Source organism: Pseudarthrobacter sp. HLT1-7, from assembly GCF_059383435.1.
The window spans coordinates 1-115,343 of sequence record NZ_JBWZCH010000011.1 but is presented as its reverse complement, the minus strand read 5'-3'; the positions used below and the strand labels follow the sequence as shown (position 1 = coordinate 115,343).

Annotated in this window: 102 protein-coding genes, 1 tRNA gene, 1 pseudogene and 4 riboswitches (1 of these 108 running past the window's edge); of the genes and pseudogenes, 72 read left to right on the top strand and 32 right to left on the bottom strand. The window is 66.7% G+C overall.

The genetic code is table 11. The features are described 5' to 3' along the window. Positions 1-284, top strand: the 3' portion of a protein-coding gene (locus AC50X6_RS12190) for a sigma-70 family RNA polymerase sigma factor (protein ID WP_494966463.1). Its footprint begins 535 nt before the window's first position; only the last 284 of its 819 coding nucleotides appear in the window; its start codon lies off the left edge, out of view; the stop codon is at positions 282-284. 186 nt (positions 285-470) lie between these two features. Beyond that, positions 471-950, top strand: coding sequence for a Dps family protein (locus AC50X6_RS12185; RefSeq protein WP_494966462.1), 480 nt, complete (start codon positions 471-473; stop codon positions 948-950). A gap of 108 nt (positions 951-1,058) precedes the next feature. Here AC50X6_RS12185 and AC50X6_RS12180 read toward each other — a convergent pair whose 3' ends face one another. Continuing rightward, entirely contained in the window at positions 1,059-2,720 is a 1,662-nt protein-coding gene (locus AC50X6_RS12180) for an MFS transporter (RefSeq protein ID WP_494966461.1), read from the bottom strand. Positions 2,721-2,802: 82 nt separating this feature from the next. On the opposite strand from AC50X6_RS12180, the gene AC50X6_RS12175 reads away from it, so the two are divergent. The 6 genes from AC50X6_RS12175 to AC50X6_RS12150 all read left to right on the top strand — a co-directional run bounded on the left by AC50X6_RS12175 (position 2,803) and on the right by AC50X6_RS12150 (position 11,580). After that, positions 2,803-3,342 (top strand): TetR/AcrR family transcriptional regulator, encoded by a 540-nt coding sequence (locus AC50X6_RS12175; RefSeq protein ID WP_494966460.1) that lies wholly within the window; start codon positions 2,803-2,805, stop codon positions 3,340-3,342. A 126-nt stretch (positions 3,343-3,468) separates the two neighbouring features. Further along, a riboswitch (glycine riboswitch) is annotated at positions 3,469-3,567 on the top strand. A 1-nt stretch (position 3,568) separates the two neighbouring features. Beyond that, a riboswitch (glycine riboswitch) is annotated at positions 3,569-3,685 on the top strand. Between the two features lie 39 nt (positions 3,686-3,724). Then, entirely contained in the window at positions 3,725-6,607 is a 2,883-nt protein-coding gene (gene gcvP / locus AC50X6_RS12170) for an aminomethyl-transferring glycine dehydrogenase (RefSeq protein ID WP_494966459.1), read from the top strand. 12 nt (positions 6,608-6,619) lie between these two features. Beyond that, complete coding sequence (gcvT, locus tag AC50X6_RS12165) at positions 6,620-7,768, top strand: glycine cleavage system aminomethyltransferase GcvT (protein ID WP_494966458.1); 1,149 nt, start codon at positions 6,620-6,622, stop codon at positions 7,766-7,768. A gap of 532 nt (positions 7,769-8,300) precedes the next feature. After that, on the top strand, positions 8,301-8,684 hold the full coding sequence (gene gcvH, locus AC50X6_RS12160; protein WP_494966457.1) for a glycine cleavage system protein GcvH: 384 nt from the start codon (positions 8,301-8,303) through the stop codon (positions 8,682-8,684). Then, positions 8,681-10,009, top strand: coding sequence for a serine hydroxymethyltransferase (gene glyA / locus AC50X6_RS12155; RefSeq protein ID WP_494966456.1), 1,329 nt, complete (start codon positions 8,681-8,683; stop codon positions 10,007-10,009). Before gcvH ends, glyA begins: the two co-directional genes overlap by 4 nt. Positions 10,010-10,152: 143 nt before the next feature. Continuing rightward, on the top strand, positions 10,153-11,580 hold the full coding sequence (locus AC50X6_RS12150; RefSeq protein ID WP_494966455.1) for an L-serine ammonia-lyase: 1,428 nt from the start codon (positions 10,153-10,155) through the stop codon (positions 11,578-11,580). Positions 11,581-11,583: 3 nt separating this feature from the next. On the opposite strand, the gene AC50X6_RS12145 is transcribed toward AC50X6_RS12150, so the two are convergent. Further along, on the bottom strand, positions 11,584-12,153 hold the full coding sequence (locus AC50X6_RS12145; protein WP_494966454.1) for a TspO/MBR family protein: 570 nt from the start codon (positions 12,151-12,153) through the stop codon (positions 11,584-11,586). A 115-nt stretch (positions 12,154-12,268) separates the two neighbouring features. On the opposite strand from AC50X6_RS12145, the gene AC50X6_RS12140 reads away from it, so the two are divergent. Together AC50X6_RS12140 and AC50X6_RS12135 are read left to right on the top strand one after the other, a co-directional pair. Continuing rightward, on the top strand, positions 12,269-13,342 hold the full coding sequence (locus tag AC50X6_RS12140) for a lipid II:glycine glycyltransferase FemX (protein WP_494966453.1): 1,074 nt from the start codon (positions 12,269-12,271) through the stop codon (positions 13,340-13,342). A 33-nt stretch (positions 13,343-13,375) separates the two neighbouring features. Then, positions 13,376-14,872 (top strand): threonine/serine exporter family protein, encoded by a 1,497-nt coding sequence (locus AC50X6_RS12135; RefSeq protein ID WP_494966452.1) that lies wholly within the window; start codon positions 13,376-13,378, stop codon positions 14,870-14,872. Between the two features lie 207 nt (positions 14,873-15,079). Here the strand turns inward: AC50X6_RS12135 and AC50X6_RS12130 are convergent, their stop codons facing one another. The 3 genes from AC50X6_RS12130 to AC50X6_RS12120 form a co-directional block, all read right to left on the bottom strand. Further along, positions 15,080-15,235 (bottom strand): hypothetical protein, encoded by a 156-nt coding sequence (locus tag AC50X6_RS12130; RefSeq protein WP_494966485.1) that lies wholly within the window; start codon positions 15,233-15,235, stop codon positions 15,080-15,082. Positions 15,236-15,615: 380 nt separating this feature from the next. Next, entirely contained in the window at positions 15,616-16,455 is an 840-nt protein-coding gene (locus AC50X6_RS12125; protein WP_494966451.1) for a siderophore-interacting protein, read from the bottom strand. A gap of 51 nt (positions 16,456-16,506) precedes the next feature. Continuing rightward, positions 16,507-17,322 (bottom strand): uracil-DNA glycosylase, encoded by an 816-nt coding sequence (locus AC50X6_RS12120; RefSeq protein WP_494966450.1) that lies wholly within the window; start codon positions 17,320-17,322, stop codon positions 16,507-16,509. Between the two features lie 93 nt (positions 17,323-17,415). On the opposite strand from AC50X6_RS12120, the gene AC50X6_RS12115 reads away from it, so the two are divergent. The 6 genes from AC50X6_RS12115 (at position 17,416) to AC50X6_RS12090 (ending at position 23,373) form a co-directional block, all read left to right on the top strand. After that, entirely contained in the window at positions 17,416-17,733 is a 318-nt protein-coding gene (locus AC50X6_RS12115; RefSeq protein ID WP_494966449.1) for a DUF3263 domain-containing protein, read from the top strand. 84 nt (positions 17,734-17,817) lie between these two features. Next, the gene (locus AC50X6_RS12110) at positions 17,818-18,453 is read left to right on the top strand and encodes a LytR C-terminal domain-containing protein (RefSeq protein ID WP_494966448.1); all 636 of its coding nucleotides are present in this window, start codon (positions 17,818-17,820) and stop codon (positions 18,451-18,453) included. Between the two features lie 159 nt (positions 18,454-18,612). After that, positions 18,613-18,816 carry a cold-shock protein gene (locus AC50X6_RS12105; protein WP_494966447.1) on the top strand — a complete coding sequence of 68 codons (204 nt, stop codon included), beginning with the start codon at positions 18,613-18,615 and terminating at the stop codon, positions 18,814-18,816. A gap of 71 nt (positions 18,817-18,887) precedes the next feature. Beyond that, positions 18,888-20,174, top strand: a complete 1,287-nt coding sequence (locus AC50X6_RS12100; RefSeq protein ID WP_494966446.1) for an ABC transporter substrate-binding protein — start codon at positions 18,888-18,890, stop codon at positions 20,172-20,174. Positions 20,175-20,492: 318 nt separating this feature from the next. Beyond that, positions 20,493-22,130, top strand: a complete 1,638-nt coding sequence (gene groL, locus AC50X6_RS12095; protein ID WP_326967555.1) for a chaperonin GroEL — start codon at positions 20,493-20,495, stop codon at positions 22,128-22,130. Positions 22,131-22,365: 235 nt separating this feature from the next. After that, the gene (locus AC50X6_RS12090; RefSeq protein WP_494966445.1) at positions 22,366-23,373 is read left to right on the top strand and encodes an RNase H family protein; all 1,008 of its coding nucleotides are present in this window, start codon (positions 22,366-22,368) and stop codon (positions 23,371-23,373) included. Positions 23,374-23,400: 27 nt separating this feature from the next. Here the strand turns inward: AC50X6_RS12090 and AC50X6_RS12085 are convergent, their stop codons facing one another. The 3 genes from AC50X6_RS12085 to AC50X6_RS12075 form a co-directional block, all read right to left on the bottom strand. After that, positions 23,401-23,688 (bottom strand): WXG100 family type VII secretion target, encoded by a 288-nt coding sequence (locus AC50X6_RS12085; RefSeq protein ID WP_494966444.1) that lies wholly within the window; start codon positions 23,686-23,688, stop codon positions 23,401-23,403. 118 nt (positions 23,689-23,806) lie between these two features. Beyond that, positions 23,807-25,297 (bottom strand): sensor histidine kinase, encoded by a 1,491-nt coding sequence (locus tag AC50X6_RS12080; RefSeq protein WP_494966484.1) that lies wholly within the window; start codon positions 25,295-25,297, stop codon positions 23,807-23,809. A gap of 5 nt (positions 25,298-25,302) precedes the next feature. After that, positions 25,303-26,013: a response regulator transcription factor gene (locus AC50X6_RS12075; protein ID WP_326967552.1), complete on the bottom strand. Its 711-nt coding sequence runs from the start codon at positions 26,011-26,013 to the stop codon at positions 25,303-25,305. 212 nt (positions 26,014-26,225) lie between these two features. Between AC50X6_RS12075 and AC50X6_RS12070 the strand changes: the two genes are divergently transcribed. Together AC50X6_RS12070 and AC50X6_RS12065 are read left to right on the top strand one after the other, a co-directional pair. Then, positions 26,226-26,483: a hypothetical protein gene (locus AC50X6_RS12070; RefSeq protein ID WP_494966443.1), complete on the top strand. Its 258-nt coding sequence runs from the start codon at positions 26,226-26,228 to the stop codon at positions 26,481-26,483. A gap of 2 nt (positions 26,484-26,485) precedes the next feature. Then, on the top strand, positions 26,486-27,361 hold the full coding sequence (locus tag AC50X6_RS12065) for an FHA domain-containing protein (RefSeq protein ID WP_494966442.1): 876 nt from the start codon (positions 26,486-26,488) through the stop codon (positions 27,359-27,361). Positions 27,362-27,401: 40 nt separating this feature from the next. Here the strand turns inward: AC50X6_RS12065 and AC50X6_RS12060 are convergent, their stop codons facing one another. Genes AC50X6_RS12060 through AC50X6_RS12050 form a run of 3 tightly spaced genes read right to left on the bottom strand, consistent with a single transcriptional unit; the run spans position 27,402 to position 31,805 of the window. Beyond that, positions 27,402-29,057 carry a DNA repair helicase XPB gene (locus AC50X6_RS12060; protein ID WP_494966441.1) on the bottom strand — a complete coding sequence of 552 codons (1,656 nt, stop codon included), beginning with the start codon at positions 29,055-29,057 and terminating at the stop codon, positions 27,402-27,404. Further along, complete coding sequence (locus tag AC50X6_RS12055) at positions 29,054-31,561, bottom strand: helicase-associated domain-containing protein (RefSeq protein WP_494966440.1); 2,508 nt, start codon at positions 31,559-31,561, stop codon at positions 29,054-29,056. The genes AC50X6_RS12060 and AC50X6_RS12055 overlap by 4 nt, the downstream gene beginning before the upstream one ends. Before the next feature lie 10 nt (positions 31,562-31,571). Then, positions 31,572-31,805 (bottom strand): hypothetical protein, encoded by a 234-nt coding sequence (locus AC50X6_RS12050; protein ID WP_494966439.1) that lies wholly within the window; start codon positions 31,803-31,805, stop codon positions 31,572-31,574. 179 nt (positions 31,806-31,984) lie between these two features. Between AC50X6_RS12050 and AC50X6_RS12045 the strand changes: the two genes are divergently transcribed. Genes AC50X6_RS12045 through AC50X6_RS12035 form a run of 3 tightly spaced genes read left to right on the top strand, consistent with a single transcriptional unit; the run spans position 31,985 to position 34,445 of the window. Further along, positions 31,985-32,368, top strand: a complete 384-nt coding sequence (locus AC50X6_RS12045; protein ID WP_494966438.1) for a cold-shock protein — start codon at positions 31,985-31,987, stop codon at positions 32,366-32,368. Positions 32,369-32,376: 8 nt separating this feature from the next. Beyond that, the gene (locus AC50X6_RS12040) at positions 32,377-33,048 is read left to right on the top strand and encodes a DUF3027 domain-containing protein (RefSeq protein WP_494966437.1); all 672 of its coding nucleotides are present in this window, start codon (positions 32,377-32,379) and stop codon (positions 33,046-33,048) included. 41 nt (positions 33,049-33,089) lie between these two features. Beyond that, positions 33,090-34,445, top strand: coding sequence for an MFS transporter (locus AC50X6_RS12035; RefSeq protein ID WP_494966436.1), 1,356 nt, complete (start codon positions 33,090-33,092; stop codon positions 34,443-34,445). An 89-nt stretch (positions 34,446-34,534) separates the two neighbouring features. Here AC50X6_RS12035 and serC read toward each other — a convergent pair whose 3' ends face one another. Continuing rightward, a complete protein-coding gene (serC, locus tag AC50X6_RS12030) occupies positions 34,535-35,662 on the bottom strand; it encodes a phosphoserine transaminase (protein ID WP_494966435.1) in 1,128 nt (375 codons plus the stop codon). A 296-nt stretch (positions 35,663-35,958) separates the two neighbouring features. Between serC and AC50X6_RS12025 the strand changes: the two genes are divergently transcribed. The 9 genes from AC50X6_RS12025 (at position 35,959) to AC50X6_RS11985 (ending at position 46,658) form a co-directional block, all read left to right on the top strand. After that, positions 35,959-36,654, top strand: coding sequence for an iron-dependent transcriptional repressor DtxR (locus tag AC50X6_RS12025; RefSeq protein WP_494966434.1), 696 nt, complete (start codon positions 35,959-35,961; stop codon positions 36,652-36,654). Positions 36,655-36,805: 151 nt separating this feature from the next. Continuing rightward, positions 36,806-37,017: riboswitch (cyclic di-AMP (ydaO/yuaA leader) on the top strand. Positions 37,018-37,022: 5 nt separating this feature from the next. Further along, entirely contained in the window at positions 37,023-37,859 is an 837-nt protein-coding gene (locus AC50X6_RS12020; protein WP_494966433.1) for a M23 family metallopeptidase, read from the top strand. Positions 37,860-38,008: 149 nt separating this feature from the next. Next, positions 38,009-38,167, top strand: a riboswitch (cyclic di-AMP (ydaO/yuaA leader). Positions 38,168-38,476: 309 nt separating this feature from the next. After that, positions 38,477-39,280, top strand: coding sequence for an NlpC/P60 family protein (locus tag AC50X6_RS12015; protein WP_494966432.1), 804 nt, complete (start codon positions 38,477-38,479; stop codon positions 39,278-39,280). A gap of 225 nt (positions 39,281-39,505) precedes the next feature. Next, entirely contained in the window at positions 39,506-40,006 is a 501-nt protein-coding gene (locus AC50X6_RS12010) for an HNH endonuclease (RefSeq protein WP_494966431.1), read from the top strand. A gap of 57 nt (positions 40,007-40,063) precedes the next feature. Beyond that, positions 40,064-40,783 (top strand): molybdenum cofactor guanylyltransferase, encoded by a 720-nt coding sequence (mobA, locus tag AC50X6_RS12005; protein WP_494966430.1) that lies wholly within the window; start codon positions 40,064-40,066, stop codon positions 40,781-40,783. Beyond that, positions 40,767-41,054, top strand: coding sequence for a DUF6457 domain-containing protein (locus AC50X6_RS12000; protein ID WP_494966429.1), 288 nt, complete (start codon positions 40,767-40,769; stop codon positions 41,052-41,054). The genes mobA and AC50X6_RS12000 overlap by 17 nt, the downstream gene beginning before the upstream one ends. Further along, on the top strand, positions 41,051-42,574 hold the full coding sequence (locus tag AC50X6_RS11995; RefSeq protein WP_494966428.1) for a molybdopterin-binding protein: 1,524 nt from the start codon (positions 41,051-41,053) through the stop codon (positions 42,572-42,574). The genes AC50X6_RS12000 and AC50X6_RS11995 overlap by 4 nt, the downstream gene beginning before the upstream one ends. A gap of 80 nt (positions 42,575-42,654) precedes the next feature. Then, positions 42,655-43,527, top strand: coding sequence for a formate dehydrogenase accessory sulfurtransferase FdhD (fdhD, locus tag AC50X6_RS11990; protein WP_494966427.1), 873 nt, complete (start codon positions 42,655-42,657; stop codon positions 43,525-43,527). A gap of 107 nt (positions 43,528-43,634) precedes the next feature. Beyond that, on the top strand, positions 43,635-46,658 hold the full coding sequence (locus AC50X6_RS11985; RefSeq protein ID WP_494966483.1) for an alpha-mannosidase: 3,024 nt from the start codon (positions 43,635-43,637) through the stop codon (positions 46,656-46,658). A 958-nt stretch (positions 46,659-47,616) separates the two neighbouring features. Here the strand turns inward: AC50X6_RS11985 and AC50X6_RS11980 are convergent. The 3 genes from AC50X6_RS11980 to AC50X6_RS11970 are packed head-to-tail and all read right to left on the bottom strand — an operon-like array spanning position 47,617 to position 49,913. Continuing rightward, positions 47,617-48,375: a hypothetical protein gene (locus tag AC50X6_RS11980; protein ID WP_494966426.1), complete on the bottom strand. Its 759-nt coding sequence runs from the start codon at positions 48,373-48,375 to the stop codon at positions 47,617-47,619. 30 nt (positions 48,376-48,405) lie between these two features. Continuing rightward, positions 48,406-49,185, bottom strand: a complete 780-nt coding sequence (locus AC50X6_RS11975) for a hypothetical protein (protein WP_494966425.1) — start codon at positions 49,183-49,185, stop codon at positions 48,406-48,408. Continuing rightward, positions 49,167-49,913, bottom strand: coding sequence for a hypothetical protein (locus AC50X6_RS11970; RefSeq protein ID WP_494966424.1), 747 nt, complete (start codon positions 49,911-49,913; stop codon positions 49,167-49,169). The genes AC50X6_RS11975 and AC50X6_RS11970 overlap by 19 nt, the downstream gene beginning before the upstream one ends. 258 nt (positions 49,914-50,171) lie before the next feature. Here AC50X6_RS11970 and AC50X6_RS11965 point away from each other — a divergent pair, with 258 nt between their 5' ends. Further along, positions 50,172-51,872 (top strand): ABC-F family ATP-binding cassette domain-containing protein, encoded by a 1,701-nt coding sequence (locus AC50X6_RS11965; protein WP_494966423.1) that lies wholly within the window; start codon positions 50,172-50,174, stop codon positions 51,870-51,872. Continuing rightward, positions 51,869-53,782, top strand: a complete 1,914-nt coding sequence (locus tag AC50X6_RS11960) for an ABC transporter ATP-binding protein (RefSeq protein WP_494966422.1) — start codon at positions 51,869-51,871, stop codon at positions 53,780-53,782. The genes AC50X6_RS11965 and AC50X6_RS11960 overlap by 4 nt, the downstream gene beginning before the upstream one ends. 633 nt (positions 53,783-54,415) lie before the next feature. Here AC50X6_RS11960 and AC50X6_RS11955 read toward each other — a convergent pair. From AC50X6_RS11955 to AC50X6_RS11945, 3 genes are all read right to left on the bottom strand, one after another. Next, positions 54,416-54,820, bottom strand: a complete 405-nt coding sequence (locus tag AC50X6_RS11955) for an NUDIX hydrolase (RefSeq protein WP_494966421.1) — start codon at positions 54,818-54,820, stop codon at positions 54,416-54,418. Beyond that, positions 54,817-55,362: a DUF6314 family protein gene (locus AC50X6_RS11950; RefSeq protein ID WP_494966420.1), complete on the bottom strand. Its 546-nt coding sequence runs from the start codon at positions 55,360-55,362 to the stop codon at positions 54,817-54,819. The genes AC50X6_RS11955 and AC50X6_RS11950 overlap by 4 nt, the downstream gene beginning before the upstream one ends. A 1-nt stretch (position 55,363) precedes the next feature. Next, a tRNA-Arg gene (locus tag AC50X6_RS11945) sits at positions 55,364-55,436 on the bottom strand. An 85-nt stretch (positions 55,437-55,521) separates the two neighbouring features. Between AC50X6_RS11945 and AC50X6_RS11940 the strand changes: the two genes are divergently transcribed. Further along, positions 55,522-56,280 carry a DUF998 domain-containing protein gene (locus tag AC50X6_RS11940; RefSeq protein WP_494966419.1) on the top strand — a complete coding sequence of 253 codons (759 nt, stop codon included), beginning with the start codon at positions 55,522-55,524 and terminating at the stop codon, positions 56,278-56,280. A 69-nt stretch (positions 56,281-56,349) separates the two neighbouring features. On the opposite strand, the gene AC50X6_RS11935 is transcribed toward AC50X6_RS11940, so the two are convergent. Then, positions 56,350-57,924, bottom strand: a complete 1,575-nt coding sequence (locus tag AC50X6_RS11935; RefSeq protein WP_494966418.1) for a chitinase — start codon at positions 57,922-57,924, stop codon at positions 56,350-56,352. Between the two features lie 195 nt (positions 57,925-58,119). Here AC50X6_RS11935 and AC50X6_RS11930 point away from each other — a divergent pair, with 195 nt between their 5' ends. The 3 genes from AC50X6_RS11930 to AC50X6_RS11920 are packed head-to-tail and all read left to right on the top strand — an operon-like array spanning position 58,120 to position 62,391. Then, entirely contained in the window at positions 58,120-60,465 is a 2,346-nt protein-coding gene (locus AC50X6_RS11930; protein ID WP_494966417.1) for a glycosyltransferase family 2 protein, read from the top strand. Further along, positions 60,462-60,878 (top strand): DUF7793 family protein, encoded by a 417-nt coding sequence (locus AC50X6_RS11925; protein ID WP_494966416.1) that lies wholly within the window; start codon positions 60,462-60,464, stop codon positions 60,876-60,878. Before AC50X6_RS11930 ends, AC50X6_RS11925 begins: the two co-directional genes overlap by 4 nt. After that, positions 60,868-62,391, top strand: coding sequence for a putative bifunctional diguanylate cyclase/phosphodiesterase (locus tag AC50X6_RS11920; protein WP_494966415.1), 1,524 nt, complete (start codon positions 60,868-60,870; stop codon positions 62,389-62,391). Before AC50X6_RS11925 ends, AC50X6_RS11920 begins: the two co-directional genes overlap by 11 nt. Positions 62,392-62,493: 102 nt before the next feature. On the opposite strand, the gene AC50X6_RS11915 is transcribed toward AC50X6_RS11920, so the two are convergent. Beyond that, positions 62,494-62,646 carry a hypothetical protein gene (locus tag AC50X6_RS11915; RefSeq protein WP_326968520.1) on the bottom strand — a complete coding sequence of 51 codons (153 nt, stop codon included), beginning with the start codon at positions 62,644-62,646 and terminating at the stop codon, positions 62,494-62,496. Between the two features lie 210 nt (positions 62,647-62,856). On the opposite strand from AC50X6_RS11915, the gene AC50X6_RS11910 reads away from it, so the two are divergent. Further along, positions 62,857-63,876 (top strand): hypothetical protein, encoded by a 1,020-nt coding sequence (locus tag AC50X6_RS11910; RefSeq protein WP_494966414.1) that lies wholly within the window; start codon positions 62,857-62,859, stop codon positions 63,874-63,876. A gap of 118 nt (positions 63,877-63,994) precedes the next feature. Here AC50X6_RS11910 and AC50X6_RS11905 read toward each other — a convergent pair whose 3' ends face one another. Then, the gene (locus AC50X6_RS11905; protein WP_494966413.1) at positions 63,995-64,642 is read right to left on the bottom strand and encodes a hypothetical protein; all 648 of its coding nucleotides are present in this window, start codon (positions 64,640-64,642) and stop codon (positions 63,995-63,997) included. 122 nt (positions 64,643-64,764) lie between these two features. Between AC50X6_RS11905 and AC50X6_RS11900 the strand changes: the two genes are divergently transcribed. From AC50X6_RS11900 to sucD, 5 genes are all read left to right on the top strand, one after another. Beyond that, positions 64,765-65,619, top strand: coding sequence for an inositol monophosphatase family protein (locus AC50X6_RS11900; protein WP_494966412.1), 855 nt, complete (start codon positions 64,765-64,767; stop codon positions 65,617-65,619). A gap of 80 nt (positions 65,620-65,699) precedes the next feature. Continuing rightward, positions 65,700-68,222, top strand: a complete 2,523-nt coding sequence (pcrA, locus tag AC50X6_RS11895) for a DNA helicase PcrA (RefSeq protein ID WP_494966482.1) — start codon at positions 65,700-65,702, stop codon at positions 68,220-68,222. Positions 68,223-68,271: 49 nt separating this feature from the next. Continuing rightward, positions 68,272-68,979 carry a hypothetical protein gene (locus AC50X6_RS11890; protein WP_494966411.1) on the top strand — a complete coding sequence of 236 codons (708 nt, stop codon included), beginning with the start codon at positions 68,272-68,274 and terminating at the stop codon, positions 68,977-68,979. Positions 68,980-69,203: 224 nt separating this feature from the next. Continuing rightward, complete coding sequence (gene sucC, locus AC50X6_RS11885; RefSeq protein ID WP_494966410.1) at positions 69,204-70,373, top strand: ADP-forming succinate--CoA ligase subunit beta; 1,170 nt, start codon at positions 69,204-69,206, stop codon at positions 70,371-70,373. A 12-nt stretch (positions 70,374-70,385) separates the two neighbouring features. Continuing rightward, complete coding sequence (gene sucD, locus AC50X6_RS11880) at positions 70,386-71,288, top strand: succinate--CoA ligase subunit alpha (protein ID WP_494966409.1); 903 nt, start codon at positions 70,386-70,388, stop codon at positions 71,286-71,288. A 206-nt stretch (positions 71,289-71,494) separates the two neighbouring features. On the opposite strand, the gene AC50X6_RS11875 is transcribed toward sucD, so the two are convergent. Then, positions 71,495-71,977, bottom strand: coding sequence for an SRPBCC family protein (locus AC50X6_RS11875; protein WP_494966408.1), 483 nt, complete (start codon positions 71,975-71,977; stop codon positions 71,495-71,497). Continuing rightward, positions 71,974-72,342 (bottom strand): ArsR/SmtB family transcription factor, encoded by a 369-nt coding sequence (locus tag AC50X6_RS11870; protein ID WP_494966407.1) that lies wholly within the window; start codon positions 72,340-72,342, stop codon positions 71,974-71,976. Before AC50X6_RS11870 ends, AC50X6_RS11875 begins: the two co-directional genes overlap by 4 nt. A gap of 200 nt (positions 72,343-72,542) precedes the next feature. On the opposite strand from AC50X6_RS11870, the gene AC50X6_RS11865 reads away from it, so the two are divergent. Together AC50X6_RS11865 and AC50X6_RS11860 are read left to right on the top strand one after the other, a co-directional pair. Beyond that, complete coding sequence (locus tag AC50X6_RS11865; protein WP_494966406.1) at positions 72,543-74,186, top strand: alkaline phosphatase D family protein; 1,644 nt, start codon at positions 72,543-72,545, stop codon at positions 74,184-74,186. Further along, positions 74,183-75,484 carry an alkaline phosphatase family protein gene (locus AC50X6_RS11860; RefSeq protein ID WP_494966405.1) on the top strand — a complete coding sequence of 434 codons (1,302 nt, stop codon included), beginning with the start codon at positions 74,183-74,185 and terminating at the stop codon, positions 75,482-75,484. The genes AC50X6_RS11865 and AC50X6_RS11860 overlap by 4 nt, the downstream gene beginning before the upstream one ends. 163 nt (positions 75,485-75,647) lie before the next feature. Here the strand turns inward: AC50X6_RS11860 and AC50X6_RS11855 are convergent, their stop codons facing one another. Continuing rightward, complete coding sequence (locus tag AC50X6_RS11855) at positions 75,648-76,097, bottom strand: MarR family winged helix-turn-helix transcriptional regulator (protein ID WP_494966404.1); 450 nt, start codon at positions 76,095-76,097, stop codon at positions 75,648-75,650. A 341-nt stretch (positions 76,098-76,438) separates the two neighbouring features. Here AC50X6_RS11855 and AC50X6_RS11850 point away from each other — a divergent pair, with 341 nt between their 5' ends. The 8 genes from AC50X6_RS11850 (at position 76,439) to AC50X6_RS11815 (ending at position 83,218) form a co-directional block, all read left to right on the top strand. After that, the gene (locus AC50X6_RS11850; RefSeq protein WP_494966403.1) at positions 76,439-76,903 is read left to right on the top strand and encodes an SRPBCC domain-containing protein; all 465 of its coding nucleotides are present in this window, start codon (positions 76,439-76,441) and stop codon (positions 76,901-76,903) included. Then, entirely contained in the window at positions 76,900-77,262 is a 363-nt protein-coding gene (locus tag AC50X6_RS11845; RefSeq protein WP_494966402.1) for an ArsR/SmtB family transcription factor, read from the top strand. The genes AC50X6_RS11850 and AC50X6_RS11845 overlap by 4 nt, the downstream gene beginning before the upstream one ends. Before the next feature lie 3 nt (positions 77,263-77,265). Then, the gene (locus AC50X6_RS11840; RefSeq protein WP_494966401.1) at positions 77,266-77,709 is read left to right on the top strand and encodes an SRPBCC family protein; all 444 of its coding nucleotides are present in this window, start codon (positions 77,266-77,268) and stop codon (positions 77,707-77,709) included. A 504-nt stretch (positions 77,710-78,213) separates the two neighbouring features. Beyond that, a complete protein-coding gene (locus AC50X6_RS11835; protein ID WP_494966400.1) occupies positions 78,214-78,702 on the top strand; it encodes an SRPBCC family protein in 489 nt (162 codons plus the stop codon). Between the two features lie 118 nt (positions 78,703-78,820). Continuing rightward, complete coding sequence (locus AC50X6_RS11830) at positions 78,821-79,528, top strand: FadR/GntR family transcriptional regulator (RefSeq protein WP_494966399.1); 708 nt, start codon at positions 78,821-78,823, stop codon at positions 79,526-79,528. Between the two features lie 213 nt (positions 79,529-79,741). Next, entirely contained in the window at positions 79,742-81,130 is a 1,389-nt protein-coding gene (locus tag AC50X6_RS11825) for an MFS transporter (protein WP_494966398.1), read from the top strand. A gap of 29 nt (positions 81,131-81,159) precedes the next feature. Next, positions 81,160-81,933, top strand: a complete 774-nt coding sequence (locus tag AC50X6_RS11820) for an SDR family NAD(P)-dependent oxidoreductase (protein WP_494966397.1) — start codon at positions 81,160-81,162, stop codon at positions 81,931-81,933. 145 nt (positions 81,934-82,078) lie between these two features. Further along, positions 82,079-83,218, top strand: a complete 1,140-nt coding sequence (locus AC50X6_RS11815) for an LOG family protein (protein ID WP_494966396.1) — start codon at positions 82,079-82,081, stop codon at positions 83,216-83,218. Here AC50X6_RS11815 and AC50X6_RS11810 read toward each other — a convergent pair. After that, positions 83,215-84,093 carry a matrixin family metalloprotease gene (locus AC50X6_RS11810; RefSeq protein WP_494966481.1) on the bottom strand — a complete coding sequence of 293 codons (879 nt, stop codon included), beginning with the start codon at positions 84,091-84,093 and terminating at the stop codon, positions 83,215-83,217. The genes AC50X6_RS11815 and AC50X6_RS11810 overlap by 4 nt on opposite strands. A 56-nt stretch (positions 84,094-84,149) precedes the next feature. Next, positions 84,150-85,337 (bottom strand): VIT1/CCC1 transporter family protein, encoded by a 1,188-nt coding sequence (locus AC50X6_RS11805; protein ID WP_494966395.1) that lies wholly within the window; start codon positions 85,335-85,337, stop codon positions 84,150-84,152. A gap of 276 nt (positions 85,338-85,613) precedes the next feature. On the opposite strand from AC50X6_RS11805, the gene AC50X6_RS11800 reads away from it, so the two are divergent. After that, positions 85,614-85,841: a hypothetical protein gene (locus AC50X6_RS11800; protein ID WP_494966394.1), complete on the top strand. Its 228-nt coding sequence runs from the start codon at positions 85,614-85,616 to the stop codon at positions 85,839-85,841. Between the two features lie 113 nt (positions 85,842-85,954). On the opposite strand, the gene AC50X6_RS11795 is transcribed toward AC50X6_RS11800, so the two are convergent. Continuing rightward, positions 85,955-87,484, bottom strand: a complete 1,530-nt coding sequence (locus AC50X6_RS11795; protein WP_494966393.1) for a sodium:solute symporter family protein — start codon at positions 87,482-87,484, stop codon at positions 85,955-85,957. A gap of 330 nt (positions 87,485-87,814) precedes the next feature. Between AC50X6_RS11795 and AC50X6_RS11790 the strand changes: the two genes are divergently transcribed. Further along, positions 87,815-88,390, top strand: a complete 576-nt coding sequence (locus tag AC50X6_RS11790; RefSeq protein ID WP_326968096.1) for a helix-turn-helix domain-containing protein — start codon at positions 87,815-87,817, stop codon at positions 88,388-88,390. Positions 88,391-88,608: 218 nt separating this feature from the next. Here the strand turns inward: AC50X6_RS11790 and AC50X6_RS11785 are convergent, their stop codons facing one another. Then, positions 88,609-89,280, bottom strand: coding sequence for a putative endonuclease domain-containing protein (locus AC50X6_RS11785; protein WP_494966392.1), 672 nt, complete (start codon positions 89,278-89,280; stop codon positions 88,609-88,611). A 330-nt stretch (positions 89,281-89,610) separates the two neighbouring features. Between AC50X6_RS11785 and speB the strand changes: the two genes are divergently transcribed. The 10 genes and pseudogenes from speB to AC50X6_RS11735 all read left to right on the top strand — a co-directional run bounded on the left by speB (position 89,611) and on the right by AC50X6_RS11735 (position 103,296). Then, on the top strand, positions 89,611-90,696 hold the full coding sequence (gene speB / locus AC50X6_RS11780) for an agmatinase (protein ID WP_494966391.1): 1,086 nt from the start codon (positions 89,611-89,613) through the stop codon (positions 90,694-90,696). Further along, positions 90,693-92,384 (top strand): thiamine pyrophosphate-binding protein, encoded by a 1,692-nt coding sequence (locus AC50X6_RS11775; RefSeq protein ID WP_494966390.1) that lies wholly within the window; start codon positions 90,693-90,695, stop codon positions 92,382-92,384. The genes speB and AC50X6_RS11775 overlap by 4 nt, the downstream gene beginning before the upstream one ends. A gap of 165 nt (positions 92,385-92,549) precedes the next feature. Then, positions 92,550-93,029 (top strand): MarR family winged helix-turn-helix transcriptional regulator, encoded by a 480-nt coding sequence (locus AC50X6_RS11770; protein ID WP_494966389.1) that lies wholly within the window; start codon positions 92,550-92,552, stop codon positions 93,027-93,029. Positions 93,030-93,039: 10 nt separating this feature from the next. Continuing rightward, positions 93,040-94,752, top strand: a complete 1,713-nt coding sequence (locus AC50X6_RS11765) for an MFS transporter (protein WP_494966388.1) — start codon at positions 93,040-93,042, stop codon at positions 94,750-94,752. A 199-nt stretch (positions 94,753-94,951) separates the two neighbouring features. After that, entirely contained in the window at positions 94,952-96,685 is a 1,734-nt protein-coding gene (locus AC50X6_RS11760; protein WP_494966387.1) for an ABC transporter ATP-binding protein, read from the top strand. Between the two features lie 95 nt (positions 96,686-96,780). Next, positions 96,781-98,712 carry an ABC transporter ATP-binding protein gene (locus AC50X6_RS11755; RefSeq protein WP_494966480.1) on the top strand — a complete coding sequence of 644 codons (1,932 nt, stop codon included), beginning with the start codon at positions 96,781-96,783 and terminating at the stop codon, positions 98,710-98,712. Between the two features lie 53 nt (positions 98,713-98,765). Then, a pseudogene (locus AC50X6_RS11750) lies at positions 98,766-99,179 on the top strand (acyl-CoA thioesterase); the annotation flags it as partial. 171 nt (positions 99,180-99,350) lie between these two features. After that, on the top strand, positions 99,351-99,605 hold the full coding sequence (locus AC50X6_RS11745; RefSeq protein ID WP_494966386.1) for a hypothetical protein: 255 nt from the start codon (positions 99,351-99,353) through the stop codon (positions 99,603-99,605). A 171-nt stretch (positions 99,606-99,776) separates the two neighbouring features. Then, positions 99,777-102,008 carry an McrB family protein gene (locus AC50X6_RS11740; RefSeq protein WP_494966385.1) on the top strand — a complete coding sequence of 744 codons (2,232 nt, stop codon included), beginning with the start codon at positions 99,777-99,779 and terminating at the stop codon, positions 102,006-102,008. Between the two features lie 91 nt (positions 102,009-102,099). After that, positions 102,100-103,296 (top strand): 5-methylcytosine restriction system specificity protein McrC, encoded by a 1,197-nt coding sequence (locus tag AC50X6_RS11735; RefSeq protein WP_494966479.1) that lies wholly within the window; start codon positions 102,100-102,102, stop codon positions 103,294-103,296. A 130-nt stretch (positions 103,297-103,426) separates the two neighbouring features. On the opposite strand, the gene AC50X6_RS11730 is transcribed toward AC50X6_RS11735, so the two are convergent. Continuing rightward, positions 103,427-103,645: a hypothetical protein gene (locus AC50X6_RS11730; RefSeq protein ID WP_494966384.1), complete on the bottom strand. Its 219-nt coding sequence runs from the start codon at positions 103,643-103,645 to the stop codon at positions 103,427-103,429. Between the two features lie 322 nt (positions 103,646-103,967). On the opposite strand from AC50X6_RS11730, the gene AC50X6_RS11725 reads away from it, so the two are divergent. Further along, positions 103,968-104,546, top strand: coding sequence for a TetR/AcrR family transcriptional regulator (locus AC50X6_RS11725; protein WP_494966478.1), 579 nt, complete (start codon positions 103,968-103,970; stop codon positions 104,544-104,546). Positions 104,547-105,271: 725 nt separating this feature from the next. On the opposite strand, the gene AC50X6_RS11720 is transcribed toward AC50X6_RS11725, so the two are convergent. Together AC50X6_RS11720 and AC50X6_RS11715 are read right to left on the bottom strand one after the other, a co-directional pair. Then, positions 105,272-105,721, bottom strand: a complete 450-nt coding sequence (locus tag AC50X6_RS11720; RefSeq protein WP_494966383.1) for a very short patch repair endonuclease — start codon at positions 105,719-105,721, stop codon at positions 105,272-105,274. A 29-nt stretch (positions 105,722-105,750) separates the two neighbouring features. Further along, positions 105,751-106,185: a pyridoxamine 5'-phosphate oxidase family protein gene (locus AC50X6_RS11715; protein WP_494966477.1), complete on the bottom strand. Its 435-nt coding sequence runs from the start codon at positions 106,183-106,185 to the stop codon at positions 105,751-105,753. Between the two features lie 144 nt (positions 106,186-106,329). On the opposite strand from AC50X6_RS11715, the gene AC50X6_RS11710 reads away from it, so the two are divergent. From AC50X6_RS11710 to AC50X6_RS11700, 3 genes are all read left to right on the top strand, one after another. Continuing rightward, positions 106,330-106,827, top strand: a complete 498-nt coding sequence (locus AC50X6_RS11710) for a hypothetical protein (protein WP_494966382.1) — start codon at positions 106,330-106,332, stop codon at positions 106,825-106,827. 88 nt (positions 106,828-106,915) lie between these two features. Then, positions 106,916-107,572, top strand: a complete 657-nt coding sequence (locus AC50X6_RS11705) for a DUF6318 family protein (RefSeq protein WP_494966381.1) — start codon at positions 106,916-106,918, stop codon at positions 107,570-107,572. Positions 107,573-108,015: 443 nt separating this feature from the next. Beyond that, positions 108,016-108,516, top strand: a complete 501-nt coding sequence (locus AC50X6_RS11700) for a PKD domain-containing protein (protein ID WP_494966380.1) — start codon at positions 108,016-108,018, stop codon at positions 108,514-108,516. Between the two features lie 95 nt (positions 108,517-108,611). On the opposite strand, the gene AC50X6_RS11695 is transcribed toward AC50X6_RS11700, so the two are convergent. Further along, complete coding sequence (locus tag AC50X6_RS11695) at positions 108,612-109,949, bottom strand: GAF domain-containing protein (RefSeq protein ID WP_494966476.1); 1,338 nt, start codon at positions 109,947-109,949, stop codon at positions 108,612-108,614. A 221-nt stretch (positions 109,950-110,170) separates the two neighbouring features. Between AC50X6_RS11695 and AC50X6_RS11690 the strand changes: the two genes are divergently transcribed. From AC50X6_RS11690 to AC50X6_RS11675, 4 genes are all read left to right on the top strand, one after another. Next, on the top strand, positions 110,171-111,961 hold the full coding sequence (locus tag AC50X6_RS11690; RefSeq protein WP_494966379.1) for an NAD(P)-binding domain-containing protein: 1,791 nt from the start codon (positions 110,171-110,173) through the stop codon (positions 111,959-111,961). A gap of 72 nt (positions 111,962-112,033) precedes the next feature. Then, a complete protein-coding gene (locus AC50X6_RS11685; protein WP_494966378.1) occupies positions 112,034-112,819 on the top strand; it encodes an acetoin reductase in 786 nt (261 codons plus the stop codon). 41 nt (positions 112,820-112,860) lie between these two features. After that, positions 112,861-113,916: a 2,3-butanediol dehydrogenase gene (locus AC50X6_RS11680; protein WP_494966377.1), complete on the top strand. Its 1,056-nt coding sequence runs from the start codon at positions 112,861-112,863 to the stop codon at positions 113,914-113,916. Between the two features lie 82 nt (positions 113,917-113,998). Further along, entirely contained in the window at positions 113,999-115,069 is a 1,071-nt protein-coding gene (locus AC50X6_RS11675; RefSeq protein WP_494966376.1) for an alkene reductase, read from the top strand. Positions 115,070-115,343 lie beyond the last annotated feature (274 nt).

Genomic DNA, 115,343 nt, shown 5'->3' with positions numbered 1-115,343 from the left:
TCGTCGAGGAGATCTACTTCGGCGACAGGACCGTCAAGGACCTGGCCGCGGAACTCGGGTCCACCCACGCGGCGGTCTCCCAGCAGCGTGCCGAGGCCATTCGGCTTATGCGTGACGGCCTCACGGCCCACTATGCGGACGATCCTGATCGGGGCTTCGAACCGCAGTCCCGGATCGCCCCGCGGCGCCGCAACGACTACCTGTCGCAGCTGGATGCGGCCACCGCAGGGGGCATCACCCGCGCTCTGTTCCCGCTGGGGCCGGTGCTTAACGAGGCGGTTTGAGCCTGCGGTGCGGCCAGCGCTAAGCCTGCGCTGGACCCTCACCACTGACGGTAGTAAGTCGACTTAGTAAGCTGACCGAGAAATTCCGCCGGGACCGGCGCGCACCTCGGGGCGCTGGGGTAGCGTCTGAAGCATCGGCCCCAGCGGTATGGGGCGCAACGGAATCGGACCTACCCAGGAGGACCCATGAAAGCAACACCGACCCTCACGACCAACCTGCAGGCAGTGCTCGTGGACCTGATCGAACTTCATGTCCAGGGCAAGCAGGCACACTGGAACATCGTGGGGACGAACTTCCGGGACCTCCACCTGCAGCTGGACGAAATCATCGATGCTGCCCGCGCCTTCGCAGATGACCTGGCGGAGCGCATGCGGGCCCTCCACGCCCTGCCGGACGGCCGCAGTTCCACGGTGTCCAAGTCCACCGCCCTCGCCGAATTCCCGGCCGGCCTGATCAACACCAAGGACGCCATCGAGCGGATCGTCGCGGCTCTCGAGGCCGCCGTCGGCACCATGCGCAAAGTCCATGACGAAGTGGACGAAGAGGACCCGACGACGGCGGACCTGCTGCACGCGTTTATCGCCAAGCTGGAGCAGTACGCCTGGATGGTCAACGCGGAGACCATGCGAGCCGGCACCAGCGTTACCACCGCGGACAGCAAATAGTCGCCACCCGCAGTTCCAAGCGCCCGACGCCGGGTACCTGCCGGCGTCGGGCGCTCTGCTGTATGGCGCTGACCGCCTGACCCCGCACGACGGCGTCGTTCCATCCCGCTATTTCGCGGTCGGCACCTTGCGGAGGACGACGCCGGCGAGGACTGACGCGCCGGCCATCAGCACCATCGCGATGGCGGACGTGATGTGAACACCGGAGTCAAAGGCGGCCCGGGCCGCCTCTGTCACGGCTTCGGCCAGGGGTCCCGGCAAGGTATGGGCCAGCTCGATGGCGCCGGCGAGCGTCTCGCCGGCCTGGGCCGTCGCCTCTGCCGGGGCCGTCCCGGTGGCGCCGGCGGGAAGCCGGAGGTTCTGCTGGTACGAGGCCGTCAGGATCGAGCCGAGCACGGCCGTGCCCAGCAGCGAACCGACCTCGTAGCCGGTTTCCGAGATGGCGGCCGCCGCACCGGATTTCTCCGCGGGGGCGGCGGCGAGGATCAGGTCATTGGAGATGGTCTCCGCCGCGCCGACCCCCAGACAGAGCACCAGCAGGGCCGCCAGCAGCGAGGCAGGGCCGTTGCTGTGATTTCCGAATGCCACCAGGGTGTACCCCGCCGCGCTCAGCAGCAGCCCGCCGGCCACCACAAATCCCGGCCGGACCTTCCGGACAAGCGGCACCACCAGCAGGCCCGCCGCGACGGTGGCGATGAGGGCCGGAACCATCGCGATCCCGGACTCCGAGGGGGACTGCCCCTCCAGCAGCTGTAGATGCTGGGCGAGGAAAAAGATGAAGCCGTTGAAGGAGAACAAGGCCAGGACGTTGGCAATAATCGCGGTGCTGAAGACCCTGTTGCCGAAGAGGCTGAGATCCAACAGCGGCGAGGCCGGGCGGCTCTTCGACGGGGCGCCCGTTTTCCGGCCGGCGTCCTCCGTGCCCGCACTATTCCGGCCTGCCGCGACAAGGGCCCGCTGCCGCCGGACGAAGATGTACCCCATGAGCAGGCCGAAGCCGATCGCGGCGAGCGGTTCCGGCGCGAGGCCGTGCGTGGCCAGGTCCTTGATGCCGTAGACCACCGGAACCATGACCAGCAGGGACAGAATGACGCTCGGCGCATCCACCCGGCCGGGAGCGGGGTCGCGGGATTCCGGGATGAGGGCGGGACCCAGCACCAGGAGGGGCAGGATGATCGGCACCGCGACCAGCAGGATGGCGCCCCACCAGAAGTTCTCCACCAGCCAGCCGCCGAAGATCGGGCCCAGGGCCGCACCACCGGAGAACCCCGCAGCCCAGATGGCCACGGCCAGCCGCCGACGGTTGGGCTCCGGGAAGATGTTGCGGATCAGGGACAAGGTGGACGGCATCAGCATGGCGCCGAAGAAGCCCAGGCCTGCGCGGCCGGCGATCAGCCATTCGGCACTCGGGGCAAAGGCGGTGACCGCGGAGACAGCCGCGAAGCCCATGCTGCCGATGAAGAGCAGCCGGCGGCGGCCAATCCTGTCACCCAGGCTGCCCATCGCAACCAGCAGGCCGGCGAGGACCAGGGGATAGGCATCCACAATCCACAGCAGCTGGACGCCGGTGGCGTCAAGGCTGCGGGCGATCGCCGGCAGGGCGAAGGTGAGGGCCGTGTTGTCGACCGCCACGAGCAGTACCGGAAACATCAGCAGCGCCAGCGCCAGCCAGTCGCGCCACGGCGCACGCGGGACCGTCGTCGACGTCGTCTCGGTGGCCCGCGTTCGCAAGCCGCCGGTGCCGTCCGGGGTAAAAGATGTGTTGCTCATGGTGATAACTGTACCGTCTGGACGGTATAGTTAGGAAACCCGGGTTGAGAAACCAGTCTCGGCACCGGGCATGATAGTAACCATGGCCAGAAAACCCGTCGCCCGCGAAGCCGTCCTTGACGCCTTCGAATGCCTGCTGATTGAAGAGGGCGAACGTGCCGCGACCCTGGACGCCGTCGCCAGGCTGGCCGGCGTCTCCAAGGGCGGACTGCTTTACCACTTCCCCAACAAGGAAGCGATGGTCGCGGTACTGCTGGAGCGGCTGGACCGGCTGCTCGCCGAGGATCTCGACGCCATGGCCGCCGCCCCGGAAGGTGCCGCGGCATTCTTCATCAAGTCGTCGGTCTGGGCGGACACCCCGCTGGACCGGGTGTTCGTGGCCGCCACCCGGCTGGCCGAAGTGGCCCACCAGGAAACCCTGCACCGTTTTGCCGCCGCCCAGGCCGGCTGGCTGGAACTGCTGGCGACCGACGTCGGGCCCGGTATGGCCAAGGCCGTCCTGTACATGGGGGACGGACTGTATTTCAACGCCATGCTGGCCCGCGGGCCCGGCGGGCTGTTCCCGGAAATCAGCGGCGACGTCGAGAGCCTGCTGGCTGCCGTCGAACGGCTGCGCGGCTGAGGTGCCCCCGCGCCGTGGGCCGCACGCCCGTAACCTGGGCCCGCCGGCGGGCGAAGTTTGCGGACCGGGGCCGGGCATAGGACAATGGGAGCTGTGACTGCGGTCACGAGCAACTGAATATGCCATTGATCTGCGGCGGGAGAGTCCTGCAAGTAGGTACAAGCAGGCGCCGTAGGAGCAAACCCTCCCCAGGAATCTCTCAGGCCCACGTACCGCCGCGGCAAGGCAACTCTGGAAAGTAGCAGGCTGTCCTCCGACATGCTGTGCTCACCGACGGTGCAACCGGGGCCCTGCGAGAGCACGGCCGCGCGGAAACTCTCAGGTCCAATACAGAGCGGGGAGGAACCCGAATCAATGCGGCGCACCCTGCGCCGCCTTAGTTATGGAGTTCCTTGTGACTGTTTCCTCAGCCTCCACGTCCTTCGTTGACCGGCACATCGGCGCCCGCCGCCAGTCCGACGTCGACGCCATGCTGAAGGCTGTCGGCTACGACACCGTCGATGCGCTGGTGGACACCGCCGTCCCGAAAGTCATCCGGCAGGACTCCCCGCTGGCGCTCGGCGAGGCCCTCAGCGAAGTGGAAGTCCTCGCCGCGCTGCGCAAGATTGCCGCGAAGAACAAGACGGCCGTCCAGATGATCGGTCAGGGCTACTACGACACCCTCACCCCGGCCGTCATCCGCCGGAACATCCTCGAGGCGCCTGCCTGGTACACCGCGTACACGCCGTACCAGCCGGAAATTTCGCAAGGCCGGCTTGAGGCGCTGCTGAACTTCCAGACCATGGTCCAGGACCTCGTCGGGCTCCCCATCGCCAACGCCTCCCTGCTGGACGAAGCCACCGCCGTCGCCGAGGCCGTGCTGATGATGCGCAGGGCCAACAAGAATAAGTCGGCCTATGACGGCAAGACCGTCCTCGACGCCGACTGCCTGCCGCAGACCATAGCGATCGTCAAGGGCCGCGCCGAGGCACTCGGCTTCGAGGTTGAGGTCGCCGACCTCTCCAAGGGCCTGCCCGACGGCGTCATCAACGGCGTGGTCATCCAGCAGCCCGGCGTGTCCGGCCGCGTGTTCGACCACACCGCCGTCATCGCGGATGCCAAGGGACGCGGCGCCCTGGTCACGGTCGCGGCGGACCTGCTCTCGCTGACGCTCATCACCCCGCCGGGGGAACAGGGCGCCGACATCGCCGTCGGCTCCGCCCAGCGCTTCGGTGTCCCGCTGTTCTTCGGCGGGCCGCACGCCGCCTACATGGCAGTGCAGAAGGGCCTGGAACGGTCCATGCCTGGCCGCCTCGTTGGCGTGTCCAAGGACAACGCCGGCGTCCCCGCGTACCGGCTGGCACTGCAGACCCGCGAGCAGCACATCCGCCGCGAAAAGGCCACGTCCAACATCTGCACCGCGCAGGCCTTGCTGGCCATCGTCTCCTCCTTCTACGCCGTCTACCACGGCCCGGACGGCCTGAAGGCAATCGCCGAGACCACCCACGGCCACGCCAAGACCATCGCTGCCTCGCTGAAGGCCGCCGGCCTGCAGGTTCTGCACACGTCCTTCTTCGACACCGTCACCGTTTCCGTCCCCGGCAAGGCCGCGCAGATCATCGCCGCCGCCGAGGCCACGGGCATCAACCTGCGCGGCATCGACGCGGACACCGTCGGGATATCCACCGATGAAGCAACGACGGCGGCGATCGTCGCCGACGTCGTCGCCGCCTTTGGCGCCAGCGTCGTTGAGTCGTCCGAAGAGTTCGGCCTGGACACCGCCGTCGGGCGCACCTCCGATTACCTCCAGCACCCGGTCTTCAACACCCACCGCTCCGAGACGCAGCTGCTGCGCTACATCCGCCGGCTCTCGGACCGCGACCTCGCCCTGGACCGGACCATGATTCCGCTCGGCTCGTGCACCATGAAGCTGAACGCCACGGCCGAGATGGAAGCCATCTCCTGGCCGGAGTTCGCGTCTATCCACCCCTTCGCCCCGGAATCCCAGACGGCAGGCTGGCGCGAGCTGATCGAGGACCTCGAAGCCCAGCTGACCGAGATCACCGGCTACGACCAGGTCTCCATCCAGCCGAACGCCGGATCCCAGGGCGAGCTTGCCGGCCTGCTTGCCATCCGCGGCTACCACCACTCCCGCGGCGAGGCCCAGCGCAACATCTGCCTGATCCCGGCCTCCGCTCACGGCACCAACGCGGCCTCGGCTGTGCTCGCCGGCATGAAAGTTGTTGTTGTGGCTACCGCCGCCGACGGCACGATCGACCACGCCGACCTGCGGGCCAAGATCGAGCTGCACCGGGACGCGCTGTCCGCCATCATGATCACTTACCCGTCCACCCACGGGGTGTTCGACGCCGATGTCCGCGAGGTCTGCGACGCCGTCCACACGGCAGGCGGCCAGGTCTACATCGACGGGGCCAACCTGAATGCCCTCGTCGGGCTGGCCCAGCCCGGACAGTTCGGCGGCGACGTGTCCCACCTGAACCTGCACAAGACGTTCTGCATCCCGCACGGCGGCGGCGGGCCCGGCGTCGGCCCCGTGGCCGCCCGGGCACACCTGGCGCCGTTTATGCCCGGCAACGCCGCCGATCCGGCCAACGGCGCAGAAGGCACCCCAATCTCCGCGTCGCGCTACGGATCGGCGGGCGTGCTGCCGATCTCCTGGGCCTACGTGAAGCTGATGGGAGGCACGGGCCTGACGGACGCCACCAAGTCGGCGCTGCTCGCCGCCAACTACATCGCGGCCCGCCTGAACGACTTCTTCCCGGTGCTCTACACCGGCGAAGGCGGACTCGTGGCGCACGAATGCATCCTGGACCTGCGCGAGCTCACGGCCAAGACCGGTGTGACCGCCGAGGACGTGGCCAAGCGCCTGATCGACTACGGCTTCCACGCCCCGACGCTCGCGTTCCCGGTGGCCGGCACCCTGATGGTCGAGCCCACCGAATCCGAGGACCTCGGCGAGATCGACCGCTTCATCACCGCCATGGTCTCCATCCGCGCCGAAATCGACCAGGTGGCGCACGGTGACTTTACCGCCGAAAACAGCCCGTTGCGCAACGCCCCGCACACCGCCGCCGCCGTCATCAGCACCGGCTGGGCCCACGACTACCCGCGCGAGCAGGCCGTCTTCCCGGTTCACACGCTCCGGCAGGACAAGTATTTCCCGCCGGTGGGCCGGGTGGACGGCGCCGCGGGTGACCGGAACCTGATCTGCTCCTGCCCACCCCTCGAAGCCTTCGAGGACCACTCCGACGACTCCGCCAACTAAGGACAGCCAACGATGACTGAGAACTACACGGCACTTTACGAAGAGCACAAGAAGCTCGGCGCCTCCTTCACGGACTTCGGCGGATGGCAGATGCCGCTCAAATACAGCTCCGAACTGGCCGAGCACCACGCCGTCCGCAACTCCGCGGGCATCTTCGACCTCTCCCACATGGGCGAAGTCTGGGTCACCGGCCCGGACGCCGCCGCGTTCCTGGACTACGCCCTGGTCGGCAAGATCTCTGCGATGGCGATCGGCAAGGCAAAATACTCGCTGATCTGCAACGAGGACGGAGCCATCATCGACGACCTCATCACCTACCGCCGCGGAGAGCTGAAATTCCTGGTCGTCCCCAACGCGGGCAACGCCAAGGTCGTGGCCGAGGCCCTCGCTGAGCGGGCTGGTTCCGGAAAAAGCGGGGGTTTCGACGTCGTCGTCGAGGATGCGTCCGCCGGGACCTCGCTGATCGCGGTGCAGGGACCCAAGGCCCAGGAGATTCTGCTCCGCCTCGTCCCCGCCGCGCAGCACGCGCTCGTCACCGGCTTGAAGTACTACGCCGCCGTCGACGTCCCGTTCATGGTCGGCGGCACCAGCCGGGAGCTCCTGCTGGCCCGCACCGGCTACACCGGTGAGGACGGCTTCGAGATCTTCGTCGCGAACGGCGACGCCTCCGCCCTCTGGCAGGCGCTCGTCGCCATCGCCGAGGACGGCGAGCTGACGCCCGCCGGGCTGGCGTCCCGGGATTCACTCCGCCTCGAGGCCGGCATGCCGCTTTACGGCAACGAACTCTCGCTCGACGGCGACCCGTTCGCCGCGGGGCTGGGACCCGTCGTCGCGCTCTCCAAGGAAGGCGACTTCGTCGGCAAGACCGCCCTGGCCGCCAAGAAGGAAGCCGGAGCCGGAGCAACCACGGGCCGCAAGCTCGTCGGACTTAAGGGCCTCGGACGCCGGGCCGGCCGCGGCCACTACCCGGTCCTCAAGGACGGCAACACGGTCGGCGAAGTCACCTCCGGCCAGCCCTCACCCACCTTGGGCTACCCTGTCGCGATGGCCTACGTCGACGTCGAGTTCACCGACCCCGGCACCACGCTCGACGTCGACCTGCGCGGCAAGATGGAGCCGTTCGAAGTGGTCGCACTGCCGTTCTACAAGCGCGTCAAGTAGTCCCTCAGTTCCAGGGTGCCGTCGGGGCCGGTATCCTCAGCGGTACCCGGCTCCGGGGCCGGCTGGCCCCAGTTTTCACGCGTGCTGCTCCTTCTCCCCACCGTCTCCCTAACCTCGCAAGCTCGGCCAGGGAACCCGGACGGCGTGGGCCCCCGCTTTGACGCACGCTTTCGAAAACCGCGGCCAGCCGCCCCCTCGAGGACGCTTCACCTTTCGGACCACGGACTCGAACGGGACTTACGGGAATCGGCGCCTTCGAAAGGTAAAGGTGCTGAAGATGGACCGCCTACCGAGGGTCGGTTCTAGAAGAATACGAACGGCCACGGTTCCTTTCCGGAAACGGATGGCCTCGAAAACTGAACTGGTTGTTAGCGGCGGGGGCGCGGCATCCGGAAGCGTGCCTCTAAGGGAGCGTCGCGTCCGCTCAGCGGGCGCTTTCGCGACCGAGCACGCGGAGGATGGCGAACCCCGCCGCGTAACCCGGCCACAATTGATTTAGCACCAAGACCACTCCAAGACAAAGGAAAAGCACATGGCAAAAGTTGCCCCTGAACTGCAGTACTCCGACGAGCATGAGTGGGTTGCGCGGGAGGCCGGGAACATTGTGTCCATTGGCATCTCGGCCGTGGCCACCGACGCGCTAGGAGACATCGTCTACGTGGACCTGCCCGAGGTCGGCACCGCGGTGACCGCCGGGGAGACCTGCGGCGAAGTCGAGTCCACCAAGTCCGTCTCGGACCTCTATGCCCCCGTTACCGGCGAGGTCACCGAGATCAACCCCGCCGTCGCCGATGACCCTGCCCTGATCAACAGCGACCCGTACGGCGCCGGCTGGCTCTTCAAGGTCGCCGCCGAGTCAGACGGCCCGCTGCTCTCGGCCCAGGACTACGCGTCCAAGAACGGCGGCGAACTGTGAGCGGCACCGGTGCCCCCGGCACCGTGACCTTCGAGCAGGTCATCTCCCCGAGCCTCGACGCGGAGTTGTCAGCGCTGGATCCGGAGATCGCCGTGCAGATCGACGCAGAGCTCACCCGTCAGCGGGACGGCCTGGAAATGATCGCCTCCGAAAACCACACCGCCAAGGCCGTCATGCAGGCGCAGGGCTCCGTGCTGACCAACAAGTACGCCGAAGGCTACCCGGGCAAGCGTTACTACGGCGGCTGCGAGCACGTTGACGTAGTCGAACAGCTCGCGATCGACCGGGTCAAGGCCTTGTTCGGCGCCGAATACGCCAACGTCCAGCCGCACTCCGGCGCGCAGGCCAACGCCTCCGTCATGCACGCACTGATCCGGCCGGGCGACACCATCATGGGCCTGAACCTGGCGCACGGCGGGCACCTGACTCACGGCATGAAGATCAACTTCTCCGGCCGCCTGTACAACGTCATCCCGTACCAGGTCCGCGAAGAGGACCACCGGATTGACATGGTCGAGGTGGAGCGCCTGGCCCAAGAGCACCAGCCGAAGCTGATCGTTGCCGGCTGGTCCGCCTACGCCCGGCAGCTGGACTTCGCCGAGTTCCGCCGGATCGCCGACTCCGTAGGCGCCTACCTGATGGTGGACATGGCCCACTTCGCCGGTCTCGTTGCCGCCGGCCTGCACCCGTCACCGGTGCCGCACGCGCACGTCACCACCTCCACCACGCACAAGACCCTCGCCGGTCCGCGCGGCGGCATCATCCTGACCAACGACGCCGCCATCGCCAAGAAGATCAACTCGGCCGTGTTCCCCGGACAGCAGGGCGGCCCGCTGGAGCACGTGATCGCCGGAAAGGCCGTGGCGTTCAAGATCGCAGCCTCGCCCGAATTCAAGGAACGCCAGGTGCGGGTCCTCGCCGGGGCCCGGATCCTCGCCGAGCGCCTGGTCCAGGCCGACGTCACCGCCAAGGGCATCTCCGTGATCTCCGGCGGCACCGACGTGCACCTGGTTCTCGTGGACCTGCGCAACTGCGAGCTCAACGGCCAGCAGGCCGAGGACCGGCTCGCGGAAATCGATATCACCGTCAACCGCAACGCCGTGCCGTTCGACCCGCGACCGCCGATGGTCACCTCGGGGCTCCGCATCGGCACCCCGGCGCTGGCCACCCGCGGCTTCGGCGAAGCTGCGTTTGCCGAAGTTGCGGATATCATCGCTGAAGCCCTGATCGCCGACGCCGGCGCGGACCTGTCCGGCCTGCGCACCCGGGTGGTGGCACTCGCGGCCGCCCACCCGCTGTACCCCTCGGTTGCCAACCTCGCCTGATTTCCCTCCCGGGCTGGCTCCGGGGCCGTCCGGCCCCAGTTTTCACGCGTGCTGCTCCTCCGTCGCTTTGACGCACGCTTTCGAAAACCGCGGCCGGCCGGCCCCTCCGCCGACCGACCACTTATCTAGTTAGGAACCCGGCTATGGCTGTTGGTGTCTTTGATCTTTTTTCCATTGGGATCGGGCCTTCGAGTTCCCACACCGTGGGTCCCATGCGGGCCGCTGCGGTGTTTGCCGAAGAACTCAAGGCTTCCGGGTTCCTTGAGAAGGTGGCGTCGCTGCGCGTGGATCTCTACGGCTCCCTTGCCGCCACCGGCCACGGCCACGGGACCATGACGGCCATCCTGCTCGGCCTGGAAGGTTTCCACCCCGAGCTGATCCTCCCCGAGGAAGTGGAGGAGCGGCTCGCCACCATCGCCGAAACCGGGACCCTGCAGCTCGCGGGCTCAGGGCAGGGCAGCGGCGTGCCCCTGCCCTACGGAGCCAAGGACATGGTCCTGCGCCCGCTGACCATCCTGCCGCGGCACACCAACGGCATGACGTTCGCCGTCTCCGGCGCCGACGGCGGCATCCTGCACAGTGCCACCTTCTTCTCCGTCGGCGGCGGCTTTATTGTCCGCGAAGGCGAGGAGGATGCGGCGCTCAAGGAGTTGGACGAGTCCAAGAAGGAACTGCCCCTGCCGTTCCGCACCGCCGCGGAACTGCTGGGCCGCTGCCAGTCCAAGGGCCTCTCGATCGGCGAGATCATGTTCGTCAACGAGCGCGCCTCCCGGACCGAGGCGGAGATCCGCGAGGGCCTCCTGCACATCTACTCCGTGATGGAAGGCTGCGTCGAGGTCAGCCTCAAACGCGAGGGCCTGCTGCCCGGCGGGCTCAAGGTCCGCCGTCGTGCACCTGACTGGCACAAACGCCTGATGAAGGAAACCCGCGGCCAGGACCCCGACTACCGCGACCCGAAATACTGGCAGGAATGGGTAAACCTGATCGCCCTCGCCGTCAACGAGGAAAACGCCTCGGGCGGCCGCGTGGTCACTGCCCCCACCAACGGCGCCGCCGGCATCATTCCCGCCGTGCTCTACTATGCCCTGCACTTCGCGCCGGGCATGGACAAGGCAACCCAGCAGGACCGCGACGACGTCGTGATCAAGTTCCTGCTGACCGCCGCGGCCATTGGGGTGCTCTACAAGGAACAGGCATCGATCTCAGGCGCTGAGGTGGGCTGCCAGGGCGAGGTGGGCTCGGCGTCGTCGATGGCGGCAGCAGGCCTGGCCGAGGTCATGGGCGGCACCCCGCAGCAGGTGGAAAACGCCGCGGAAATCGCGATGGAACACAACCTCGGCCTGACCTGCGACCCGATCGGCGGGCTGGTGCAGATCCCCTGCATCGAACGCAACGCGATCGCCGCCGCGAAGGCCATCAATGCCGCCAAGATGGCACTCTGGGGCGACGGAACCCACCGGGTGTCCCTCGACGAGGTGATCGTAACCATGCGGGAGACCGGCAAGGACATGAGCTCCAAGTACAAGGAAACCGCGATGGGTGGCCTCGCCGTGAATGTGGTGGAGTGCTAGCCGTCAGTTGTTGAGCGCCGCCCACAGATTCAGCGACGAGGCGAACACGATCCAGGTGAGGTAGGGCAAGAGCAGCAACCCCGCTATCCGGCTGATTGGTCCGAAGTGCAGCACTGTGACGGTCACCGCCACCGCCAGGGCAGCGATGATGCCGAAGGCGAGCCACAGGGCGGAGGTGCCGAGTGCCGGGTACAGGCCGAAGAAAGCCGGCGTCCACAGCAGGTTCAGCAGCAGCTGCACGGCGTAGGCGGTGAGGGCGCGTCTGCTCCCTTCGGCCCGGCGGCGCCAGACCAGCCAGGCGGCCACGGCCATTGCGGTGTAGAGGAATGTCCAGGCCGGCCCGAACACCCAGTTAGGCGGGGACCACGGCGCTTTGGCCGCGGTGGCGTACCAGCCATCAACGTTGCTGGCACTGGCCAGTCCGCCGAGTCCCGCAACCAGGGCGGAGGCCCCAAGGAACACCAGCAGTCCCAGCAGCTGGGGGCCCAGCGCGCGCCCTCCGGGCGCAGGTTTTCGATGCCCTTGTAGCGGGGTCCCAGATCCTGCGGTCAATGGTTGCTGATCAGGCGGCATGCTTCCAGCGTAGCGGGTCTGTTCGGGGCCGGAGCAGAGGGCCGGGCAGATAGACTTGAAGCTGCATGTCCGCATGCCGCCGACGCTCGTACCGCCATGATTGGATACCGCACCCTTGCGTGACTTCACTGCCCGCTTTGCCTCTGCCGAAGAGATCGCCAACTGGGATACCCACGTCACGGCGAACGCCAACGGCGGCAATCTCCTGCAATCGGAGGCCTTTGCCGAGGTCAAGCAGCACTTCGGCTGGAAGCCCCTGCACCTGGTGTACGAGACCGCCGATTACACGAGCTACAACCTCATCCTCGAGAAGTCCTTTCCGCTCCTGGGCAAGCTCTGGTACCTGATTAAAGGCCCCGATGTGGCGTCGGTCGAGGATATCCCGGGCATCGCGGCGGCCAACGCCGAGTTCGTGAAGCGTGCCCGGCTGGGGGTCTTCGCGATTAAGATCGAGCCGGACATCGTGCTCTCCGACGACGCCAGACGGGTCCTCGAGAGTGCCGGTCTGGTCAAGACCCACAACCTGCAGCCCAACGACTCGACGGCCCTGCTGGACATCTCCCCGGCGGAAAACCAGTTGCTGCGTAACCTTCATTCCCGCGGCCGCAACGCCGTCCGCCGCGCCCTCCGCGAAGGTGTGGAGGTCCACAACGCGGAGCCCACGGAAGAGAACTTCCAAGCCATGTATGCCCTGATGACCACCACGGTGGAGGCCAAGTCCCAGGTCCGGGTCCGCGAATACGGGTACTACCGCCAGTTTTGGACCAACTTCATCGCCCGCGGCCAGGGCCGGCTTTTGTTCGTCCACGAGAACGGCGTGCCGTCGGTGGGCGCCTTCGTCATCAACTACGGCAGCAAGGGTACCTACAAGGACGGCGGCTCCCTGCAGAATCGCGGCCAGTACGGTGACTCCCACCTCGTGCAGTGGATGGCCATCAACCAGCTCAAGGCACTCGGCTGCACCGAATACGACTTCTGCGGCACGCCCCCGAGCGGCCAGCTTAAGGACACGGCCAACCCGTTCCACGGGCTGGGCCTGTTCAAGACCAGCTTCAGCAAGACCGTCACGGACTTTGTCGGCTGCTACGACCAGGTCCTGAGCCCGCTGAAGTACAAGGCCTGGATGGCCGCGGGGGAGCGCGTCGCCCGCCAGCTCTACACCCGCCGCACGGGCCAGCAGTTCTACTAAACCGGCTGCATACAGGATATTAGGGAGGCCGGAATGACCAAGGAAGCCGACGGCCGCCGCAGACCGCCCACGGACGGGCTGCCCAGGACCGAGCCGATGTCGGCCATACAGGTGCACCAAAACGCTGCCGCCAAGCGGATGCTGCGCCGGCTGGTCCAGGGCGAGAACCCGCCGACCGCTCCGATGAGTATTGTGGACCGGCTTGCCGGCAGCCCCTATGCCAACCCGATGATCCAGGTGGGCGGAGTGGATACCTCTGCCCGCAAGACGATCGACTTCGCCTTGCACCTGGCCGAGTCAATGTTCCGCTACGGCGCCGGAGCCCTGGAGGTGGAGACCAGCATCATCGCCATCACGGCTGCCCTGGGCCTGAAGAACATCGAGGTGGACATCACCAACCAGTCGGTGGCCATCAACTACGCCCCCAGGGACCAGACTCCGATCTCGCTGCTGCGCGTCGTGCGGTCCTGGACCAACAACTACGCGGGCCTCGCCCAGGTGCACTCCCTGGTTACGGATATCGTCGCCGGCGGCGTGGGCCGCGAGGAGGCGGTGCGCCGGCTCGACGAAATCACCCAAAGCGCCAAACCGTTCCCGCGCTGGATGGTCACGGTGGCGTTCGGGGTGTTCTCCGCGGTCTTCGTCGGGGTCCTCGGCGGCGGCCCGGGCGCCTCTGCCGTCGCGTTCGCGTCCAACCTGCTGGTCAGCCTGCTGGCCCGGCAGCTGGGACGCTGGCGCACACCGGATTTCTTTATCACGGCATCCTGTTCCTTCCTGGTCACCTTCATCGCGCTGCTCCTGTGGCGGTTCGGCAACCCGGTAGGCATCCAGATACCTCCCGCCATCGTGGTGGTCGGCGGAATTCTGCTGCTGCTCCCGACCGGCCGGCTCGTCTCGGCAGTGCAGGATGCGATCAACGGCTTCCCCGTCACGGCGGCCGGCCGGTTCCTCTCCACCATGCTGACATTTGGGGCGTTGGTCGCGGGCATCGCCATCGGGTTCGTGGTGGGGGACATGACCGGCATGGAGCCCATCGACGTGACCGAAACATTCCCGCCGGCGTATCCGTTGTGGGCCGTGATCGTCCTGATCGCCATCGCGGTGCTGATGATCGGCATCACCGAGCAGACCAGCTGGACGCTGCTGCTGCCCACCGCGGCCGTGGGCGTGGTGGGCTATCTGGTGCTGCTCGGCGGAGATGCCCTCGGGATCGGGGCGCGCTTTTCGCCGGCACTCGCCGCCGTCGCCATCGGCCTGCTGGCAAGGGTGGTGGCGCTCCGGATGGGTGCGCCGCAGCTGGTCGTGGCAGTCCCCGCGGCGCTGATCCTGCTGCCCGGACTCACTATATTCCGGTCCATGTATGTACTGACCATCGAGGAATCCGAGATCCTGATCGGCGCCGGCGGGATGCTCAACGCCGGGGCGATCGTGTTGGGCGTCGCGGCCGGCATCGTGCTCGGCGACACGCTCGCTAGACCGCTCACACGGGGCCTGTCCAGCAATGAACGACGGCGGGCCCGGCGCCGTTAGTTCCGGTCCGCCGCAGCGCCGGGGTTGTGGGGAGACCCGGCGCCGTTAGTGCGCATTCTCGTTAGTTCGCCCGGGAGTCTTGGCCCGAGCGCCGGGAGGGCACGGCTCAGGGACATGCCCCGTGCCGGGACCAGCGGGTGGACATTGTGTCATTATGCCCAGTCCCGGGTGCGGAGAATGGACATGTCCTCCCGCGCGAAGCCGGGCTCACCGCCGCAGGGCCCGCCCAACGCCTGCGGAGACCCGCCCGACGCCTGCGGAGACCCGCCCGACGCCTGCGGAGACCCGCCCGACGCCTGCGGAGACCCGCCCGACGCCTGCGGAGACCCGCCCGACGCGGCGGGCCGCGACGTTCCTGCCCAGTTACTTCCTCGCCCGGCGCCACAAGCCCGCGGGAATCCGGGCCTTTCCCGGGCTGGGGGGAGGTGTGGCGGCCGGCTACTGGGAAGGAGCGCCGCCAACGGCCGCCTACGCTCGAGCAGGGAGCAGGTCAACGAAAATACCCCCGGGTCTGGACGCCCGCCCAGAGGGACATGCCCCGCGCCGGGGCCAGCGGGCGGACATAGGCCCCTTGTGCCCAGTCCCGGGTGCGGAGAATGGACATGTCCCCACGGCGGAGCGAAGCGCCCCTCAGAAACTAACCCCCGTTATCCCGCCCACCGACGAACCAACGAAATGCCCACTGGTGCCGGATCCTACTGTGGGATGTCGCCGGTTAGCTTTCGCCGGTGGGATCTCGCCAGTTAGATCTTCCCGATCGGTAGTTTCTTCTCCGCCTGGAAGTCGTCTTCCACCCGGCCCATCGCCCAGTAGCCGGACAGCGAGACCTGCCCGCGTTCCAGCCCGCGCTGTGCGTAAAACACCTCCCGGAGGGTCTTCATATAGCCGCGCTCGCCGTGCGCAAAGACCTGCACCCGGCCTTCCGGCCAGGCCGCATCGCGGACCGCGGCGACCAGCAGTCCGCTGGCCCCGGCGGGCACGCCGCGGCGCAGGAGCCAGCGCAGCTCAACACCGGCGGGGGCGCCGATCGATTGGATGTCGGCGTCGCTGTCCACCTCCAGGAAGGCCAGTCCCCGGGCGTCTTCCGGCAGGGATTCGATCGCGGCGCCGATGGCCGGCAGCGCGGATTCGTCGCCGGCGAACAGGTACCAGTCCGCGGCCGGGTCCGGGTTGTACCCGCCGCCCGGACCGGTGAAGATGAAGGCGTCCCCGGGCTGCGCCGTGGCCGCCCATGGTCCGGCGAGGCCTTCGTCGCCGTGGACCACGAAGTCGATGGCGAGCTCTCCGGCGGCCATGTCCACCCAGCGGACGGTGTAGGTCCGGGTGTGTGGCCACTGATCGCGCGGCATGGATTCCCGGACTTCCCAGAGGTCCAGGGGATCCGGGTAGTCGATCCCGGCCTGCGGGAACACCATTTTGACGTACCGGTCCACGAAGCCGTTGTTGACGTACCCGGCAAAGCCCGGGCCGCCCGCCACGATCCTGACCATGTGGGGTGAAAGTTGTTCGCGGCGCAGAACCGTGAGGTTGGTCTGCGGTCGCGATTTCCGGGTGGCCGAGGTGGCGGCGGGGGCTGACGTCATGGGACCAAGCCTAGCCAGGATGGCTGGCGGAAGCCGGACCGTGAAGCCCTTCTACGGAAACGGCGGCAGTTCCCAGTCCACCGTGCCGTCGCCCTGCTCCAAAAGCAGGTTGTTGGCGCGGCTGAAGGGCCGCGAGCCGTAGAAGCCGCGCGAGGCCGAGAGCGGGCTGGGGTGGGCGCTGGCGATCACCGGGGCAGATCCCAGCAGCGGGGTGACGGATGCCGCGTCCTTGCCCCAGAGGATCACAACGAGGGGAGCCGGTGTGCCGTCGGCGCTGCGGCGGTTCACGACGGCGGCGATGGCGGCCGTCGTGATGGCTGCCCAGCCCTTGTTCCGGTGCGATGCTGCCGCCCCGGCCCGGACACTGAGGACCCTGTTCAGCAGCAGGACCCCCTGCGCTGACCAGCGGCTGAGGTCGCCGTGGACCCGCGGCGGCAGGCCGAGGTCGGCGTTGAGCTCCTTGTAGATGTTGGCGAGGCTTCGCGGGATGGGGCGGGTTGCGCCGTCCACCGCGAAGGACAGCCCGACGGCGTGGCCCGGCGTCGGGTAGGGGTCCTGGCCGACGATCAGGACCCGGACGCCCGCCAGCGGCTGCCTGAACGCCCGCAGGACGTTCGACGGCGAAGGCAGCACCATGTGCCCCTCGGCCACCTCAGCGGCGAGGACGTCCAGAACGTCGCGCAGCTGGCCCTCGACGGGAGCCAATGCGTCCGCCCAATCAGGGGACATCAGCTCGGCGAGGGGCAGCCGCGCGAGCTCGGCGAAGCCGACGCCCTCGGCCGCTGGCGGCTCCAGCCCGAACAGCGCGTCGGGGTCCCGGGCCTCGGAACGAGGAGCCTCGGAATGAGGGGCGTCTGAATCAAACACGGATCCATTCTCGCAGGGTCCCAAATGACAAGCATGTTATTCGCCCGTAGCATGGGGGAAGACCTTTTTTCGGATCCAGCCAGGGAGCGTGTCGTGGCCGAACAAGCGCAGGATCATCTGTCCTCGGCGGAGCCAGATGCCGCGGGGACCGGCAGGGAGGCGCCGCTGAGCGGCCGCGACCAGCAGATGCTGGCATTGGAACGGCAGTGGTGGAAGTACGCCGGGGCCAAGGAACAGGCCATCCGGGAGCTCTTTGACCTGTCGGCCACGCACTACTACCAGATTCTCAACGCGCTCATCGATTCCGAGGATGCCCTGGCGCACGATCCCATGCTGGTCAAGAGGTTGCGTAGACTGCGTACGTCACGCCAGCGCGCGCGCACTGCTCGCCGCTTGGGCTCAGACGCGTAAAACCATGGCCGGATGTGCAGATTCCTGCGCGGTAAACCGGCCCTGGCAACTTCGTAAGAAATCAGCAAGGACGTCGTTTCTACCATGACCAAATATGCTCGGGATGAATTTGATCGGGTCCCGGAGACCTCCACGCGCCAGGGTGTCCACCGTGCAGTGGCCGGATCCCGCCGCCGCCGTCTCGGACCCATTCTGGCCGTCGGCGCCACAGCGTTGGCCATTGGCCTGGTGGCTCTCCTGATTCTGCCGAAGCTCGGATTTAGCTCCGCCGGAAACTCTTCGGACGCATCGGCCGAACAAAGCGGAAGCAGTGCCACCGCATCGGCCGCCGCCGCAGCTCCCACCGGCACGCCCTCCGGCGCCGCACCCGCCAGCGCCGCACCGAGTCCGGCCCCCTCCGCGTCCGCGACGCCGTCGGCCCCGCCGAAGGCGAGCGCCGCCGTCGTCGACAAGACCCAGCCGGTCGCGATCTACAACGGCACGGCCACCGCCGGACTTGCCGGCCGCGCGGGCGGAACGGTCACCACCGCGGGCTGGGTGCTGGGCCCCATGGGTAACTGGGGTGGGGTCCGACAGCAGACGTCCGTGATTTTCTACAGCAGCGCCGCCCAGAAGGGTAACGCCGAGGCACTGGGCTCGCTGCTCGGCATCCAGACCATGATGGAGTCAGCCGAATTCAAGATGCCGCTGGTCGTCGTGCTGGGGCCCGGCTTCCAGTAGTCCGGTCCGGTTACGCCTGAATGACTATTGCAAGCCGAGCCGGTCCCCGGCCTGCACTCCGGGAGGATGCTGTGGGTACAGTACTTGCGGACGTCGCATTGCATTCCGCGGCGCACATTGTGGTGCGCCGTTCGTCAGCCAAATGAAAGTGTGGACATCATGGCATTGGGAACCGTCAAATGGTTCAACGCCGAAAAGGGCTACGGCTTCATCACCGTGGACAATTCGGGGGCCGACGTCTTCGTGCACTGGTCGGCCATTACCGGGGAGGGCTACCGCGCCCTTGACGAGGGGCAGCGCGTCGAGCTGGAAGTCGGCGAGGGCGAGAAGGGCCCGCAGGCCGAAAGCGTCCGGCCTGCCTAGTGATATTTCCCGCCGCACCGCACGGCCCGCACGCCTCAGCGGACACTGACGGACTGGAATCCGGGCGGCCGGTGTCCGCCCGACGCCGGGCGGGTGCACGCCGGCTGGGGCGCGCCGTAACAGCGGCGGCCGTTGCAGCCTTGGCATTGACCGGGTGCGGGCCCGCCGGCGGTGTCCGTGTGGAGAAGGCCGCCGCCAGCGGTGACGGCACCCTCCGGATCGGCCTCATCCTTGACAACACGGGCAAGCAGGGCTTTCTCAACGCACCCCAGCTGGCCGCCGCCAAACTCGCCGTCAAGGAGATCAACGCGGCCGGCGGACACAAGGGCAGACCGGTGGAACTGCTGCCCGAGACGATCAGCGAGGACACCGTGGCCCAGGCCAAGGCGCTCGTCGCGGCCAAAGCGGACGCCGTGATCGGCCCGACCGACTCCGGCCGCGCGCCCGGCGCCATCGATGTGCTCTCCAACGCCAAGATCGCCATGATTTCCCCTGCCAACACGGCCAGCGGGCTCAGCAGCTACAAGAGCAACGGCTACTACTTCCGCACCTCGGCCGCCGATATTGCGCAGGGCTCCGTGCTCGTCAAGCTCGCCAGGGACGGCGGCGCGGCAACAGTCGCCGTCGTGTACGAGGAAGGCAGCTACGGCAAGGACGTGTCCAACGCTGTCGCCGCCGCGGCCAAGGAGGCCGGACTCGGCCCCGTGACGGTCGCTGAATTCAAGCCGGGCCAGGCCCAGCAGGCGGCGGCCGCGGCGAAAGCGGCGGGACCGGACGCCGTCGTCCTCATCGCCCGCGACGGTGCGCAGGGTGCCATCGCCGAGCTGAACAACGTCGGCCTGGCCGGCAAGAAGCTTATCCTCAGCGACGGTGCCGTTGACCAGTACGGCTCCGGGCTCGGCTCCCGGGCGCTCGACGGCGCGCGGGGGATCCTGCCGGGGATCTTTGCGTCCGCGCATTTCCAGGGCGAACTGGTGTCTGTTGTCCCCGGCCTGCGGGACATGACCTTCGCCGCCGAGACGTACGACGCCGTTAACCTCGCCGTGATCGCGGCGGCCGCGGCGGAGGACGACGCCGGCACATCGATCGCATCGAAACTGATCGCGGTCTCCGGCGGCAAGGCCCAGCCGGCCGGCGGAGACCAGACCTCCGGTGAGGCCGCAGTGTGCAGGAGCTACAAGGAATGCCTCGACACCGTCCGGGCGGGCAAGCGACCCGACTACGACGGCGAATCCGGTCGGATTAACTTTGATTCGAACGGCGACGTGACGTCTGCCCACTACGTTGTCTACAGCTTCGGCGCGGACAACAAGGCCACAATGAGCGGAAGCGAAACGGCGAGCAGCGGCGGGAGTTAATCGCCCACAGCGAATTGTGCCCCGGCAGAGCGCCGGTACGGTGCCGAAACCGGGCCGCCCGGCACGCCCACTGCTTGCACTCTCCCCGGGGGAGTGCTAATTATTGAATTAGCACTCCCGCGTATTGACTGCCAGAACGACGCCCCGGTTCCACCGGCCGCGACGTGGAGCAGCCGGTCCGGGAGCGAAAGAAATACCTGGTTGTGGTGAGATCCCCGACCCGGTGGCGTACAGAGGCTGCCGGGGAAGGATCGTCCGTCGCGGGCACCGCAGCGAAGGTCCATTCTTAACGACTGTCCCGAAAGGACTACTGCCGTTATGGCCAAGATCATTGCATTTGATGAAGAGGCACGCCGCGGCCTTGAGCGGGGCCTGAACATCCTCGCTGACGCCGTCAAGGTCACCCTCGGCCCGCGTGGACGCAACGTCGTCCTCGAAAAGAAGTGGGGCGCCCCCACGATCACCAACGATGGTGTATCCATCGCCAAGGAGATCGAGCTGGACGATCCTTACGAGAAGATCGGCGCCGAGCTGGTCAAGGAAGTTGCCAAGAAGACGGATGACGTCGCCGGCGACGGAACCACCACCGCTACCGTGCTGGCGCAGGCACTGGTCAAGGAAGGCCTGCGTAACGTCGCGGCCGGCGCTGATCCCCTGTCCCTCAAGCGCGGCATCGAAAAGGCTGTCGAAGCCGTCACCCGCGAACTCCTGGCCTCCGCCAAGGAAATCGAAACCAAGGAAGAGATCGCCGCCACGGCATCCATCTCCGCCGGTGACAACGAAATTGGCGCCCTGATTGCCGAAGCCCTGGACAAGGTCGGCAAGGAAGGCGTCATCACCGTCGAGGAGTCGAACACCTTCGGCCTCGAGCTGGAGCTCACCGAAGGCATGCGCTTCGACAAAGGCTACATCTCGGCCTACTTCGTGACCGACGCTGAGCGTCAGGAAACGGTCCTCGAGGATCCGTACATCCTGATCGTCAACTCGAAGATCTCCAGCGTCAAGGAACTGGTCGCTGTCCTCGAAAAGGTCATGCAGTCCTCCAAGCCGCTGCTGATCATTGCCGAAGACATCGAGGGCGAGGCCCTGGCCACCCTGATCGTCAACAAGATCCGCGGCACCTTCAAATCCGTCGCCGTCAAGGCTCCGGGCTTCGGCGACCGCCGCAAGGCGCAGCTCGCGGACATCGCCATCCTCACCGGTGGCCAGGTCATCTCCGAGGAAGTCGGCCTCAAGCTTGAAACCGCCGGCCTCGAACTCCTGGGTCGCGCCCGCAAGGTCGTCGTCACCAAGGACGAGACCACCATCGTCGAGGGTGCAGGCGACGCCGACCAGATCGCCGGCCGCGTTTCGCAGATCCGCGCCGAGATCGAGAACTCCGATTCCGACTACGACCGCGAGAAGCTGCAGGAACGCCTGGCCAAGCTGGCCGGCGGCGTTGCAGTCATCAAGGCCGGCGCCGCAACCGAAGTTGAGCTCAAGGAACGCAAGCACCGCATTGAGGACGCTGTCCGCAACGCGAAGGCTGCCGTCGAAGAGGGCATCGTCGCCGGCGGTGGCGTTGCCCTGATCCAGGCCGGCCTCAAGGCATTCGCCAACCTGAACCTCACGGGTGACGAAGCAACCGGCGCGAACATCGTCCGCGTTGCTATCGACGCCCCGCTGAAGCAGATCGCCTTCAACGCCGGCCTCGAGCCCGGTGTTGTCGTCGACAAGGTCCGCGGACTGCCTGCCGGCCACGGCCTGAACGCTGCAACCGGCGAGTACGTCGATCTGCTGGCTGCCGGCATCAACGACCCGGTCAAGGTCACCCGCTCCGCCCTGCAGAACGCGGCATCCATTGCCGGCCTGTTCCTCACCACCGAGGCCGTTGTGGCCGACAAGCCGGAGAAGAACTCCCCGGCCATGGGCGGCGGCGACGACATGGGCGGCATGGGCGGCATGGGCGGTTTCTAACCACCCGGCTCCAAGCCACCTGAACTATTCGTTCAACGACGGCGGTCGCACCTTCGGGTGGGGCCGCCGTCGGCGTTAACCCGCCCCCGTCCCCGGACGCTCCCTCACATCTGGTCGCTTTGGCAGTCCCTCTGGCTGCGGCGGTCCCGCAGGCGTGGTGAGGCAAGGCCGGGCCGGTGCCCGGGGGAGGTGAGGCAGGGTCGGGTAAGAGCCCGGGGTCTGGCAGGATATAGCAGTGACGATTACAGCAGCGGCCGACGGTTCGGCTCTAGGAAATCCAGGTCCGGCCGGGTGGGCCTGGTACGTGAACGACGGCTGCTGGCGGGCTGGCGGGTGGCCGCATGGCACCAACAACCAGGGCGAGCTCATGGCGGTCCTGGACCTCTTCCGGTCCACTAAACACCTCGCGGCCGAGGATCTGCACATCCTCTGCGACAGCCAGTACGTCATCAACTCGGTGACCAAATGGATGCCGGGCTGGAAGCGCAAGGGATGGCGCAAGTCCGACGGCAAGCCCGTGCTGAACGTGGAGCTGCTCAAGGAGATCGACCGGGAGCTGTCCGGGCGGAAGTACACCTTCGAATGGGTGCGCGGTCACGCCGGGCACGAGCTCAACGAGGCAGCCGACGACCGCGCGCGGGCCGCGGCAACCGCCTACCAGCAAGGCGTCGCGGCGCGCCAGGGTCCCGGTTTCGGTGCGGCAGCGGAAGGCTCCGCTCCCGCTGGACAGGCGGCGCTCCCGGCAGTGCAGTCCGCCCCGGCAGGACAGTCCGCCCCGGACCGATCGGGCCAGCAGGAGCTGTTCGGCGAACCCGGAATGTTCAACGAACCCGGAATGTTCAACGAACCCGATCTATTCAGCGAGCTGGCAGATGACGTCGCGGCGTCCCAGGGCACGGATTCCAGCCCGGAAGCCATCGTTGAAGCACTTGAGCGCGAGCTCCTCCTTCCGGAAACCCGCGCCGACATCGGACGCACCGGGGTGCTGCTGCATCCGGACTTCACCGAAATCGGCAGCTCCGGCCGGATCTGGACGCGCGACGCCATCATGATGGCGCTGGAGGAGAACCCGGACGGCCCCATTGAACTGGAGATTCTGGGGGCAGACCGGGTGAGCGAGGGGACTGTCCTGCTGACCTACCGCAGCTACGCCCGTTCCGGAACGGCTCTGCGGAGCTCGCTGTGGGTCCTCGACGGCGCGCAGTGGCGGCTGCGGTTCCACCAGGGCACGCCCGAAGACTGAGGGCGGCACCGGGGCGGCACGGGCCGCTCAGCTGAATCGCTGGGCGTTGTTCAGTTCGGCCTGGGCGTAGCTCGCGGCCGCCGAGTTGAGCGCCAGGTTGATGGAGGCCAGGGACGCCTCGACCTTGCCCTGCGTCAGCGTCCACTCGGTGACCAGGGCCTGAAAGTTGGTGGCTGCTGAGCCGCGCCAGCTGGCCTGCAGCTCGTCGAGTCCGCGCTTCATGGCCTGGACGTCAGCGCTGATCCGGTCGACCGTGGCCTTGACGTTGGCGGATTTGAGCTGGAGGAGTTCCGTATCGACGGAGATGATGCTCATGGGATGACCTCTCGACAGTGGCTCGCCCGGGTCTTCCGGACACCTCGAGCCTAGGCAGCCGCCAAGATCTCCGTCCATGCCCGGTTCGGCGTATGTGGAAAAGCCTCCGCAGTGACAGCTACGCCCTGGCGTCGTCGTCGGCGTCCGTCCTGGGGTCTGCGGTGTCGTCGCGTTCCGAACCATCGTCCAAATATGGAAGGCTGACCACCAGGGTGGCCCCGCCGCCGTCGGTCTTATCGACCCGGACCGTGCCGGAATGCGAGCCGACAATGGCCGCCACGATCGCCAGCCCGAGCCCGCTGCCGCCGGTTTCCCGGGTCCGCGAGGTGTCCGCGCGGTAGAAACGCTCGAAGATCCGGGCGGCTTCCTCGTCCGGGACGCCCGGGCCGTGGTCGCGGACCTCGATGACGGACAGCCGTGCACCGTCCGCGCCGTTCCGGACGCCGACAGCCAGCTCAATGGGCGTGCCCTCGGGAGTGTAGCGCAGCGCATTGCCCACCAGGTTGCTCACGACCTGCCGGAGCTTCGCCTCGTCACCCAGCACGGGTGCCGGTGCGGCGGGACCGCCGTCGAGTCCCGTGAGGGAAATGGCCCGGCCGCGGTCGCTGGCCTGGGTGTCCACAGCCGCGTCGTTGGCAATCAGCAACAGATCGGCCGGATTCTGCTGCAGCGGACGCTGCTCGTCGATCCTCGCCAGCAGGAGCAGGTCCTCCACCATGGACCCCATCCGTTTGGCTTCACTTTCGATCCGTCCCATGGCGGTGGCAATGTCCTCCGGGGCGGACAGAGCGCCGTGCCGGTACAGTTCCGAGAAACCGCGGATGGTCACCAGCGGGGTGCGCAGTTCGTGCGAGGCGTCCGCCGCGAAACGGCGCATCCGCGCCTCGGACGCCATCCGGGCGGCGAAAGCTGTTTCGATGTGCGCCAGCATGGCATTGAGCGAGCTGCCGAGCCGGCCCACCTCGGTGCCGGGGTTCTCGATGTCCACGCGCCGGGAAAGGTCGCCTGCGGCGATCGCCGCGGCGGTCTTCTCCACCCTGGCCAGCGGCCGGAAGGACCGGGCGATGCTCCAGGTGGCGATGAAGAAGGCCAGCACGAGGGTCAGCAGGCCCACTCCGACCACCACTAGGACGGCGTGTTCCATGACGGAGTCGACCGGCCACAGCGGAAGCCCGATGACCACGACGGAGCTGCGCTGGCTGCTGTCGACGACGTTGAGGGCAACCACCCGCCAGTTGCGCCCGTCCGTGCCGCGGACCTGGAACGGGATCTGGGCCCGTTCCTTGGCCTCCGCGGCGGTCATGCTGCTGATGGCCGGGCGTAGTTCCTTGTCGCCGCCGAAGGGAATAGCGGGGAGCCCCGGCGTCAGCAGCATAAGCGAATAATCGGTTGGAATGCTCTGGCTCTGGTCCTGCAGCTGGCTGAAGGACTGCTGCTGGCGCACCGAATCGACGGCGGCCTTGAGTTTGTCGTCCACCTGGCCCTGCAGATAACTGTGCAGCAGGGTCAGCGTCCCGGCGCCGGTGGCGGTGAGCGCCACCAGCATAAGAGCTGTCATGATGGCGACGAGCTGCGACCTGAGCGAGGCCGATTTCCAGCGCTGGAGCAACAAGGTCAGCGCTTCTCGGCCGTCCGCAGCACGTAGCCGACGCCGCGCTTGGTCTGGATCAGCGCGGGTGCATCGGGATCGATATCCACCTTGCGGCGCAGGTACGAGATGTACGACTCCACGATCGAGGCGTCACCGTTGAAGTCGTATTCCCAGACGTGGTCCAGGATCTGGGCCTTGGACAGCACCCGGTTCGGGTTGAGCATCAGGTAACGCAGGAGCTTGAATTCGGTGGGGGACAGCTCGATCACGGTGCCGCCGCGGCGCACCTCGTGGGCATCGTCGTCGAGCTCCAGATCATCGACCCGGATGACGGCGTCGTCGTCCTGCATCGGCTGGGTGCGGCGCAGCACGGCGCGGATGCGCGCCACCACCTCGTCGAGGCTGAAGGGCTTGGTGACGTAGTCATCGCCGCCGACGGTCAGGCCCATGACCTTGTCCTCGGTATCGTCCTTGGCCGTCAGGAAGAGGACCGGGAAGTGCTTGCCCGAGGCGCGCAGCCGGCGGGTGACGGTGAATCCGTCCATATCCGGCAGCATGACATCCAGCACCGCGAGGTCCGGGGCGTGGAGTTCCGCGGCGGCAAGGGCTTCGCGCCCGTTTGCCGCCGAGACCACTTCGAAGCCGGCGAAGCGCAGCGAGGTGGACAGCAGCTCCCGGATGTTCGGTTCATCATCGACGACGAGCAGCTTGGCTTCTGGACCGTTCTTTTTCATGGCTCCTATGATCCTCCCAGAGTCTGTGAGTTTTCTGAAGGGTTGATGTGTGTTCTATGGGCGGCGGCCAATTGCCCGGGCCGGCAAAGTTTGTGCACATGGGCACTGGAAAGGCATTCCCCTCCGCCGGCGCCGACACTAGAGTGGCCCTATCGAAATCACCCGGCCGCGGCGGAATGACCGCCGGTACCCAATGAAGAGGACACAAAGTGATGACTGAGAGCAACGCAGCGGACAGTTCCGGCGCCGCTGACCGGAGCATCCGCGACTGGACAGATCTTGCCGAAGAGATGTGGTCCTACCTGACGGGCAAGGGCGCGGCCATCAACTACAACTTCATCGATATGACCATTGAGGTTCCCCGCGACATTGGCCCGGATGCGCCGCGGGCCACCTGGAAATTGAACGGAAGTCTTCGCGTGACCACAAGCGACAACGACGCGGCAGGTTCCGACGAGAACCGAGGCTGAACGTGACCCCGCGGTTCAGGGCCGACATCAACCTGGACTTTTCCCTCCAGGAGGAATCCGGAGTGGAGGCACGCGGATCGGTGCGGGCTTCCGGGAGCGAAGTACTGGTTTCCCTGGAGCGAATGGACGCCCTGATCTCGCAACGGATGCCGTCCCTTGGCGACGTTAGGCCGCTTGCCAAGACACTGTCAGACCAGGGATTGACGGTTGTAGTGGAAGGACCGGGAGGCAGAATCATCAGCCTGGGGGCCGTTGGCGCTTCGGCCCCGCAGCGGCTGATGACCAGATCGCCCCACATCAAGCTGGGAAAGCTGGGGGCTCTGGCGCCTTTGCTGAAACGGGGCCGCCGTTCCAAGGTCCGAAGGTTTTCCCTGCTGCCGCCTGCGACCTTGCTGCCGCTGCTGCCGACAGTGAAACGCACCATTCCCCGGCGCATCACCACAACCCACTACACCCGGGGCGGCGGAAGGCCACGCCTGATTTTTGTCCGGGACTCGGAGTCTTGGGACGGACAGGTCCCGCGTGAGTTCGTCCTCAGTGCGGAGCGGGTGCGCATCGGCAGCGATGAATCCGCGGATCTGCAGCTTCCAGGACTGGACGGCGTACATGCGGAAATAGTCCACAATGACCAGGATGAATACGTCCTGGTCCGGCACGGAAAAGTCAGCGGAAGCTTCGGTCCGGGATCGCAGTCGGTACTGCGCACCGGCGCCCGGATCCAGGTGGGCCCGTGGTGCCTGGCCTTTTTCCGTGAGGAATTTGCCGACCACGGACGCCCCTTCGGCGGCCGGAGCGGCGGCGAATTCGCCTACCAGCGTCCACAGCGCGATCCCCGGACCGGGGCCATGGAACAGGACGGGTCGACGTACACCCGCTGATCCGGGAGCCCGCTTGCCCGGAACGCGGCGGTGTGCCGGCTCAGCCGGTGGGCGAGCTGGTTCCGACGTCGCCCGCGTCCATGATCCGGTAGGCGTAGCCCTGCTCGGCGAGGAATCGCTGCCGCTTGGCCGCGAAGTCCTGGTCCAGAGTGTCCCGGGCCACGAGCGAGTAGAAGCGGGCGGCACGGCCGTCCTTCTTGGGCCGCAGCAGCCGGCCCAGGCGCTGGGCCTCTTCCTGCCGGGACCCGAAGGAGCCGGACACCTGGATGGCGACCGAGGCCTCGGGCAGGTCGATTGAGAAGTTGGCGACCTTGGACACCACCAGCGTCTGCACATCGCCGGCCCGGAAGGCGTCAAAAAGCCTTTGGCGTTCCTTGACCGGAGTGCTGCCCTTAATGACCGGGGCCTTCAGCCGCTCGCCGATCTCGTCCAGCTGGTCGATGTACTGCCCGATCACGAGCAGCTGCTCGCCGGCGTGTTCGGCCACGAGCCGCTCCACCACAAGGGTTTTGGACTCGGAGGTGGCGCAGAGCCGGTACTTGTCCGCGTCCTCGGCCATGGCATAGGCGACGCGCTCGTCGCGGGGCAGATCGATCCGGACCTCGACGCAATCCGCGGGCGCGATGTAGCCCTGGGCTTCGATGTCCTTCCACGGGGCGTCGTAGCGTTTCGGGCCGATCAGGCTGAACACCTCGCCCTCGCGGCCGTCCTCCCGGACGAGCGTGGCGGTGAGACCGAGCCGGCGCCGCGCCTGCAGATCCGCCGTCATCCGGAAGATCGGGGCGGGCAGCAGATGGACCTCGTCGTAAATGATGAGTCCCCAGTCATTGCCGTCCACAAGCTCCAGATGCGGGTACAGCCCGCCGCGCTTCGTGGTCAGGACCTGGTAGGTGGCGATCGTGACCGGGCGGACTTCCTTGACGGAACCGGAGTATTCGCCGATTTCCTCCTCGGTCAGGGACGTCCGCTTGAGCAGCTCGTCTTTCCACTGCCGGGCGGACACCGTGTTGGTCACCAGAATCAGCGTCGTTGTGGAACTCGTGGCCATCGCGGCGGCACCCACCAGCGTTTTGCCGGCCCCACAGGGGAGCACGACGACGCCGCTGCCGCCGGCCCAGAAATTCTCCATGGCCAGCCGCTGGTACGGCCGGAGCTTCCAGCCGGATTCGGTGAGCATGATCGGGTGGGGTGTGCCGTCAACGTAGCCGGCCAGGTCCTCGGCAGGCCAGCCGATCTTGAGCAGCAACTGCTTGAGCTGCCCGCGCTGGGAGGACTGCACCACCACGGTCTCACCGTCGATCCGCGGGCCCAGCAGGGGGGCGATCTTCTTGGCGCGGCTGACCTCCTCGAGCACAGGATAGTCCGTGGTGCGCATCACGAGTCCGTGCTGCGGGTCCTTCTCGAGCCGCAGCCGGCCGTAGCGGGACATGGTCTCTTCGACGTCGATCAGCAGGGAATGCGGCACCGGGAAGCGGGAGTACTTGAGCAGCGTGTCCAGCACCTTTTCGGCGTCGAGCCCGGCCGCCCTGGCGTTCCAGAGGCCCAGCGGAGTGAGCCTGTAGCTGTGCACGTGCTCGGGGGCGCGCTCAAGCTCCGCGAAGGGTGCGATCGCGTGTCGGGCTTCGGTGGCCAGCTCGTGGTCAACCTCGAGCAGGATGGTTTTGTCGCTCTGGACGATCAACGGTCCATCGTTCACTGGAGCAATTCCTCTGCGGCCTCTACGTCAATAATCCGGTGGATGGACAGAACACGCTCGGTTTCCTTGTCCGGATCGAACACCCGGACCCGCCCGCCGTTCACAGCTACCGGAACAACGGTTTCGCGGACCGCATTCCCGAGGCTGTCCACGACATTCATCACCACGCGCTGTTTCAGCCGGATCGCCTTCTGCAGGGTCTCCAGCCCCAGCTGGGTCGCTTCCTCGCTGCCGGGAGCCGCCGCGGGGCGGCCGTGGGCAGCGCCGCCGTCGGCAGGGCCTCCGGAGGTCCGGTCGCTGCGCAGGACCGCAAGCTGGGCGTCGACGTCGGCCTCCGGCGGGGCAGTGCGCGGGGCGCTGTAAACCGGGCGGGTGCCGCCCGGCAGCGCGGCGCCGCGGCGCAGCCGGACGAGGCCGGACTCGGATTCCTCCACGGCCGGCGACAGCCCCAGGCTGCGCAGGAGCTGCGCCGTTTCCCGGGGCGCCGCGTGCGAGATCAGTACGGTCGGTGCGAGCTTGATCAGCCCCAGGCCGGCGGCGGCGGAGGTGTTGAGCAGTTCCAGGACGGCGGTTTCGTCGTCGCTCTGGATGAAGCTGGCCGCGGCGCCAACCCGGAGCCTGGCGTGCCGGGCGGCGGTGTCTTCGATGAGGTAGCTGAGCGGCTGCGGGATGGCCGTGGCCGAGTGCAGGCGCAGGAACTCCAGCAGGGTCTGCGCGTCGTGGCCCGCGTCGAGGGCCCGCCGGACCGAAGAGACGGAGAAACGGTAGATGGTGGCCGGGCCCTGGCCTTCGGCGTCTGCCATGGTCAGGAGCTTCTCGCTCAGCTCCGGTGCAAGGTAACCCGGCGCCACCGCGGTGAGGTCCGCCTGGAGCAGCACATGGTTCAGCGCCGCCGGCAGGTGTTCGCCCAGGATGACCAGGGCGTCGTCGGGCCGCCCGGCGGCGATCGACGCCCCGATCTGGGAGAGGGCGCCGGAACCGATCAGCCCCAGCATCTCCGCCTCGGACAGGACACCGCGGACCAGCGAGCTGAAGCGCCGCGCCATCCGCGGCTGCGTCCAGTCGGCGCGCTCCAGCACCGCTGAGGCGTCCAGTACCGGGGCCCGGCCGTCCGCCGCCGAGGCTTCCAGGGTGAGCTCATGAAGGATTTCCAGGATCCGTTTCCGGACCACCGGGGCGTCCGGCCGCTGGGCCTCCGCGGAGAGCGCGTTGATGGTGGTGCCGGCGGTGCCGCGGTGCGTGGCGGGGCCAGAGGAGACGCCGTTGACGGGCTGGCCCACAAGCGAGGGCGCGCGCTCGCTGGCGAGCCAGGCGTTGACAAGCCAAAGCCACTGCTCCTGCCGCGGGAGCGTCAGCCACTCCAGCTGCGGGGGCTGGACCCAGCCGGAACTGTCCACGTCCAGCCGCAGCAGCCCGGACAGGGCGCAGAGCTCTGCCAGCACCCCGGCCTCGTGCAGTTCGATCCGCAGCGCGTCGCCCAGCCGTTTCATTTCCCGCACGCCGACGCCGCCGCTGCGCAGCGTGACGAGGGGCTGATCCCGGACGACGAACAGCAGTTCACCCACAAGCCGCAGCGTCTCCGCGATGGCACCCAGGGCCGCGTTGCGGCGCAGTGCGGCGCTGGTATAGCCCAGCCGGGGCACCGGGGGAGCCAGGGCGAAGTTCTCGATGATATAGCCGTCGCGCAATGAGATGCCGACGCTGTGCGGGAGTTCCACGTGGGCAGCGTCCAGCGGTACCAGCAGCCCGCGGGCCAGGAGCCAGTCCACCGGTCCGACGTCGGCGCCCTCGTTGAGCACGGAGGCTCGGCGTTGCGCCTGGGGTACGGCGCCCATGGCCCAGTTCCCGAACCGGGCGAGCAGCGCCGTCGTGCGGTTCGGGGAGGCTTCAAGGATCTGCTGGAGGGATGCCGGCGTGGCTGTCCAGTGCTGCAGTGACAGTGCCGCTTCCATCGGCGTGGTGGCGGGGGAGATCGCTGCGCCGCTGCGGTGTAGTTCCGCAACAAGGTGCACGATGCGGGCCGCGAACGCCGGCTGGAGCCGGACCAGCTCGGTGTAGCTGCGCCCCAGCCCGGCCGGGTAGATGCCGATGACGTCCTTCAGGCTGCCCACTGGCAGGTAGTACCGCTGCTTTGCGGCGGCGGGCGAGGTACCATGCGGAGGTTCAGCCCGGTGCACGAGGGCCAGGTCCTGAAGCGAATGTAGGAGCCGTTCGATGGCGGCGAGCGTGGACCCGTTGATCAGCTTCTTCAGCATCGCAGCGGAGGCGCTGTGTCCGGTGTCCGTGTTGGTGCACAGGTGCAGGGTTTCCAGCACCTGCATCTCGGGGCGGTTGAGCCGCTCAAGCGCGCGCTGCACGCTCACGCGGCCGCTCGCGCGTGCGGCAAGTGCGGCGAAGTCCGGGACACCGGGGGAGATGAGGTCCGGCCGCGCGGAGAACAAGGCCCGCAACGAGGTGTCGCTGCGTGCCTGGAGTTCCTTGCTGAGCGCGCGGATAAGGGACATCAGACCAACGTTACCTTTCGCCGGGTCCGTGCGTCCGGCGCCGGGCCGCGGCCCCGTCGATCACGAGGAAGAGCATCAGCAGGAAAGCCAGTGGCAGCCCGTAGAGGGCGGTGGAGGTGATCCAGGCAGGGGCCACAGCGTTACTGAACGCCATGGCCATGACAACCCCTACAGCAACCAGGGACAGCACGGCGACGGCCGCCGCCATGATCAGCAGGGGCCGCCGGACGCGCAGTGGTGTCATGGGAGTAACGCTAACAGCCCGGGCCAGCCCGTGCCCCAACGCCGCAAACTGGGTCGGGCAGGATAACCTTGGGGGGAACAGACCAACATGGTCCAGGCCGTCATACCCTGAACCCGCATATCCATGCGGATGCGGTGACTGCCGGCCGTGTCCCCAGCAGAACGAAGAAGGTTGATTACGTGCCTACCGGCAAGGTCAAGTGGTATGACAAGGAAAAGGGCTTCGGTTTCCTCGCGGGCGAGGACGGCCAGGAAGTTTTCCTGCCCAAGTCCGCACTGCCCGAGGGCGTCACAGAGCTGAAGGCCGGCACCCGCGTCGAGTTCGGTGTGGCCGACGGACGCAAGGGCGCCCAGGCGCTGGGCCTGCGGGTGCTCGACAAAACACCGTCCATCGCCAAGGCCAAACGGCCCAGCGCCAGCGATCTCGCGCCGCTGGTGCAGGATCTCGTCTCCGTCCTGGATAACCTGTCCGGGACTCTCTCCGCCGGCAAATACCCGGAAGGCAACAAGGGTAAGGCGATCGCCGTCGCCCTGCGTAAGGTTGCCGACGAGCTGGACGCATAGGGCTCCCGATGACTCCGGAACCTGAACAGAACGCGCCCGTGGCCCCCGGCACAGCGGGAGCCAAGACCGCCGCATCCAAGCCGCGCGCCGGGGTTCCCGTCTGGCGCACTGGCAAGCCCGACGCCGTCCTGGCCGCCGCCGTCGACGTCGCCCGCACCGCTGTTGAGGGCATCGCCCCGGCCGGGCAGATCGGCCGGCACCTGGGCGCCAAGAGCGAGGGTGACCGCCTGGTCACGCACCTCTTCGAATCCAAGCTGGCCGGCTACGGGGGCTGGCGGTGGTACGCAGTGCTCACCCGCAACTCGCGGTCCAAGGCCGTCACGGTCGATGAATTGGGCCTGCTGCCCTCCGAAGATTCCATCCTGGCGCCCGAGTGGGTCCCGTGGGCCGAACGCGTCCGCCCCGGGGACGAACAGGGGGACGAGACCGGGGCCGCCGGTGCAGAGGCCCCGGACCAGGGTGCTGCTGCGCCCGTCGCGGACGACGCCTCAGCAGGGGCTGACCCGGCAGAGGACGACTCCGCGGAGGACGGCAAAACCCCCGAAGACGACTCTGACGACGCGGACGGCAACGCCGACGGCGCCGACGACGACTACGACGCCGACGACGTGGACGACGATGACGCTGACGCCTCAAACGAAGATGCATCCGGCGAAGCAGCCTCCGACGAGCCCGACTAAGGGTTGGAACCGGCTGGGGAGATGGACTGCGGGGGCCGGGCATGACGTCCACCTTCAAGTCCCTGCACGTCCTGAACTACCGGATCTGGTTCATCGGGGCGGTCGTCTCCAACATCGGCACGTGGATGCAGCGCACGGCCCAGGACTGGCTGGTCTTTGACCACCTGACCGAGCACGACGCGGGCGCCATGGGCATCACGATGTCACTGCAGCTCGGACCGCAGCTTTTCCTGGCTCCGGTGGCAGGGCTCGTCGCCGACCGCTTCAACCGCAAACGGCTGCTGGTCGCAACGCAGTCCGTGATGGCGCTGCTCAGCGCGGGCCTGGGCATCCTGGTGGTCATCGGCGCCGCGCAGCTCTGGCACGTCTACGGCTTTGCCCTGCTGCTCGGCGTCGTGTCCGCCCTCGATGCCCCGGTGCGCCAGACCTTCGTCTCCGAGCTGGTCCGCGACGACTACCTGCCCAACGCGGTGGCCCTCAACAGCGCGTCCTTCAACGTGGCCAGGATGATCGGCCCCGCCGTGGCCGGCATCCTGACGGTGGCTGTCGGCCCCGGCTGGGTTTTTCTGATCAACACCCTCACCTTCGTGGCGCTGCTGCTGAGCCTGTGGAAGATTCCAGCGGCCTCGCTCCGCCAGCTTCCGAAGGCGGCCGCGGGCAAGGGCCGGATCCGGGAAGGGCTTCGCTATGTACGGTACCGGCCGGACATTGTGGTGGTTCTCGTGGCGATCTTTATCGTGGGAACCCTGGGGCTGAACTTCGTGCTGTTCATCGCGGCCATGGTCGGTACGGAATTCGGCCTCGACGCCGGCGCCTTCGGGCTGATGAACTCGATCATGGCCATCGGCTCCGTGACCGGCGCGCTGCTGGCGGCCGGCCGGCAGAAGCCCCGGCTGAGGCTCATTTTCGGGGCCGCCGGGGCCTTCGGTGTGACCGCGGGCATCGCGGCCCTGGCACCGGACTACTTCTGGTTCGGCGCCGCGCTGGTCCCCGTGGGCCTTTTCGCGATCACCATGATGACAAGCGCAAACAGCTACGTCCAGACGACCACGGACCCGGTGATGCGCGGCCGGGTGATGGCGCTCTACATGGCGATCTTCATGGGCGGCACACCGATCGGGGCGCCGCTGGTGGGCTGGGTCGCGAACGTCGCCGGCCCCCGCTGGTCCATGAGTGTCGCGGCCGCCTCGGGCCTGATCGCCGCGCTGATTGGGCTGCTATGGATCATCCGGGCCAAGCGCCTGCGGATCCGTTTCGACCGCAGGGCCCGAGGGCTACGATACTTCCATGTCGAATCCGGCCGCGGTGCCGGCGGTGCCGGCGGTGCTGACGGTGCCGGCGGCAACGTGGACGGCGCCGGCCAAGCAGCAAACCCGGACGACGCCGTCGATCGCTGACGCCGCCAATCGCTGAGGCAGCCAATCGCTGAGGCAGCCGGCGGTCAGCAGCCTGCATTTTACTTTCGGCGGCCGGCCACGCAGGCGGACTACTTCTTGAGCTCCCCCACGACGTGGTCGATGCATTCGAGCAGCGCCGACACATCGTCCGGCTCGATTGCCACGAACGTGGCAATACGCAGCTGGTTGCGGCCCAGCTTGCGGTACGGCTCGGTGTCCACGATGCCGTTGGAGCGGAGCACCCTGGCGATTGCCGCGGCGTCGATCGAGTCGTCGAAGTCGATCGTGGCGATGACGTTGGAGCGGTCCTCGGCCTTAGCCACGAACGGTGTGGCATAGCTGGAGGCCTCGGCCCAGCGGTAGATCCGCCCGGCCGAATCCGCGGTCCGGGCCGAGGCGAAGTCGAGCCCTCCGCTGGCATTGAGCCACTGCACCTGGGCGTCCAGAGTGACCAGGGTGGCCAGCGCCGGAGTGTTGTACGTCTGGTTCAGCCGTGAGTTATCGATCGCCGTCTGAAGATCCAGGAAGTCCGGGATCCAGCGGCCGCTGGTCTTGACCCGGGCCGCACGCTCCAGCGCCGCCGGGGAAAACAGGCCAAGCCACAGGCCGCCGTCGGACGCGAAGTTCTTCTGCGGAGCGAAGTAGTAAACATCAGCCTCGGCTACATCCACAGCCAGGCCGCCGGCCGCGGACGTGGCATCGACCAGCACGAGGGAACCCTCATCGGAACCGGCCACGCGCTGGACCGGGGCGGCAACGCCGGTGGAGGTCTCGTTCTGCGGCCACGCGTACACGTCAACCCCGGCCTCCGCCGTGGCCTCCGGACGAGTACCGGGCTCGGACTTGATAATGGAGGATTCAGCGAGGAACGGAGCCTTGTTCGTGGCAGCAGCGAACTTTGAGCCGAACTCGCCGAAAGACAGGTGCTGTGCCTTATTCTCCACAAGGCCGAAGCTGGCAATGTCCCAGAACGCCGTGGAACCGCCGACGCCGAGGACCACCTCATAGCCTTCGGGGGCACGGAAGAACCGGCTGAGACCGTGACGGACCGAGCCTACGAGGTTCTTGACCGGTGCCTGGCGGTGGGATGTACCCAGCAGCATCGCCGATGAGGCGAGGGCTTCCATCTGTTCCGGTCGGACCTTTGACGGTCCGGCGCCGAACCGGCCGTCCTGGGGAAGGAGGTTTGCGGGGATGGTGATGCTGGTGTCGCTCACAGTGGCTCCAATTTTCGACTGCTACAAAGTGTGGCTCCGGAGGTGGCCCGGCGTGCTGGGTGCGAGGGAGCCTACTTTTCATTCTGCCTGACTGCGCCGGGCTGGCGGGAAAGGAGTCCGTCATAGTCCGGTCATCGAACCGTTCCGGGAGTGTCACCGGCCGCCGGGAGATTATCCGGACAAACTCAAAATAGGCTAGGCTGACCTGCGAGCGTGCGGCCGAGCTCGCCAGGGCTCATCCCGCACGCGGTACGGCGGGAAATGACGCAAGGACGGCGCTCGAGGAGCTGAGCTGAATGACGGATCTGATCGATACCACGGAGATGTATCTTCGGACCATTCTGGAGCTTGAAGAGGAAAACATCATCGCCCTCCGCGCCCGCATCGCGGAGCGACTCCGCCACTCCGGCCCCACAGTTTCCCAGACCATCGGACGGATGGAACGCGATGGGCTGGTAGTTGTCTCCGGCGACCGGCACCTCGAGCTGACCGAAACCGGACGGAAACGCGCCATTGGCGTTATGCGCAAGCACCGTCTCGCCGAGCGCCTGCTGGCGGACGTGATAGGCCTCGACTGGGCCTACGTCCACGAGGAAGCCTGCCGCTGGGAACATGTGATGAGCGAGCGAGTGGAGCGGCGGATCTTTGAACTGCTCAACCACCCGACCGTTTCCCCTTACGGCAACCCGATTCCTGGCCTCGCTGAACTCGGGGGTCCGCCGTCCCTGCCGCACGCGGACGGCGTCGTGAACCTGCTCGAGGCTATGGCCGGATACGGGGCCGGTTCCCGGATTACGGTCAACCGGCTTGCCGAGCCCATCCAGGTGGAGCCGGAACTGCTGGTCCAGCTCGACGAGGGAGGGATCCGTCCCGGTGCCCGGGTTTCGCTGGAACGCGTCGGGGAATACATCTCGGTCCGGGTGCCGGAGATCGAAGGCGCCCTTGAGTTGCCGCCCGAGGTCGCTGCCCACGTTTTTGTTACCGTCGGCTGACACCTCGTGGGTCACAACGCGTGGGATGACTCACGAGTTATGCACAACCGCCGATAACGGATTTATCACTGGGCGGCTTAATCGCCTATAGTTGATGACCAGTACCGATACCAAAGCGTTATCTGATTCGAAGCCGAGCTCTGCCAGCGGATCAGTAACAGAGTCACCTTCTGGCAGGGGCGGGGGAACCACTTCCGGCTGTTTCAACACAGCCTTGGGGTGAAGTCCGCCAGCGGCAAGCACACTCCAGTGAGGGACTTTATTGGACCTCTTTGTGTCTGGATGCTTGCTTACGGCGGACCGGGTCTTAGATCTCTGACCCGAATCCGACAGCTAACTCCGCAGGCTCTCCAGAGAGGAACAACTTTTTGACCACCCAGACCGTCAGGGGCCGCCGTCGTGCGGCCGGTCCCGCTCCGGAGCCACGTCCGGCCGTCGCCGCATTGGCCGACCGTCCGCGCGACGCGCACCGCGATGAACGCCGGGGCCGGCGCAGCCCGTTCCGGCAGGTCACCGACTTCGCCTCCGCCAGCGGCGTCGGGCAGAAGGCCGGTATTGCCTTGGCCGCCACAGGTCTGGTCCTGACGGTTACGGTCCCCGCGACCGGTCCGGTCGCGGTCACCAACGCCGGCCCGCCCGTCAGTTCAGCCTCTGCCGAGGCCTCCGCCGCGGCACAGCCGGATGTCACTGCCCCTGCCGCCGCCAAGATCGACTTTAACCGCAGTGCCGTCACCACGCAGGGCGATCCGGACGGGAAGCTCAAGCAGTTACTGAGCGCCCAGGCCGCAGGCGCCATCACGCGTGCTGCGTCGTCGGGAAGCCTTGGTGCACCGCTGGTGCGGATGGATTCCGTGTCGCCCTTCGGGCTGCGTGTCAGCCCCATTACCGGCGGTTCCGGCGAGTTCCACCGCGGTCAGGACTTCGCGGCCCAGTGCGGAACAGCAGTCAACGCCGCCGCAAGTGGCACCGTGACGTTTGCCGGATGGCACCCTTACGGTGGCGGCAACCGCGTGGTGATCGACCACGGCAACGGACTGGAGACCACCTACAACCACCTCAGCTCCTCGAGCGTCCGCGTCGGGCAGCAGGTCTCCCGCGGCGATTCCGTGGCGATGGCCGGGACCACCGGGGCCTCCACCGGCTGCCACCTCCACTTCGAGGTCATGGTTAACGGAGAAGTTGTCGACCCCACCGGCTGGCTCTAAGCCAAGCCGATGGGTCACTCTCGCATTCCTGTGACGCGCCGTGATCTGAATGTGACATTGAAACCCAATTGCTGTACCGTATGAGGTACGCCAACTTTTCCGAAGTTGGCGCTCTTGAGTGGATTGCCTAGCTCTGCCACCGCTCAAGGTCCGTTCGCATGACATCGTCTGGCAGGGGCGGGGGAACCAATTTTGGTCTTCGAAAGAAGACCTTGGGGTTAAGTCGCAAAGCTTCCCAGGAAGCAGCGCGGCCGGGTGACTCCCATCCGAATCCGACAGCTCACCTCGCAGGCATTGGGAGAGGCTTCTTTTCGTGTCTTCACGCCACAAAGCTGCGCTTCACAGCGCTGGTGCGGCTCTTATGAGCCCGCCGGAATCCAACTATCGTGCTGCCCTTGCCGGCGCCCGGAACGGATTCCGCACCGCCGGCTCAACCTCCGCTGAGTCCGGGCCGCAATCTACGCCCCTGCACTCAGTGGCCGTTTTTGGCGCGTCTTCGCAGTACACCCTTCGCTAAGTAACCCATTCGGGGCGATCCGGCGTACCCCCAAGATGCCGGAGCGTCCTCAGATTGCGCCTGAAAAGCGCATTCCAAGGATCACGAAAGAGAGAAATTAATGACTACTCGTGCAATCGCACGGCACCGCGGCGAGGTCACCAAGACCAACTCGCTGGCTGTCATTGCCAAGGCTGTCGGCGACAACGCCGGCGGTATGGGCCGCCAGGCTGCAGTTATCGCTGCCGCTTCCGGTTTGGTTCTGACCAGCGGTATCGCAGCCAACGCTGCTGAGGCCAACGTTCAGCGCGAATCCACCTCCGCTTCCACGCTCGAAGTCCAGTCGGCAGCTCCGGCAGCTATCTCGGCTGCTTCGTCGATCGCGATCTCCTACGAGAAGCCGGCTGTCACTACTACCCCCGCGCCTGTCATCGAGGCCCCGAAGCCCGTCGTCAAGGTCCAGGAAGCTGCGACCGCCACCAGGGCCGCCAGCACCAACACCGCCGCGGCCAAGACCGCCGGTACCACGGTCGGTGCCACCGCCGCTGTTGCGGCACCGGTTGCTGCCAAGCCGGCTGCGGCCGCCGTTGCCAGCGGCATGGGTTCCACCATCGCGTCCGCTGCCTACGCACAGCTTGGCGTTGCGCAGGACTGCACCAAGCTGGTCACGAACTCACTTGCTGCCGCCGGCATCAACTACCACGGCTGGCCGGCAGGGTACTTGTCCCTCGGCCGCACGGTGAGCGCCGCCGAGGCACAGCCGGGCGATCTCGCCTACTACCAGAACGGCGGCGCGGGTGTGGCGCACATCGCTGTCTACGTCGGCGGCGGCAAGGCTGTCCACGGCGGCTGGAATGGTGGAACCACCTCTCTGCAAAGCGTCAACGTCGGCTCGGGCCCGGTCTTCATCCGCGTCGGCGGCTAAGACAACTGCTCGCAGCGACACCGAAGGACCCCTGCCCTCCCGGCAGGGGTCCTTTGCGTGTACGCCCAGCATGAATTTCAGCCGACACGGGTATGTACCGGCTATGGAAATTCGGTGATCCGGCACTCGCGTGTTTACTCTTGTGGTGTCGATCCATAGCCCGACCATGCACAGGGCAGCCGGCCCTTGTGCCCCTGGCGGGTGCGGCCGTTAAGAGGTATGCGGATGCGCACTCTCGTTCTGAATGCTGGATATGAACCGCTGGCGGTAGTCACCTTCCGCCGGGCGCTGGTTCTTGTGCTGACTGGAAAGGCCAGTGTCGTGGCCGAAGGCGACGATCCCGTCGTCGGGCCAACCGACATCCTAGGCCGGCCGTCGGTGATTCTGCTGAATCGCTACATCAGGCCCCGGTACAACACCAGGACGGCGGTCAGCCGCCGCGGCGTGCTCCGCCGGGATTTTCAGCGCTGCGCCTATTGCGGCAAAGCAGCCCACACCATTGACCATGTCCACCCCAAGTCCAGGGGTGGGGCGGACTCGTGGGAAAACCTCGTCGCCGCCTGCCTGCGGTGCAACAACGCCAAGGGTAACCAGACACCCGCCGAGATGGGCTGGAAACTCAGCTTCGTCCCGGGGCCGCCGAAGGGCGCGATCTGGCAGATCAAGGAACTGGAAAAGCCGACGCCGGCCTGGGACCCGTTCCTGTTGCCGGAATCTGCTTCCTGACCGGGTCCGCCGCGCACGGCACACCCTGACCCGCGCATCCCGCGCTAGGCTTGACCGGTGGAATTTGATGCTGTAATTCTCTCCGGCGGGCGGTCCTCCCGCCTGGGCGGCGTGGCCAAGGCCGGCCTGGTGTATGACGGCGCTACCCTCCTGGAGCGTGCCCTACAGGCCGCGCGCGGCGCCGTAACGGTCGTCGTTGTCGGTCCGGACCCTGGAACGCTTCCCCGCGGCGTGCTGAACTGCCGCGAGGATCCGCCGTTCGCTGGTCCTGCTGCCGCCATTGCGGCCGGGCTCTCCGCGCTCCAACGCCACCGTGCGGGGGCCGAGGGCGTTGCCCCGCCGCTGACCCTCGTCCTGGCCTGCGACATGCCGCGGGTGGATGCCGCCCTGCGAGTGCTCCTCGAGGCCGCCGGAACCAGCAGCCGCTCCGGCCGGCCCTTGCCGGAGGCTGGGCCACATGGGGACGGCTATATGGCGGTTGCTGACGGGCGGAGACAACCCCTCGTCGGCCTATATGGCACAACTGCACTACAAAGAAGCGTCGATGAAGCTGGACGCCGTGGCACGCTCACGAACGCTTCGGTATCGGGCCTTCTTGCTAGTCTTGAGGTGCGGGAAGTGACTGTCCCCTCCGGGGCCACGGACGACGTGGACACGTGGGACGATGCCTCCGCACTTGGGGTATCCGGACTGATCCACGGCCGCCAGCCGGGCAACCGGTCCGGAACTCCGCAGCTGACCCCGACCTTGGAGGCAAACGGTGAAGACCCAGGATGAAACGCTCGAAGACTGGTGCCGTGCCCTGCAACAGGCCCTGGAACTGGAGGACGTCGAGGTCGACATCGACGAGGTCCTGGCCCTCGCGGGCGTTGCAGCACACTCGATCGTGCGCCCCGCAGCCCCGCTGACCACCTTCATTGCCGGATTTGCCGCCGGGCTGGCCGCCGGCTCGGGCCAGGCCAGCGATGCGGCTTCCATGCAGGCCGCCATGGCCGTGGCCCGGAAGCTTGCCAAGGACTACGAGGCCAGGGAAGCCTCCGGGGCATGACGCCCGTACCCCCGCACGGCAGCGCGGCGCCCGCCGGGGACGACCACACCCCGGACCACACCGTCGGACCGGAGACGCCCGGTCCGGAGACGACCGGTCCGGAGACGCCGCGCCGGCACCTCGTCCACACCTGGCAGGAAGCCCGGCAGCTCGCCTTCGACTGCGCGGCGCCCATTCCTGCCGCTCCCGTGCCGCTTCGTTACGCCCTGGGCCGCACCCTGGCTGCGGACGTGGCAGCGCTCCACGACATGCCGCACTATGCCTCCTCGGCGATGGACGGCTGGGCCGTCAACGGCAGCGGGCCCTGGATCCTGGCGGAACCCGGCCACCGGCTGGCACCGCACCAGGCAAGTCCCATCGTCACCGGCGGGCTCATCCCGGCCGGCGCGAAGGCCGTGCTGCGCAGCGAAAGCGGCAGTATCGGCACGGACGAGGACGGACTCCCGGTGCTGGAGGCCGGCGGCGCCGCCAAGCCCGGTGAACCGCGAAACGGCGAACACATCCGCAGGGCCGCCGAGGAAGCGTCCGCCGGAGACCTTCTCATCGCGGGCGGCACCATCCTTAACCCCGCCCACCTGGCCCTCGCCGCACTTGCCGGCCACGACACCTTGCCAGTGCTCGGCAAAGCCGTGGTCCGGCTTGTTCTCACCGGCTCCGAGGTCATGGCATCGGGCCTTCCCGGGCCGGGGGAGGTGCGCGACACCTTCGGCCCGCAACTGGCCGGCGTCGTGGAGATGCTCGGCGGGATCTGCACCGACGAGTCGAAGATCGGGGACAGCTACGCCGAATGGCTCAGCGCCCTTGAGGACATCGAACCGGCCGGTACCGGCGGGGCCACTGCCCCTGGAGCGGCCACTGCCCCTGGAGCTGCCACTGCCCCTGGGTCCGACGCTGCCCTCGGAGCGGCCGCTGCGCCTGCGGCGGAGACCCTGCCCGCCGACGTCGTTATCACCACGGGCGGGACGGGCCGCTCCGGAACCGACCACCTCAGGCGCTCGGTTGCCGAGCTCGGCGGGCGGCTGCTGATCGACGGCATCGCGATGCGCCCCGGCCACCCGGCCGTGCTGGCCGAGCTGCCGGACGGCCGTTTTATTCTCGGCCTGCCGGGGAATCCGCTCGCGGCCATGATGGCGCTAGCCACTCTCGGCGCCCCGCTCCTGGCGGCGCTGGGGCACCGCACGCTACCGCCCGTCGGCCAGGTGCCGTGCGGTTCGATGATCGAACCGGATCCAGGCCGTACCCGGCTGATGCCGTTCCGCTTGCTCTACGGCATGGCGTCGCCGGCTCGGCACACGGCTCCGGGGATGATGCGGGGCCTGGCCGCCGCCGACGGCGTGCTGGTGGTTCCGCCCCACGGCGTACAACTGGGGGAGCCGGTCCCTGCCTTCGCGCTGCCGTGGGGTGGCCCCATCCCGGAGCCGGCAGCCGCCGGAGTGAAAGCGAAGTCCGCCCCGAAACGGACTATCCGGAAGTCCGCCCGTACCGATGGGCCGGTGGACTGGAGTGCCCTGCTTGGGTAGCCGGCCGCGCCCGAACACCCCGTGCTGGCCACCCGGCCGCGCACTTGCAATGATGGATCTATGTTGGTGAGGATTACCTGATGGGCCGCGTCACGCAGCGCCGCAAGGTGCACAAATTTGTTCTGGACGGATCCCGCGGGGCCCTCGAGTTCCCGGTCCGCCACCGCGAGGACGTCCTCGCCGTCGAAGAGCCGCTGGAAATCCGGATCGGCAGCCTGTCTTTCTCCGTCACGATGCGCACCCCGGGCAACGACTTTGACCTGGTAGCCGGTTTCCTGGTCTCCGAGGGTGTCATCTGGAGCCCCGAGCAGCTCGTCTCCCTGCGGTTTTGCGCGGGCGAAGACGAAAGCGGTGTCCAGACGTTCAATGTCGTGGAAGCCCAGTTGCGGCCCGACGTCGTGCGGCCCGACACGGGACGGAACATCTTCACGTCCAGTTCCTGCGGGATCTGCGGCACGGATTCGATCGACGCCGTGCATAAGTCCTCGCATTTCAGCCCGGCCGAGGACCCGCTCACGGTGCCGGTGAAGACGCTCGCCTCGCTGCCGGGGCTGCTGCGGGAGGCCCAGGCCGTTTTCGACGTCACCGGCGGCGTTCATGCTGCCGGGCTGTTCCGGATCGCCGACGACGGCTCCGCTGAACTACTCTGCCTGCGCGAAGACGTCGGCCGTCACAATGCGGTGGACAAAGTGGTGGGCTGGGCCCTGCGCGAAGGCATGCTGCCCCTGAGCGGAACCGTGCTGCAGGTATCCGGACGGGCCTCGTTCGAACTTGTCCAGAAGGCCGCGCTGGCCGGCATCCCGGTACTGACGGCTGTCAGCGCGCCGTCGAGCCTGGCGGTCGAATTGGCGGAGGCCAGCGGAATGACCCTGGCGGGGTTCAGCCGCGGCACCTCGCTGAACGTCTACGCCGGGCAGGGCCGTGTGTCCGTCCCCGTGCCCGTGGCGGGCTGACGGTCACACTCGGCTCGGCGCTTGGTCGCCGGCTCCCGGCGGAGTAAGTTTTATCCATCAATTGGATGCGATTCAGTGACATCCACGCCAGCGCTAAGAGGATCACATTGCACGACGACCGCCGTCTCACGGAAGTCCGGCTGGACCGATTCGTGCGAGAACGCATTGTCCCCGCGGTCTACCCGCGCAGTGTGTCGCTGGCTCTGAGCAGCTGGGACGCCCCGGATGAGCCGGTGCCGGTCATGGAAGCACTCCGGCAAGAGTTCACCCCGCAGGAGCACGGTGCCGCCTGGGGGAGGCCCTGGAGCACCAAGTGGCTGAGGCTGCAGGGCGAAGTTCCGGCCGCCTGGGGGGGCGCAGCGGACACCTCGGTGGAAATCGTGGTGGACCTCGGCTTCGGCACGGACCTGCCAGGGTTCCAGTGCGAAGGAATCGCCTGGCGGCCCGACGGAACCATCATCAAGGCCATTTCCCCACGGAACCAGTACATCCCGCTCAAGCTGCTGGGCAGCGGCGTGTCCGTCGATTTTTACGTCGAAGCCGCGGCGAACCCCGACCTCTCGCAGGGATGGACCTTCGCGGCGACCCCTTTCGGCGACAAGTCAACTGCGGGCAGCGATCCGAAATACCGGCTGGGCAGGATCGTCATCGCGGAGTTCAACCAGACCGTGTGGGAGCTGCGGCAGGACATCTGGACGCTCAGCGGGCTGATGCACGAACTGCCGATGGACCTGCCCCGCCGTCACGAGATCCTGCGGGCGCTGGAGCGGATGCTGGACATCCTGGATCCCGACGACGTGCCCGGAACCGCAGCCGCTGGCCGGGACGCCCTCGCCGCTGTCCTGTCCCGGCCGGCCTATGCCTCGGCCCATCAGCTTCACGCCACCGGCCACGCGCACATCGACTCCGCCTGGCTGTGGCCTGTCCGGGAAACCATCCGCAAATGCGCCCGGACGTTCTCGAACGTCATCGCGCTGATGGACGAGGAGCCCGACTTCGTGTTTTCGTGCTCCTCGGCTCAGCAGTTGGCCTGGATCAAGGAGCTGTATCCGGAGCTGTTCGGGCGGATCCGCGACAAGGTCAAGACCGGCCAGTTCGTCCCGGTGGGCGGCATGTGGGTCGAATCCGATACCAACATGCCCGGCGGGGAGGCGATGGCCCGCCAGTTTCTGGAGGGCAAGAGCTTCTTCCTCGACGAATTCGGCGTGGAATGCCGGGAAGCCTGGCTTCCCGATTCCTTCGGGTACTCCGCTGCTATGCCGCAGATCGTTAAGGCCGCCGGCTGTGACTGGTTCCTGACTCAGAAGATCTCCTGGAACCAGATCAACAAGATGCCGCACCACACCTTCAACTGGGAAGGAATCGACGGCACGCGGCTGTTCACGCACTTCCCGCCGGTGGACACCTACAACTCGGAGCTGAGCGGACGGGAGCTCGCCCATGCCGAGCGGAACTACCGGGACCACGGACGCGGCACCACGTCGCTGGTCCCGTTCGGTTACGGCGACGGCGGCGGCGGTCCCACCCGCGAGATGCTCGCGGCGGCGCGCCGCACGGCGGACCTTGAGGGATCCCCGAAGGTCCGGCTCGGATCGGCCGCGAGCTTCTTCGACCGGGCCGAGGCCGAATCCGCGTCGCTTCCCGTCTGGGTCGGCGAAATGTACCTGGAACTGCACCGCGGCACCTACACCAGCCAGGCCAAGACCAAGCTGGGCAACCGGCGTAGCGAGCACCTGCTGCGGGAGGCGGAACTCTGGTGCGCAACGGCCGCGGTGCGCCGCGGCTACAGCTATCCGGCGGCCGAGCTCAAGCGCCTGTGGCGTCTGGTCCTGCTGCAGCAGTTCCATGACATTCTTCCCGGCAGCTCCATCGCCTGGGTGCACCAGGACGCCGAACGGAACTACGCCGCCGTCGGGAAGCAGCTGGAGGCGATCATCGCGGATGCGGCCACGGCGGTGCTCGGCAGCGGCGAGCGGGAGTTCCTGCTCAACGCCGCCCCGCACGCGCGCCAGGGTGTCCCCGCCTTCGCCGCCGCCGAGCCGGTCCGGGCGGAGCACCCCGTGCTGGCCACCGAGTCCGGGGGCGGCTACATCCTGGACAACGGCATCATCCGCGCCGTCGTCAATGCGGACGGGCTGCTCATGTCCCTGATGGACTACGCCAGCGGGCGCGAGGCCATTGCGCCCGGGCAGGTCGGCAATCTCCTCGAACTTCACCGGGACACTCCCAACGAATGGGATGCCTGGGACATCGACGCCTTCTATCGCCGCAACGTGGTCCCGCTGACGGAGGCCCGCTCGGTGATGCTGGAGCGCGGTGGCCGGGACGCCGTCGTTGTGGTGGAGCGGCTGGCCGGCTCCTCGGCGATAACGCAGCGGATCTCGCTTGAGGCGGGCTCAGAGTCGCTGTCCATTTCCACGGCCGTGGACTGGCAGGAAAGCGAGAAGCTGCTGAAGCTCGGCTTTGCACTCGATGTCCGGGCAGACCGCTCGGCCTCGGAGATTCAGTTCGGGCATGTGTTCCGCCCGACCCACGTCAACACCTCCTGGGAGGCGGCGAAGTTCGAGATCTGCGCGCACCGGTGGATCCATGTCGCCGAACCCGGCTACGGGGTGGCGGTTTCCAATTCTTCCACCTACGGCCATGACGTCACCCGGAACATCCGGGAGGACGACGGCGGGACCACCACCACCGTGCGGCTCTCGCTGCTGCGCGCCCCCAAGTTCCCGGACCCGGGAGCGGACCGCGGCCGGCATGAACTGAACGTGACGATCAGGCCCGGTGCCAGCATCGCCGGTGCCGTCGAGGAGGGCTACCGCACCAACCTGGCGCCTCGGTTGTCCAAGGGCGCCCATGGGGTGGAGCCGTTGTTCACCGTGTCCAACCAGGCCTTGGTCATCGAGGCCGTCAAGCTCGCTGAAGACGGTTCGGGGGATGTGGTGGCGCGCGTGTACGAGTCCCTGGGGGAGCGGTCCACGGGACTTGTGAAGGCCAACTTCGACGTCGCTGGCGTCCACACCGTGGATATCCTGGAGCGGCCGGTGGCGTCACCGGGCGTGACAGCAGGCCGCGATTCCGCGGAACTGGCCCTACGGCCCTTCCAGCTTGTGACCCTGAGATACGTGCGCTAGCGGGCGTTTTCCTTGCTTCGTCGGGGGTTCAGGCAGCGCAAGGACGTTTTAGCGCCGGGGGACATGCCCATTCTTCGCACCCGGGACTGGGCACAATGACACTATGCCCACCCGCTGCCCCCGCCGAGGGGCATGTCCCTTGGGGCGGTGTCCCGTCCAGCGGGACATGCCCATTCTTCGCACCCGGGACTGGGCACAATGACACTATGCCCGCCCGCTGCCCCCGGCGCGGGGCATGTCCCTTGGGGCGGTGTCCCGTCCAGCGGGACATGCCCGTTTTTCGCACCCGGGACTGGGAACAATGACACTATGTCCACCTGCCGGCCCCGGCGCGGGGCATGTCCCTTGGGGCGGTGTCCCGTCCGGTGGGTTCGCCGCGTCCGGTGGGCATTTCCCGTCCGGTGGGCATTTTCGTTGATCTGGCCGGACGCAGGTGGCCGTTGGCGGCGCTCCTTCCGGTTACCTGCCGCCACAGCTCCTATCGGCCCGGGAAAGGCCCGGATTCCCGCGGGCCTGTGGTGCCGGGCGCCGAAGTAACTGGGCAGGAACGTCGCGGCCCGTCGCATTAGGCTGGTCCTCTCGGGCGTTGGGTGGGCCCCGCGGCGTGGAATCTGGCTTCGCCGCGGAGGATATGTCCATTTTTCCCGCCCGGGGCCGAGCACAACGGGACTATGTCCATCGGCGTACCCCGGCGCGGGCATGTCCCTGAGCGGTGCCCTCCCAGCCCCGGGCCAAGACCCCCGACGAACTAACGAAAACGTCTAGCCCCGGTGCCGCCGGTCCTGAAGAGCCCCGTTAAACAGGCTGAGTGGGAGCGGTCCTTCCGGACCGCTACCACTCATCCCCCCAATGGCGCTTGGACGACTGCCTCGGCTTCGCACGGAGTATTCCGTTTAGGAAGCGGTTGCCGCTTTCACACATTCATGATCCTCTCACGGTCTAATGATTTTGTGAACGTCTATTCGCTGTTCTTATTTAATGTTGCATGAGCGTTACCAGATTTGCTGGCAATGAGCCCGGAGAACCAAAACAGGGCGAGGCCCATGACGTAGCCCAGGACCGCTGAGTAGTTGATCACATGCTGCGCGAGCGCCCACTCCGGAGGCGCGAAAGACGCTGGAATGCTTACCACCACGGCGAGGGCGCCGAGGAACGTCATCAGCGCTGCCGCCCGCACCAGTCGAGGCAACTGGCTCCTGACCGCCGTCAGCAGGGGTGCCGCGAGGATGAGCGAGACGAATGCCGGGTAGCTGCGGCCAGCGGCGGCATAGAAGGGTCCGAGGCCCGCGTTCCGCCCGCCGCCGACGGAGAGCGACTCCAAACCGGCAGAGGACCCTCGGGTGTCCATCAGGAAGAAGATTACCGCCACGGCCGCACAGCAGGCGCCCAGGGCCCAGCGCCCCGTCCTCCCGGCAATCAGTCGGTAGCCCCTGGCGGAGGCGAGTCCCCGCATGACCCGCAGGCCGACCAGCAGGACGGTGGCGAAGACAAGGAACCGCAGGATGAGATGGGTGAGGTTCCAGCCCCCCAGCACGCTGTCAATCGCCTCGTAGGGGCCGGAGACAGCGAGCAGGCTGCACAGCGTCGCCAGGAGGAGAATCCCGAAAACGGTTCTGTTGCGACCCCTCACGGCATCGGGGACGCGGAGGAGAAGCACGGTGCCGCACACCACCAGCGTGCCCCATTCAAGGACTGCCATCATTGCTGGTTCGTCCAATTCGGCCGCCTGCTCAGCTCACGGCAGTCGTCATTTGAAGCCCGGCTTCGTCTTCGGCGTCCGCTCCGCCAATGTCTTCCCGAGCCGACGTGAGCGGCCCGCCATCAGGCTGGAGACCCAGACGGCGGCCAGTCCCAGGGCGAGGCACAGCAGCGCGACGTAGTTGATGATGGCCTTCACATATCCGACTTCCGTCGGGATGAGGGGGAAGAAGGAGCCTAACGTCATGGACGCAAAGGCGACGGTCAACAGTAGCGCCCCCGCGCGGATGGCAACGGGCAGCCTCTGACTGATGGCCCGGTAGGTGGCGGGAAGGATGCACGCTGCCACGTACGACGGGTACAGGCGGCCTGCCGCCGCATAAGCCTCGATGATTACCGCGTTCTCAGGGCTTCTGGACGGAAGGGTGGTCAACCCGGTGACCGACCCAGAGGTGTCGGCCAGCAGGAAGAGTGCCAGGGTCGCGATGCCGATGAGGGAGAGGACTCCAATCCCCACCGGCCCTATGATGAGGCGGATACTCCTCTGGGCGTCGAAGGCCTTGGCGATCCGGTATCCGGCCAGCAGCACGGCCCCATAGATGACAAATCGAAGCATTAGGTTCGCATAGTTCTCCGATCCCAACCCGGAATCCACGGCCGTGTACGGGGCATCAATACTGAGCAGGATAGCCACCGTCATAAACGCGTAGATGAAGAACAGCGAACGGTTCTCACCCCGGATGGCGCTGGGGATACGGGCGAGCGCTATGACGCCGCAGACCGCCAATGTGGTCCACTGCAGGATCGCGATCATCCGAGGTTCTCCCATATCTTTTCTGTCTGTGCCTGTTCCTGTTCCTGCCTGCGGAGGGTCTTGCCAAGGGTTTGCAGGCGCTCGCCGGCCAGCGCCGTGAGGTCACCGTCCGAGAGCGCGTCGAGGGCGGCCTGCCTTGCCCCTGGCGCCCAGCCTGCCTCGGCTTCCGTGATCAAGCCGGTTGCGACGAGTCCGCCCGTGAATCCCATGCCCGCCGAGCGCGCCGTCGCGACGGCGAGTTCCGGGGAGAGCCGGTTCGCGGTCAACTGTGCCGAGTAGTTCTGCGGTGCGACCCCGGTGGCGGCGGAGACCCGGTGCCGCAGCTCGCCGTCGTCGATCGCGTCAACCCAGTTCCGGACGGACGTAGCGTGCGGGGCGGGGCTGAGCGGCGGCGTCAGCGAACTGCCGTGATCCCCGTAACCGCCGTACGCCGGTGAAGACCGGGAAATGACGGCGCGCAGCAGATCCATGGTGGCAATCTGGCTGACCAGCTCGGCGGGAGCCGGCGGCAGCGGCTGTCCGGCCAGCTCGGCGAAGCTGTCGAACGAGGCGAGGGCCGCCAGCGGACTCAGGCGCACGGCCCGGCTGATGCTGACGAGGGTGGTTTCGGCCACCTTCCCACGCACCAGTTGCTGCGCCAGAGTGGTGCGCTTGATCCCGGAGATCCGGCAGATGTCAGCCGTGCTGGACTTCGGGGCAACCTCGTGAAGCCAGCGTTGGAACGCCTTCGCGGGTAGTGGCATCTAGGGCTTCCTGCGGAATCGGCGGGACGTGGTTCTACTGGAGCGCGGCTGTGACGACGCGGCCGGGACTAGGATTTTGCGTAAGGTGCTGATTCAACTATGCTAAATGCTCGAACCCGCTGGTCCGTACACCCCCCAAGTCCGGACCAGCGGGTTCTTTCATGCCCGGCGGGATTCCGGCCGCTTCTTGGCGGTTTCCTGCCGTAACGGATTGCCTGCCGGGCTGCCCGTTTTGGGCTGCGGTGAGAGAATGGACCAATGACTGCAACCCTTGTTGCCAAGGACCTGTCCGGTGGCCACGACCACCGCAGACTCTTCGCCAAACTCTCCCTGACCGTCGCGCCAGGCGACGTCATCGGCGTCGTGGGCGCCAACGGGGCGGGCAAATCCACCCTGCTCCGGCTGCTGGCCGGCGTCGACGCACCGCAGGAGGGCACTGTCAGTCTTGCCCCGGCGGACGCGTTCGTCGGCTGGCTGCCGCAGGAACACGAGCGGATCCCCGGCGAGACGGTGGGCGGCTACATCGCCCGCCGGACCGGATGCGCGCAGGCCACGGCGGAGATGGAGTCCACGGCCGAGGCGTTGGGCACAGGGGCACGCGGCTCGGACGACGCCTACTCGCTGGCCTTCGACCGCTGGATGGCCTCCGGGGCGGCCGACCTCGAGGACCGGATCCCGCCGGCCCTGGCAGACCTCGGCCTCGAGGTGGGGTCCGGGGCTGCGATGTCCGGGCTCTCCGGCGGGCAGGCCGCCCGGGTGGCGCTCGCCGCGCTGCTGCTGAGCCGCTTCGATATCGTGCTGCTGGACGAGCCCACCAATGACCTGGACCTCAACGGCCTGGCCAGGCTGGAGGGCTTCGTGCAGGGCCTGCGCGGCGGCGCTGTGCTGGTCTCCCATGACCGTGAGTTCTTGGCCCGCTGCGTGACCTCCATCGTTGAGCTGGATCTGGCCCAGAACTCCGTGGCGGTCTACGACGGCGGCTATGAGGCTTTCCTGGAGGAGCGGGCGGTCGCGCGAAGGCACGCCCGCGAACGCTACGAGGAGTACGCCGGCACCAAGGCGGACCTCATGTCGCGGGCCCGGACCCAGCGGGAATGGAGCTCCCAGGGCGTCCGGAACGCCATGAAAAAGAACCCGGACAATGACAAGATCCGGCGCGCGGCCAGCACCGAGTCCTCCGAAAAGCAGGGCCAGAAGGTCCGCCAGATGGAATCCCGGATCGCCCGGCTCGAAGAAGTCGAAGAGCCACGCAAGGAGTGGCAACTTCAGTTCAGCATCGGGGCGGCGCCGCGGTCCAGCGCCGTAGTGGCCACGCTCCGTGACGCCGTTGTGCAGCAGGGGGACTTCACTCTGGGCCCGGTGAACCTGCAGCTGAACGCCGGCGAGCGGATCGGGATCACCGGTCCCAACGGCGCCGGAAAATCCACCCTGCTGCGCCTGCTGCTGGGCGGGCAGCGCCCTGATTCCGGCGACGCGTCCATGGGCGCATCGGTGGCCGTCGGTGAGATTGACCAGGCCCGCGGGCTGCTGGCCGGAGGCCTGCTGCTGGGCGCGGCCGTCGAGGCCGTCCTCACGGACCAGTCCCCGGCCGAAGTCCGCACCCTGCTCGCCAAGTTCGGTCTTAAGGCGGACCACACCTCCCGCCCCATGGATTCCCTGTCACCGGGGGAACGGACCCGGGCCGCACTGGCCCTGCTGCAGGCCCGCGGCGTCAACCTGCTGGTCCTGGATGAACCCACCAACCACCTTGACCTGCCCGCCATCGAACAGCTCGAGGACGCCCTTGAAGGCTACGACGGCGCGCTGCTGCTGGTCACGCACGACCGGCGGCTGCTGGAAAACGTGCGCCTGGACGCGCGCTGGAACGTGGACAACGGCGTCGTCACCGAGCTGCTGGGCCATACCTCTCCCGCACCCACCGGCGGACGGACCGCCGCCCCGAAAGGCAACAACGCATGAGCATGGACCGGGTGGCCTGGAGCTCCCTTTACAACATCACCCGCGCCTCGTCCGGCTCCAAGCCGTTTTCGAAGGAGCTGCTCCGGCGTGTCTTCGGCTTCGCCCGGCCGCACCGGGGAAAGCTGATCGCCTTCGTGCTGCTCTCCATCGTGATGGCCGTGCTGGCCGTCGCCACCCCGGTCCTCGCCGGGCAGGTGGTTGACGCGATCATCGCCGGTGCCGGCACCGACGTCGTGGTCCGGCTCGCCGTGCTGATCGCCATCGTGGCGGTGGCGGAAGCCGGTATTGGCCTGGTCACGCGCTGGTTGTCCTCCATCATCGGCGAGGGTGTGATCGTGGACCTGCGGACCAGAGTGTTCGACCACGTGCAGAAGATGCCGATCGCCTTCTTCACCCGCACCCGCACCGGGGCGCTCGTCAGCCGGCTGAACAACGACGTGATCGGGGCGCAGTCGGCCTTCGCCGGAACGCTCTCCGGCGTTGTCAGCAACGTCGTGGCCCTGGCCCTCACCCTCGTGGTGATGCTGGGCAAGTCCTGGCTCGTCACCGTGCTCGCCATGATCCTGCTGCCGATCTTCCTGATTCCGGCCCGCCGGATGGGCTCCCGGCTGGCCGACCTGCGCCGCGAAGCCGCCGAGCACAACGCCGCCATGGGCACCCAGATGACCGAGCGGTTCTCCGCCCCCGGCGCCACCCTGGTGAAGCTCTTCGGCCGCCCCGATGAGGAGTCGCGCGAATTCGCGCTCCGCGCCGGCCGCGTCCGGGACATCGGTGTGCGCACCGCCATGCTGCAGTTCACTTTTGTCACGGCCCTGACGCTCGTCTCGGCGCTGGCCCTGGCGCTGGTCTACGGCCTGGGCGGCTGGCTGGCCCTCCAGGGGCAGCTTGCAGCCGGCGACGTCGTGGTGCTGGCGCTGCTGCTGACCCGCCTCTACGCGCCGCTGACGGCGCTCTCCAACGCCCGGGTGGAAATCATGAGCGCCCTGGTCAGCTTCGAGCGCGTCTTCGAGATCCTGGACCTCAAGCCGCTGATCGTGCAGAAGCCCGACGCCGTGTCATCGCCGCCCGGCCCGCTCTCGGTGGAGTTCGACGACGTCCGCTTCGCCTACCCCTCGGCGGACAAGGTCTCGCTGGCCTCGCTGGAGGACGTGGTCACGCTGGACACCCGCGGCGGGGACGAGGTGCTGCACGGGATCAGCTTCCGGGTGGAGCCGGGCCAGACCGTGGCCCTCGTGGGTTCCTCCGGTGCCGGCAAGTCCACCATCGCGCAGTTACTCTCCCGCTTGTACGACGTCGATTCCGGCGCCGTCCGCTTCGGCGGCACGGCACCGGGCACCGGCGTCGACGTCCGTGACCTCACCTTCGACGCGATGCGCGAAACCCTCGGCATGGTGACGCAGGACGGCCACCTGTTCCACGAGAGCATTTCCTCCAACCTGCGTCTGGCCGCACCGGATGCCACCGAGGAACAGATGTGGGGTGTGCTGCGCCAGGCCCGGCTCGAGGACATGATCCGCTCCCTGCCGGACGGCCTGGACACCGTAGTGGGGGAGCGCGGCTACCGGCTCTCCGGCGGAGAACGCCAGCGCCTCACCATCGCGCGCCTGCTGATCTCGCAGCCTCGCGTCGTCATCCTGGACGAGGCCACGGCCGCGCTGGACTCCACCAACGAAGCCGCCGTGCAGGAAGCACTCGGCGCCGCGCTGGAGGGCCGCACCGCCGTCGTGATTGCCCACCGGCTCTCCACCATCCGCGCCGCCGACGCCATCCTGGTGGTGGAGGACGGCTCGATCGTGGAGCGCGGAACCCACACGCAACTGCTCGCCGCCGAAGGCCGCTACGCGGAGCTGTACCGGACCCAGTTCGCCGAGGCCGCTGCGGTGGTCGACGAGGCCGTTCCCGGGCTCTAGGGCGCATTTTCGCTGATTCGTCCGGGAGCCTTGGCCCGGGAGTCCTGGCGCGTGGGCGGGGCGGGGGGCTCAGGGACATGCCCCGCGCCGGGGCCGGCGGGTGGACACAGTGTCATTATGCCCGGTCCCGGGTGCGAAGAATGGACATGTCCTCTCGCGGCGACGCCGGGCTCCCCGACGCCGGACCCGCCCAACGCTTGGCCCGACCCGCCCGAATTTCGACCGGACCCGCCCAACGCTTGGCCCGACCCGCCCGAATTTCGACCGGGCCCGCCCGACGCCCCGACCGGACCCGCCCGACGCGGCAGGCCGCGACGTTCCTGCCCAGTTACTTCGGCGCCGGCGCCACAAGCCCGCGGGAAATCCGGGCCTTGCCCGGGCCGATGGGAGGTGTGGCGGCTGGTAACCGGGAAGGAACGCCGCCAACGGCCGCCTGCGCCCGAGCAGGGCAACGAAAATACCCCCGGGTCTGGACACCCGCCCCAAGGGACATGCCCCGCGCCGCGGCCAGCGGGTGGACATAGTGTAATTATGCTCAGTCCCGGGTGCGAAGGATGGGCATGCTCCCCGTTACCCCCGGCGCGGAAAGGTCTTGGCGTTGCCTAGACCCCCGACGACCCAGCGAAAATGCCGCTAGTCCTGCTGGCCCCGCAGGACCGGCAGGACATGGTCGGTGAGCAGCGGGGCGAGGTCGTTTGGCAGTTTGCCGTCGAGCTCCAGCCAGCGGATCTCGGCAATTTCAGCGGAGGGGCAGGCGCACCAGGTCCCGGGGGCGGTGAAGACGGTGGCCTCGATCTGTGTGGCCGCCTCGTTGGCGGCGTCCGCGAGCCAGATCCCGAGGAGCTCCAGCTCGTCCGGCGCGAGCACGATCCCGACTTCTTCTTCCAGTTCGCGCGACGCCGTCTCGGCGGCAGTCTCGCCGGCCTCTGGCTTCCCGCCGGGATGCATGAATTTGGCCGTGCCCTTCTTGCGGACGGTCAGGAGCCGTCCGGCGTCGTCAAAGACGCAGACGGCGGAGACCACAATGAGCGGATTCATCCGTGGGTGCCTGGCGGCCGGCGGCTGGCGGCTGGCTGCTGGCGGCGAAGCACGGAGTCGAGCTGAAAGTCCTTGGCCGGTCCCGTGACCTCCCAGCGGTAGCGGAATTCGTCCGGGCCGGTCCTGGCGTAGCTCACCCGGTAGGTGTCCGGCTCGCACCAGTGCTGGTCGTGGCTGCTCTGCGCGCCGAACCCCATGCGGTGGAAGGGGCGGCCGTCCGGGAAGGACATGTCCATCGTGTCCGGCGACTCCGTGGCCCGCAGCAGGTAGTCGCGGCAGGCCGGACCCGTGAACGGTTCGCCGCTGAAGGAGGTCCAGACGATGGTGCCTTCTTCGTGGAGGCGGAGGCCGCCGTCGTGATCCCGTGCGTGGCCACCGTGCCGACTGTCATCATCGCCGAGGGGAGTGAAGCGGGCGACGCCGGTGAAGGCACCGCGGGTGCCGGCGGCCCGGTCCAGGAGGGTGCGGTCCACCTCCCAGGCGCCCACCAGGTAGGCGCGGAGGTCGAAGTCCGGAGCGGAGTCCGGGAACTGGGGGTTCAAGTGCCCTCGATTGGAATCGAACCAACGACACCGGCTTTAGGAGAGCCGTGCTCTATCCACTGAGCTACGAGGGCGGGCCTCCGGACTGGACGGCCGCGGCCGGCCCGTTCGGACACGGATATAAGCATACAAGGTGAGGGACCGTACTACGCTCTTTCCATGACTGCCCCAGCCTCCCCGGCCTCCAAGAACATCATCTATCTCCCGGATGTGCCCGCCACCAGGTTCTATGCCGGTGCTCTGGCACTGCTAAGCGTGCTGCAGTATTTCGTGGCTGAGGCGGCCGTGATCGGCGCCTGGGCGGGATCCGCGCCGTACAGCCGCCGGACGGGTTACATCAGTGATCTGGGCGCCAACGGCTGCGGGGCGTTCGACGGCCGTGACGTCTGCTCGCCGGCGCATCTGCTGATGAATGCCTCGTTTGTGGTCCAGGGCGTTGGGATGATGGCCGGCGCACTGCTGCTCAGCTCGGCCCTGCTGTGCACGGCGGCACGGCCCGGGGCACGGCCGGCGCTGGCCCCGGCCGGCCTGGCGCCGCGGGCCGCCGCGATCATCGCCCGCACCCTCACCGCCCTCGCGGGTGCCGGCACCGTTCTGGTGGGCCTGGTGCCGGAGGATGCCGGCTCCGGCTGGCACATGGTTGGCGCGGTGGCCTACTTCGCCGCCGGGGCTGTGGCGCTGATGGTTCTCGGCGGGCTGTGGCTCCGGCAGTCCCCCCTCGGCTGGTTTATCCTCGCGTGCGGTGTGGTGTCCCTCGGTGCGTTGATTACCGGCGGGGTGACCGGCATGGCGGTCCCGGAGCCCGGCAGCCTGGAACGGCTGATGGGGTACCCGATCACCATCGGCATGGCGGCGGTGGGGCTTGTTGTGGCACAGCGTGTGCGGACCGCGCGCAGGCTTGACCGCGCACAGGCTTGAGCAGTTGCGGCGTGCGGCGAAAAGCCGTGGTGCAGCCCTGCCTCCCGGCGGCCCCCGGATCGCCGGCCGCTACTTGGGCACCGCCGCCGGAGAGGCGGACGCGGCCGCTATGACCTTCAGCAGCTCCTCGTCCCGCAGCTTTGACCACGGCGATTCCGGCGAGCCCTGCAGGGCGGCCTCAGGGCTGTTCGTCTGGGTCCACCACTTCGCTTCGAAGACGCGGCCCTCGAAGAGGACGCGGTCGCCCTTGCGGTAAACCGTGGCCGGCTGCCACTGGGCTGCGGTACCGGCGGGCGCGGTGAGCTGGGGAGTCGGCCTGTCGCCGGGCAGCACGGGGCCGATGATGCGCCACGGCGTGGCGGCACCCTGGCGTACCGGATCATCCGGGGTGTCCGCGCGGGTCCACCACTTGGCCTCATAGACGTTGGAGTGCCAGACGATCCGCTCGCCGGTCGTGTAAGCGGTGGTTTCGCTCCATACCGGGTACGGGCTGGTGGTCGGATCGTCGCTGACGGCGGGGGCCGCCGTCGGTTGCACGGACGGCGCCGGTGCGGCCGACGGGGCGGTGACGCCCGCGCCGAGGATCGTGGCAAAGCTCGCTGAATCCTGCTCCACGCCGCTGCAACCGTCAGAGACCTGCTCGACGTCAGGGTAATTGGGGCTGCACGTCCGGTCACGGTTCAGGGACCACATCGACAGGCGGCCCACGCCCTTGGCGCTTGCATAACCGCTAAGGTCCTGCGCGTCCTGGAGCGTGAAGATTTCACCGGCAATGTCGTTCTGGCCGATCATCGGGGTCAGGCCGATCTTGCGCCAGACGGTTTCGCCGCCCAGCTCGGTCCCTGCCGCCCGGAACAGGGTGGTGAGCTGCCCGTGCGTGGCCTCCGCGGCGGAGACGGCATTCTCGTACATCGAGCGGCCCGGCAGCCTGCTTCCGCCATAGTCCATGGTCATAACGTTGACCCCGGCGAGCTCGGTACCCGCGGAAATCATTCGACGCACCGCGTCGGTGCCCGCCGTCGTCATGCCGTTCGGGTCGGCCGGAAGCGTCAGCCAGACGCTGAGGTCCTTGCCGTCGCGGCGGCGGTCCTGCTGGAGCGCAGCGATGGCCGCGGAGCGCCGGTCCAGGGCGTCGACGTCGCTGAGGGCTCCGCCCTCGATGTCCAGATCGATGCTGCCGACGTTGTAGCGGTCGACGACGTCACGGTAGGCCGCCGTGAGCCGCACCGGGTCCGTGCAGCTGACAGCCAGTTCGTTGTTGATCAGTCCGCCGAAGGAGACGGAAACGGCCCCGCCCAATTGTTGGAGCCGTGCCACGCGGCGGTCCAGGTCCAGGGCCGAGCCGGCCTCGTCCAGGGAGTACGCAGCTCCCCAGGTGGGGGCACAACCGTCCTTGGCATCGGCCACCACGAACGACAGCACCACGTTCCCGGCTTCCTTGGACACAGGCGCTTCAAAGGGATACCTCGGAGTAGCGGTGACGTCGACGTAGCCGGAGAAAATGGAGGGGATGGCCTCGGCTGCCCGGACGTCCTGGAAGTTACCCCAGGCGCCCACCCCGCCGACGGTGGCTGCCACCACGACTCCGATGAGGACGCCCAACCGGGTGATCGATAACTTGCGGCCTGGAAATTTTTCGGACACAGGGCCCCCTTATGTCATTAGGTCACCTGCCGGTCACCTGCCGGCTGCGAGGATCAGATTGAGTAAATTCCGGGGTGTCTGTTGTCCGGCATCGGTCTGACCTTGCATTATCATAAGGGCACTGGCCGGAACATTCCGGTGCTTCGTGCGCGATTCCGCAAAAGCGCACGCCGACTTTGCCGTCTATGGGGACCAATGTCTGATCAGCTTGTCTTGCCGCGCCTGGACGCAGAAGGCGTCTCCGGCGATCAAAAGGGTGCCTCGCGGCGCCGCCAGTGGGGGGCGGAGCGGCGTTCCGAGCCGCTGTCGATCGTGCACCCCCGGCCCACCCGGCGCAAAATAATTCTCGGCCGGCTGGCCATTCTCACCACGGTCCTGGCTTGGGTTACTTACGTCATTTCGACAATCCTCAAAGAGCTTGCGGATAACCCCAACGCCGGCTTTCGGTTCCAATTCGAGACGGGTTCCTATCTTGTCGTCGTAACATTCCTGACATTTTCGGCACTCATGTATCTGTTGGCCAGACAAGGGGCGCTATACCGCTTCCGGGACCACCAGCGCGTTCCGCGCGGAGAACTCGACCGCCACTTTTCCGGTTATGCCGACGGCATCACTGTCCTGGTCCCTTCCTACGCCGAGGAGCCGCAGGTTGTGCGCGCCACCCTGTGGTCCGCCGCACTGCAGGAGTTCCCGGATCTCAAGATCGTCCTGCTGCTGGATGATCCGCCACACCCTTCGGACCCTTCGGACCTCGCACGGCTGGACAAGACGCGGGCCCTGACGGCGGAGATCGCCGCCGCCCTGGGCGCTCCGGCGCAACGTTTCACCACTGCCCTGGCGGACTTCCGGCACCGCGACGAGCCCGCCGCCTACGACGAGCCCGCCGAGCTGGCCCTGCTGATCGCCGAATACGAGGCCGCAGCTGACTGGCTGGAGTCGATGGCGGCCGGCGAGCAGGTCGAGGACCATGTGGACGAGTTCTTCGTGGATCTGGTGCTGATGGGGCTGGCCCGCGAACTACGGCTCGTGCTGGTGGGGCTGACTGCGGCTGCCGTTCAGCGGGCGTCACCGCCACGGTCGCGGCTCGAGGAGCTGTACCTGCGGCTGACCTGGATCTTCACCGTGACCACGGAAACATTTGAGCGGAAAAAGTACGCGAGTCTCTCGCATGAGGCCAACAAGGCTATGAACCTCAATGCCTACATCTCGCTGATGGGGCATTCCTGGCAGGAAGAGACCACCGCCGACGGCGTGGTCCTGCGCAAGCTGCAGCCCGACGTCGAGCGCGGGGGACGGGGGCGGGTGCTGGACGTCCGGGACACCACCTACCTGCTGACGCTCGACGCCGACTCGCTCCTGCTGCGTGACTACTGCCTCCGCCTGGTCTACTTCCTGGAATCTGCGGGCAACGAGCGGGTCGCCGTGACCCAGACGCCGTACTCCTCCTTCCGCGGCGCGCCGACCCGCATCGAACGGGTCGCAGGAGCCACCACCGACCTTCAGCACATCCTGCACCAGGGCATGACGTACTACGGCGCCACCTTCTGGGTGGGAGCAAACGCGGTCATCCGGAAGTGCGCGCTGGAGGACATCGTCGAGGTGGAGACCAGCGGCGGGTTCGAGATCCGGACCTACATCCAGGACCGCACGGTCATCGAGGACACCGAATCCAGCATCGACCTCGGCCAGCACGGCTGGACCCTGGTCAACTACCCGGAACGGCTGAGCTACAGCGCCACCCCGCCGGACTTCGGGTCCCTCGTGGTCCAGCGTCGGCGCTGGGCCAACGGCGGCCTGCTGATCCTGCCCAAGCTGTGGGTCCAGCTCCGCCAGCACCGCTCCGAGCGCCGGGCGATCCTGTTCCGCGAGGTACTGCTGCGGGTGAACTACATGGCATCCATCGCCTGGGCGAGTTTTGGCCTGCTCTTCCTGCTGGCCTACCCCTACGACAGCCGGTTGCTGAGCCCCGTCGTGTTCCTGGCGGCCCTGCCGTACTTCCTGGCCATGGGCAGCGATCTGCGCGACTGCGGACACCGTTTTAGCGATATCCTCCGGATCTACGGCTTCAACCTGGTTCTGCTGCCGGTGAACCTGGCCGGCGTCCTCAAATCTCTGCAGCAGGCTGTCACCGGTGACAAGATCCCGTTCGCCCGCACCCCGAAGGTCAAGGACCGCACCTCCGCACCCGCGATCTATGTGCTGACGCCATACGCGATCGTGGCATTCTCGCTGTTAACGGTCTGGCGGGATGCCCAGTTGGGAAACTGGGGCAACGTGGCCTTCGCCTCGCTCAACGCCATCCTCGCCGCCGGCGCGATGCGCGCGTACATCGGCGTCTTCAACTCCGCGGTCGACGTGTTCCTTGGAATGGTCAACTGGCTCTATGTCAGCCCGCGGCCAAAGAAAGCAAAGGAGAGTCCCGTGATTCCCAAGACAGCTGAGGAGATCGACTGGGAGACAATTCTCTACCATGGCGACCGCCGGCTTAACCGGGATCTTCGCGGCTCCGCCGACCGCCGTCGTCGGATTGCCGTCCGATGACGGTTGAAGCCCCGGCCGGGCCCGACGAGCAAACCACTGCAGAGGCCGCGGCCCAGCCGATCGGCGTCCGAATCCTTCACTGGGGAATTATCGAGGTGACCCTGCCGGCCAACCAGGAAATCGAGGGGGCCGAGGCCCGGGTTGCCGGTGCCGCCGTCCGGGCAATGGCCGGCGGCCGGCGGATGCCGGTGCTGCTCGTGATCACCGGTATCTTAGGAGTGAGCGTCGAGGCCCGGCACGTCTTTGCCACCTCGGTGGCCGCGTCCGCGTTTGCCCTGGTCGGTGAAAGCCCCGTGGACCGGGTTATCGCCCACTACCTGCTGCGGTCGAAAAGTGAGACGATTCCGGCCGGGTTCTTTTCGTCCGAGGAAGAAGCCATCGAGTGGTTAGGGCAATACACGAGTGAAGACTGATCCTCCGGATCCCAGGCTGCACGCCCTGGTGGAAGGTATTGTCCGCATCGCCGGTGGGGACCTTTCCACCAGGATTCCGCACTCGGGCGCCCGGGACGACGTCGCCGCAGTCATCGCCGGCATCAACCTGATGGCCGACGATCTGCAGACCATCTACCAGGAGCTCGAGGAACGCGTCGAGAGCCGCACGGCCATGCTGCGTGAAGCCCAGGTGGAGCTTGAGCGCATGGCGCTGAGGGACCCGCTGACGCAGCTCGCCAACCGGACCGCGCTTAATTCGGTGCTCAGCCACGCCCTTGCGGAGACGTCCCGGGGCGAAATGCCGCCGGCCCTGCTGATCCTCGATCTCGATTCCTTCAAAGGCATCAACGACACCCTGGGCCACAGCGCCGGCGACGACGTTCTCCGGGTGGTCGCCGGCCGGCTGCAGGATGCCGTTCGCGATACGGATACCGTTGCGCGCCTCGGCGGCGATGAATTCGCCGTTATGCTGCCCAAATCCAACCTCGTCCGGGCCCGCCGTGTGGCCAACAGGATCCTCAAGGCGCTGGGTGAGAGCCTGGAAATCGGGGATCTGCGGGTTACCTGCGGCACCAGCATCGGCCTGCGCATCGCGGAAGCGGGCCAGTCCGCCGATGAGCTCGTGATGGAAGCCGATACGGCGATGTACGCGGCCAAGGCGCAGCCGCACAGCAGCATCAAGGTGTTCGAACCGGCGTTGCTCTACGCGCGCCGGCTCCAGAGCGTCATGATCACCGAAATGCGCAAAGCGATCCGCGAGGACCAGCTCACTTTGCACTATCAGCCGGTGGTGGAGCTGGCGACCGGCCGGATCGAAGGCGTCGAGGCGCTGGTGCGGTGGTGCCACCCCGAGCGGGGACTCCTGATGCCGGACCAGTTCATTCCGCTGGCCGAAGAGACAGGCATGATCGTGGACCTGGGACATTGGGTCCTGCGCAACGCCGTGCGCCAGCTGCGCGACTGGCAGCAGACGCTCAACATGGACAGCAGATTCAACGTCCGCGTCAACATCTCCACGACCGAGCTGCAGAACCTGCAACTGATCGAACATGTCCGCGACATCCTCCGCGAGACGGGGCTGGACGCCGCAAACCTCATTGTCGAGCTGACGGAGTCCATGGCCGTGAACGGCGGGGACGTGGACAAGTACTCGCTCAGCGGGCTGCGCCGGCTCGGTGTGCAGCTGGAAATCGACGACTTCGGCACCGGATACTCGTCCATCAGCTACCTGCGGAAACTGCCCGTGAACGTGGTCAAGATCGACAAGAGCCTGATTGACGGGCTGGGCACCGACGACGAGCAAGGGAACTTCGTCGGGGCCGTGCTGCACCTCATCCATGCCTGCGGACTCAAGGCTGTTGCCGAAGGAATCGAGACGGCGGAGCAGGCCCGGATCCTTACGGCGCTGGGCTGCGCCAGCGGCCAGGGCTACTACTTCAGCCGGCCCGTGCCGGCGGCCGAGATCGAGTCCATGCTCAGACTGGCGGAGTAGGGGCGGGGCGCCGATAGGTGCAAGCTCCGTTTAAGGAATTAAGCACGACGCCGGGTATCGGATTCAAAATCCGGTACCCGGCGTCGTGTACTGCTTCGTTTGCTAGTTCTTCGGGGTGGAGTTCGGCCACCAGTACACGGCCGAGATTGAGCCCTGACCGGAGTTGTCGCCGCTTGCGGAAACTGCGGCTCCAGCGGACAGGCCTGCGGCTGCGATGGCTCCGGTGACGAGGAGCGTTGCAAGGATTTTCTTCATGAAGGACTCCTGATACGTAAGGGGCTGATGTGACGCATGTGATGCGAGTTCAGTATAGAGGTAGAAGAAACGCCGTGAAGCAAGAATCCCGCAACCACTGTCAAAGCTATGCTAATCGCGCGAGGGTGGTCGATTACTGCGCGAAAACTGCGGAGGTTTTGCTTGCGATCCCTGCACGTTTCCACCCTCAAGGCGACGGATAATTGAGTCATGCCATTGCACTCCGTTTCGCCGTTGTACGCCGCCGCTGAATTGCAGGCACACGAGCACCGGACCAACCATGCCTTCGTTCAAGCGGCCAGTAGCGCACAAGACGCCGCCGACATTGCCCGCTTCGACGGCGATGTGGATTCCTGGTGGAACATGACGTTCCTTCAAGCTGAGAACCTCTTGGATGCGGAGGATTTCGAGGCCTGCGCGGCCCTTGCCTCGGATCTGGTCGGTGGATCCCATCCCTCGATGGAACCGCGGGCCAAGGCACGAACCTACATTCTGGTGGCCAAGGCCAGACAAGGGGCCGGCTTCCTGGAAGAGGCGGCGGATGCCGCCCGGGCAGCCGTCGAGCTTGTGATAGACGACGACGATGTCGAAACCCACGTTAAGGCCCGACAGGCGCTCATCGCAGCTTTGGCAGACAGCGGGAAGCTGGACGCGGCATGGGCAGAATGTCTGGGACTAGCGGAGGTGGTCTCCGCGGAAGTCGACGACCAGTTAATCGGCAAGGTCTATTGGGTCATCGGGAACGTAGCGTTCCTTTGCAATAAGGTGCAGGAGGGTCTCGCATATCACGAGCTTGCGGCGGCGACCTTTTCCCCGGCAAGGAACCTCGATGTCTGGGCGAAATTCAACAAGGCATCCGCCGCAATGCGGCTCGCGGCAGACATCGCAGACGCTGACACATTGCGCTGCATTGAACGGGCCGAACTGGCCACGGACGTTGTCGGGGGGAGCGTCAGCGACTTGCTGCTGCTAAGGCTCAACCGCGGGCATTGGACGTTTCTGGCAGGCGAGGTTGAGGTAGCGATCCAGATGCTTGAAGGCATCTGCGTTGAGGTGGACAATACCGGGCCCCAAATCCTCGGCGAGGCGTGTCTCCTGCTGGGCCGGGCCTATGCCGCCCTCGGGAACAAGGCCGAAGCCAACCAGAACCTCCTAACGGCCGCCGAGCACTTCGAAACTGCCGGCGCCGCTCAGCGGGCAGAGCTGGCCCGGGGGTACCTCGCGGCTTAAGCCGAGCCCGCACACAGCCTGATGCTGCGCCATCGCCGATCCCGCCCCAACACCCATGGATATGTCCTCCCGACCGCCCCGCGGATTGACATAGTGCCACCATGTCCAGCGGCCGCGGTCAGCGCTGGGCATGTCCCGCGGTGTGGGCGGCGGCAGTCTTGCGGCCCAGGAACACCGCGGCTCCGCCCACCACCAGGCTCAGCACCAGCAGCACCCAACCGGCGACGGTGAGGCCCGACGCCAAAGCAACCTGGCCGGCGTCGACGGCGTCGGCGGACAGCATCGCATCAATGGCAACGTTTCCCCACAGCCGCACAACGACAAAGAGAATGGGAACAGCCCAGAGCGCCCAGCGCAGGGCTTTCCTTGCCACGTTCGTTCCGATCAGCAGCAGCCAGGTGAAGCCGAAGATGAGCGGGAAGAGTAGACCCGCCGTTTTGTGGACGTAGTTGAGCTGCCCGCGGGCGTTTTCGTCCATGACCGAGCGGAGCCGTTCCACAAAGCCCTGGTCGAAGCCTCCGAACAGTGAGTCAGGCATGGCCACGCCGCCGGTCAGCTGGGTGAGCTGGTTCAGGGTGAGCAGATGGACGTACCAGAACAGGAAAAGGCTCGCCACGACGCCCGCGATCAGGATCAGATTGCTGTTGTTCTGGGCTTTCTGCGGGGACCGGCTGGTGCTCGGATTGATCACCGACGGCAGTTGGTGCTGGGGGACGGTCGCGTTGGCGCCGTGCTTCTTGATCCGCTGCGCGGGAGTCTTGGCCATGATTCCATTATCGCCCCGCACCGCCGTCCCGCCGGCACAGATCGGCATGGATCGTCACGGCGGATCGGTGGCCGGTCACCGTCGTCTGTTCACTGCCCACGGCCGCCGATAGGCTGGAGAGCGTGACCGAACTAGGAAAACACCGGCTTGGCCGGCACAGCACCGCCGAACTCAACCCTGCCCTGGATGACTACCAGCTCGCCGACGCCCTCGTGCGCGAGGCGGGCACGCTGGCGCTCCTCATGCGTCAGGCCGGGCTGGAGGGACGGCAAAAGACGTCTGTCTCCGATGTGGTCACCGCCGCCGATCACGCAGCCGAGGCCTACGTGCTGGAACAGCTCCGGCGCTGCCGGCCCGACGACGGCATCCTTGGGGAAGAGGGTTCCGCCGTGACGGGAAGCAGCGGCAGGACCTGGGTCATCGACCCGGTCGACGGAACCTACAACTTCCTGCACGGCTCCACCTACTGGTGCTCCGCCATCGCCCTCAAAGACTCCTCCGGAGTGGTGCTCGGCTCGGTTTTCCAGCCTGAGGAAGACAAGCTGTGGCTCGGCGGGACCTCGCAGCCTTCAACATTGAACGGCGAACCCCTGACCACCTTCCGGCCGGATGCAGCGGGTGCCGGCCGCTCGGTCGCTCCTCTGTCCGAACTCGGTGCCGCCACCTACATCCACCCCACCTGGCTCGCCGATCCGTTGTGCGCCATGCCCTGGCACGCCGCCGCGACCTCCGCCGCTTCGCTTCGGATGTTCGGCTCGGGCTCGTGCGATCTGGGCCGGGTGGCCGACGGCGAACTGGGCTGCTGGTTCCAGCACAGCTGCCCGGAATGGGACTGGCTCCCCGGCCAGGCGATCGTTCTCGCGGCCGGCGGCGCGGCCGACGTCGTGCGGGTCAACGGGCTCGACTGGTTCCTCGCCGGGGGCACGACGGCGGTCCGGCAGCTCCGCGCGGCGCTCGAGTCCGGCTCCGTCGGCTAGGTCAGGCGCTACACACCCCGTCCCCGCGGGGGCGGACCTGGCGGTCAGTGGCACCGCCTAGACTTGATAACACCATGGATATGTTGTTTGACCCTCACGCCGACGGACCCTTCCGAGCTGCCTCCACAGCGGCGGCGGCCGCCAAATCGCCCGCCGGAACGGGGATGGCAGCCCGGGATGCCGCGCGAAGCATGCGGACAGACGGCGGTGACGGCCGTCACGGCGCCAACCCGGCCGGAGGCCACGATGGCCCCCGGCTCCCGGGCGCGGAGGAGCTCCTGCAGGGCCTGAACCCGGAGCAGGAAGAAGCGGTCAAGCACGCCGGCAGTGCCCTGCTGATTGTTGCCGGCGCCGGTTCGGGCAAGACCCGCGTGCTCAGCAACCGCATCGCTTACCTCATTGCCACCCACCGCGCGCACCACGGCGAGATCCTGGCCATCACCTTCACCAACAAGGCTGCCGCCGAAATGCGCGAACGGGTTGAAGCCCTGGTCGGCGGCCGGGCCAAGACCATGTGGGTCTCCACCTTCCACTCGTCCTGCGTCCGGATCCTGCGCCGGGAAGCCAAGAACGTCGGCCTGAATTCCAACTTCTCCATCTACGATTCCGCGGACTCGCTGCGCCTGATCACGCTGGTGGCCAAGAACCTGGACCTCGATCCCAAACGGTTCGCGCCCAAGGCCATCCAGCACAAGATCTCCGCGCTCAAGAACGAACTGATCGACGCGGACAGCTACTCCTCGGCCGCCAATCACAACGACCCCTTCGAGCAGGCCGTCGCCGAGGTCTTCAAGGGCTATTCGCAGCGGCTGCGCCAGGCCAACGCCATGGACTTCGATGACCTGATCGCCGAGACCGTCTACATGTTCCGGGCGTTCCCGGCGCTCGCGGACTCCTACCGGCGCCGTTTCCGGCACGTCCTCGTGGACGAATACCAGGACACCAACCACGCCCAGTACGCCCTGGTCCGCGAAATCGTCGGCGAGGGCCCCGGCGCGGCCGAACTGACCGTCGTCGGCGATTCGGACCAGTCCATCTACGCCTTCCGCGGCGCCGATATCCGCAACATCGTGGAGTTCGAAAAAGACTACCCTGACGCCCGGACCATCAAACTTGAGCAGAACTACCGCTCCACCCAGACGATCCTCAGCGCCGCCAACTCGGTTATCTCACGCAACCCCAACCGGCCCGAGAAGCGGCTCTGGACTGCCGAGGGCGACGGCGAGAAGATCGTCGGCTACGTCGGCGAGAACGAACACGACGAAGCCCAGTTCATCGCCAAGGAAATCGACCGGCTGCAGGACGAGGGCGATCTGCGGCCCGGCGACGTGGCCATCTTCTACCGCACCAACGCCCAATCCCGCTCCATTGAGGACGTCCTGGTGCGGGTCGGGCTGCCGTACAAGGTAGTCGGTGGAACCCGCTTCTACGAGCGCAAGGAGATCAAGGACGCGCTCGCCTACCTGCGGGTGCTGATCAACCCGGACGACGACGTGAACCTGCGCCGGATCCTCAACGAGCCCCGGCGCGGCATCGGCGACCGCGCGGAAGGCGCCGTGGCCTCCCTCGCCCAGCGGGACCGGATATCCTTCATGGCCGCGGCCCGCCGCGCCGACGAGGCGCCGGGCATGGCCACCCGCTCCGTCAACGCCGTGCAGGGCTTCGTGAAGATGCTCGACGATCTCGAGGAGGTGGCCTCCGGCTCCGGTGCGGCCGCCGCAATCGAGGCCGTGCTGGAACAGACCGGCTACCTTGCAACCCTGCGCTCCAGCACCGACCCGCAGGACGAGTCCCGGGTGGAAAACCTCGCCGAACTCGTCGCCGTCGTGCGTGAATACGAACGTGACAACCCCGAGGGCTCGCTGGGTGCCTTCCTCGAGCAGGTCTCGCTCGTGGCCGACGCCGACCAGATCCCGGACGCCCCTGGCGGTGACGCCGACGACCTGGCGGCCGCCGTCGCCGAAGCCAAGCGGCTCGGGGTCGTGACCCTGATGACCCTGCACACAGCCAAGGGCCTGGAATTCCCGGTGGTGTTCCTGACCGGCATGGAGCACGGGCTGTTCCCGCACCAGCGCTCGGCCACCGACCCCAAGGAGCTGGCCGAGGAACGCCGGCTGGCCTACGTGGGGCTGACCCGGGCCCGGAAGCGGCTCTACCTGACCCGTTCCGAGGTCCGCAGCATGTGGGGCCAGAGCCAGTACAACCCGGCGAGCCAGTTCATCGAGGAAATCCCGGCCGAGCTGGTGGAATGGCGGCGCGAAGGGTCCAACCGCCAGACCGGCAGCTGGGGGAGCGGGTCCGCTGTCGGCTCCAGCCGCTACGGCGGGTCCTCCTGGGGCGCCGGAGCCCGCGGCGCCGGGCCCGGCCCGTCCGCCGGCTTCAATGCCGACGTCCCTGCGGCAATCGCCAAAAACCGGGTGCAACCGCAAAAGGAAATCGTCGCCGTCAGCGTGGGGGACAAGGTCAACCACACGAGTTTCGGCAACGGCACCGTCCTGGCCCTCGAGGGCGCGGGCGACAAAACAGTGGCCAAGGTGAACTTCGGGATCGGTGACAAGCGGCTCCTGCTCCGCTACGCGCCGCTGACCAAGCTCGATGCCTGAGCGCCGCCGGCCTTTGTGTCCGCCTGGCCAAGCGGTCGCGGCAGGCATAATGGAGCCCATGCGACGGGCACTCCTGGGGATCATGGCCGCCCTCATCCTGCTGGCGTCCTCGGCGTGCAGCATCACGCAGAAGGACCCGGACTACGTTCCGCCGCCGCCCCTGCCGGCGCTGGAGCAGCTTAAACAGGCGCCCCTCACAGACGCCGCGAAGTACGCCGTCGGGCAGGAGGTTCTCAGCTTCGTCACCGCGGACCGGAACGTGGTCTGCTCGCTGACCTCGGCACGCGGCGAGCACCTCAACCTGCCGTATGAACAGAACGGCTTCGCGGACAGCGCCAACAACAAGCTGGCGACCGTGCCGGTGGCGCACTGCGGGCTGGCGCTCTACCCGACACCGGAGGCGAAGGACGCCACCGACAGCTGCGGAGGCACCGGCCTGGGCTTCCTGGGCGGCGCCGCGTTGCTCACTCCTGCGAAGGCCAGCTACGGCGAATGCCGCTCCGGGGTCACACAGCAGGAAGCGGCTTTTGGCCCCGGGGGCACCCGCAGCGGCCCGATTTCGCAACTGCCCGTCCTGGACGACGGCAAGAACCTGGAGCGCAACGGGCTCCGCTGCTCGGCGTACAACGGCGGGGTCGCCTGCGGAAACGTGTCCGCCGGGGTCGCTTTCTTTGTGTCGCGGGACCGTTACGAGCTTTTCTCAGATGCCGGTAAACAGGCCTCCCAGGCGCCGTCGGACGCCCCAAAAAGCCCGTAATCTAGGGCTTTTTCTACGCTCAATAGAATAGTGTCCTTCCTCACATAACGGGTACTCTGGGACGGGCCGGTCCCAAGGAACGACTAGAGTTCCGGAAGGAGTATTGCGCCGTGTGGCTCGTTTCCAAGCCAGCCGCAGGGTGCGTTTATTCCGCAGCCCGGTAACCGCGAGAACGTGGGGTCCGGCTGTACAGAAACTACTTCGACGTAGAAGGACACTAAACCGTGGACCTGTTTGAATACCAGGCGCGCGATATGTTCGAGGCGCACGGTGTACCCGTGCTTGCCGGCATCGTAGCGCACACCCCTGAAGAAGCGAAGGCAGCTGCCGAGAAAATCGGCGGCGTAACGGTCGTGAAGGCCCAGGTTAAGGCCGGAGGCCGCGGCAAGGCCGGCGGCGTCAAGGTCGCCAAGACCGCCGACGAGGCGTTTGAACACTCCACCAACATCCTCGGCATGGACATCAAGGGCCACACCGTCCACCGGGTGATGATTGCCCAGGGTGCCGATATCGCCGAGGAATACTACTTCTCCGTCCTCCTGGACCGGGCCAACCGCAACTACCTGGCCATGTGCTCGGTCGAAGGCGGCATGGACATTGAGCAGCTCGCCGTTGAGCGCCCCGATGCCCTGGCCAAGATCGCGATCGACCCGGCCGTCGGCATCGACCAGGCCAAGGCCGATGAAATCGTCGCCGCTGCGGGCTTCGCCGAGGAACTGCGCGGCAAGGTCGCCGCCGTCATCCTGAAGCTCTGGGACGTTTTCAAGAAGGAAGACGCCACCCTCGTGGAGGTCAACCCCCTGGTCCTGACGGGCGCGGGTGACATCGTTGCCCTCGACGGCAAGGTTTCCCTCGACGAGAATGCCGACTTCCGGCACCCGAAGCACGCCCACCTTGAGGACAAGGACTCGGCCGACCCGCTTGAGGCCAAGGCCAAGGCGCAGGACCTCAACTACGTCAAGCTGGACGGCGAAGTAGGCATCATCGGTAACGGTGCAGGCCTGGTGATGTCCACCCTGGACGTCGTCGCCTACGCCGGCGAAAACCACGGCAACGTCAAGCCCGCCAACTTCCTGGACATCGGCGGTGGAGCTTCCGCAGAGGTTATGGCAGCAGGCCTCGACGTCATCCTGGGCGACCCGCAGGTCAAGTCCGTCTTCGTCAACGTCTTCGGCGGCATCACCGCCTGCGACGCCGTCGCCAAGGGCATCGTCGGTGCGCTGGCCGAGCTGGGCCACTCCGCGAACAAGCCGCTGGTAGTGCGCCTCGACGGCAACAACGTCGAGGAAGGCCGCCGCATCCTGGCCGAGGCCAACCACCCGCTGGTTACCCTGGCCGCCACCATGGACGAGGGCGCCGACAAGGCTGCCGAGCTCGCCAACGCAGCGAAGTAAAGGGACTCAGCTATGTCTATTTATCTGAACAAGGACTCCAAGGTCATCGTCCAGGGCATCACCGGCGGCGAAGGCACCAAGCACACCGCCCTGATGCTCAAGGCCGGCACCAACGTTGTTGGTGGCGTCAACGCCCGCAAGGCCGGCACCACGGTCCTGCACGGAGACACCGAGATCACCGTCTTCGGCACCGTCAAGGAAGCCATGGCGGAGACCGGCGCCGACGTGTCCATCGTCTTCGTGCCGCCGGCATTCACCAAGGACGCCGTCGTTGAAGCCATCGAGGCCGGCATCGGTCTGGTCGTCGTCATCACCGAAGGCGTGCCCGTCCAGGACTCTGCCGAGTTCTGGGCCCTGGCCCAGTCCAAGGTCGATGCCAACAGCAAGCAGGTCACCCGCATCATCGGACCGAACTGCCCCGGCATCATCACCCCGGGTGAGGCCCTCGTCGGCATCACACCGGCCAACATTACGGGCAAGGGTCCCATCGGCCTCGTCTCCAAGTCGGGCACCCTGACCTACCAGATGATGTACGAACTGCGCGACCTCGGCTTCTCCACCGCCATCGGCATCGGCGGCGACCCGGTCATCGGCACCACCCACATCGATGCCCTTGAGGCATTCGAAGCCGACCCGGAGACCAAGGCGATAGTGATGATCGGCGAAATCGGCGGCGACGCCGAGGAGCGTGCCGCCGACTACATCAAGGCACACGTCACGAAGCCGGTTGTCGGCTACGTTGCTGGCTTTACCGCTCCGGAAGGCAAGACCATGGGCCACGCCGGCGCCATCGTCTCGGGTTCCGCGGGCACCGCCCAGGCCAAGCAGGAAGCCCTCGAGGCTGCCGGCGTCAAGGTCGGCAAGACGCCGTCCGAGACCGCCAAGCTCCTGCGCGAAGTCCTCGCAACCCTCTAAGGTCGGAGCACCACAGCACCAAGCAACGCGGGGTCACTTACGGCCCGTCCCACCCGGTGGGATGGGCCGTAAGTGACCCCGCGTTGCCTTTTAAGGGAAGTACGACGGCGGCAGGTCACCGTCCCTGGGAGGTCGCCTGCCGACGTCGTACTCTGTCGATCTGAACGCTGCCGATCTGTTCGCTGCCGTGAAGTGGCGCTGCGCCCTCAGACTTTGGCGCCGGCGAGGAGTTCGTCGAGCCGCTCGTAGGCCTCGGACAGGCCGCCTTCCATGCCGGACTGTGCCATGCCGTCGCGGGCCTCCATGCTGGGGTAGACCGCGTGGGCGGTCAGCCGGGTGCGTCCGCCGCCGAGGTCCGCCAGGGTGAGGAACTCGATGCTGACGACGTCCGGGTAACCGCCGAACTCGAAGGTCTGAATGGCGAACTCGTTCTCGCGGACCGTGTGGAACACGCCGCTGAACTTGTAGGGCACGCCGTCCGGCCCCGTGTGGGTATAGCTGTAGCTGCCGCCGGTGCGGAAATCGTAGTGGTGGACGTCGATGGTGAGACCGCGCGGGCCAAGCCACTGGGCAACGAGTTCGGGTTCCTTGTGGGCCCGGAAGACATCGGCGACGGGGAAGTCGAACTCCCGCTCAATATCGATGAAGGGCAGACCCTCCGGGACAGTGACTTTCAGGGCGTTGGTCATGACAAGTCCTTAGCCTGGGTGCCGCGTGCCGCGGCGTTGGATTGGAGTACGGCGTCAAGGCTGCGGAACTGCCCCTCGCGGACCAGCCGGTACTGGTCGATCCATGCGGTGAGCGCCTCCAGCCGTGCGGGGTTCAGGTGGACGGGCCGGCGCTGGGCGTCACGGGTGCGCGTGACCAGCTGTGCCTGCTCGAGGACCTGGATGTGTTTCGAGATCGCCTGCTTGGTGATCGCGAAAGGTTCCGCCAGTTCATTAACGGTGGCCGGGCCCCTGCTGAGCCGGGCTATCATGCGGCGACGGACGGGGTCGGCGAGGGCGAGGAACGCCGAGTCGAGCAGCTCGTCGTCGCATATGTCCAACGGCATCCCACCTCCCCGTCAGCCTCTTGTGATCAATGTATTCTTTGATCAACCCTTTGGTTGTTTAAGAGTAGGACGGGGCCCACAGTATGACAAGGGGTTTGCCGCGCTGACGGCACTGCGTCACGGAAAACACTTAGCGAATATCCGGTTAACTGCGCGAAAAACCGCCGGTCAGTGGCGGAATCATCCGGATACTGGAAAGCATGACTACCTTTACTCGTCGTCAAGTACTGCGTACAGCAGGGGTCGCCGCCGTGGCCGGAACCATGGCCACCGGCACCCCCGCGGGCGCGTTTTCCGCCTCTGAAACCGGCCTCTTTGGCCACGGGATCGCCTCAGGAGATCCCATGCCGGGGAGTGTGCTGCTGTGGACCCGCGTCACGCCCACCCCGGAATCGCTACCCGGCAGCGGTGCCGGCCCCGACGTCTTGGTCGGATGGGAAATTTCCGCAGATGCAGCCTTTAAGAAAGTGGTGGCCCGCGGTACTGCGGCCACCGGCCCGGCCCGGGACCACACCGTGAAGGTGGTGGCCGCCGGGTTGGCTCCCGCCACGAGCTACTGGTACCGGTTCACTCTCGGGCAGGAGAGCTCCCCCGTGGGCCGGACCCGGACCACACCGGCCGCCGGCGCCGCGGTGGCGCGGCTGCAGTTCGGTGTGGTGTCCTGCGCCAACTGGCAGGCGGGATACTTCTCCTCGTACCGCCACCTGGCCGCACGTGGCGATCTCGACGCCGTCCTTCACCTGGGCGACTACCTCTACGAATATGCACCCGGCGACTACCAGGCCCGCGACGTCGTGGTCCGCCCGCACGATCCCGCCCTCGAGATGACCCAGTTGGCGCACTACCGCCGTCGTCATGCCCAGTACAAGACGGATGCCGACCTCCAGGCGCTGCACGCCGCGGCCCCGTTCATCGTGACCTGGGACGACCACGAATCGGCCAATGACGCCTGGAAGGGCGGCGCCGAAAACCATACCGAGGGTGCCGAAGGCGCCTGGCGCGAGCGCGTCGCCGCCGCACACCGGGCTTATGCCGAGTGGATGCCCGTCCGCTACGAGCCGGGCGGCCAGCTCTACCGGCGGCTGGACTTCGGCTCCCTGGCCAGCCTGTCCATGCTGGACCTGCGCTCCTACCGGGATCAGCAGGCCGCCAACGGCGCGGATTCCGCGATCAGCAGTCCCGCCCGCACCATCACGGGCGCCGCCCAGATGGACTGGCTGCTGGGCAACCTGAAATCCTCCGGCCCGCAATGGAAGCTGGTGGGCAACCCGGTCATGATCGCACCCGTCCGCTTCCCCTCGACCCTGAACACCGCCGAACTGGCGGGGGTGCAAAAGCTGGTGGGCGGTACCAGCATCGGCGGCGTGCCGTACAACGTGGACCAGTGGGACGGCTACGAGGCGGACCGCAACCGTGTGGTCCGCCACCTGCGCGACAACGCCGTCAAGGACACGGTCTTCCTCACCGGCGATATCCACTCCGGCTGGGCCTGCGACATCCCAGCGGACCCGGCTACCTACCCGGCCACCGGCGACTCCGTGGCCGCGGAGCTGGTCTGCACCTCCGTGACGAGCGACAACCTCGACGACATCCTCAACGTTCCGCCACGGACCGCATCCGTCGCCGTCGAGAACGCCTTCAAGGCGGCCAATCCGCACGTGAAATACCTGGACTTCGACTCGCACGGCTACTCCGTTCTGGACGTGACGGCCGCCGGAGTCCGGATGGACTGGTACGTCCTGGCCGAACGGACCTCCGCCAGTTCCGGATCAACGCTGTCCACATCGTTCAAGGTGCAAGCCAATACCGGCAAGGTCACGCCGGCCCAAGGAGGACTCCAGTGAGCCGTTCACCGCAGCAGGGCACACCCGCCGGCAGCGAACTTACGACGCCGGGACGCCGGCAGTTCCTGCAACTCGCCGCTGCCGGCGGTGCCGCCGTCGTCCTTTCCGCGGCGCAGGGCACGGCCTGGGCCGCCCCCGCCGCGGGACGGACCCGTTGCTATGTGCTGGTGGTGGACGGCTGCCGGCCGGATGAGATCACGCCCGCCCAGACGCCGAGGCTGGCTGCCCTGCGCGACGCCGGCACCAATTTCCCCGCCGCCCGCTCGCTGCCGTTGATGGAGACCATTCCCAACCACGTCATGATGATGACGGGGGTGCGCCCGGACCGTTCGGGCGTGCCGGCCAACGCCATCTTCGACCGGGCCGAAGGCATGGTCCGCGACCTGGACCGGTCCACGGACCTGCACTTTCCGACCCTTTTGGAGCGGCTGCAGAACCGCGGGCTCACGACCGGATCGGTGCTCAGCAAGGAGTACCTTTACGGCATCTTCGGTGCCCGGGCCAGCTACCGGTGGGAACCCCGGCCGGTGCTTCCGGTGACCGGCCACGCACCCGACGCTGCCACCATGGACGCACTTCTGGCGATGGTGAGCGGTCCGGACCCGGACTTCGTATTCACCAACCTGGGCGACATCGACCGTGTGGGCCACTCCGACCTGTCCGGCACCACGCTGCGGGCGGCACGTGAGGCGGCACTGGCGGCCACAGACATACAGGTGGGCCGTTTCATCGACCATCTCAAGGGCGCAGGTACCTGGGATTCCAGCGTGATCATGGTCCTGGCAGACCACTCCATGGACTGGTCCGTCCCCAGCAACGTCATCTCGATCAACCTGATCCTCCAGTCCCGCCCGGAGCTGCAGTCCAACGTCAGGATTGCCCAGAACGGCGGCGCCGACCTGCTCTACTGGACGGGCCCCGACGCGGACCGCACGGCCGGCCTGGCCGCCGTCGAACAACTGGTCAGCGCGCATGAAGGCGTGCTGTCGGTCAACAGGCCGGCGGACCTCCGGCTGGGGGCCGAGGCCGGTGACCTGGTGGCATATTGTCGCGCGGGCTGGCGCTTCGCCGACCCGTACGTCGCGTCCAACCCGATCCCGGGCAACCACGGGCACCCGGCCACGGAGCCCATTCCGTTCTTCGTAGCCGGCGGCAGCCCGCTGGTGGTGCGGGGGTCGGTGTCTTCCGAGGCTGCCCGGACCGCCGACGTCGCGCCGACCGTCGGCGGGATTTACGGGCTCAAGCCCCCTGCCGGCGGCTACGACGGCACGGCCCGTAGTTCCGCCTTCACCCGGTAGCCCGTTCCGCCGGGCTTCCCAAAAAGCAACGCGGGGTCACTTCGCGCCCATCCTGTACCCCGGGACGGGCGCGAAGTGACCCCGCGTTGTTCTTTTGGCCCAACCCCGGAGTAGCCCCTTGCGCTCAGGCGGGGAATTTGAGGCGCCTTCGAGGGAGTTGGAGCTACACGTGGGCGTGCAGCCGGGGGAGGGCATCCACCAGCGGCGCCAGTTCCGGTACCTCATGCGCCTCTGCGAGGGCCCGCTCCAGCGTGGCGTCGTGGACTGGCCGGCTCTGCTCCAGGAGCGCGATCCCGTTCGGGGTGAGTTCGGTGTAGATGCCGCGGCGGTCGTCCACGCACAGGATCCGGGTCAGCAGGCCCCGGTCCTCGAGCCGGTTGACCAAGCGTGTGGTAGCGCTGGCGCTCAACGCGGTGGCGCGCGCCAACTGCTGCATCCTCATGTGCCAGCCATCCTGCCGGCTCAGCGCGTGCAGCACTGTGTACTCCACGACGGATAGTTGCGCCACAGCCTGCAGGGCGCGTTCCAGCTCCGTCTCAATCAATCCGTGCAAGGCCGCCAGTGTCCGCCAGCCGTGTGCCCGGACCTCAACAGCGCGGTCCTTGATGCCCATTAGTTTATTCCCTTCAGACCGGTCTGCCCCGTCCCGAACAGCCGAGAACGCACGCAGCCCGTCAGTTTAGTTGCTGGCGCGGCATATTTGTTGGTGCAACAACAAATAGCGCGTCTGCAACTACTAGCTTACGCTTCGCTTTTTCTTTCCGGTCCATAGCCAGTCCAGCTCATGTGGTGGCTGGACGGCGGGGCGCGGACGCACCCACTGCGGCCGCGGTCATAGCGACCGAAGACGGGACTGTCAGCGACTGAAAGATGCAGATGCAACCAAGGGTTGCGCATCTGGTTTCCACGAACTACCGTGATGTGCAACCAAACGTTGCAGAAAGAAGGATGACCATGGAGTACGGAAGCATCGAGCGCGAGATCCACGTGGACGCCTCCCCTGAGGTAGTCTTCGAGGTCGTCAGCAGTCCCGAGCACCTCAAGGAATGGTGGCCGGACGAGGTGGAGATCGAGCCGAAGGCCGGCGCTACGGGCCGGATCGTTTTCCATCGCGAGGCACCCGAAGAGGCGCTGGTCGTTCCGATCATGGTCGTCGACGCCCAGCCGCCGCGCCGCTTTTCATTCCGCTGGGTCTACGAGGCGGGAGCGTTGCCAGGGCCGAGCAATTCGCTGCTGGTGACCTTCGACCTCGAGCCGTCGGGGAAGGGGACCCGCGTGAGGATGACCGAGACCGGCTTCCGCGAGCGGGGCTGGGAAGCGGCCGCTCTGGAGCAGGCCTACCAGGAGCACGGCCAGGGTTGGGACTACTTCGTCCCCCGTCTCGGTGAGTACGTCGCACGGCTGGTGTCGTCGTCATGACGGTCGCGGTGGACGACGACCTCTGGTCGGCGATCGGGGACCCCACGCGTCGTCGGATGCTCGACCTGCTCCTGGCTGATGGCGATGGAACAGCCACAAGCCTCAGCGAGCACCTGCCGGTGACCCGTCAAGCGGTCGCGAAGCATCTCGGCGTGCTGGACCGCGCCGGCCTGGTCCAGGCCGCACCCGCCGGTCGCGAGATGCGCTATCGCGTCGACGGCGTGCAGTTCGCCCGCGCTGTGGCCCAGTTGGCCGCGGTCGGGACGGCCTGGGACGCACGGCTGCGGCGCATCAAGCGGATCGCCGAGGCGATCCAGCGCACTCAAGACCAGACCAACCAAGACCAGACGAAGGAGTAGGACATGGTGGACATCCTCCACAGGATCGGCGTCAAGGACTCGTCCCCGGACAAGGTCTACAACGCGTTGACCACGCTCGACGGCCTGTCCGGCTGGTGGGCCAGCGACACGAAGGGATCCGTCGAGGTCGGCGGAGTGATCGAGTTCCGCTTCGAGCCCGGTGGCTTCGACATGCAGGTCGCCGAGCTCAAACCGGCAGAGCGCGTCCTCTGGCAGGTCGTCAACGGCCCGGCCGAGTGGATCGGCACCACTGTGAACTGGGAGATCAAGCAGGAAGGTGAGTACTCCATCGTCCTGTTGAGCCACGTTGGCTGGAAGGAGCCGGTCGAGTTCATGTACCACTGCAGCACCAAGTGGGCCGTCTTTCTGATGAGCCTGAAGTCGCTTCTCGAGTCCGGCACCGGCAACCCGGAGCCGCGCGACGTCAAGATCAGCAACTGGCACTGACCTCGCTGCCACAGGGGCCACTGCAGGGACATGGCGGATTCAGGGATCGCCGCAGCACCGATCCGATGTCCAGCCGGTGAGTAGAACACGCAGGCGCTCGGCCGGGGAATCCCAACCAAGCGTTTTGCGTGGTCGGCCGTTGAGTTCCTGAGTTCCCGTCACCTGCCTCGTAGATGTCCGTGCCGCTACGGTCGTTTCCGTCCAGCCCGGCGACCGGCAGATCACCCCCCGCCCGGGAGAGCGACGCCGTCGATCGCCTGCCGCGCCGGTCTGCCAGTTGCCCGGGGGCCGGCGCCGCGGTGAGCAGCGCCGGTTCGCCGCCGCCGTCGTGCACCAGTTCCACGATGCAGCCGAAGAGGTGGCTGGCTTCCACCACGCGCGTTTCCGGGTCCGCGGAACTGCCGAGGCGGACAGGGACGCTGATGCGGGTCTGGCTGCTGCGGGAGAGGGGCGGAGGCTGCCTGGATTGGTCTGCAACACGTCGCCCCGGGCTAGGATTGCCGAATGACAAACAGATATCTTGTGTCCCGCAGCCGCTTCATCGCCGCCGCCCCGGAAGCCATCTTTGAGGTGCTCGCCACCCCAGCACTGCACAGCGTGATCGACGGCTCCGACACCGTTAAAGGTGCCCAGCCGCGCGGCCCGGAGCGGCTGGCCCTCGGCGCGAAGTTCGGCATGGACATGAACATGAGGCTGGACTACAAGATCCTCAACACCGTCTGTGAATTCGAGGAAGGCCGCCGGATCGCCTGGCGGCACTTCGGCGGCCACATCTGGCGCTACGTGCTGGAGCCCGACGCCGACGACGCTGGCAATCCCGGCACCCTGGTCACCGAACAATGGGATGCAAGGGAAGTGCGCGCCAGGATTCTCCTGCGCCTGGCCGGCTTCGTCCGCCGCCACCCGGCCAACATCGAACAGACCCTCGCCAAGCTTGACGCCTACCTGGCCAACGCCGCGGGGCGCGATTCGGACGACGCGGTGGTTTCCTGACGCCAAACGCGGCGCTGATAGGGGCCGTGCAGCCGGCGGCGGTGCACGGTCCGTCCGGCGGTTTATGTAGTGTGGATGGCACCGGGAGCAACGAGCAAGACTGAAGGTGGGAACCGTGATGGGCCGCAGGACACTCGTGGACGATCTCGTTGACGGCATCCTCGCCGACATCCTCGACGGCAAACTGCAGCCCCACGAGGCCATTCCGCCAGAAGCGGACATCGCCAAAGCCTACGACGTCAGCCGTCTCACGGTGCGTGAAGCGCTGAAGGTTCTGCGGGCGCAGAACATCCTTTACGTGAAAGCCGGCCGCGGAACCTTCGTCAATCCCACTGACAACTGGACCGGGCTGGACGCGATCTTCAAGGCCGCCTCGCATGGCAGCGGGGCGGAGCAGGTGGCCGTGGGGCTCATTGAGATGCGCCGCATGGTGGAAACCGGGGCGGCCGCGCTGGCGGCCAAACACCATACTCCCGAGCATGCCCACCAGATGCGCTCGTGCATCGCGGACATGAAACGCTTTTATGATTCCCGCGACCTGGATGCCTTCGTGGCGGCGGACATCGGCTTCCATGACGTCGTGCTAAAGGCTTCGGGCAACCTTTTTGTCCGGGCGCTGTTCGCGCAGCTGGGACAGCTCCTTTACGTGACGCGGCGTGAGACGTCCGCCGTCGCGGAGATCCAGCTACACGCAATCGAGTACCACCAAAAGGTCATGGACAGCATCCTCAGCGGCGACGTCGAGCTGGCCCGCCGCGCCATGGACGAACACATGGAGCAGACCTACCGGGACTACGAACGCTACGTACACACCGCAACGCCGTGACATATCAGTCCTGACGTCGTACCGCGCGCTAGCAGGGGCTTGACGTAATCCACATCACTCTCCTATGCTTTTTCTCATGTCGTTCAGACAGATGTCTGACATCTGACTTAAGCCGAATCGGACCCCCGGGTCGAGCTGGACTGAGCCTCCCAAACATCCCCACGGATTCCCGTCACCGTCGAAAGGTGCAGGCCTCCGTTAGACAGAAGGTCGATGATGACTTCACACCCCCTAAAGTCCACAGGACTCGGCGAACTCGGCGAGCGTACGCTCCGCAAGGTCCGCCGCCGCGTTATGCCGCTGATTGTCCTGCTCTACTTCGTTGCTTACCTTGACCGCAACAACGTGGGCTTCGCCAAACTCACCATGAGCGAGGACATCGGCCTGAACGCCGCCGCGTACGGGCTGGGCGCCGGAATCTTCTTCCTTGGCTACGCGCTCCTTGAGGTCCCGAGCAACGCCGGAATGTACCGGTTCGGTGCCCGCAAATGGCTGGCCCGCATCCTTATTACCTGGGGCATCTTCGCCACGGCCATGTGCCTGGTGAACGGCGAAACCACCTACTACGTCATCCGGTTCCTGTTGGGGGCGGCGGAAGCCGGGTTCTTCCCGGCCATCCTTTTCTACCTGACGCTCTGGTTCCCCGCCGCACAGCGTGTGACGGTGCTTGGCATCTTCATTCTGGCCCAGCCAGTGTCCAACGCCCTGGGCGCCCCGGTCTCCGGGTTGCTCCTGCAGATGGACGGACTCATGGGCCTTCAGGGCTGGCAATGGCTGTACATCATCGAAGGCATCCCCGCCATCCTCCTGGGCCTGCTCACTCCCATCCTCATGACCGACCGTCCGCGGGATGCCACGTGGCTCAGCAACGATGAGCGCGAATGGCTTGCTACCACCATGGACAAAGAACTGGCCGTCAAGTCCGGCTCCGGCAACCACAACTTCCTGGCCGGCCTCAAGGACAAGCGCACCCTGACCTACTCTGCCCTCTACTTCGGGCTGGTCTGCGGGATCTACGGACTGGGACTGTGGATGCCCACCATAGTCTCCGCGCTGGGTAAGTTCTCCACGGCCCAGGTCGGCTTTATCGTGTTGATCCCTTACACCGTGGCCGCCGTGTTTGTGTACTTCTGGAGCAAGCGCGCCGACCGGACCGGCAAGCGTGCCTGGCACACCGCCGTCAGCATGGTGCTGGCCGGGATGGGCTTGCTGGCCGCAGGATACCTGCTGCCCGTCAACCCAATTCTGGCCATGATCGGATTGACGGCCTCGGCCATGGGCATCTACGGCGCGATCGCACCGTTCCTTTCCATGCCCTCTGCTGCACTGACGGGAGCGGCCGCGGCCGCCGGGTTGGCCCTGATCAACTCGCTGGGCAATCTGGGCGGGTTCGTTGCCCCATACGCCGTCGGGCTCCTGAACGACGCCACGGGGAACAATCAGAGCGGCCTGCTGTTCCTGTCCTTCTGCCTGTGCATCACGGCGGTGGCGACCTACCTCTACGCCCGCAAACGCCCCGAAGGCGATGCCGCCCTGGACTCTGCAGTTGCCGCGGACGCCGGGATGGACGCTGACTCCACGGCCACCGCCAAGTCCTCCTAATACCAAGATCTCCAAAGGAACCACACACAATGACTACAACCACTTTCCCCACCGAACGCACCGTTGTCCTGACCGGCGCCGCGTCGGCTCGCGGCATAGGCCGCGCCGCCGCTGACCGGATGGCCAGCGAGAGGTGGTCCATCGCCATCCTTGACATCAACGCGGAGGACGCCATGGCAGCCGCCGCGGAGATCGGTTCCAACCGAGCGGTCAAGGCCGTCGGCGTTGGGGCGGACGTGTCTGATGCGGCCTCCGTTGACCGGGCCATCACCGAGGTCGAAGACTCGCTTCCGCCGATTGTCGCCCTGGCCAACCTGGCGGGCATCAGCTCTCCGACGACGTTTATGGAAACTACCGTCGAGGAGTGGGACAAGGTCTTTGCGATCAATATGCGGGGAACCTTCATCGTTTCGCAGCGGGTCCTCAAGGGCATGATCGAGCGGAAGCTCGGGCGGATCGTCAGTATCTCCTCCATCTCCGCCCAGCGGGGCGGCGGGACGTTCTCGAAAGTTGCCTACAGCGCCACCAAGGCCGGAATCCTCGGGTTCACCCGCGCCTTAGCCCGCGAGGTCGGTGAGTTCGGGATCACGGTCAATGCGATTGCCCCCGGCCCGATCGACACCGACATCATGGGTGGCACCCTCACCGATGAGCGCAAGGCCCAGCTCTCCGAGGGCATCATGATGGGCCGGGTCGGCACCCGCGAGGAAGTGGCGGCCCTGATTGCCTTCCTGCTGGGTCAGGACTCCGGCTACATCACCGCCGCCACCTATGACATCAACGGCGGCCTTCAGGTTTCCTGACCCGGAGCCGGGCCCCGGCCCGGTTGCCTCCGCCGGTTTCCGGCGGGGGCAGCTTCGGGTTGAGTCCAGCCCCGCTGACCGATGGGTGGCTATGCAGACCGGTCGTCTGCGCATGCCGGGCGGAGCTGAAGTCTAGGCTGGCCCTATGACCGCCGCCCGCAGCCTGCACCCCAGCCCGCGCACCCTGGAGGTCGAGAGCCTCGACAGCTTTGACCGGCTGGTTGCGGCCGGTGCCAGAACCATGCACGGCTGGCATGCGCAATCGCTGGACCTGCGCGGACGGACGCCACAGCTCGAGGCCATGCGGGCCCAGGGCGCGATCTTCCTCGGCTGCACTTTCGACGACGGCGTGGAGGATACGCTGCGCAGCCGCGGCGCCCTGATTTTCCCCCGACTCGAAACCGTGCCGTTCAACCCCTACCGCGGGCAGCTCTACACCCCGCACGAGCTCTATGAAGGCATTGCCGACTCACGCTGCGAGGACACCCCGGATGCCATGGTGTACCAGTGGAGTATCCGGCCGGGCCAGCGCCACCGTCTCGACGCCACCCTGGCCGCCGCCCTGCACGACCATTCGATCGGCGATGCCCTCGACGAGCTGACCCGCTCGGAACTGTGCGTGGGCCGGACCATGGTGGGCGTTATGGGCGGCCACGACGCCCGCCGCGGGACGGCGGTCTTCGAGGAAGCCGCGCGGCTCGGCCGGCTGCTGGCGAGGGATGGCAAGGTCGTCGCCACCGGCGGCGGGCCGGGAACTATGGAAGCCGCGAACCTCGGCGCCTACTTGAGCGAGGCGTCAGAGCCGGAATTCCGGCGGGCCCTGGACGGCCTTGCCGCGGTGCCCGCCTTCCTGCCGTCGGTGTCGGCGTGGGCGCGGGCGGCGGCCGCCGTCGTCGAACGCCATCCGGGCGGAACGCCGTCGCTCGGCGTCCCCACCTGGTTTTACGGCCATGAGCCGCCCAACTTCTTCGCCACCCACATTGCCAAATACTTCGCCAACGCCGTCCGCGAGGCCGTTCTGCTGGAACTGTGCAACGGCGGAATTGTGTTTCTGCCGGGCTCGGGCGGCACGGTGCAGGAGATCTTCCAGGACGCCTGCGAGAACTACTACGGCACCCCGGAAACCATCGTGCCGATGGTGCTGGTGGGGGAGGAGCACTGGCTGCGCCGCTTCCCGGCGTGGCCTTTGCTGCAGAGCCTCGCCGCCGGCCGGCCGATGGAGAACAGGATCTTCCTCGTGGACACCGTGGAGGAAGCGCTCGCCGTCCTGGGCCGCTGCGGTTAAAGGTCCTTGCGGCACTGGGCGCGGCCCAGCTCGCGCAGGCCGAACAGGTCCCCGGCGGCCAGGCCGTCCGGGGCACCGATCTCCGGATACATGAGCTGCACCGGGTCGTCCACGTGTTCCAGGCCCATGACGTGGCCCAGTTCGTGCAGGATCACGGCGGTGGCATAGTCGGCGCCGTCAGGCCGGCCGAGGTCCTCGGCGATCTGCGGGGCATCGAGTTCGAGGCTGCCGGTGACGAAGCTCTTGGGCCCGTCGCCGAAGCTGAAATGCGTGCTGCCGCCGGTGCCGATGACGGGGCCCTTGAGCTGCGGAGCCTGTTCCGGGGTGGTCCACGCAATCAGCAGCGGCGCCCAACGGTCCCCATAGGCAGCCTGCTGGTAGGGCATACGTTCCTGCGACGGCGCCTCGGTAGTGGCGCCGTCATTGATGAACGTGATGCCGGTGGCGCGCGAGACGGTCCGGATAGCGTCGTCGACGAGGCGTTCGGTGCCCGCCGGCGCGAGTCCGGCGTTGACCACATAGTGCAGCGGCCGGCACGGCGAATAGCCCACCGGGGTGCCGTCGTCGTTCGTGGCCAGGAACTTGAACGATGTGCTGGCAACGGCCGGCGCCTGGGGCCGGGCCAGCGGTTCGTCCTGCTCTTCGAATCCCGGCGTGGGAGTGTCCGTCCGGGAATTCCGCGCGGCGCCGGACTGCTGACCGGTCTGTCCTGCCACCGGCGGGCCGGGGGCTGCGCCGGGACGTGCATTCGATCCCGATCCGCGGCTGACCTCGAAGAGTCCGGTGAGTACCGGGTCGCCGGCGACGAATCCGGCGGCCAGGAAGGCGGTGCCGGCAATCAGGGCCGCAGCGCTCAGGCCGCGGACAATCCGCAGCACGGCGTGTGGGCGGCTGCGCCGCGCTGTCCGGTCCCGGAACCCAGGACTCTCCACTACGCGACCACCGCGCCGAAGGCCAGGCCCAGCAGGTACGTGACGCCGGCAGCGCCCATGCCGATGGCAAGCTGCCGGAAGCCGCGGGACGTGGGGGAGGTGCCGGAAAGCAGGCCCACGACGCCGCCGGTGGAGAGAAGTGCCAGCCCCACCAGGACCGCGGAGACCACGAGCGCCGGAACGCCGGTCATGCCCAGCACGAACGGGATGACCGGCACGATCGCACCGGAGGCGAAGAAGCAGAAGCTCGACGCCGCCGCGCCCCAGGCGGTCCCGATAGCCTCGTGCTCGTCACGGGTCTCCGGACGTTCCGGCTGCAGCGACAGGCTGGGATCGCAGTCGCAGTCCAGCAGGCCCATCCGCTCCGCGACGCGGTGCGCGGCCGCATCCCTGGACATGCCCCGGGCCAGGTAGACGAGCAGCAGCTCATTGTGTTCGATATCCAGCGAGGGCGCCGCGGCCAGGGTGATCTGGGTGGGGCGGGTCGCGGCGAGGAGCTCACGCTGGGAGCGGACGGAGATGAACTCGCCCGCCCCCATCGACAGTGCCCCGGCCAACAGCCCGGCTACACCGCTGAGGAGCACCACGGAGCTGGCCACACCGGAGGCCGCCATGCCCATCACGAGGGAAAGGTTGCTGACCAGGCCATCGTTGGCGCCGAAAACGGCCGCGCGGAAGGTCCCGGCCAGGCGGTTGCGGCCCCTGGTGGCGAGTCCGCGGACCACTTCCTCATGGATCTGCTCGTCGGCGACCATGGCGGGAGTGGCAGACGGATCAGTGGCGTACGGCGAGCGGCTCTCGGCCCGCTGCGCGAGGGCCAGGACAAAGACCGAGCCGAAGTGGCGGGCCAGGAAGCCCAGGAACCGGCTGCGGAGCGAGGCGGGGCGGGGCCGTCCCGCGTGCCCGCCGAGCAGCTGGAGCCAGTGCGCCTCGTGGCGGCCCTCCGCCTCGGCCAGGGCGAGCAGGATGGCACGCTCTTCACCCCGGCGGTTCTGCGCCAGGTCGCGGTAGACGGAGGCTTCGGCCCGTTCGTCCGCGAGGTACTGCCGCCACCGCTTGATGTCTGCCGAGCCCGGCGCGGGGACAGCCGGCGGCACCGCGGCCTGCGTCTCCGGGCGGGGCGATTGACCGGGTTCACGGGGGCGGGGTTCCGGGTTGAATGGATCAGATGGGGCGCGCTGAGGCACGGAAGCTCCTGGGCTTGATGGGGCATGGTTCGGCCCCATTGCGTCTCCAGACTACTCCGTAATTCCGCGCATTTTCGGCTGGCAGTCCTCAGTGGAATGTTGAGGCAAGCCGTAAAAGTGCCTGCCCCGCGGAGGAACCGGCTGCCCCCTCCGCTCACGTGCCGGGACTCCCGCCGGGGCGGTCCTTGACCGGGTGGGACAGCGGTGTTCGAATGAATCCCAAGGGCGGTTTCCCCGGAATCACCGCCGCCAGCCCGAGCGCATGGAGGTAGCACCATGGACATCACTGGATCGCATCCCGCATCGCAGCCGGCTTCAAATCTGACCCAGCCGGTGAGGGATGCCGTCGAGTCCGATCCGGCCTACGACTATGCCGAGGACACCCCGATCGACGATGAGACCTGGGACGAGGAGGGGGAGGTGGACGAGTCCGTCGCTACCGGGGACGAGCGGGTTGTGCCCCTGGACGCGGACGAGTTCCGTGAACCGGAAGACGGGGACTGAGCGGCGCAGCACTCCTGCCGGCAGAGGGCGACGGCGGCGCCTCCCCGGAAGGGAAGCGCCGCCGTCGACCTTTAACCCGCTGCCCCTGAGGGTGCCGCGGTGAACACAGCCCCTTAGTGCGTCCGGACCGGAGCCTGCTCTTCTTCGACGACGACGGCGCCGCCGGCGACGCGCCGATGCCAGTTGGCCATCACGGCGGGATCCGTCGGCGTGGTCAGCAGCGAGACGGCGATGTAGACGATCGCGGACGCGGCCAGACCGAAGTAGATCGGTTCGTTGGCGTAAATACCCTCCAGCGGAACCTCGGCGTTGACCTCCAGGATGATCATGGTGCCAAGAGTGATGACTGAACCGACCGCCATGGAGGCGGCCGCTGCCACGCCGGTGCCGCGCTTCCAGATAAGGCCGCCGAGGATGGCGACGAGGAGGCCGCCGACGAGGATGTCGTAGGCGATAGTCAGCGCCGCGACCACGTCCTTGGTGATGATGGCGATGACGATCGCCACGATCCCGAGGCCCAGGACCCACATGCGGTTGGCCCTGACATCGTGCTCCGGGTTGTCCGTGTCATCGGTGTTGATGGTCTTGCCGAACCAGCTCGCGACGAAGGGCACGACGTCGGCACGGGCCACGGTGGCGGCGGCGATCAGGGCGCCGGAGGCGGTGGACATCATCGCGGCGACGGCTGCGGCGAGCACAAGACCGCCGACGCCGATCGGCAGGAGCTGCGTGGCGACCTCGGCGTAAACAACGTCCTTGCCCAGGGCCTTGACGTCGATGTCCGGCAGGGCAACGCGGGCGCCGAGGCCGATCAGGGCGCCCGCCGCACCGTAAAGGATGCAGTAGATACCGGCGGTGGCGCCGCCCCAGCGCGCAACGGTGGGGGTCTTGGCGGTGAAGACGCGCTGCCAGATGTCCTGGCCGATCAGCAGGCCCAGGGTGTAGACCACGAAGTAGGTGATGATGGTCTGGATGCCGATGCCGTCAATCTGGAAGAAGCTGGCGTCAACCCGGGCGCGGATGCCGTCCAGGCCGCCGGCTGCGTTGAGTGTGAAGGGCAGCATCAGGAAGAAGATGCCGACGGTTTTGATGACGAACTGGACCTGGTCTGCCAGGGTGATTGACCACATGCCGCCGATCGTCGAATAGACCAGCACGATCGCGCCGCCGATGGCGATGGCCAGCGCTCGGTCCCAGCCGAAGAGCACCACGAAGATGGTGGCGTAGGCGCCGGTGGAAGTGGCGCACAGCATCAGCGTGTAGGCAAGCATTACGATGCCCGAGGTCTGCGTGGCCCGGCTGCCGTAGCGCAGGCTCAACATCTGGGAGACGGTGTAGATCTTCAGCTTCTGGATGGTGCTGGCGAACAACAGGCTCAGGAGCAGGACGCCGGCGCCAATCGCGACTACCAGCCACATGCCGGAGATGCCGAACCTGTAGCCGAGGCCAACGCCGCCGACCGTGGAGGCTCCGCCCAGCACGACGGCGGCCATGGTGCCGGTGTAGAGGAACGGCCCGAGGCGGCGGCCTGCAACCAGGAAATCGCTATTGTTCTTCGTGCGGGATTTACCCCACCAGCCGAAGGCCAGCATGGCGACCAGATACACCACCACGATGGCGATGTTAACGAAATTTGCGTCCACGAGGGGCTCCTTGAAATTGTTCGGATCAGGGCCGGACCCGCCGGCGCGCACCAGCACGCATGAAGGTCCGCCGCTTTACGACGGACTGATGGGGGAACACCCGGTGGGGTGCCCAACACTTCGCAAACAGTGGTACTTGCCTCATCGATGATTGCCCAATAAGCAACGCTTGTTGCCAAACAGTATGTTGTGATCCCGGTAACAGTCAAGACGCATTCCGTGGCTTCGGCGTATCCGGCGTTCCGGCGTCCCGGTCCCGCTAGTATTGCTCCAACGAAGGAGTAGTGCTCCATCGAAGGGGCCGAGCGGCCAGCCGTGAAAGGTTCCGAAATGAAGGCTCTACCAGTTGAACCGAGCAACGTTCCCGTTGCTATCGGGTCCAGGATCCGCGCCGCGCGGCAGTCGCAGCGCCTCACGATCGAGCAGGTGGCCGATGCCACCGGGCTGACCAAGGGCTTCCTGAGCCGGGTGGAGCGGGACCTGACGTCACCCTCGGTCGCCTCCCTCGTGACGCTGTGCCAGGTGCTGTCCATCTCGATCGGCGAGCTGTTTGCGGCCCCGGAAACGCATCTCACCAAGCAGAATGAAGGACCCCGGATTTCGCTCGGTGGCGAGGGGATCGTGGAGCGGCTGCTGACCGCCCGCTCCGAGCGCCGCGTCCAAATCATCCAGGCCGTGATCGAGCCGCGCGGCCGCGGTGAATCCGAGCTCTACGCAGTGGACTGCGACGTCGACGTGCTGCATGTGGTCAAGGGCAGCATCCGGCTGATCCTCACCAACGAGGAGTTCGAGCTCCATTCGGGGGACACCGTGACCTTCCCCGGCCGGGAGCCGCACACCTGGGTCAACCCCACGGACGACGCCGTCGAGGTCCTCTGGGTGCTGGTCCCCGCCGCCAGCCGGTAGCTCCAGCGCCTCCAGTTGCGCTCCTTCCCGGTTGCTCCCTGCCAGGCCGCCTGCCGGACCTGGCGGGCCCCGGAAATCCGCGTGTTGGAAAGGGTGGGCTCCGGAGTAACTGGGCAGGAGCGTCAGGCTTCAGGGGTTGTGGGCTGTGAACGCCGGGACAGTACGGCCCGGATTTCGGCCAGGACGCGCTCCGGTTCGAACCAGACGTGCTCCGGCATTTACCGGAGCACGGCGAAGCCTCTCAGGGTGGAGGCGTTGTTTCGGCCTAGGTCCCGGCGCACGGCCTTACGGCTGGAATGGAACGCGACGCCATCCACCTCTACGATCAGGAATCCCTCGATCAGGAAGTCGACCCGGCCGATCCCGGGCAGGTAGACCTGCGCGTCGTAGCCAATTCCGTTGGCGCGGAACAAGTGCTGGGCGTCGACCTCCACGATGGACTCGGCCCGCACATCCAGCTGATGCAGCGCTTTAGGGACTTGGCCGGACCGGTCGGCCGTGAGCCGGGACTTCAACAATTCCAGGGGCACGCCGTGCAGGCGCATCGCCGAAGTAGCGATGGCCGTTGATGCCGGTGGCGCGAGGCAGGTCATGGCATGCAGCACCACGTCCTCGACCGCGGCCAGGGGCAGCGCCGGATGGCCCTCGAACCGGACCGTACGGTGCCGGATGAAGCCGTGTCCGTGGCCGTGGTTGCAGGCCAAGTGGTGCTGGTCCGGCGGCTCCCGGAGCCAGAGTCCATAGTGTCCGGCTGCGCTTGCACAGCTGACCCGGGCGTTGTGGCGGATCGCAGTCTCGAGCTCTGGACGGCATTCCGGAAGGACATACACGCCGCGTCGGGGCTGGCGGGCAACTCCACCCAGCTGGGCCAGGTAATTGAGGGGCTCCATGTACCCAGTGCACGGGGTGGCGCACGGCATCGAAACGCGGTTATTGGGCTATCTGGATAACCCGCGACCGGGGCAGGCCTGCGCTCCTGCCCACTTACTCGACGCCGCAGCGCCTGCAGTCAGCCCCCGGGCCCGGATTCTCGGGGGCGCGCCGGGAGCGCCGGCCGGATCGGTGGGAGTAACTGGGCAGGAGCGTCGGGCCGGCCCCGCAGGAGCGTCGCGCCCGCCCCGGCCAGGGTGATTTTGTAAACATTTGATGCACGAGAGGCAACTTCGCGTGTATGATGGCTGTCACACCCGTCGGTCAATCCTCGAAGGAGGGGCTTTCCTTTGGAAGAGCTGCGCATCGAGGCCAATGGCAACCTTGGCCCCATCGATTCATCCCGCATTCCGCGCTACGCGGGTGCCGCCACTTACGCCCGGCTGCCCCGGCTGGACCAGGTCGCCAAGGCGGACGTCACTGTTGTTGGCGTGCCGTTCGATTCCGGTGTTTCCTACCGGCCCGGCGCCCGATTCGGAGCCAACCACGTCCGCGAGGCCAGCCGGCTGCTGCGCCCGTACAACCCGGCGTGGGACGTCAGTCCTTTCGAGAACATCCAGGTGGCCGACGCCGGGGACATGGCGGTCAACCCCTTCAGCATCAATGACGCCATCGAGACCATCCAGCAGAACGCCCTGGATCTGACGGCCGCCGGCAGCAAGCTCCTGACCCTTGGCGGCGACCACACCATCGCCCTGCCGCTGCTCCGCGCCGCCGCCGAGCGCGCCGGCGAGCCCGTCGCCATGCTCCATTTTGACGCCCATCTGGACACCTGGGACACCTACTTCGGCGCCGAGTACACCCACGGCACCCCGTTCCGCCGCGCCGTCGAAGAAGGCATCCTTGACACCGAGGCCATCAGTCACATCGGCACCCGCGGCCCGCTCTACGGCAAGAAGGACCTCGACGACGACCACCGCTTCGGCTTCGGCATCGTCACCTCCGCCGACGTCTACTACCAGGGCGTGTTGGAAACCGTCGCCAAGATCCGCGACCGGATCGGCAGCCGTCCGCTCTATATCTCGGTGGATATCGACGTCCTGGATCCCGCCCACGCACCCGGCACCGGAACCCCGGAAGCGGGCGGCATCACCAGCCGCGAGCTGCTGGAAATCATCCGCGGCTTCCGCGGCATGAACCTCATCGGGGCCGACGTCGTCGAGGTCGCCCCCGCGTACGACCACGCCGACATCACCGGCGTCGCCGCCAGTCATGTCGCGTACGAACTCATCACCCTGATGGCAGACCGTGCCGTCGAGGGCAACAGGGAGGGCGCGGCCACCGGCTACGCCGCGCAGGCCCTCGGTCAGGAATCCCGCCGTCCGGCCGGCTTCGCCCCGGCGGCCCGGCGCATCGAGAACGCGGTCTCCCAGTGAGCGGCGTGCGCAACGGCGGAGACCTGGTCGTCGAGACCCTCGAAGCACTTGGCGCCAAGACCGTCTTCGGCATCCCGGGCCAACACGCGCTGGGGCTCTTTGACGCGATGGGCCGCGGTAACCTGCACTTCGTCTCCTCCCGGGTGGAGAACAACTCGGCCTTCGCCGCGGACGGCTACTCCCGCGCCACCGGGGAGGTCGGCGTCCTCTTCCTCTCCACAGGACCCGGCGCGCTGACTTCCCTGGCCGGGCTGCAGGAGGCCTACGCCACGGGTGTCCCGATGGTGGTGGTCGCGAGCCAGATCCCGCTGGACGGACTCGGCGCCCGCCGCAAGGGCATGCTGCACCAGCTCGATGACCAGAAGGCCTCGGCCGCCAACGTCACCAAGAGCCAGCGGCTGATCCAGCACGCCTCCGGCATTCCCTCCGCCATCCAGGACGCCTGGACCGAGGCGATCTCCTCGCCGCAGGGCCCCGTCTGGCTGGAAATCCCGCAGAACGTCCTGCTGGATCCCATCATGGTGCCCCCGGTGGAGGATGCCCTGGCCGAAGCGGCCGACAACCCGCCCCGCGTGGAACTCGTGCGCGAGGCCGTGAAATGGCTCGCGGCGGCAGAGCGTCCAGCCATCATCGCCGGCGGCGGCACCCGCCGCGGCCGGGCCGAGACGTCGCTGCTCTCCATCGCGGAAAAACTCCGCGCCCCGGTCATCTGCACCCCCGGCGGCAACGGGGCGTTCCCCTGGAACCACGAGCTCTCGCTGCAGTCCTGGATCGAGGACCAGCACATGACGGAGCTGCTCGAGGATGCCGATGTGCTGATCGTGATCGGCTCGTCCCTCGGCGAAGTCACCTCCAACTACTTCACCTTCGAACCGCGCGGCCGGATCATCCAGATCGACGCCGAACCCCGCGTGCTCGAATCCAACCGCCCCGGACTGGGCATCCGTGCCGACGCCGGCCAGGCCCTCGCCGCCCTTGACGCCGCGCTGACTGAACCGCACGGTGAACGCGCCGACTGGCATGGCACATCCCCCGAAACCCTGGTCAAGGATTCACTCACCAAGGTCAGGGCCCGGCTGGAATCACAGGACCTCGGCAAGGAACTGAAATTCATGGCGGACATCCGCGAGGCCGTCCCCGCCCAGATGCAGACCTTCTGGGATATGACGATTTCCGCCTACTGGGCCTGGAGCTGCTGGGACGCCCGCGAGGGCCAGTTCCACTCCGCGCAGGGCGCCGGCGGCCTTGGCTTCGGCTTCCCCGCGGCGATCGGCGGCGCCGTCGGCCTGGAAACCACCGGCAGCACGGGCAACGCCGGTAACACAGGCAACCCGGGCAATTCGGCCCGGGTGCTTGCCGTCTCCGGCGACGGCTCAGCGATGTACTCCATCTCCGAGCTCGCCACGGCCAAGCAGCACAACGTCCCGGTCACCTGGCTGATCGTGGACGACGGCGGCTACGGCATCCTGCGCGAATACATGGTGGGCGCCTTCGGTAAAGCCACGGCCACCGAACTCGCCCGTCCTGACTTCGTGAAGCTGGCGGAGGCCTTCGGCGTTCCGGCCGTCCGGGTGGCTCCGGAGGACATCGGGGCGGCACTCAAGGCGGGCTTCGCCGCGGACGGGCCGAACGTCGTCGTCGTCGAAACCCTGCTGAAGATGTTCGCACCGACCCACTTGGAGGCCTGACACCTCCCGCACAGCGACCAAGCGCGGACCGGCAGCCCAGCTGCCGGTCCGCGCTGCGTTTAAGCCGACGCCCTCTTAACTCTGACTAGCTCTGACAGGAGGGTTAGTTTCCCAAAGTAACCATATTGACGTATATTGTTGCCTAGGGCAAGCAAAGGGGACTTGATGGCAGTTGGACACGGCGCCGCAGCCAAACTTGTCTATCAGATCTTCGATCTCCAGCGCGCGGTTCGTTGCGTCGCGGCGGTCAATCTCCGGGGACAGGACACCGGTGTTGCGCTGCAGGGCGTCCTGCGCTTCGTGGGGGAGGGCGAGTCGCGGGCCACGCACCTGGCCGAGCGGCTCGGCGTCAGTGCCCCGGTCCTGAGCCGGCACATCGCCGAACTCGAAGAGCAGGGTTATGTGGTCCGCCGGCCCGATCCGCTGGACGGACGCGCGCAGCTGGTGGCGCTGTCGCCGTCCGGAACCGAGAAGCTCCGCTCCATCGAGGATCAGCGCGCCGCCACCCTGCAGGACTTCCTGCAGGACTGGAGCGAACAGGACGTCGAGGAGACAGTGCGCACCCTGAAGAAACTTGCTGAGTCCCTGCGGACTTCAGCCCGGGCAACGACGGCCGGATCCACGAATACGCCCGACATTGTCTAAGGAGCGCCCCATGGCAGAAATCGCAGAAATGCCCCCCGCACCATCGGCGGCGATGACCCACCGTCAGATCATGGAGGCCCTGACCGGTCTGCTGGCGGCCTTCTTCACGGCGATCATCAGCAGCACCATTGTGGCCAACGCGCTGCCAACCATCATGTCCGAGCTCAAGGGCACCCAGACGGACTTCGCCTGGGTCATCACGGCGGCGCTGCTGGCCAACGCAGCCACCACACCGATCTGGGGCAAGCTCGCCGACCTCTTTAATAAGAAGGTCCTCGTCCAGCTCAGCATCGTGATCTTTGTGGCCGGCTCCGTGATGGCGGGCCTGTCTGAGACGATCCCGCTGCTGCTGACGGCCCGCGTTATCCAGGGCATCGCCATGGGCGGCCTCACGGCGCTGTCCATGGCGATCATCGGCTCGATCATCCCGCCCCGGGACCGCGGCAAGTACTCCGGCTACATGGGTGCAGTCATGGCCGTCGGCACTGCGGGCGGGCCGTTGCTCGGCGGATTCATAGTCGACAGCCCGCTGGGCTGGCGCTGGACCTTCTTCGTCTGCGTCCCGCTCGCCGTCGTTGCCCTCATCCTGCTGCAGCTCACGCTGAAACTGCCGCACGTCAGGCGCCCGGCCACGATCGACTGGCTCGGCTCCATCCTGCTCACCTCCGGCGTCAGCCTGCTGCTGATCTGGGTCTCCTTCGCCGGCAGTCCGGACTACTACGACTGGTGGTCCTGGCAGACGGCCGCGATGGTGGGCGGCGGTGTGGTGCTCCTGGCCATGCTGGTGTTAGTCGAATCACGCGTGCCGCAGCCCATCATCCCGCTGAAGCTCATCTCCGAGCGCACCACGGCCCTGGCTATCCTCGCCTCGGTCGCCGTCGGCGTTGCAATGTTCGGTTCCTCCACATTCCTGGGCCAGTACTTCCAGGTCGCCCGCGGCGCATCACCCACCGAGGCCGGATTGCTGACCCTGCCGATGATCGCCGGCAACCTGATCGGTTCCGTCGTGTCCGGGCTGTTGATCAGCCGCACCGGTAAGTGGAAGCGCTACCTGATCGCCGGCGCCATCCTGCTGGTCGGCGGGCTGGGCCTCGCCGGCACCATCGATCACACCACCGAGCTCTGGCTCGCGGGCCTCTACACCGCGATCCTCGGCCTTGGCCTGGGGCTGCTCATGCAGAACCTCGTCCTGGTGGTTCAAAACACGGTCCGGGCCGGCGACATCGGCACCGCCAGCGCCTCCGTGGCATTCTTCCGCTCTGTCGGCGGCGCCATCGGCGTCTCGGTGCTGGGCGCAATCCTGGGCAACCGGGTTAAGGACCTTGCCGCCGAGGGGCTCGCCGCGGCCGGGATCCCCGTGCCAGGCGGAACCGCCGGCGCCAGCCTGGACCTCAAGGACATGCCGGCCCCGGTCCGCGAGATCATGCGGGCAGCCTACGGTGACGCAACGGCCCAGATCTTCATGATCTCGGCCATCATCGGCGTCGTGGCTCTGGTAGCGGTCCTCTTCATCACGGAACAGCCGTTGCGGCGCACCGTGGATATCCAGCCGGCCAAAGCTGAGAAGAACGACGACGGCGGCCCGGCCACCGCGTCCGGCGGGCCTGCCGCCGGCGCCGAGTCTCCCGCCGGCCCGGCGGCAGCTACCGGAATCGTGGATCTCGACCGGGAGTATATTGAGGTGCTCGGCCGGCAGCGCGAAGACCGGTTCCGCTCCCGGTAGCTGCGACCCTTCCCCCAGCGAACCTACCCCGTTGGGATGATATTTGGTGTCCCATGTTCCCCGTGCGCGGGGGATTTCGTAGAGTAGGAAAATGACGGCTGTCAGCCCCCACTGCTACTACTGGGAGCATCTCGTTGATGTTGCCTCACTGTTTTCTTCTCCAGCCTCATTTATTCAGAATTCCTAAGGACTCGTGGGCATGCTTGTCACCCTCATACGGCGCTATTCCAAGCCGTATCTGCCGTATATTGCGGCAGTCATCGTCTTCCAGTTGGCCTCCACCATCGCGGCCCTCTACCTCCCCAGCCTCAACGCGCAGATCATCGACGAGGGCGTCTCCCGCGGCGACACGGACTACATCTGGCGCACCGGCGTCCTCATGCTGGGCGTCTCCCTGATCCAGGTCGCCACCGCAATCGCCGGTGTCTATTACGGTTCCAAGGCCGCGATGGCTTTCGGCCGGGACCTGCGCCGGGGTGTGTTCCGGAAAGTCACCAGCTTCTCCGCCCGGGACGTCAACGTCTTTGGCGCACCGACGCTCATCACGCGCGGCACCAACGATGTCCAGCAGGTCCAGATGCTGATGCTTATGGGGCTGAACTTCATGGTGGCTACCCCCATCATGTGCATTGGCGGCATCTTCATGGCCCTCCGCGAGGATCTGAACCTGTCCTGGCTGGTCTGGGTTTCGGTGCCGGTGCTTGTGGTCGTCGTGGGCTATCTCGTGGTCCGGCTGATGCCGCTCTTCCGCTCCATGCAGAAGAAGATCGACCGGCTCAACGGGATCCTCCGCGAGCAGATCATCGGCATCCGCGTAGTCCGTGCCTTCGTGCGCGAGCCGCACGAGGCGGAACGATTCGGCGCCGCGAACATGGAACTCACCGACGTCTCGCTAAAGATCGGCGCCCTGTTCGTGCTGATGTTCCCCGCCATCGGCATGATCCTGCACGTCTCCACCGCCGCCGTGCTGTGGTTCGGCGGCCAGCGGGTGGACGCGGGGGAGATGCAGGTCGGCGCCCTGACGGCGTTCCTTCAGTACCTGTTGCAGATCCTGATGGCGGTGATGATGGGCACGTTCATGGTCATGATGATCCCGCGCGCCTCGGTCTGCGCGGACCGCATCGGTGAGGTGCTCGACGTCGAACCCTCCATCCATGAGCCCACCACCCCGGTGACCCCGGCGCAAAAGGCCGGCCGGGTGGAGTTCCGGAATGTGTCCTTTGCCTATCCGGGTGCCGAAGCGCCGGTGCTGAGCAACATCAGTTTCACGGCCGAGCCGGGTCAGACGGTGGCGATCATCGGATCCACCGGCGCCGGCAAGACCAGTCTGCTGGCCCTGCTGCCGCGGCTCTACGACGCCGCCTCGGGTGAGGTGCTGCTCGACGGCGTACCGGTCACCAACCTGGACCGGGCCGAGATCACGCAGCGGGTTGCCATGGTCCCGCAGCGGCCCTACCTGTTCTCCGGCACCATCGGGCACAACCTGCGCTTCGGCAAGCCCGAGGCTACGGACGAGGAACTATGGGAGGCCCTGACCGTCGCCCAGGCCGCGGACTTTGTGCGCGAGAAGAACAATGCGCTCGGCGCGCGGATCGCCCAGGGCGGCACCAACGTTTCCGGCGGCCAGCGCCAGCGGCTGTGTATCGCCCGGGCGCTGGTCACCGAGCCCAAGGTCTACCTCTTCGACGACTCGTTCTCGGCCCTCGACGTCGCCACCGACGCCAGGCTCCGCCGCGCGCTCAAGGCCAAAACCGCCGACGCCACGGTGATCATCGTAGGCCAGCGCGTCTCGACCATCGCCGACGCGGACCAGATCCTGGTGCTCGAGAACGGCCGGATCGTGGACCGTGGCACCCACGAGGAACTCCTGGCGAGTTCCAGCACATACCAGGAAATTGTTGAATCCCAGCTGACCTCGGAGGCAGCGGCGTGAGCACCAACGAAAAAACCACACCCCGAACCCCGGACGCGGCTCCCGACGACGATTTCTTCGAGGAGGAATACACCCCCGGCGAGGCCGACGGCGGCATGTTCGGCGACCTGCCGGCCAAGAAAGCCCAGCACTTCTGGCCCTCCGCCAAGCGGCTCATGGCTCTGTTGAAGCCTGAGCGGGCCGGCATCATCGCCGTGCTGGCAATGGTGACAGTCGCCGTCGTCCTGAACGTCATCGCGCCCAGGATCCTCGGCCAGGCAATGGACGTGATCTTCGCGGGGGTGGTGGGCAAGCCGCTGCCTGCCGCGGCCAGCAAGGACCAGATCGTCGAAGGACTGCGCGCCCAGGGCGAGAACAACTTCGCGGACATGCTCGCCAAAATGGACCTCATCCCCGGGGCGGGCGTTGATTTCCAGCGGCTTGGGTTCCTGATCAGCGTGGTGCTGGTGATGTACTTCTTCGCCAACATCTTCCTCTGGCTGCAGGGCTATGTGCTGAACGTGCTGGTCATGCGGGTGGTCCGCAAGCTGCGCGATGACACCGAGAAGAAGCTGAACAAGCTCCCGCTGAACTACTTTGACACCCGCCAGCGCGGCGACATCCTGTCCCGCGTCACCAATGATGTGGACAACATCCAGCAGGCACTGCAGCAGGCCTTCGCCCAGCTGGTGAACTCCGCGCTGACGGTGATCGGCATCGTCATCATGATGTTCATCGTCTCCTGGCAACTGGCCCTGATCGCCCTGGTGGCGCTGCCGCTTTCGGCGGTGGCCGCCGGCATCATCGGCGTCCGCAGCCAGAAGCTTTTCGCGTCGCAGTGGAAGAACACCGGGGAGCTCAACGGCCAGATCGAGGAGTCCTTCTCCGGGCATGACCTGGTCCGCGTGTTCGGCCGCGACGCCGATATGATGGCGAGCTTCGACGAACGGAACGAGGCGCTCTACCGGGCCAGCTTCGGCGCTCAGTTCGTCTCCGGCATGATCATGCCGGTCCTGCAGTTCGTCTCCTACCTCAGCTACGTGGGGATCGCCGTCGTCGGCGGGCTGCGCGTCGCCTCCGGCAGCATGAGCTTGGGCGACGCCACCGCGTTCATCCAGTACTCGCGGGAATTCACCCAGCCGCTGGGCCAGATGGCGGGCATGGCGAACATGCTGCAGTCCGGCGTCGCCTCCGCGGAGCGGGTGTTCGAGTTCCTCGACGCCGAGGAACAGGACGCCGAGACCGCCACCGAGCACCTGCCGCCCAAGACCGACGGGCACGTCGATTTCCGGCACGTCACCTTCAGCTACACCCCGGACAAGCCGCTGATCGAGGACCTGTCCTTCACCGCCGAGCCCGGGCATACCGTGGCGATCGTGGGCCCCACCGGTGCGGGCAAGACCACCCTTGTGAACCTCGTGATGCGTTTCTACGAACTCAGCGGCGGCAGCATCACGCTCGACGGCGTGGACGTCACCCAGCTGAGCCGTGCCGAGCTGCGTGCCAAGATCGGCATGGTCCTTCAGGACGCCTGGCTGTTCGGCGGCACCATCTACGACAACATCCGGTATGGCAAGCTGGACGCCACCGAGGAGCAGGTGATGGAGGCGGCGAAGGCCACCTTCGTGGACCGCTTCGTCCGGGCGCTCCCGGACGGCTACAACACGATCATCGACGAGGAAGGCAACAACGTCAGCGCCGGCGAGAAGCAGCTGATCACCATCGCCCGGGCCTTCGTGGCGAACCCCTCGCTGCTCATCCTGGACGAGGCAACCAGCTCGGTAGACACCCGCACCGAGGTGCTGGTCCAGAAGGCCATGGCGGCGCTCCGCACCGAGCGCACCAGCTTCGTGATCGCGCACCGGCTCTCCACCATCCGCGACGCCGACACCATCCTGGTGATGGAAGCGGGCCGCATCGTGGAGCAAGGCCGGCACGCCGAACTGCTGGAGCTGAAGGGTGCGTACTACCGCCTGTACATGTCCCAGTTCGCAGGTGAAGGCGCCGGTGACGTCCTCGAAGACGATGCGACGGCGGTGCACAGCTGAGCGACGCCGGCCGGGCCGCTTCAGACGCACGGCGCATCGAGGTGCAGGTCCCGATGCGCTGGGGCGACATGGACGCCTACGGCCACATCAACAACGTGCAGATTGTCCGGATTCTCGAGGAAGCACGCATCGCCGCGTTCGGCCCGCCCCTCGGCTCCGGGCTGACCGGAATCGAGCCACCGGTGCCGCTCTTTAATAAGGTCCCGGACGGCGTCCTGGCCCTCGTGGTGGAGCATAGGATCCGCTACGTCAAAACGCTTGAGTACCGCAATGTCCCGGCGGTGGTGGTGCTGTGGATCGGCGCGGTTAAGGGCGCCAGCTTCGACATTCATTACCTGGTGCAGGACCCCGTGACCCGGGAGGATTGCGTCCGGGCCACGAGCCACCTGGCGTTTGTGGCGGCGGACACCGGGCGGGTGCTGCGGCTGACCCCGGAGCAGAAGGAGACGCTCTCGCCGTTCATGGCAGTCCCCCCGGCCCGCCCGGACCCGGTCCCGGACGCGGCTGCAGTCCCCGTCGCGGAGCCGCCCCACCCGGCCCCATAGCCTCTACCCCGGTGTGCTGGCCGGCCCTAGAATGAACCACCCGGACCACCCGGACCACGCTGCCCGCCAAGCTAGGAGCAAGGAGCACAGATCATGGTGAAGAAGAGCAGGAAGAACGCGAAGAAGAAGAGCTGGAAGGAGCTCTCGCCGATGGCGAAGTTCGGCACCGTCACGGCGGCGGTTGTCCAGCTTTCGCTGCTGGTCGCGGCCCAACGGGATATTTCGCGCCGCCCGGCCGAGCAGATCCGGGGCAGCAAGGCGATGTGGCGGATGGCCACCCTGGTCAACTTCATCGGCCCGGGCAGCTACTTCACCTTCGGAGTCATCAGGCGACCGGCCGGCACGTAGCCGCTGTCGCCCCGGCATGTAGCCGCCGTTGACCTGGCACGTAGCAGCCGGAGAGCGGCGCACGGGCCGCCGTCGTGGATTCAGTCCCGCATCGGGGCGGTATCTACTTGGGAGTAACTCTTGGGCTCCTCGATGATGCGGGCGTCCAGCTTAAGCCTGTAAATTGAAAGAATGACCCCCACCAAAAAGCCTGCCATGCACCGCGCCCTCGGCATCTCCAAGGAGATCGAAGACGCTGCGTGGTTTGTCCTGGGGCCGGGGCTGCACGGTAAGCCGTCGGCGCTGGACGGCCGCACCAAAACGTGGTCGGTGCAGGCCGCCGCCGAGCTGCTCGACCGCCTGGGGCGTGGGGTCCCGGATCCCAAGGCGCCCATGATGACCAACCTCCGGCAGAATCTGGAGGGTGCCTCCCGGGGGGCCAAGCAGTTGGCCGTCGAGCTGTTGTTCCTCCAGTCACTGCCGCTGGCGCACGAGGTCAAATCGCTCAAGGTCAAGCGCGCGCGGGTGGCCGAGGCGGCATCCTGGCTGGAGCCGCCGCTGGAGCTTCCCGGCGAGCTGTACGCCGGCATGACGGACCACGGAGTGATCCGGGACCGCACCGCGGAGTTCAACTGGACCATCTGGGACCACCTGAAATGGCTCTGCCGCTTGGTGCAGCACGTAGCCCGGCAGCCGGGCGGCACCGTCGCGGCTGCGGTCAAGGATCCGCTGGCGTTCCACCAGCTGGTTGCCGGAACTCCCGATGACCAGCCGGCGATCCGCCGGAGCATCGAATTCCTGGCCTGGCCGAGCTACTTCGAACCGGTCGTGGCCGACGTCGAACGCCAGGAGATCCGGGACGCCTTTGCCTCACTTGTGGGTGGAGCCAAGGGGGACAGCGACGAGGAAATTTCGGCGGACATCCACCGGATCCGGCTGCACCTCGACGAGCAGGCCGGACAGCGCATCGACTGGTACTCGCGGCAGCTCGTGAGCCAGTGGCGGAAGGTGGGTGACCCCGGGCGCCGGGCCTGGCTGCTGCGCACCCACCACGACAACGCGGGGCTGCTCAAGGCCTGGCATGCCGACGAGGCGGTAACGCTCGACGTCGAACACCTCCGCCTGCTGGACGCCGGTGTCACCGCCGGGCTGGTCCAGCACGCCGTCGACGAGGACTACAAGCACCTCGGCTACGTGGAGCGCGAGGACACCAAGACCGCCGTCTTCGCCTTCCTGACCGTGATGAAGCCCGGCGACCTGGCCCTATACCAGAGTTCCGGATCCGTCCGGGTGGGTGTGGTCCTCGGCGAGCCCGGGCACCACGGGGACAACCGGCGGCTGCGCCGCAAGGTCCGCTGGTTCGACGAAACCCATGACATGGCCGAGCTGCCCCGGCACGTGCAGCGGCAGCTCGCCACCTCCGGCATCATGGTGGACGTCACCCGCGTCATCCAGGCGCTGGAGGCTCTCCTGCCGGCCGAGGCGGAAGCGGAGAGCGGCGACGGCGCCGCGCCGGACGCCGTCGTCGAACCGGTCTGCGAAGGATTCCGCCCGCTGACGCCGGAGTTCGCGGCGTCCCTGCACATGGATCTGGAGCCGCTGCAGGAAATCGCCGAGCTCCTCGCGGAGAACCGGCAACTGGTGCTCTACGGACCGCCCGGGACGGGCAAAACCTACCTCGCCAAGCACCTGGCCGCCCAATTGGCCGGCGACACCACAGACGAACGCGTGAAGCTGGTGCAGTTCCATCCCTCGTACGCCTACGAGGACTTCTTCGAGGGCTTCCGTCCGGACAAGACGGAGGAAGGGCAGGTGTCCTTCAAGCTCGTTGCCGGGCCGCTGCGCCGGATCGCCGAGGAGGCCGCGAAGCCCGGCAACGGGAGCAAGCCGTACTTCCTGATCATCGATGAGATGAACCGGGCCAACCTCGCGAAGGTCTTCGGCGAGCTGTACTTCCTGCTCGAGTACCGCGATGACCGGATCTACCTGCAGTACAGCCCCAACGAGCCGTTTACGCTGCCGGACAACCTGTACATCATCGGCACCATGAACACCGCGGACCGCTCCATCGCGATGATGGATGCGGCCATCCGCCGCCGCTTCTCCTTCATCGAACTGCACCCGAAGACCGAGCCGGTGAAGGGCTCACTGTTGCGGTTCCTGCAGGCCAGGGACCTGGATACGACGCCTGCCTTCCTGATGGACGCGCTTAACGAGGCGATTGACGAGTGGGACCGGGACCTGATGATTGGACCGTCGTACTTCATGAAACCGTCCGCCCAGACGCCGAAGGGGCTGCGCCGGATCTGGAAGTACGAGCTGATGCCGCTGCTCGAGGAGCACTACCACGGCCAGCTCAACCGGGCCCAGCTGGAGGAGCGGTTCGGGCTGGACCAACTGCTCGCCCGCCTTGCGCGCGCCTAGCCCGGCGGCCGCCTCACCCGTCCGGGCGGCCGCCTCACCGGTCCGGGCGGCGCAGCCCGGGCGTGGCACCGCACCGGTCCGACGGATCGTCCTGGATGAGCTCTCGGGCGGCGTCGTGGAGCGACTGGATCCGGGCAGCGCCGCGTACGTCAACGGCAGCGGCCTGGCCAGGGCGTCGCCGATGGGTATGGGGCTGTACCGGATTGAACCGGTGGGGAAGGTCGGCTCGGTGCGCACCCCGACGGTTCAGGTTGAGGTGCGTCCGAAGGAGCGGCTCGGTCTGGGGCGGCTGCTGTTCCTGCTCGGTTACGCGGGGGATCAGGGATTCCGCGAGGATTCCGTTGCCGCCGTCGAGGAGCCGGAGCTGTGGGGTGCGCTCGCCGAGTCGCTGGCGCAGCTCGCGGACCGTGCGCTCAGCCGCGGGGTGCTGCAGGGCTACCTCACCGTCGATGAAGCGCTGCGGACCGTCAAGGGCCGGATCCGGATCTCGGACCAGATCTCCCGCCGGCCCGGCATGCTGGTACCGCTCGAGGTGTCATATGACGAGTTCACCGGGGACATCGCGGAGAACCGCATCCTGCGGGCCGCGCTCGAACGGATGTCCCAGGTCCCGGGGGTGCGCCCGGAAGTGCTCAGCCGCCTGCGCCAGCTCAAGGGCAAGCTCGCCGCCGTGACCCGTCTGCAGCCCGGTGCCCCGCTGCCGGTGTGGCGCGCCAGCCGGATGAACACCCGCTACCACGCGGCCCTCCGGCTCGCGGAAGTGATTCTGCGCAACGCCTCGGCGGAGGCCGGCGACGGCCAGCAACAGTCGGCGTCGTTCGTGGTGGACATGTCCCAAGTCTTCGAGGACTTTGTTGGGACGGCACTGCGGGAAGCCATGGGATCCTACCCGGGTGAGATGCGGCTGCGGTACAACGCTCTGTTCAACGAGGCCGTCCGCGACTCGGACCGGATCGTGGTGCAGCCCGGCGCTGTCCATCTGCTAGGCGGGCGGCCGGTGATGGTCTACGATGCCAAATATCAGGCCGCGGCCGACGTCGGGGCGTCACCGTCGGCGGACCACTACCGGATGCTGGCCTACTGCACCTCGCTGCGGGTGCCGACGGCGTGGCTAATCTACCCGGGCGCAGGAGAGGTAAAGCTGCGACGGATCCTCCACACCGATATCGACATCGTGGAGTTCCCGCTGGACCTGTCCCGGCCGCCGTCGGAAATCCTCGCCGCAGTGGCGGACCTCGCGCAGCAGTCCTGGGGCGAAGTCGTGCGTCAGGCGGCTATGGGCCGCTGAGCATGACCAGCCATCGGCGGCTGTAGCGTCCGACGGCGTTAGGCCGACCACGTTGGCGACCGACGGCGTTAGCGTTCGACGGCGTTAGGCCGACCACGTTGGCGACCGACGGCGTTAGCGTCCGACGGCGTTAGGCCGGTGCGTCCTGGCGGACCGACATCGACAGCAGATGACTCAGGAGTGCTGTCTCGGGTTTGCCGGGATTGTCCGCGACATGCCAGCGAAGTTTTTCTCGAACCTCCGCCTCTTCGGGCCTGGTGTCGGCGAGAATCGCATCAATGATCTGGGACACCTGCCGACGCAGGGGTTCGAGATCAGGATCGACATCAGCGGAGCGTAAGTTTCGCATTTGGGAAGCCGGTGATGAACTTGACTGTGATGTTGCGGTTCTCAGCGACTCATTCGGCATCAGCAAGTGTGGCATCTGGCGCTCTCCCATAGGGGTAGGTGTACGACTAAATCTGGACCGAACAGGTTCCATGCCCCCGACTTGGAATCCTACCCGAGACAGACCACTCTGTCTGCAAGTTGGGACTAGGCTAGCCTTGATGTCTCTTTCAGCGAATTCCAGAGCTATAGCGTCTTCGCCGCGAACCTTGGCGGACGGCGAGTGTTCTGGCGTGGCCGGTCCGGTGCCTCCCGTGGCAGTCTCGGGTGTGGCCGTTTCAGGCATGGCAGTCTCGGGCGTGGCTGCGTTGGGAGTGCGGGAGCGAATTCTCGCGGTTGCTTATGAATTGCTTTCCCGGCGGGGAGTCCGCGGCGTCGGGGTCAATGAACTGATCAGTCGTTCCGGCGTGGCGAAGGCGACCTTCTACCGGCATTTCGCATCAAAGGACGAGCTTGTTCTCGCTTTCCTGGAACGCCGTGACCAGCAATGGACCGTGGATAAGATCCTCTTCGAGGCCCGGCGCAGGGGTGGCACTCCCGAGGAGCAGTTGCTGGCGATCTTCGATGTCTTTGCCGACTGGTTCGCGCGCGAGGACTTCGAGGCCTGCTCGTTCATCAATATCCTGCTCGAGATGGGGGCCGACCATCCGCTTGGCCGGGCCAGCATCGACTACCTAGCGAAGATCCGGGCTCATGTGCAGCAGCTTGCCCAGGAGGCGGGCCTTCGCGATCCGGTGGATTTCGCCCGCTCCTGGCACATCCTCATGAAGGGTTCGATCGTCTCTGCCGCCGAGGGCGACCTTGCCGCGGCCGGCCGTGCGCGCCAAATGGCCGGCTGGCTGATTGACCACCACCGGGGTTAGTGTTCCGAGGCTGATGCAAGAACATGGGCGGATCCGGCAGACGACGGCGGCACGCGGCGCGGGTGGGAGCTTTTAGTGAGTTATTTTGGAGTCCTTGCTATGGAGGTTTCCGGGCTCCGGCTTGACGCTCCTGCCCAGTTGCTTCCACGCGCCCCGGTCGGCACCCGCGGAATCCCGGGCAATCCCGGGGAATCCCGGGGGCTGGCGCGGGTTCCGGAACCGAGTAACTGGGCTGGAACGTCGTCACCCGGGCTATTAAAAAGGTATCGGGAGCAAGCACGCACGCAGCAACCCCGCCGCTGAGCATGTCCATCGGCGGGGCTTCGGGGCTTCGGGGCTGCGGGTCGGCAGATCCTTCGGGACTTGGTGGCCGGCGGGGCGGCCGCATGCCACCGATCCGCCACAGATGGCCGGGATGACGGTCTCGTAGCGGCCATCTGTGGCGAACGGGCGCCCACAAACGACGCCCACAAACGACGCATCACCAACCGGCGCACTCTGGCTGACCCCGGACGTGACCTACGGACACAAATCGATGGCGCGCCCCGGCAAACAGCCCCGCTCACCGCTCCGGGCCGTGATGATGGACCTGGTCGTTGAATGGAAACGCCAATCGCGCCCGCTAACTCGCCGGAATCAAGCCACTACCCACGACTTCGCATCAACCCTGGCTAGCGGCTCCGTGATGCTGGCGCGCCGGGGCGGAAGAGAAGCACAATTTCGAATTAGTTTCCCGTGGTGGGTTCAGCCGCATGGGCCCGAAGGAATACATCCAACTGCTGCTCCAGCGCCGACCGGTCCCGCAATTCGCATTCCCAGACGGTGAGAACTTCCCAGCCCGAGCCTTCCAGCTGCCGGCGCTGCTCGGCGTCGCGGTTCCTGGTGCGGGTCCGCTTGGTTTCCCAGAATTCGGCATTGGATTTGGGTGCGTGCTGCCCGACGCGGCAATCGTGGAAGTGCCAGAAACAGCCGTTGACGAAGATCACTTTGTGGCGGCTGGCGAACACCAGATCAGGGCTGCCGGGGAGCTGTCCGCCGCGCGCCGTGCCGTGCAGCCGGTACCGGTAGCCCTTGGCATGCAATAGCCGCCGAACCAGCAGCTCCGGCTTTGTGTTCTTCCCCCGGATGCGTGACATATTCCAGCTGCGCCGCTCCGGAGTCAGCTTGTCAGCCATGGTTACAACACTTGGCGGGCCAGATGGGTCTAGATCTCGCGCTCGGGATGTTCGCCGAACTGGAAATGACGGCCGGTCGTCGAGGTCGGCTCGATCTCGACGAAGAAGTCTTTTAACGTGGGCACCCAGGGCTTGAGCCCCAGGGACTCAGCCGCTGCGATGTCGGCGGATTGGTCCAGCACTCGCGCGGTGCCGCGAAGGACCACGGACCAGGCCTCGTCGGACAGGATGCCGTCCGTTTCGAAGAGCACCTTGGAGTTGATGGTCAGCTGGGCGAGTTTGTTGCCGGGCGCCGTACGTAGGTAGAGCTTCCTGCCGCTCACCGCGTAGTTCACCGGGAAAATATCGGGTTCACCGGCGACGGTGACCACGAGTCTGCCGTGTTTGGTGCCCTCGATCACTTTCCAGATCTGCTCGTCGTCGAGGTTGAGAATGGGATTGTCGTCTGCGTGTTCGAACATCATGGCTTCATTGTTCTGGCCCATGTAGAAAAACGCCAGTGGCTTACGGCGGAAAGTCCGCGTGCGTCGACTGCACTTGCCTCGTGCCCGAAAGCGGGGTGGTAACTTCTCAGCCCCTTCCATACTCTGTCCGACGCGGAACCCGCCATGGCTTGCCAGCAGCCCACTGTCTCAGCGCCCGATTCGTGCGGCAACGGCCGGGGTGTCGCCGCGCTGGTGCTCGGCATCGTGGCCGTCGTTTTCTCGTTCAATCCCTTTATGGGCGTGGTGGCCATTGTTCTGGGACCGCTGGCCGTCCTCTTCGGCACCATCGGCCCCAACCGCAAGTTCGCCAGGAAGGGTGCGGCGGTGGCCGGGCTTGTCCTGGGCAATCTCAGCAGTGTCATTGCGGCAATCTGGATGACGGTCCTGTCGGCGGCCCTTTCCTCGGCTGACCGGGCGTTTGATTCGGAGCACAAGGCGGCATTCAAGGTGACTACAAATGGCAAGGCCTCTGTTGGCGACTGCAGCGGCAAGTGGCTGGGGCCAACCAGAAGAAGTAACCGGCACTTCAGGCCAGGGACGGCGGCAGGGCGCGTCCGTGCGGGGAGTCCCGTAGGTCTGCTGCCGTTGCTATTGCGGGGTGAAGCGGGAGGCTGTGGATAACCTTGGTGTCCAAAATGTGATGTCAGTTACCCTTATCTTATTGTTTGGCTTCGGGCGTCTTGATATCTATCGGGGGGAATAGCTGACCATGACAACTCGCACTTCGATCGCCGGCCGCTGGCGGGCGGTCGCCGGCGTCCTCGTTGCTTCGTCCCTGCTCTTGGTCACCGCCTGCAGCGGCGGCGGAACAGCTCCGGGGCAAACGGCTGCCCCGGAGTCTTCTGGACCATCGACGACGGCGTCGGGGAATTCCAGCAGCGCCACGCCCGCGGCCAGCTATAAACCGGCCGACGCCTCGGGAAAGGCCCAGAACGTCCCGGTGCCGGAGTTGCCGGAGGTGGCGAAAGCTGAGACGAAGGAAGGGCTGGAGGCCTTCGCGAGGTACTGGTTCGCTCAGTTGGGTTTCGCCTATGAGACCGGTCACTCGTCCGGGCTGGAGTCAGTGACATCTCCGATCTGCGAATTCTGCTCGAACATTACTCGTTCCTTGGCCACAAGCTACGAGACTGATCGCTGGTTGGTCGGAGGACGCATTGAGACGCCTTCGATCAGTACAACCTATGAGTCTCAAGCAGACGGCCAATATCAGGTGATAGTGCAAGTGCAGCAGTCTACGATCTCTTACTTTGGCCCGATAGGAACCGAGTTTAGGCCACCAACTCCGCCATCGGACACGGGAAATGTCATGCTCGTTGCCTTCAAGGACGGCGCGTGGCAGCTCACCGGGCTGCATCCGATTCGATGAGCATTTCGCAGCGTCGATGGCGTCGAAGCCTGCAATTCCTCACGGCCGCGCTTCTATTGTCGGGGAATCTCCTCTTGGTTGACTCGGCATTGGCAGAGGAAGGTGGAGTCGACGCAGGCTTTGGGAATCAAGGCATCAATGTGGGCGGGTGGAGGCTGGATCCAGCGACTGGAAAATTCGTCGCTTTAGTGTCCGGATCCATCGATGCAGACCCCTCCCAATACAAATACGAACTTCAGTGCCATTTGGGCGGAGGCGATTTCGACACGGACTGTTTGGCTGTCCGCGTGGACTGTAAGAACGGGCCAGACGGCAAGGACGGGATCCCCGTCGTATGGCTGAAGGCTCCGGCAGGCGTGCCGAACCCCACATGGTCGTTCCATTCGGGGCCAACCTGTCTCTTCGATCCCAGGCCAGAGGACCTGCTGCCCCGGATTGCCGCGATGATCCAAACCGAATTCCAGAAGCTTCCGGTTGCCGCAGGAGTTGTTACGGCCCAGCCGAGTCCACACACGCTGCGCGGCGCGGAAACCAATTTTTTCGCCGACGCGACCGAGCAGCAGTTCGACATTACGATCCTGGCACAGAGTGTCCACATCGTCGCCAGGCCGGTGCAGTACACCTGGAGCTACGGCGACGGCACCTCTGCCGGCCCTCAGACTGCGGCCGGCGGCCCGCTGCCGCAGGACCGTTGGGGCGAGAAGACCGCGACCAGCCACGTCTACCCGCAGACCGGTGACTTCTACGTGGGCCTGACCACCCACTTCCAGGGCACCTACTCTGTCAATGGCGGTCCGCCGCTGCCTATCCCGGGCCAGGGAACATTCAGCTCAGAGCCGCAGACCGTCAGCGTCTGGCGGTCGATCACCCGGAACTATGCGGACGATTGCCTCCGGAACCCGCAGGGCCAAGGCTGCCCCGGCGTCGCTCCGCCACCGGCCTAGACGATATGCGGGTGCGCCGTGCTGCTCCCACTGGTTGACTTTGCCAGTGGCCTCCGTCCGGAAGTCCCAGATAGCGGGGGAGCCGAAATTCGTGGCTACGCTCGCAGCTCCCGGTCCACCCGCTCCATCCGCGCGCTCACCAGCTGAAGGCTTGGATCAAACGGTCCGATCAGCTTCGCCGCAGCGGCCGCCGCTTCCGTATCGGCGGAGCCCATGTCGCTGGTGCACCATTGCAGGATCAGTCGGGCGTCCCCGCTGGAGCGCACGGACGCACCGACGGCTGCATTGAGCTCATCGCGCATAAAACCGATGGAAAGGTTCAGCGAACGGTTGAGCAGTTTCGCCGGATAGGCTGCAAACGCCTCGCCAACCCGGCCCTCCCGCAGATGGCTGGCCACATCCGAGGCATCCGTAACGACTCTGACGGCTGCAGAGAAACGGTAGGGGTTCGCTTCGACCACAGAGCCCACAACGGTCCGTATTCGGTGCATCTCCGTCCGGATTGCCGCGCCGGTGCCGTCGTCGCCGTGGATCTCGTAGGCCAGCTCATCGGCGCTCCACCCCTGGGCACGCGAGGCCAGCAGGGCCAGGATCTCGGCGCGGCGCAGCGTGAGTGGACGTGGGGCGCCGCCGTCGATCGCCGCGGAAGGTGAGTCGCCCAGCAGCCGCAGTGCCAACTGCGACCGGGCGCCGCCGTCGTGCGGTGTCCACTCGTCACGTCGCAGCGGCCGCCCGCCACGCCAGATGCCGCCGTCGGGAGTCGCTGCCGATTTCAGCAGTTCTTCTGCAAGCCGCACGCCACACCGCACAAGCCGCAGGCTGTCCGGCGTGACCGACTCGAACGGGCCGGACACATCAAGGACCCCGACGACTTCGCCCGTAAAGGGATCGCGAATGGGGGAAGCGGTGCAGGCCCAATCGTGATGGGTCCGCACAAGGTGCTCGGCCGAGAAGAGTTGCGCCGGCGCGCCGGTGACCAGGGCTTCGCTGATGGCATTGGTGCCGACGCCGGATTCGGACCAATCGGCTCCTTCCACGAACTCCAGGGAGTCTGCGAGCCGCAGCGCCTGCCTGCTACCCACGCGCCACAGCACTTCGCCCTCATGATCGGTCACGATCAGCAGATGGCGTCCGGTTGCTGTCTCGTCGGCCAGCAGCTGTGACAGCGCGGGCATAACTGCCGCCAGTCGATGGCTTGCGCTGAGGGAGCGCGCCTCGGAAACTTCATGACGGTGGAGCGGGCGGTGCCGGTCCGGATTAATGCCCAGCGCAAGGGAGCGCTGCCATGACTTGGCGAGCGACGGCGACAGGAGCGGATTCGGGGTGCCGGAAATCGTGGCCTCGTGGGCCTGCCGGAGAGTCCGGGCGTACTCTGCCGGCGCTGAAAACCTGAGATCTGAGAGTTGCCTGGAGGAGGGTGTGCCTTGCCGCATGCTCATCCCCCAACTCGCCCTCGAATCGTCGCACCTGACCGGTCCCTGCCTGCAACGACCAGCTAAGCGCCGGCCGACAACGTGAGACCTCCGTGTAACCCGATTGTAACCCCCTGCGGCTTTTACTTGTGATGCGGGTCACTGCATGGTCTGGGCGCCGGGTAACGGTCTGGACGCCGTGCAACGGGAGCAACCCACTGTCAGCAAGGGAAAGAGGAAACATGCCTGAGTCACCAAACGGCGTCGTCCGGGCCTGGCTGGCGCAGTTCGACAACGCACTGCGCAGCCACAATATGGACGCCATCCTGGAGCTATTCGACGACGATTCGTACTGGCGCGACTTCGTCGCCTTCACCTGGAACCTCAAGTCCCTTGAGGGTAAGGAGGACATCGGCCGCATGCTGGATGCAACCCTCGACGACGTGCAGCCAAGCAACTGGACCCTGGCCGAGAACGCCACCGGGGATGCCGCCAATACGGAGGCCTGGGTGAATTTCGAGACCGCCCAGGCCCGGGGCTACGCCCATCTGCGTCTCCGGAACGGCAAGTGCTGGACCCTGCTCACCACCATGCAGGAGCTCAAGGGCTTCGAGGAAAAGAAGGGCGCCAACCGGGAGAAAGGCGTAGCCCACGAGATCACCAAGGGCCGCAAGTCCTGGTTGGAACTGAAAGAAGAAAAGGAAGCGCGGCTCGGCTACGAAGACCAGCCCTACACCGTCATCATCGGTGGCGGGCAGGGTGGAATCGGGCTGGGGGCGCGGCTGCGCAGACTCGGCGTGCCAACGCTCATCATCGAGAAGAACGATCGCCCGGGCGATTCCTGGCGCAACCGCTACAAGTCCCTGCACCTCCACGACCCGGTCTGGTACGACCATCTGCCGTATATCAAGTTCCCCGACGACTGGCCCGTTTTCGCGGCCAAGGACAAGATCGGCGACTGGCTGGAGCACTACACACGGATTATGGAACTGAACTACTGGTCCAGGACCGAGTGCACCAACGCCCGCTTCGACGACTCCTCGCAGGAGTGGGTGGTTGAGGTAGTGCGCGACGGCGAACCGGTCACCCTGCGCCCCAAACAGCTCGTCTTCGCCCTGGGCGTCTCGGGCTACCCCAGCGTCCCCGCGTTCGACGGCGCCGAATCCTTTCTGGGGGATCAGTACCACTCGTCCAAGCACGACGGCGGCGGAGACTGGGCGGGGAAGAAGGCTGTGGTCATTGGCTCCAACAACTCGGCGCACGATATCTGTGCCGATCTCTGGGAACATGGCGCCGACGTCACCATGGTCCAGCGGTCCTCCACACACATTGCCCGCAGCGAATCCCTCATGGATCTTGCGCTTGGCGATCTGTACTCCGAGAAGGCGCTGGCCAACGGCGTCACCACCGAAAAAGCCGATCTCCTGTTTGCTTCCTTGCCGTACCGGATTCTGCCCGCAGCCCAGATCCCTGTGTATACGGAAATGGCAAAGCGGGACGCGGAGTTCTACTCCCAGCTGGAGGCCGCCGGATTCGACCTGGACTTCGGCGTGGACGGCTCCGGCCTGTTCCTGAAGTACCTGAGGCGCGGCTCCGGCTACTACATCGACGTCGGCGCCTCGCAGTTGATCATCGACGGCCGGGTCAAGCTCGCCAATGGCGAGGTCGGCAAAATTACCGGCAACGCCGTGGTGCTGGCAGACGGGACTGAACTGGACGCCGACGTCATCATCTACGCGACAGGTTACGGATCCATGAACGGCTGGCTGGCGGACCTGGTCTCGCCCGAGGTGGCCAACGCCGTGGGAAAATGCTGGGGTTACGGATCGGATACCCCCAAGGACCCGGGGCCGTGGGAGGGGGAACTGCGCAACATGTGGAAGCCCACCAACGTGGAGAATCTCTGGATCCACGGCGGCAATCTGCACCAGAGCCGGCACTACTCCAACTACCTGGCGCTCCAGCTCAAGGCACGGATGGAGGGGCTGCCGACGCCGGTCTTCGAGCTTCAGCCGACGCACCACACACGCTGATAACCACCCAGATCAGGCTACGGCTGTACCGACATGGCCCAGCCGTGGCCCTTCCTAAAGGATGTCAACAACATGTCTGTTCAAAACAAGGTAGCCCTCGTCACCGGCGCCAGCCAAGGGATCGGCCGGGGTATAGCGCTGCGATTGGCCCGGGACGGATTCCACGTTGCTGTGGCGGATCTTGATTCTCAGCAGGAGAAAGGCGAGGCCGTTGTTTCCGAAATTGAGGCCGGCGGTGGCCGGGCAGTCTTCATCGCCGCCGACGTCGGGCGGCGGGCAGATGTTGTGGGCGCAGTCGAGACGGCTACACAACAGCTCGGCGGTTTTGACGTAATCGTCAACAACGCGGGCATCGCCCAAGTCCGTCCGGTGCTGGAGATTACGGAGACGGATCTTGAGCAAGTCTTCCGGATTAACCTAGACTCCGTGGTCTGGGGTATCCAGGCGGCCGCTGCAAAGTTCGATGAACTTCAGCACGCCGGCAGGATCATTTCAGCCGCTTCGATCGCCGCAGTGAAGGGCTTTCCGATTCTCGGAGCGTACTCGGCATCCAAGTTCGCGGTCCGGGGCATCACCCAGGCCGCGGCGCAGGAGTTGGCGCCGAAGGGCATCACCGTGAATGCGTATGCGCCGGGCATCGTGGGCACGGGAATGTGGGAGTTGATCGACCGGGAACTGAGTAAGATCAACGGTAAGCCGGCCGGCCAGAACCTGAGTGAGAACGTCAAAGCTATCGCCCTGGGCCGCATCGAGACGCCCGACGACGTTGCGAAGGTAGTCTCTTTCTTTGCCGGGCCGGATTCGGACTATGTCACCGGCCAAACGCTGCTCGTAGACGGCGGCATCCTGTATAGCTGAGCCCATACGAATCAGACATCCATAAAAAGGCGGAACAGAACATGAAAGCAGCACGATTCCACGCCCGCAAAGACCTCCGAATCGAAGACATCCCGGAGCCGGAACTGCGCCCGGGCGCGGTAAAGATCGCCGTCGCCTGGTGCGGCATCTGCGGCACGGACCTGCACGAGTTCCTGGAAGGGCCCATCTTTTCCCCGCCGCCCGGACATCCCCACGGACTTTCACACGAAGCCGCCCCGGTCACTATGGGACATGAGTTCTCCGGCACTGTCGAGGAACTTGGCGAGGGGGTCAGCGGCCTTGCCATCGGAGACAGCGTGGTGGTCGAGCCGTACTTCGTCTGCAATGAATGCGGTCCCTGCCTCAGCGGGCACTACAACCTGTGCACCAAGATGGGTTTCATCGGCCTGGCGGGTGGCGGCGGAGGCCTGAGCGAGAAGATTGTGGTTGACGCCCGCTGGGTCCACCCTGTCGGCGACATCCCGCTAGACGAAGCCGCTCTTATCGAGCCCCTCGCGGTGGCGTATCACGCCGTCGGGAGGAGCGGGCTCAAAGCCGGGGACGTCGCCGTCGTGGGCGGTGCGGGCCCCATTGGCCTGCTGACCGCCGCGGTCCTCAAGGGTCTCGGCATCACCACGATCGTCACCGAGCTGTCGGCGGCCCGCAAGGACAAGGCGCTTTCGTCAGGGGTGGCGGATCATGTTCTCGATCCGAGCTCGGACGACGTCAAGGCGCGGGTACTGGAGTTGACCGCAGGCGCGGGGGCCAGTGCCGCGTTTGAATGCGCCGGGGTCAACGCTGTGCTGGACACCATGCTCGACGTCGTGAAACCTGCCGGCGTCGTGGTCAACGTGTCGATCTGGGGGCACCCGGCCACCGTTGACATGCAAAAAGTCGTTCTGAAGGAAATCGATCTGCGCGGCACCATCGCCTACTGCGGCGATCATGCGGCCGCCATCAAGCTCGTCCAGGAAGGCAAGGTCGATCTGAAGCCGTTCATCACAGGAAGAATCGCCCTGGCTGACCTCGTGGACAAGGGCTTCGACACCCTGATCAACCACAACGACACTGCGGTGAAGATCATCGTCCATCCTTAGTGATCCGGGTCTCATGTGGAATAGCTGCAGGCGCCGTGCAGTTGCCGACGGTGAACTCAATCCATGGTGAAAGGAACTGCGCATGCTGTTTTCCCCGATGACACTCGGCGAGCTGGAATTGCCCAATCGACTCGTGATGGCGCCGCTGACCCGCGTCCGCTCCGGCAGGGAAGGGATCCCCGGCCCGCTGGTGGTGGAGCACTACCGCCAGCGCGCCTCGCTGGGACTGATCGTCAGCGAAGGCACGTACCCCAGCCACGCCGGCCGGGGATTCCCGGGCCAGCCCGGCCTGGTAACCGAGGAACAGCTCAAGGGCTGGGCCAACGTAACCGCGGCCGTGCACGCGGAGGGCGGCCGGATTTTCGCGCAGGTCATGCACGCCGGCCGGGTCACCCATGAGGACACCAACGGTGGCTTTGAGGTTGTCGCACCGAGCGCCATCGCGATCGATGGCCAGACCCGCACCTACGCGGGCCAGAAGCCGTTCCCGGTTCCGCACGCCCTGACCGCCGAGGAGCTGCCGGGCATCGTCCAGGAGTTTGTCACCGCGTCCCGCAACGCGATCGGTGCCGGGTTCGACGGCGTCGAGCTGCACTCCGCCAACGGCTACCTGCTGCACGAATTCCTTTCCCCGTCAGCCAACCACCGCGACGACATCTACGGCGGCTCACCGGAGAACCGTGCGCGCTTCGTCATTGAAGTGACCCGGGCCGTGGTGGACGCTATTGGCGCCGACCGCGTCGGCATCCGCATCTCCCCGGAGCACAACGTCCAGGGCGCCATCGAGCTGGACGCTGCAGACATCCACGAGACCTACGCACACCTGGTGGACGCGTTGGCGCCCCTGAAGCTCGCCTACCTCAGCGTCCTGCACAAGGAACCCACCAGCGATCTAGTGCAGGATCTGCGCACCCGCTTTGGCGGCACGTTCCTGCTGAACACCGGCTTCGGCGTCATCACGACGCGCGAGGAGGCCGTGGCGCTGGTCGCGGACGGCCACGCAGACGCCGTCGTTGTGGGACGTCCGGCCATTGCCAACCCGGACCTGGTGCGGCGCTGGCGCGAGCGACTCCCGGTTAACGAGCCGGACCCGTCCACGTTCTACGGTGAGGGCGCCAAAGGCTACACCGACTACCCGGCGTACCAGAACTAGGTCCGGCCCGAACCACCACCGCCGCTGCGGCCGGACATGTCCAGCCTTAGCCATGAACAGTGAGCAGAATGCCATTCTGCTCACTGCTGGCGCTTGTGAATGAGCATGTCCGGCGGCGCAGGGCTCCAAGAATGGGCATGTCCCGCGGGGGGGTGTCCCTATGTTTTTTGTCAAGCGGTTTGGGGAGCTTTTTCCTCGTAGAGTGTGTCGTTGCGTAGCATGGCGTGGATGACGTCGCAGCGGCGGCGTGCCAGGCAGATGACGGCGGCGTTGT

Bases quoted from the DNA above. Each gene is read 5' to 3' on its own strand.
- AC50X6_RS11800 (WP_494966394.1), top strand. From the start codon at position 85,614: ATGGACATCACTGGATCGCATCCCGCATCGCAGCCGGCTTCAAATCTG.
- AC50X6_RS11995 (WP_494966428.1), top strand. From the start codon at position 41,051: ATGACGCCCGTACCCCCGCACGGCAGCGCGGCGCCCGCCGGGGACGAC.
- AC50X6_RS11820 (WP_494966397.1), top strand. From the start codon at position 81,160: ATGACTACAACCACTTTCCCCACCGAACGCACCGTTGTCCTGACCGGC.
- AC50X6_RS11905 (WP_494966413.1), bottom strand. From the start codon at position 64,642: ATGGCCAAGACTCCCGCGCAGCGGATCAAGAAGCACGGCGCCAACGCG.
- AC50X6_RS11695 (WP_494966476.1), bottom strand. From the start codon at position 109,949: ATGCGGCAAGGCACACCCTCCTCCAGGCAACTCTCAGATCTCAGGTTT.
- AC50X6_RS11730 (WP_494966384.1), bottom strand. From the start codon at position 103,645: ATGCGAAACTTACGCTCCGCTGATGTCGATCCTGATCTCGAACCCCTG.
- pcrA (WP_494966482.1), top strand. From the start codon at position 65,700: ATGTTGTTTGACCCTCACGCCGACGGACCCTTCCGAGCTGCCTCCACA.
- AC50X6_RS11845 (WP_494966402.1), top strand. From the start codon at position 76,900: ATGACGGTCGCGGTGGACGACGACCTCTGGTCGGCGATCGGGGACCCC.
- AC50X6_RS11915 (WP_326968520.1), bottom strand. From the start codon at position 62,646: ATGAAGAAAATCCTTGCAACGCTCCTCGTCACCGGAGCCATCGCAGCC.
- AC50X6_RS11835 (WP_494966400.1), top strand. From the start codon at position 78,214: ATGACAAACAGATATCTTGTGTCCCGCAGCCGCTTCATCGCCGCCGCC.
- AC50X6_RS11850 (WP_494966403.1), top strand. From the start codon at position 76,439: ATGGAGTACGGAAGCATCGAGCGCGAGATCCACGTGGACGCCTCCCCT.
- AC50X6_RS11840 (WP_494966401.1), top strand. From the start codon at position 77,266: ATGGTGGACATCCTCCACAGGATCGGCGTCAAGGACTCGTCCCCGGAC.
- gcvH (WP_494966457.1), top strand. From the start codon at position 8,301: ATGGCAAAAGTTGCCCCTGAACTGCAGTACTCCGACGAGCATGAGTGG.
- fdhD (WP_494966427.1), top strand. From the start codon at position 42,655: ATGGGCCGCGTCACGCAGCGCCGCAAGGTGCACAAATTTGTTCTGGAC.
- AC50X6_RS12070 (WP_494966443.1), top strand. From the start codon at position 26,226: ATGACTGAGAGCAACGCAGCGGACAGTTCCGGCGCCGCTGACCGGAGC.
- AC50X6_RS11925 (WP_494966416.1), top strand. From the start codon at position 60,462: ATGACGGTTGAAGCCCCGGCCGGGCCCGACGAGCAAACCACTGCAGAG.
- AC50X6_RS11705 (WP_494966381.1), top strand. From the start codon at position 106,916: ATGACAACTCGCACTTCGATCGCCGGCCGCTGGCGGGCGGTCGCCGGC.
- AC50X6_RS12015 (WP_494966432.1), top strand. From the start codon at position 38,477: ATGACTACTCGTGCAATCGCACGGCACCGCGGCGAGGTCACCAAGACC.
- AC50X6_RS12050 (WP_494966439.1), bottom strand. From the start codon at position 31,805: ATGACACCACTGCGCGTCCGGCGGCCCCTGCTGATCATGGCGGCGGCC.
- AC50X6_RS11890 (WP_494966411.1), top strand. From the start codon at position 68,272: ATGGAGCCCATGCGACGGGCACTCCTGGGGATCATGGCCGCCCTCATC.
- AC50X6_RS11910 (WP_494966414.1), top strand. From the start codon at position 62,857: ATGCCATTGCACTCCGTTTCGCCGTTGTACGCCGCCGCTGAATTGCAG.
- AC50X6_RS12135 (WP_494966452.1), top strand. From the start codon at position 13,376: ATGACCAAGGAAGCCGACGGCCGCCGCAGACCGCCCACGGACGGGCTG.
- AC50X6_RS11715 (WP_494966477.1), bottom strand. From the start codon at position 106,185: ATGATGTTCGAACACGCAGACGACAATCCCATTCTCAACCTCGACGAC.
- AC50X6_RS11765 (WP_494966388.1), top strand. From the start codon at position 93,040: ATGGCAGAAATCGCAGAAATGCCCCCCGCACCATCGGCGGCGATGACC.
- gcvP (WP_494966459.1), top strand. From the start codon at position 3,725: ATGGAGTTCCTTGTGACTGTTTCCTCAGCCTCCACGTCCTTCGTTGAC.
- groL (WP_326967555.1), top strand. From the start codon at position 20,493: ATGGCCAAGATCATTGCATTTGATGAAGAGGCACGCCGCGGCCTTGAG.
- AC50X6_RS11785 (WP_494966392.1), bottom strand. From the start codon at position 89,280: ATGGAGCCCCTCAATTACCTGGCCCAGCTGGGTGGAGTTGCCCGCCAG.
- AC50X6_RS12010 (WP_494966431.1), top strand. From the start codon at position 39,506: ATGCGCACTCTCGTTCTGAATGCTGGATATGAACCGCTGGCGGTAGTC.
- AC50X6_RS11955 (WP_494966421.1), bottom strand. From the start codon at position 54,820: ATGAATCCGCTCATTGTGGTCTCCGCCGTCTGCGTCTTTGACGACGCC.
- AC50X6_RS12180 (WP_494966461.1), bottom strand. From the start codon at position 2,720: ATGAGCAACACATCTTTTACCCCGGACGGCACCGGCGGCTTGCGAACG.
- AC50X6_RS12185 (WP_494966462.1), top strand. From the start codon at position 471: ATGAAAGCAACACCGACCCTCACGACCAACCTGCAGGCAGTGCTCGTG.
- AC50X6_RS11675 (WP_494966376.1), top strand. From the start codon at position 113,999: ATGCTGTTTTCCCCGATGACACTCGGCGAGCTGGAATTGCCCAATCGA.
- AC50X6_RS12145 (WP_494966454.1), bottom strand. From the start codon at position 12,153: ATGCCGCCTGATCAGCAACCATTGACCGCAGGATCTGGGACCCCGCTA.
- AC50X6_RS12105 (WP_494966447.1), top strand. From the start codon at position 18,613: ATGGCATTGGGAACCGTCAAATGGTTCAACGCCGAAAAGGGCTACGGC.
- AC50X6_RS11870 (WP_494966407.1), bottom strand. From the start codon at position 72,342: ATGCCGTTGGACATATGCGACGACGAGCTGCTCGACTCGGCGTTCCTC.
- AC50X6_RS11720 (WP_494966383.1), bottom strand. From the start codon at position 105,721: ATGGCTGACAAGCTGACTCCGGAGCGGCGCAGCTGGAATATGTCACGC.
- AC50X6_RS11700 (WP_494966380.1), top strand. From the start codon at position 108,016: ATGATCCAAACCGAATTCCAGAAGCTTCCGGTTGCCGCAGGAGTTGTT.
- AC50X6_RS11740 (WP_494966385.1), top strand. From the start codon at position 99,777: ATGACCCCCACCAAAAAGCCTGCCATGCACCGCGCCCTCGGCATCTCC.
- AC50X6_RS11830 (WP_494966399.1), top strand. From the start codon at position 78,821: ATGGGCCGCAGGACACTCGTGGACGATCTCGTTGACGGCATCCTCGCC.
- AC50X6_RS11930 (WP_494966417.1), top strand. From the start codon at position 58,120: ATGTCTGATCAGCTTGTCTTGCCGCGCCTGGACGCAGAAGGCGTCTCC.
- sucD (WP_494966409.1), top strand. From the start codon at position 70,386: ATGTCTATTTATCTGAACAAGGACTCCAAGGTCATCGTCCAGGGCATC.
- AC50X6_RS11710 (WP_494966382.1), top strand. From the start codon at position 106,330: ATGGCTTGCCAGCAGCCCACTGTCTCAGCGCCCGATTCGTGCGGCAAC.
- AC50X6_RS11725 (WP_494966478.1), top strand. From the start codon at position 103,968: ATGGCAGTCTCGGGCGTGGCTGCGTTGGGAGTGCGGGAGCGAATTCTC.
- AC50X6_RS12040 (WP_494966437.1), top strand. From the start codon at position 32,377: ATGACTCCGGAACCTGAACAGAACGCGCCCGTGGCCCCCGGCACAGCG.
- AC50X6_RS12035 (WP_494966436.1), top strand. From the start codon at position 33,090: ATGACGTCCACCTTCAAGTCCCTGCACGTCCTGAACTACCGGATCTGG.
- AC50X6_RS11965 (WP_494966423.1), top strand. From the start codon at position 50,172: ATGACTGCAACCCTTGTTGCCAAGGACCTGTCCGGTGGCCACGACCAC.
- AC50X6_RS11940 (WP_494966419.1), top strand. From the start codon at position 55,522: ATGACTGCCCCAGCCTCCCCGGCCTCCAAGAACATCATCTATCTCCCG.
- AC50X6_RS12110 (WP_494966448.1), top strand. From the start codon at position 17,818: ATGACCAAATATGCTCGGGATGAATTTGATCGGGTCCCGGAGACCTCC.
- AC50X6_RS11745 (WP_494966386.1), top strand. From the start codon at position 99,351: ATGGTGAAGAAGAGCAGGAAGAACGCGAAGAAGAAGAGCTGGAAGGAG.
- AC50X6_RS11790 (WP_326968096.1), top strand. From the start codon at position 87,815: ATGAAGGCTCTACCAGTTGAACCGAGCAACGTTCCCGTTGCTATCGGG.
- AC50X6_RS12175 (WP_494966460.1), top strand. From the start codon at position 2,803: ATGGCCAGAAAACCCGTCGCCCGCGAAGCCGTCCTTGACGCCTTCGAA.
- AC50X6_RS11685 (WP_494966378.1), top strand. From the start codon at position 112,034: ATGTCTGTTCAAAACAAGGTAGCCCTCGTCACCGGCGCCAGCCAAGGG.
- AC50X6_RS11960 (WP_494966422.1), top strand. From the start codon at position 51,869: ATGAGCATGGACCGGGTGGCCTGGAGCTCCCTTTACAACATCACCCGC.
- AC50X6_RS12055 (WP_494966440.1), bottom strand. From the start codon at position 31,561: ATGTCCCTTATCCGCGCGCTCAGCAAGGAACTCCAGGCACGCAGCGAC.
- AC50X6_RS11760 (WP_494966387.1), top strand. From the start codon at position 94,952: ATGCTTGTCACCCTCATACGGCGCTATTCCAAGCCGTATCTGCCGTAT.
- AC50X6_RS12025 (WP_494966434.1), top strand. From the start codon at position 35,959: ATGACGGATCTGATCGATACCACGGAGATGTATCTTCGGACCATTCTG.
- AC50X6_RS11875 (WP_494966408.1), bottom strand. From the start codon at position 71,977: ATGACCAACGCCCTGAAAGTCACTGTCCCGGAGGGTCTGCCCTTCATC.
- AC50X6_RS11755 (WP_494966480.1), top strand. From the start codon at position 96,781: ATGTTCGGCGACCTGCCGGCCAAGAAAGCCCAGCACTTCTGGCCCTCC.
- AC50X6_RS11855 (WP_494966404.1), bottom strand. From the start codon at position 76,097: ATGGGCATCAAGGACCGCGCTGTTGAGGTCCGGGCACACGGCTGGCGG.
- AC50X6_RS11770 (WP_494966389.1), top strand. From the start codon at position 92,550: ATGGCAGTTGGACACGGCGCCGCAGCCAAACTTGTCTATCAGATCTTC.
- AC50X6_RS11825 (WP_494966398.1), top strand. From the start codon at position 79,742: ATGATGACTTCACACCCCCTAAAGTCCACAGGACTCGGCGAACTCGGC.
- AC50X6_RS12150 (WP_494966455.1), top strand. From the start codon at position 10,153: ATGGCTGTTGGTGTCTTTGATCTTTTTTCCATTGGGATCGGGCCTTCG.
- AC50X6_RS12125 (WP_494966451.1), bottom strand. From the start codon at position 16,455: ATGACGTCAGCCCCCGCCGCCACCTCGGCCACCCGGAAATCGCGACCG.
- gcvT (WP_494966458.1), top strand. From the start codon at position 6,620: ATGACTGAGAACTACACGGCACTTTACGAAGAGCACAAGAAGCTCGGC.
- AC50X6_RS11865 (WP_494966406.1), top strand. From the start codon at position 72,543: ATGACTACCTTTACTCGTCGTCAAGTACTGCGTACAGCAGGGGTCGCC.
- AC50X6_RS11970 (WP_494966424.1), bottom strand. From the start codon at position 49,913: ATGCCACTACCCGCGAAGGCGTTCCAACGCTGGCTTCACGAGGTTGCC.
- AC50X6_RS11680 (WP_494966377.1), top strand. From the start codon at position 112,861: ATGAAAGCAGCACGATTCCACGCCCGCAAAGACCTCCGAATCGAAGAC.
- AC50X6_RS12085 (WP_494966444.1), bottom strand. From the start codon at position 23,688: ATGAGCATCATCTCCGTCGATACGGAACTCCTCCAGCTCAAATCCGCC.
- AC50X6_RS11815 (WP_494966396.1), top strand. From the start codon at position 82,079: ATGACCGCCGCCCGCAGCCTGCACCCCAGCCCGCGCACCCTGGAGGTC.
- AC50X6_RS11690 (WP_494966379.1), top strand. From the start codon at position 110,171: ATGCCTGAGTCACCAAACGGCGTCGTCCGGGCCTGGCTGGCGCAGTTC.
- AC50X6_RS11975 (WP_494966425.1), bottom strand. From the start codon at position 49,185: ATGGGAGAACCTCGGATGATCGCGATCCTGCAGTGGACCACATTGGCG.
- AC50X6_RS12075 (WP_326967552.1), bottom strand. From the start codon at position 26,013: ATGAAAAAGAACGGTCCAGAAGCCAAGCTGCTCGTCGTCGATGATGAA.